Genomic DNA, 115,343 nt, shown 5'->3' on the forward strand with positions numbered 1-115,343 from the left:
TCTATATGCGCCCCTATATGTTCGCCTCCGAGCCCTTCCTGGGCGTGCGCGCCCCACATGCGGTCGACTATTGCGTCATCGCCTCGCCCTCGGGACCCTACTTCGCCGGCGGTGTCAAGCCGGTCAGCATCTGGGTGGAGGACAAGTGGTTCCGCACCGGCCCCGGTGGCACCGGCTTCGCCAAGTGCGGCGGCAACTATGCGGCCTCCCTGCTTGGTGAGAACCGAGGTGCCGAGCATGGCTGCGAGCAGGTCTGTTTCGTCGACGCGGCCACCAAGACCTACCTGGAGGAGCTGGGCGGCATGAACATGTTCACCGTCCATAAGGACGGCCACCTGGAGACCCCCAGCCTGACCGGGACCATTCTTCCCGGCGTCACCCGCAACTCCCTGATTGCCCTGGCCCAGGACCACGGTCGTGACGTGGTGGAGACCATGATCCGTCTGGACACCCTGCTGGACGACATCCGTTCGGGCGAGGTCACCGAGGTGTTCGCCTGCGGGACCGCCGCCATCATCACCCCGATCGGGCGCTTCAAGTCCGAGAACTTCGACGTCCAGGTGGCCGACGGTGGTTCAGGCAAGGTCACCATGGACCTGCGCAACGAGCTCCTGGGCATCCAGCTGGGCGAGATTGAGGATCCGCACGATTGGATGTGGAAGGTCTGCTGAGCACTGACCCCATTCCTGCCTGACAGGTCTTGAAAGGAAGGCGGCTTCAGGGCAACTTTTTGCCCTAAGTCGCCTTTTGTCATCTTTGTGGCCTTGGACACATCCCCGGCCTGTTCAGGCTTGGGGTTGGCTAATCTATAGACAGATTTGAGTGCGGGACGATTCCGGGAGGAGAAGCGCGGGATGAAGACGGCCTTGGAGGGGAACCTGATCTTCATGGTCATCGAGTACCTGGGCATCTTGAGCTGCGGGCTTTCGGGCGGTCTGGCTGCCGTGCGCAAGGGCTACGACATCATCGCCATCCTCTTGGTTTCCTGGATCAGCGCCCTGGGAGGCGGGGTGGTTCGTGACGTCTTGCTGGGACAGGTGCCGCCCAGTGGCATCACCGACAAGGGCTCGGTCATCGTCACCCTGGCATCCGGCCTGGTGGTGGCTGTCGCCCATCCTGAAATCAGCCGAATGACCTGGTCCATGCTGGTCACCGATGCCATGGCCCTGGGATCCTTCGCCGTCAACGGGACCGCCAAGGCCCTGATGTGCGGAACCGGTGGCATGACGGCCATCTTCATGGGCATGGCCACGGCCCTGGTCGGCGGCCTGTTGCGAGACATCCTCCTCAACCAGGTGCCTGCGGTCATCCAGGATCAGCACTGGTACGCGCTGCCCTCCCTGATCGGATGCCTGCTGACCCTGGTCTCCACGCGCGCCCAGCAGCACGGACTCTATCCGGCCCGTGTCGACATGATCCTGGACCTGGCCATCGTGGCCCTGGTGGTCGTCCTGCGCATCATCTCGGTGAAATTCGACATCCTCGTGCCAGGGGCGATGGACCGGCGCTCGGCCCGGCTGCCGCTCAACGACGCCCAGCTGGCCAGGGCCATCCGTCACTTGATGCGTGGCAGGTCGAACATCAGCGTCACCATCAAGCACACCGGCGAGGACCCGGATACCAAAAAGGGCCGGTGATCCAAGCGCTTGGATCACCGGCCCCTGTGGGGCACCCCGGTTCAGAGGGCGTTGACGGCGTTGGCCAGACCGGACTTGCGGTTGGCGGCCTGGTTGCGGTGGATCACACCCTTGCCGGCGGCCTTGTCCAGACGGCGGGCGGCCACCTGATAGGCAGCCTGAGCGGCCTCCTTGTCACCGGCATCCACGGCCTTGCGCACGGAACGCACGGAGGTCTTGATTGCGCTCTTGACCTCCTTGTTGCGCAGGTGCGCCTTTTCGTTGGTGATGACCCGCTTCTTCTGCGACTTGATGTTTGCCAATGTTGCTCCAAACGATGAATGTATCTGTACAGACAACCCACCATAGTAGCACCCGACCGGGAGAAGAATTCGCCAGGGGCGGGCGCTTCGGCCCAGGGCATCGTCTAGAATCGTTAGACCAGACGTACGTGAGGAGAGCAGACCGGTGCAGGAAGCCAAGAACCAACCAGGATTCACCGACCAATCGCTGATCCGCAACTTCTGCATCATCGCCCATATCGATCACGGCAAATCCACAGTGGCCGACCGGATCCTGCAACTGAGCGGGATCGTGCCCAAGCGCGAGATGCACGACCGGTTCCTGGACAGGATGGACATCGAGCAGGAGCGCGGCATCACCATCAAGTCCCAGGCCGTTCGCCTGCCCTGGGTCAAGGACGGCGTCGAATACACCCTGGGTATGATTGACACCCCAGGCCATGTGGACTTCACCTACGAGGTCTCCCGGGCCCTGGAGGCCTGCGAGGGCGCTGTCCTGCTGGTGGATGCCACCCAGGGCATCGAGGCTCAGACCCTCTCCAACCTGTATATGGCCCTGGAGGATGACCTGACCATCATCCCCGTCCTCAACAAGATCGACCTGCCCTCGGCCGAGCCCGACAAGCATGCCGAGGAGATAGCCAACCTGATCGGCTGCTCCACGGACGAGGTGCTGCGGGTATCGGGCAAGACCGGCGAAGGTATCCGCGAGCTGGTGGACCGCATCGTGGACCAGGTGCCGGCCCCCAAGGGGGACCCCAAGGCTCCGGCCCGCGCCCTGATCTTCGACTCGGTCTACGACTCCTACCGGGGAATCGTCACCTACATCAGAATGGTGGACGGCGAGCTCAAGGAGCGCCAGAAGATCCGCATGATGGGCCGGGCGACCGTGCACGACCCAATCGAGCTGGGGGTGATCAGCCCCGATATGACACCCACCAAGGCCCTGGGTGCCGGCGAGGTCGGCTACGTGATCACCGGCGTCAAGGACGTCAGCCAGTCCAAGGTGGGCGACACGGTCACTACCGAGGCCAACCCCGCCAAGGAACCCCTGCCCGGCTATCAGGATCCCCAGCCCATGGTCTATTCCGGGCTCTTCCCCATCGACAACGCCCAGTTCCCCGAGCTGCGCGACGCCCTGGACAAGCTCAAACTCAACGATGCCGCCCTGGTTTACGAGCCGGAGACCTCCGTGGCCCTGGGCTTCGGATTCCGCTGTGGATTCCTGGGACTACTGCACATGGAGATCGTCACCGAACGCCTGAGCAGGGAGTTCGGCATGGATCTGATCGCCACAGCCCCCAATGTCACCTACCAGGTGACCATGGAGGACGGCAGCGAGCACACGGTGACCAACCCCAGCGAGTTCCCCGACGGCAAGGTTCGCCGGATTCTGGAGCCTGTGGTCAGCGCCGACATCATCACCCCCAAGGAGTTCATCGGGCCGGTCATGGAGCTCTGCCAGGACCATCGTGGGCAGATGGGAACCATGGAGTACCTGAGTCCCGAGCGCGTAGAGATGCACTACCGGATGCCCCTGGCCGAGATTGTCTTCGACTTCTTCGACCAGCTGAAGAGCCGGACCAAGGGCTACGCCAGCCTGGACTACCAGCCCGACGGCACCCAGTCCGCAGACCTGGTCAAGGTGGACATCCTCATCCAGGGGGAGAAGATCGACGCCTTCTCTGCCATCGTCCACAAGGACAAGGCCTACGCCTACGGGGTGATGATGACCAAGAAGCTGCGCAAGCTGATTCCGCGCCAGCAGTTCGAGATCCCCATCCAGGCCGCCATAGGGTCGCGGATCATCGCCCGGGAGACCATCAGCGCCCTGCGCAAGGACGTGCTGGCCAAGTGCTACGGCGGAGACATCACCCGCAAGCGCAAGCTGCTGGAGAAGCAGAAGGCCGGCAAGAAGCGCATGAAGATGCTGGGCCATGTCGAGGTGCCCCAGGAGGCCTTCATCGCCGCCCTGAGCACTGGCCAGACCCAGGATCGGGACACCAAGGACAAGATCCGGGCCGCCGCCAAGAAGGAGGGCTGAACGGGTGGGATCCTACCAGGTCTACATCCATGTGCCTTTCTGCATGCGCCGTTGCGGTTACTGCGACTTCAACACCTACACGGCCCGCGACCTGGGCGGGGGCGCCAGCCGGGAGCATTACGCCGACCTGGCCATCCAGGAGATGCGCATGGTCCGCGACTGGCAAACTTCCCGAGGTCTGATAGAGCCGCCCGTGTCCACCATCTTCTTCGGTGGTGGCACGCCGACCATTCTGCCTGCCCAGGATCTGGTACGCATGGTCGAGGCCGTGGCCGACCTCTGGGGTCTGTCCCCTGGGGCCGAGGTCACCACCGAGGCCAACCCCGACACCGTGGATCGGGCCTACCTGGAGCAGCTGCTCAAGGGCGGCATCAATCGGGTGTCCTTCGGCATGCAGTCGGCGGTGCCCAGCGTCCTGGCCACCCTGGACCGCACCCACACTCCGGCCAATGTGACCACTGATGTGGCCGCCGCCCAGGATTTGGGGCTCAGGGCCAGTGTGGACCTGATCTACGGAACGCCGGGGGAGCGGCTCGAGGATTGGCGGACCAGCCTGCAGGCGGCCCTGGACCTGGGCGTGGACCATGTCTCCGCCTATGCCCTGACCCTGGAACCGACCACCAAGATGGGCCGAGCCGTGCGCCGGGGCCAGCTGCCCGGCCCCGATGACGATGACGAGGCGGCCAAGTACGAGATGGCCGACGACATGCTCTCCCAGGCAGGCCTCAACTGGTACGAGATCTCCAACTGGGCCCGCCCCGGCCAGGAGAGCCGTCACAACCTGGGCTACTGGCACAACGTGGACTGGGCCGGCATCGGGCCCGGCGCCCACTCCCACTATCGTGCTGTGGAAGGCCAGGATACGGGCATGGCACCAGTGGAAGAAGCCCGGGAGCAGGAGCCCGTTCGCTCCGTCTCGCCCGGGTTCAGGGCCACAGGAACAGCGGCAGCGCAGGAGGCCGATTCCGGGGCACACTGGTGGCTTTCGCCGGAGCCCGGTCCGGGGGAGCGGCGCGCCCGGGCCATTCGCTCCTGGGACATCGCCCACCCCAGGGACTGGGCCGCCGCCATGGATGCCGGACACGTGCCCTGGCAGGATGCCGAGCTTCTGGGCTTCAGGCAGGACCTGGAGGAGACGGTCATGCTGGCCCTGCGACTGCCCGAAGGCTTGGGGCTGGACCGGCTGACCAGACAGGCGGGCCGTCCGGCCGACCCGAAGATCCTTGAGGATCTGGTCGACCAGGGCCTCCTACTGCCCGTGCGTGACAGAATCCAGGTGACCCGTCGGGGCCGCCTGCTCAACGATCTGGTCATCGATCAGGTCCTGGAGGCGGTAGGAATTCGTTAGACACCGCGGAACGTTACACGGATGTCACCTGTGGATGCATTATCCTGTTGAGTCACCAATGACCAGGCTCTTCAAGGGTGGAGCATGCCGGCCCCGCCCGCGTCCACGAATGAGGTGATTGCGGTGTCATTCACGGCCCCTCTCGATCTGCACGTTCACGGCCCGCAAGGGCTCTATGACCCTGATACGGAACACGATGCCTGCGGTTTCGGCATGGTGGCCACCCTCAACCGACGGGATGAAAGACTGATCGTCGAGCAGGGCATCCGCGTCCTGGTCAACCTGGACCACAGAGGAGCCGTGGGTGCCGAGCCCAACACCGGCGATGGTGCCGGCATCATGCTCTCCATGCCTGACGAGTTCATGCGCACCCGTGTCTACCGGGATCTGCCTGAAGCCGGCCATTATCTGGCGGGTATGGCCTTCCTTGACAGGGATCCGGCACAGGCTGCCAGCCAAGAGGAGGCCATCGCCTCGATTGCGGGCCAGGAGGGGTTGCGCGTTCTGGCCTGGCGGGCGGTGCCCACCAATCCTGACGGACTGGGTCTGCAGGCCTTGGCCTCCATGCCCCGCTTCCTCATGCCCATCATGTGCGACGCCGGGCCTCAAGGCCGAGGGGGACTGGACCTCGAGCGGCTGGGCTACCGGGTCCGCAAGCGGGCCGAGCACGAGCTGGGCGTCTACTTCGCCTCCCTGTCCTGCAGGACCGTCACCTACAAGGGCATGCTGACCACCAAGCAGCTGCAGGGCTTCTTCCCCGACCTGAGCGATCCGGCCATGAAGGCCCGCCTGGCCATCGTCCACTCCCGCTTCTCCACCAACACCTTCCCCTCCTGGCCTCTGGCCCAGCCCTTCCGGATGATCGCCCACAACGGGGAGATCAACACCATCCAGGGCAACCGCAACTGGATGTCGGCCCGCGAGGGAAAGCTGAGTTCGGAGCTGCTGGGCGACATGGCCCCGCTGCTGCCGGTCAACACCCCCGGAGCCTCGGACTCGGGCACCTTCGACGAGACCCTTGAGCTGCTCCACCTGGCCGGGCGGTCCCTGCCCCACGCCGTCTCCATGATGATGCCTCCGGCCTGGCAGCAGGATCCGGACATGGACCCGGACCTGAAGGCCTTCTACCAGTACAACGACGCCCTGATCGAGCCCTGGGACGGCCCGGCGGCCATCGTCTTCACCGACGGGACCCTGGTGGGCGCCCAGCTGGACCGCAACGGCCTGCGCCCGGGTCGCTGGCAGCTGACCGAGGACGGCCACCTGGTCCTGGCCTCGGAGGCCGGCGTCCTGGAGGATACGCCCCAGGAATCCATTGTCGCCAAGGGCAGGCTGGAGCCGGGACGCATGTTCCTGGCCGATACCGAAGAGGGCCGGATCGTGCCCGACAGCGAAATCAAACGCCAGCTGGCCGGGCTGCACCCCTACAGGAAGTGGATTGCCGAACGGACCATCCGCCTGGACGACCTGCCCGAGCGTGAACACGTCAATTACTCGCGTATCTCGGTCCACCGCAGACAGCAGGCCTTCGGCTACACCCGGGAGGATCTGACCATGCTGCTGGGGCCCATGGCCGAAACCGGCGGCGAGCCCATCGGATCCATGGGCAATGACGCACCCATCGCCGTACTCTCACGCCGGTCGCGCATGCTCTTCGACTACTTCACCCAGAAGTTCGCCCAGGTCACCAACCCGCCCCTGGACTGGGAGCGTGAGGAGCTGGTGACCAGCATCGCCTCGGCCATCGGCCCCGAGCCCAACCTTCTGGAGGACACCCCCGAGCACGCCTGGAAGATCCACATCGACCTGCCTGTGGTGGATTCCGTGCAGATGGCCCAGATCAAGCGCCTGGACCGGGCACCGGTCCTGGAAGGCCGCTTCCGCCCCCGTCTGATCCGCGGCCTCTACCAGGTGGCCGGGGGCGGCAAGGCCCTTGAGGAGCGTCTGGAGGCCATCGAAGGGGAGGTGGATCAGGCCATTGAAGAGGGTTGCAATGTACTCGTCCTGTCCGACCGGGACTCCAACCACATCTGGGGACCCATACCCTCCCTGCTGCTGACCGGGGCCGTCCAGCACCACCTGCTCCGCCAACACACCCGCACCCAGGTCTCCCTGGCTGTGGAGGCCGGCGACGTGCGCGAGGTCCACCATGTGGCGCTGCTGATTGCCTACGGAGCCGCCTGCGTCAACCCCTACCTGGCCCTGGAGTCCGTGGAGAACCTGGCAAACAGCGGCGACCTTCATGTGGACGCCAAAAAGGCCTCCGCCAACCTGGTCCGGGCCCTGAGCACCGGGGTGCTGAAAATCATGAGCAAGATGGGTGTGAGCACCATCATGTCCTACCGGGGATCCCAGCTCTTCGAGGCGGTCGGGCTGAGCCAGGAGGTCATCGACCGCTGGTTCACCGGCACCACCTCCCTGGTGGGCGGCATAGGCCTGGATGAGATCGCCGCCGAGGTGGCCCAGCGCCATCGGGTGGCCTACCCCATCGAGTGGACCGCTGGATCCGGACATGACCTGGAGACAGGCGGCAACTACCACTGGCGTCGCACCGGAGAGGACCACCTGAACGACCCGGAGTCCATCTTCCTGCTCCAGCAGTCCACCAAGCGCGGGGATTATGGACTCTTCAGGGCCTACACCGACCATGTGAACGCGGCGGCCAAGCGCGGTATGACCCTGCGCGGCCTCATGGAGCTGCACTCCGACAGGGCACCCATACCGCTGGATCAGGTTGAGCCCGCCGAGTCCATCGTCACCCGCTTCTCCACCGGCGCCATGAGCTACGGGTCCATCTCCCAGGAGGCCCATGAGACCATGGCCCTGGCCATGAATCGGCTGGGGGCCAGGTCCAACTCGGGTGAGGGCGGTGAATCCCCGGACCGGATTGCAGACCCGGCCCGGACCAGCCGCATCAAGCAGGTGGCCTCGGCACGGTTCGGGGTGACCAGCGACTACCTGGTCTCGGCCACCGACCTGCAGATCAAGCTGGCCCAGGGGGCCAAACCAGGGGAGGGCGGCCACCTCCCCGGCGCCAAGGTTCCGCCCTGGATCGCCCAGGTCAGGCGTTCCACACCCGGGGTCGAGCTCATCTCGCCTCCGCCCCACCACGACATCTACTCCATCGAGGACTTGAAGCAGCTCATCCACGACCTTAAGATGGCCAACCCCCGGGCCCGCATCCACGTCAAGCTGGTCTCCGAGCACGGGGTGGGAACGGTGGCCGCAGGAGTGGCCAAGTGTCATGCCGACGTGGTCCTCATCTCCGGCCAGGACGGCGGTACGGGGGCGGCCCCGCTCAACGCCATCAAGCACGCGGGCACCCCCTGGGAGCTGGGCCTGGCCGAGACCCAGCAGACCCTGGTCATGAACGACCTGCGCTCGCGGATCGTGGTCCAGTGCGACGGGGAGCTCAAGACCGGCCGCGACGTGGTCGTAGCGGCCTTATTGGGGGCCGAGGAGTTCGGCTTCGCCACCACGGCGCTGCAGGTGGAGGGCTGTGTCATGATGCGTGCCTGCCACAAGAACACCTGTCCCCAGGGCATAGCCACCCAGGATCCGGAGCTGCGATCGCGCTTCACCGGCCGGCCCGAGGATCTGATCAACTTCTTCATGTTCATGGCACGCCAGGTGCGGGAGATCCTGGCCTCCCTGGGCTTCGCCAGCCTGGAGGAGGCGGTCGGCCACGTGGAGTGTCTGCGCCGGGACCCATCCGTGCGCACCTGGAAGAGCCAGGGCATCGACCTGGATGCCATCCTGCGCAAGCCGGGCCCGACCCCGGGCACTGTGCTGCACCACACCCAGGCCCAGGATCACGAACTGGACAAGTCCCTGGATGTGGACCTGATCCACCAGGCTGTCGACGCCCTGGACGAGGGTCGGCCGGTGGCCATCAAAACAACCGTGCGCAATGTCAACCGGAGCGTGGGCACCATGCTGGGCTACAGGATCACCCGCGAATACGGTGCGGCCGGCCTGCCTGCGAACACCGTGGACATCACGCTGACAGGTTCTGCCGGTCAATCCCTGGGCGCCTTCATCCCCAGGGGCGAGACCATCCGGGTGATCGGCGAGGCCAACGACTATGCAGGCAAGGGTCTGTCCGGTGGTCGTCTGGTCCTCCACGCCGCCCAGGGTGTCCGCTTCGATCCGCATCAGACCGTCATCTGCGGCAATGTGGCAGGATTCGGTGCCACCTCGGGCGATATGTTCGTGGCAGGCCGGGCCGGGGAACGCTTCGCCGTGCGCAATGGTGGCGGCCGCTTCGTGGTCGAGGGCCTGGGCGATCACGGCTGCGAGTATATGACCGGCGGCCTGGTCGTGGTGCTTGGACCCACAGGACGCAACTTCGGCGCCGGCTTCTCGGGAGGCGACGTCTACCTGCTGGACATGGATGCCTCCCGGCTCAATCCTGAAGCCTGGAATAACGGCTCCCTGCTGGCCCTGGAGCCCGACCAGGACCAGGCTGCCATGCTCAAGGGACTGATAGAGGAGCATGTCCGTCTGACCGGCTCAAAGGCTGCCGCCGCCCTGCTGGAGGACTGGCCGAGCGCGCTGGCCCGGTTCACCCATCTGGTTCCCCGTCGTTATCTGGCCATGAAGAAGGCTATGGAAGAGGCCGAGCGTGAGCATGTGGACTTCAACGCGCCCGGTGTCTGGGACGCCACCTACGCCCAGGTCATGGAAGGAGCGCACTGATATGGTCGACCCCAAGGGATTCCTCAAGGTACGCACCCGGCACGAGCTCGCCGAGCGCCCGGTCGCTGAACGCCTGAAGGACTGGCGGGACGTGCACCAGACCACTGGCCCCGGGCCCTGGACCGCCGAGCAGGCCGCCCGCTGCATGGATTGCGGCACCCCCTTCTGCATGACCGGCTGCCCCCTGGGCAACCTGATCCCCGAGTTCAACGACCTGCTGTCCCGGGGCCGTTGGGAGGAGGCCTACGAGCGGCTGAGCCTGACCAACAACTTCCCGGAGTTCACCGGACGGATCTGCCCGGCTCCCTGCGAGTCCTCCTGCGTGCTCTCCATCCATCAGCCGGCCACCACCATCAAGCTGGACGAGCAGACCATCATCGACCAGGCCTGGTCCCTGGGCTTGGTCAAGCCCAGGCCACCGCAGCGGCTGACCGACATGACCGTGGCTGTGGTCGGGTCCGGTCCCGCAGGGCTGGCCTGCGCCCAGCAGCTGACCCGGGCCGGGCACACGGTGGTGGTCTACGAGCGCGCCGATGCCATAGGCGGGCTCCTGCGCTACGGTATCCCCGCATTCAAGCTGGAGAAGTCGCTGCTGGACCGCCGGCTGGAGCAGATGGAGGCCGAGGGGACCCGATTCCGCACTGGCGTCGAAATTGGCCGAGACCTGGGCTGGGATCAGCTGCGGGCCCGCTATGACGCCCTGGTGGTGGCCATCGGTTCCACCGAGCCACGACGGGTGGACCTGCCCGGGCGGGAGCTCAAGGGCATCCACTACGCCATGGACTTCCTGCCCGACCCCACCCGCAAACTCATGGGCCGCGAGCCCATCAACAACATCGATGCAGCCTGCAAGGACGTCATCATCATCGGCGGCGGCGACACCGGGTCGGACTGCCTGGGCACGGCCCTGCGAGAGGGCGCCAAGTCGGTCACCGTCCTGCAGATCCGGCCCCGGGAGCCCTCTTCCAGGCCCGATAACCGACCCTGGCCGACATACGCCCGGCTCTACAATCCCACCTCCTCCATGGAGGAAGGCGGCCGCTATGAGTACGCGGTGGACAGCCTGGAGTACCTGGGCGACGGTTCCGATGACCGGATCAACCTGGATCAGACCAGCGCCCCCACCGGCTTCGACCAGGACCATGAGGGCAGGGTGCGCGGCGTTCGCGTGGTGGACGTCAGTCGTGACGATCAGGACCGGATCGTCCCCCATCCCGAAACCGAGCGGGTCCTGCCTGCCGACCTGGTGCTGATCAGCATTGGCTTCGCCCATCCGGAGACGGCCACCCTGACCGGGCAGACCGGCGTAGGCCTGGACCCTCGCGGCAATGTGGCCCGTGATGCCGACTACGCCACTGACCGCGACGGCATCTTCGTGTGCGGTGATGCCGGACGTGGCCAGTCCCTGGTGGTCTGGGCCCTGGCCGAGGGTCGTTCCTGCGCTGCGGCCGTGGATCGGTATCTGACAGGCGCCACCGAACTGCCCGCCCCCATTCGAGCCGATGAGCGCGCGATGACCCTGCCAGCGGCCGACCGGCACCCACGCTAATATGAAAAGGAATGGTGCCGATCGAAGGGATGGAGGCAGTGGGATATGACCAACCGCGCTGAACGTAGGGCGCAGGCCAAGCGGAGCCGCCGTGGCGGCAGTGACGACCGGAGGATGACGGCCAAGGGCAGGGCCGGAGTGATGGACGAACGGGCCTTGCAGGAGCGCTCCCGTCGGCTGGAGGCTGGCCAGGGAGCCGAGTGGAAGCCCACCGGGCACACCGATGACCTGGTGCAGAAGGACTCCGTGGATCCCAACGACCGCAACCCCCGTCTGTTGAAGGCTCCCAGCGGCCTGCGTCAGTGGCTGCGAATCCTGGTCTGGGCCCTGATCATCTGCTCAGGCCTGGCCTTCCTGGTCTGCATGTGGCTGCCTCATGTTCCCATCTGGGCCACCATCGCCATCGCGGCGGTCTTCTGCCTGGGTGTGCTGGGACTCTTCCTGGTGGGAGGCAACCGGGACAATCCCCGTCTGGACTCCTACGGAACGGCCCTGTGACCATGAGCGAAAGCGTGGCAGAAAAGCAGGCCGTGCTCATGCAGCACGTGGGATTCCGCCGTCAGGGCCGGGTCATACTGGACGATGTCAACCTTGAGGTGGGCCAGGGGCAGAAGTGGGTGCTCTTCGGGCCCAATGGCGTGGGCAAATCAACCCTGGTGGCCATGATGAGCACCCGGGGTTTCCCCAGCACCGGCAGCGTGGAGATTCTGGGCAACCGGCTGGGTAAGGTGAATGTCTTCTCCTACCGGCATCGGATAGGTCTGGCCTCGGCCGGCCTGGCCAAGACCATCAGTCCCCAGGAGGATCCCTACGACGTGGTGCTGACCGCCTTCAGTGACACCACCGGCCGCTGGAGGGAGACCTTCACGGCCGAACAGGAGGAGGCCACCCTGGCCCTGATGGACCGGTTCGGCATCGCCTACCTCAAGGGCAAGCGTATGTACCGGCTCTCCGAGGGGGAGCGTGGCCGGGTGCTGATTTGCCGGGCGCTGATGGCCGATCCCGATTTGCTCATCCTGGACGAGCCGACCACCGGGCTGGACCTGGGCGGTCGGGAGCTGGTGCTCAGGGCCCTGAGCGACATCGGCCGTGAAGACAAGGACCGCACGGTCATCCTGGTCACCCACCGGCTTGAAGAGATTCCCCTTGGCTTCAATCGGATAGCCATGATGGGCCGGCGTCCTGCCGACACTGCAGACACCGGCGACCCGGATCCGGGCACCATCGTCTATCAGGGACCCTTGGAGGGTGGACTGACCGGTCCGCGACTGAGCGAGCTCTTCGGCCTGGACCTGACCGTGGTCCACCGCGACGGCCGCTGGGGTGCCTTCGCCGTCTGAACGCCAATGCCTGCGGACCTGTTCTGACACGCCCGTATCAGCTCAAGGAATAGCAAATTCATCAGCCCAGACGCAGGTATAGACTGTGGTGGTTTGTCTGCCCGGGGACCGCGGCAGACCTGTATGCGTGAAGGATGTTGACGTGATCAAGATATGGACTCGCTACCTGCGGCCTTACTGGCTCCAGGTGGCCGTTCTGGTGCTCTTTCAGGTGGCGCAGACGGCCTTGAACCTCTACCTGCCCAACCTGCAGGCGGACATCATCGACAAGGGTGTGGCCGTAGGCGACCAGGATGCCATCTATCGGATCGGCTGGCAGATGATGGGCATCACCGCCATCCAGATTGTGGCCAACGTGGTCGCCGTCTACTGCGCCACCCGGCTGGCCATGAGGATGGGCTACGAGCTGCGCAGGGACCTTTTCGCCTCGGTGGAGGGCTTCAGCCTCAACGAGATCGAGCGCTTCTCGGCCGGATCCCTGATCACCCGCACCACCAACGACGTCCAGCAGATGCAGATGACCACCATGCAGACCCTGATGATCATCCTGCAGGCCCCGGTCATGCTGATCGGCGGACTGATTCTGGCCCTGCGCCAGGACGGCCCCCTGACCTGGTCCCTGGCGGTCATCGTCCCCTTGATTCTTCTGGTGGCCCTGGTGCTCATGGGCAGGATGGGACCCTTGTTCACCCGCCTGCAGAACATGCTGGACTCGGTCAACCGCCTGGTCCGCGAACAGATTTCCGGCGTGAGGGTCATCCGCGCTTTCGTTCGCGAGAAAACCGAGGCCGCCCGCTTCGACAAGGCCAACCGCGATGTCTACGGTGTCCTGATCTCCACCGGTAGGCTGATGAGCATGATGGTCCCGCTCATGTGGTTCCTGCTGAACATGTCCAATGTGGCCATCATGTGGTTCGGCGGTCGCCGCATCGACTCCGGAGCCATGCAGATCGGCGCCCTGCAGGCCTTCATCCAGTACCTGATGATCATCCTGTCGGGCCTGATGATGGCCGCCATGATGTCGGTCATGCTGCCCAGGGCCGCTGTGGCCGCCCGAAGGATCAACGAGGTCCTGGAGGCCACCAGCGAGATCGCCGCTCCCGAGCACCCCTACCGCAACGAGCACCCCCAGGGACTGCTGGAGTTCAAGCACGTGGACTTCAGCTACCCGGGTGCCCAGGATCCCGTCCTTTCTGACATTTCCTTCACCGCCCGGCCGGGCACCACGACGGCCATCATCGGGGCCACGGGATCCGGCAAGTCAACCATCATCCGGCTGGCCAACCGCATGTTCGACGTCACCGACGGTCAGGTCCTGGTGGACGGCCACGACGTGCGCGAGTACGACCCCGACCAGCTGGCTCTGATTTTCGGGCCGGTCCCGCAGAAGGCCACCCTCTTCACCGGCACCATCCGCGACAACATGCACTACGGGGACCCCAAGGCTGACGACGACCGCATCTGGCAGGCCCTGCGCATCGCCCAGGCCGAGGACTTTGTCCGTGAGATTCCCGAGGGCCTGGATGCCCGCGTGGCCGAGGGTGGCACCAACTTCTCCGGCGGGCAGAAGCAGCGGCTCTGCATGGCCAGGGCCATCCTGCGCAACCCCTGCATCTACACCTTCGACGACTCCTTCTCCGCACTGGACATGACCACCGACCGCGCCCTGCATGCGGCCCTGGTGCCGGTCACCCGCCAGGCCACCCAGATCGTCGTGGCCCAGAGGGCGGCGTCCATCCGCCAGGCCGATCAGATTCTGGTCCTGGACCGGGGCCGCATCGTCGGCCGGGGCACCCACGACCAGCTCATGGAGGACTGCCCCACCTATCAGGAGATCGTCCAATCCCAGGGCGGGCAGGGTCCCGACGTGGAAGAGCTCAGCATTGACGAGGGGAGGGCCGAGTAGATGGCCAAGGACTTGAGCACGAATACAGGCTCGCAGGCCGTGGGCGGCCGCCGTCACACCGTGGGCCGGCTGGTCCATTACCTGCTGGCCAGTCCCTGGAGGGTCATCGTCATGGTCCTCGCCGGGATGACCGCCGTGGCCATGATCGTCATCGGCCCCAAGGTCATGGGCGAGGCCACCAATGTCCTCTTCGAGGGGCTGCTGGGTTCCATGCTGGTCAAGATGGGCGCCAAGCCCGGCACCCCCAAGCAGGCCGTGGTCACCTATTTGCAGTCCCGCGGCCAGGACAAGTTCGCCCGGATGATCGACTCCATGAACGTCCAGGTGGGCGTGGGCATCGACTGGGGGCGCTTCGGCACCATCCTCATGTTCGTCATCGGCATCTACCTGATCTCCATCCTGGTCAGGCTGGTGCAGAACTTCCTGATGACCCGGCTGGTCTCCGATGCGGTCTACACCATGCGCAGGCAGATCGAGGACAAGCTGGACCGGCTGCCCCTGCAATACTTCGACCGGACCCCGCGCGGCGAGGTCATGAGCCGGACCACCAACGACATCGACAACATCTCGGGCACCCTGCAGCAGATCCTGGGCGAGCTGCTCTTCTCCGTCTTCTCCATCATCGGCGCCTTCATCATGATGCTGACCATCTCGCCCCTGCTGACCCTGATCGCCTTCATCATCATCCCGGTCATGGCCCTGTGCGCGGGCGTCATCCTCAAGAAGACCCAGCCGCAGTTCACCAGGCAGTGGATCCGCACCGGCCAGGTGAACAGCCACGTGGAGGAGATGTTCTCCGGCCACATGGTGGTCCGGGCCTTCGGTCACCAGCGCGAGGCGGAGGAGGAGTTCGAGGAGCGCAATCAGGAGCTCTACCAGGCCAGCTTCAAGGCCTCCTTCTTCTCGGCGCTGGTCACGCCCATGTCAACCTTCTTCGGCAACCTGAGCTTCGTGATCGTGGTCATCGTCGGCGGCGTCCATGTGCTCAACGGCAGCATGAGCCTGGGCGGCCTGCAGGCCTTCACCCAGTACACCCGTCAGGCCTCCCAGCCCATCGGCCAGCTGGCCTCCATGGGCACCATGCTCCAGTCCTCCCTGGCTTCCTGCCGCAGGGTCTTCGACTTCCTGGACGAGGCCGAGGAGGTGCCGGATATCGAGCATCCCGACCATCTGGGCCAGGAGACCGGAGGCAAGGTCGAGGGCCACGTCCGCTTCGACCACGTCCGCTTCTCCTACAATCCGGCCGAGCCGCTGATCAAGGACCTGTCCATCGAGGCCAAGCCCGGGCAGACCATCGCCATCGTGGGACCCACCGGGGCGGGCAAGACCACCCTGGTCAACCTGCTCATGCGCTTCTACGAGATCCAGGGCGGACACATCACCATCGACGGCGTGGATACCTCCAGGGTGACCCGTCACGACCTGCGCAGCCACTTCGGCATGGTTCTGCAGGACACCTGGCTCTTCGACGGGACCGTCCGCGACAACCTGCTCTACGGGCTGGACGAGGGGCAGACCATCCCCGAGCAGACCATGATCAATGGCGCCAAGGCCACCCACGTGGACGAGTTCATCCGCAAGCTGCCCCAGGGCTACGACACCGTCCTCAACGAGGACAGCAGCGAACTCAGCCAGGGTGAACGCCAGCTGATGACCATCTGCCGGGCCTTCCTGTCCGACCCGGACATCCTGATCCTGGACGAGGCCACATCCTCGGTGGACACCAGGACCGAGCTGCTGGTCCAGCAGGCCATGAACACCCTGCGCAAAGGCAGGACCTCCTTCGTCATCGCACATAGGCTGTCCACCATCCGCGACGCCGACCTGATCCTGGTGGTCAACCACGGCTCGGTGGTCGAGCAGGGAACCCACGACCAGCTGTTGGAGCGCGGCGGCGCCTATGCCTCCCTCTACAACTCCCAGTTCACCAAGGGAGAGGAGGACTGAGGAGGCATGAGCCTAAGGCGTGGACCGCTGAGCGTAGGGGAACGGGTCCAGCTGACCGACCGTCGTGGCCGCAGGCTGACGGTCATGCTGGAACCTGGCGGCCTGACCCAGACCGACCATGGCCTCCTGCCGCACGAGGCCATGATTGGCCTGCCCGAGGGATCCGTGGTGGTGACCATCTCGGCCGACAAGTGGCGGCAGATGCGCCACAAGCAGGATGCCGATACCGACACAGAGGCACCTGACAGGGCCAAACCCTGGAAGTCCTCGCGGGGCATCGGCGGATGGGCCTTCACCGTCATGCGCCCCCGGCTGGAGGACTACATTCTCTCCATGCCGCGCGGCGCCCAGATCATGTACCCCAAGGATGTGGCCAGGGTCATCCTTCTGGGCGACATCCGTCCCGGCATGAGGGTCTTGGAGTCGGGAGCCGGCTCAGGGGCCATGAGCCTGGGCCTGCTGGATGCCATCGGTCCGGAAGGGAAGCTGACCAGCATTGAGCGACGGGAGGAATTCGCCCGGGTGGCCATGGGCAACGCCACCGTATTCTTTGGGCACCGCCCTGCCCAGTGGGACCTGCGTACCGGCGACTTCGACACTCTTGCGGCCGACCTGCCCGAGGACGAATTCGACCGTATCGTTCTGGACATGCTGGACCCCTGGAACCGCCTGCAGCAGGCCTACCGGGTCATGGCCCCCGGCGGCGTGCTGACCGCCTACGTGACCACCACCACCCAGCTCAGCCGACTGGCCGAGACCCTGCGCGCAGACGGTCGATGGACCGAGCCCGAAATCATGGAGAGCCTGGAGCGCTCCTGGAAAGCAGACGGCCTGGCGGTGCGACCCGAGCACGAGATGATCGGGCACACCGGCTTCCTCTTGACCAGCAGGGCCATGGCTCCCGGCCAGGAGGCTCTGCGCAAGCATGTCCGGGCCACCAAGGACTACCGGACTGACGTGGATCAGGGCCGGCCGCCTGCCAAGAGCAACGGCTTGGGTCATGAGCGCGAGATGGTGGATCTGGAGGATCTGGAGCTGCGCCGGGTCTCCGATCGCAAACTGCGCAAGGTGCTGCGTGACCTGGATCATCAGGTGCGCACCCTGCAGGGTGGAAAGGATCAGGAAGACTGACCGCCCATGACCGGCGTATCCTCTGGGCTCTGCCATAATGGAAGGGCGACTGATGATATCGTCGGGAAAGGAAGCATGCATGGGTTTGCGAAAGGGTCTGAAGGCCGAGGATCTGCGGCGGTGCAGCCGAACCCTCATGCTCATGCGTCACGCCAAGACCGAGCGCCAGGGTTCACAGGGCGATCGCAGCCGCCAGCTGACCGACCGTGGCCAGCGGCAGGCCCGGATCATGGGTCGTGGATTGGCCGCTTTGGGCCTGGTGCCCGACCGCATCATCTGCTCGGGTGCGCCCAGGGCCCGTCAGACCCTGGACGGCATGCTCAAGCCCCTGGGGGACGGGCCCCGGGTCGACTACCGGGAATCCCTCTATGAATCCGGCATGCAGGCGGTCTTCGACCAGCTGGCACAGACCGAGGACCGTGACCGCCGGGTCCTGATCCTGGGTCATGAGCCCACCATGTCTATCTGCTCACAGTGGCTGGCCGAGGACAACTCCGACCCCGACCTTCTGGACCTGCTCAATCTTGGACTGCCGCCGGCCACCATGGTCCTGCTGGGCTCCGAGCGGCCATTGACCGACTGGGGAACCCACCAGGCCCGTTTGCTGGGCATTCTGGGCCCCCAGGACCTGGAGGACTGACCGGCGGAACAAGCTCAAGGCCACCGTTGCAGGCAGTCTTGACGGGCTTCAGCCCCCCGCTTGCCGTCCTGCCGTTATCGATTCAGGTTATGGCGACACCTTATTTGCACCAATTACCCGCCTCCCCCCGCCGCTGATAGGCTGACCAAAGACATCAGGACGAAACTGGGAGGTTTCATGGCAGCGATTACATCCGTGTCCGGATTCCCGCGCATCGGCGCGCACCGCGAACTCAAAAGGGCCATCGAGGGCTACTGGAAGGGCGAACGGAATCTGGACGAGGTCCGGCGCACGGCCGCCGACCTGCGGGCCAGGCACTGGCAGCTTCAGCAGGAGGCCGGCGTCGACCTGATTCCCGTCAACGATTTCAGCTACTACGACCAGGTCCTGGATACCTCCATCCTCCTGGGCGTCGTGCCCGAGCGCTATCGGAAGCTGGGCCTGGGCCCCGAGGACACCCTCTTCGCCATGGGCCGTGGTTACCAGGGGGAGCAGGGTGACGTGACCGCCCTGCCCATGAAGAAGTGGTTCACCACCAATTACCACTACCTGGTTCCCGAGATCGACCAGGACACCAAAATCACCCTGGAAGGCGACAAACCATTCAAGGAGTACCAGGAGGCGCGCGAGCAGGGCATCGCCGCCAAGCCGGTGCTGATCGGCCCATACACCTTCCTCAAGCTGGCGCGCGGTCCCCAGGGTGAGCTGCTGGATCCTGACCCGGCACTGGTCCAGGATCTGGCCAAGGCCTACGCGACCGTCCTGGAGCGGTTCATCGGCCTGGGCGCCGACTGGGTACAGCTGGACGAGCCCTACCTGGTCCTGGACAAGGAACCGGGCGACCAGGACCTCTTCGAAACCCTTTACCAGCCCATCCTCAAGGCCCGCCAGAGCGACAAAGGCAAGGTCTGTGTCCTGCTCAACACCTACTTCGGCCATCTGGGCGACTGCTATGCCCGGCTGGCTGACCTGGGCTTCGACGGCATCGGCCTGGATCTGGTCGAGGGCAGGGATGAGAATCTGGCCGCCCTCAAGGAGCACGGCGTGCCCGAGGGAACCACCATCTTCGCCGGCCTGGTCAACGGCCGCAACATCTGGCGCAATGACTATGCAGTCAGCCTGGGCCTCCTGGATGCCCTGCATCAGGTGACCCCGAACGTGGTGGTGTCCACCGCATGTTCCCTCCTGCACGTGCCCTACACCGTGGCCGACGAGGACGGGCTGGATGCCGACACCGTGCGGCCCCACTTCGCCTTCGCCCTGGAGAAGCTGGGCGAGCTGCACGACCTGGCCCAGCTGGCCGATGCCGACGAAGACCAACGACGCTCCAGCAAGGCCCTTGCTGACAACCAGAAGCTCTTCGACGGCAGCCGCGTCCAGCCCGACCCCCAGGTGCAACAGCGCCTGGCCGGTCTTAAGGACGAGGACTTTGTACGTACCCCGGCCCGGCCCGAACGTCAGAGGATCCAGGCCCAGGAGCTGGGTCTGCCCCTGCTGCCCACCACCACCATCGGCTCCTTCCCCCAGACCGCCGAGGTCCGCGCCGAGCGGGCCCGCCTGCGTAAGAAGGAGATCAGCCAGGAGGACTACGACGACTTCATCGCCCGCAAGATCGACCAGGTCATCGATCACCAGGAGCAGATCGGCCTGGACGTCCTGGTCCACGGCGAGTTCGAGCGCAACGACATGGTCGAGTACTTCGGCCAGAACCTCAAGGGCTACCTCTTCACCCGGAATGCCTGGGTCCAGTCCTATGGCACCCGTTGCGTCAAGCCTCCCATCGTCTGGGGGGACATCTCCCGCGCCCGGCCCATCACGGTGCGCTGGTCCTCTTATGCCCAGTCCCGCACCAACCATGTGGTCAAGGGGATGCTGACCGGTCCGGTGACCATTCTCAACTGGTCCTGGCCCCGCGAGGACATCGATCACAAGCAGCAGACCCGTCAGCTGGCCCTGGCCATCCGAGACGAGGTCCTGGACCTGGAGGCCGCTGGCATCCGTATCATCCAGATCGACGAGGCCGCCCTGCGCGAGAAGCTGCCGCTGCGGCGCTCCGACTGGCACAGCCGATACCTGGACTGGGCCATCCCCGCCTTCCGGCTGGTGCATTCCGGCGTCAAACCCACTACCCAAATTCACACCCACATGTGCTACTCGGAGTTCAACGACATCATCAAGGACATTGATGCCATGGACGCCGATGTGATCTCCTTCGAAGCCTCCCGCTCCGACCTGACCGTTCTGGATGCCATCCAGGAGGCCAAGTTCGAGACCGAGGCAGGCCCCGGAGTCTACGACATCCACTCGCCGCGCATCCCCTCCACCGAGGAGATCGTGGACCGGATCCATGCCATCCTGAAGAAGCTGGACGCGGCCAAGGTCTGGATCAATCCCGACTGCGGATTGAAGACCCGAGGCGACAAGGAGACCTGGCCCAGCCTGGAGCACATGGTGGCCGCCGCGCATCAGGTGCGCGCGGAACTATCGTCCAGTCAGGAGTCGGATCATGCATGAACCTATCTTTTCCCTGGAGGTCTTTCCCCCCAAGCGCGATGCCCCGGTGGGCACCATCTATGACACTTTAGACGGTCTGGAAGGGCTGATGCCCGACTTCATCTCGGTGACCTACGGGACCGGCCGGCGCTCAGACCGAACAGCCACGGCCCGCATAGCCAAGACCATCCATACCGAGTACGGCATCCCTGCCGTGGCGCACTTGACTGCCCAGTACGCGGACCGCGAGGTGATCGATCAGGCTTTGGACATGTTCGACGACGCAGGGGTGGCAGCGGTGCTGGCCCTGCGCGGTGACAGCGTGGAGGGCCGTGAGCCCGCCGGGGTCTTCGACCATGCCAGCGACCTTGCCGCCTACATTCGGTCGCGTCGGCCCAACCTGTCGATATACGGAGCCTGTTATCCCGAGACCCATCCGGAGGCCGCCTCGCCCGAGGAGGACATTGAGAATCTGAAAATCAAGGTGGATTCCGGTGTGGACCACCTTGTTTCGCAGCTCTTCTACGACAACGCCGATTTTCTGGACTTCCTGGACCGGGCCCGGGCAGCCGGCATCCAGGTGCCCATCGAGGCCGGCATTATGCCCATTACCAACGAGGGCCAGGTGCGGCACATGAGCGAGGTCTGCAAGGCGCGGATCCCGGCGGCTGTCGAGTCCATCCTGGAGCGCTGGGGCGACGACCGGGCCAGCCTGCGCGAGGCGGGCATCATCTACGCCTCACAGCAGATCGCCGACCTGGTGGCCCACGGGGTGGACGGCATCCACCTCTACTCCATGAACCACTCAGGTGTCACCCGGCGCATCTGGCACAACGTCCGTCACCTCTTCCGGCAGGTGGGAGCCAACTCAGAGTCCTCCAGTGATAAGAGTTGACGGCATAAAAGCGGTGTATTGTGCCCCGCATTGATGATCGAGCGAGCGTGGTTCTCAACTTTCAGTTGCGCTTCGTCCTCAATCGTCATTGCGGGGTCTCAGCCATGGCAGAGCTTTGAGCGCGGCTTTGTGCAGCGGCGGTATCATGCCAATCAACAGCCCAAGGATCATCCCTCCGATGGTTATCCAGGAGGCCAGGTCATGCCCCAGCAGAATGAGCATCACCACCAGGCCGACACCGACCAGGGGTAGGACCGGTGTCCAGCGTTGCTGCGAATCGGTCAGTCGGTCGTTTTTCTTCGGTAGAAGTCCGCATATCAGCCCCCATACCAATCCTATCAAGACACAGGCGATGGTCAGTAGGGTATCGGTCAGCTGCATTCCAGGGTTCCTTCGTACATGATTGCTCGAGTAAGGCCTTTCTGGCGCCTCGTATGACTGCTATGCGTGCGAAAACCGCGAAAACGTCGAACAAATCGTGGCAGACCGGAGAATTACGCGGCCCTGGTACGCAAGCGTTTGATGTAGTTGAGCGCCTTGGCGGACTGCATGACGGACAAGGTGGCCATCGGCTCGTCCACCTGCATCAAAGCAGCCGTTTCATGCATTCCGGGTCAGCTCCTCTACGATGATCGACCTGCGGACTTGTTCGCACATCGATGTGTTCGTGGACGCTATATACAGCTATCATAGCCGCCACAGAGCGGAATCGATAATGGATGGCGGGCAGGGAGCACCTCCATGGAAATGCCGGTGTCAGGGAAAAGCATAGGTTGAAGAGTCTCCCGGAGGGGATTTAGAGACATGTTCCAGGTCGTGCTCAGGATACCTCCCAGCACCACTACCTGGGGATTCGTTGCGTTGTCGATGCGAATGGCGAAGTCGCCTATGCTCCGCCGGCATTGGCTATCGTATCCTCTCTCTGGCTGAGGCTGTGCGGGACGGCAGCCTGCTGACATGGCCTACAATGATTTTCTCCGTCTGCTTAGCTGTGGTCACCGTATACTGTGCCGTCTGCGCCTTCCGGGAGGGCCGCAAGGGCTGACGACCGTCACCCCTATAATGCCTGTACCGGTTCCGCAGACATCAGATTCGTTGCGGGCCTGAGGAAAGGCAGGGGATAAGTCATGGAAGATCCGGTGCGACCGACCACTTCGACCCTGATCCACCTTGGGCTGCACGACCTGGACAAGGCCCGGGTTCGGCTGGATCGGCTTGCCCGCCTCGTGGACGACCAGGCTCTGGCGCAAACCCTGGTCCAAGCCCTGGGACAGGCCTGCGATCCTGATGAAGCCCTTGCTGGACTGATACGGATTCTGGAACAGCATCAGAAGGCAGACCGACCGAACTTTCAGGCCGGATCCCCGCAGAAAAACCAAGAGGCCGCCCAGTCGCTGATCAGGGTGCTGGGGGCCTCGGAGGCCATGGGCCGACTGATGCGCTCGCGGCCGGAGCTGGTGGAGGCGGCTGCCCTGGATCCGGATCACTTGGCTGACTGTCCGGCGGAAACCAGACAGAAGCGGGTCCTTGACGCCTTAGATAAGGTGGAAGCAAAATCGGACTCCGTGCTCTCGCTGGCGGCCTACGCCGATGCACTGCGGTTCGAATACCGGCTGCAGCTGGCTGCAGTCATGGCCCGGGACCTGGCAGCCAAGGATCCCCTGGAGCTGGAGCCAGCAATCAGCCGGGCCCTGTCCGACATGGCCGATGCCGCGCTCCAAGGGGCTCTGAGCATTGCCTGCCGTCAGCTTCCCGATGCGGATTCATGTCGTCTGGCGGTCATCGGCATGGGCAAGCTGGGCGCCCAGGAACTCAACTACGTGTCCGATGTGGATCTCATGTACTTGGTGGAGCCGGCCTCGGGGAGGGATACCAGTCAGTTCGATCCCATCGCCGTGGGCACTGCCATGGCCGTCCTCCTGCAGCGGGTCTGCCAGTCGGTCATCCCCGGTTCGACCGAGCCGCCGCTCTGGAAGGTCGATACAGCCCTGAGGCCCGAGGGTCGTGATGGCCCCCTGGTGCGCCGTCTGGCCTCCTATGCCGACTATTATGCCCAATGGGCCGAGAATTGGGAGTTCCAGGCCCTGCTCAAGGCCCGTCCGGTTGCCGGCGACAAGGCCCTGGGACAGGACTATTCGGCCATGATCGAGCCGCTGGTCTGGGGAGCCTGTCAGAGGCCCAACTTCGTATACGACTGCCAGCGGATGCGCCAGCGTGTGGAGAGGTTGATACCCGAGAACCGCAAGGAGCGGGAGATCAAGCTTGGCCAGGGCGGACTGCGGGATGTTGAATTCACCGTCCAGATGCTCCAGCTGGTCCACGGCTCCAGCGACGAGGACCTGCGTTGCCCGGCCACCCTGGATGCCCTGCAGGCCCTGTCACTCGGCGGCTACATTTCACGCAAGCACGGCGACCAACTGGACCATGACTATCGGTTTGAGCGGGTCATGGAGCATCGTCTGCAGATGTGGCAGCTGCGCCGCACCCACCTCTTTCCGAAAATCTACCGTTCAGGCACCCTCGGCCAGCGGCCGCCCAGTCTGGAGGAGCTGGAGAGCAACCGCGATCTGCGGCGGCTGGCCCGGGCCTTCGGCCTGCATGCCGACCAGATGCTGGCCCAATACCAGGCCACCAGAATCGAAGTCCGCAACCTTCACCAGGCCATCTACTTCCGTCCCATGCTGCCCATCAACGCCCAGGTGGACGAGGACGAGGTCAGCCTGCGCCCCCAGGCGGCCCGGGCCAGGTTCGCTTCCATCGGCTTTGCGGATCCCGATGCAGCCATCCGCCACGTCACGGCCCTGACCACAGGGGTCACCCGGTCGGCGCGAATCAACCGTATTCTCATGCCCGCCGTCCTCCAGTGGCTGGGGGAGGGACAGGACCCTGACATGGGACTCCTGGGCTGGCGAACCCTTGAGGAGCACTTCGGGGGCAAGAGCACCTACCTGGGCTTCCTGCGTGACTCCACCTCGGCCGCCCGCCGCCTTTGCCACGTCCTGTCCAACTCACGTTATTTGTCCGGCGCCCTGGCCCGCTCCGTCCAATCGGTGACCTGGCTGGGCCATGACCAGGACATGATCCCCCGTGATCGGGCCACCCTGGACAAGCGCGCCGCAGCTTATCGGACCCGCCATGCGGATTCGCTGGAGGAGTTCTCCACTGCGGTCCGTGCCATGCGCCGCCAGGAGATCGAGCGGATCGGGCTGGGCTGGATGAGCGGGGTGGACGATCAGCAGGCCTGCCTGGCGGGCATGTCCGACGTCTACGATGCGGCCATCAATGCCGCCCTGGACTGGGCCGTGGACCACCGTTCGGAACAGGCTAGCGCGCCAGCCGATCTGGCCGTGATCGGCATGGGTCGCTATGGGGGCAGGGAGGTCAACTTCAACTCGGACGCCGACATCATGCTGATCTACCGTCCGGCCTCGGGTGCCGGCCAGGGCCAGGCGGCGGAATTCGCGCGTGGAGTGACCGCTGACCTGCGGGCCGTTCTGGCGGGGCCGGCCAGTCTGGAACCAGGCATCGACCTGGACTTCGACCTGCGCCCCGAAGGACGCCAGGGGCCTCTGGTGCGTTCCCTGGACTCCTACCAGCGCTACTACCGCGAATGGTCGGAGACCTGGGAACATCAGGCCCTGATCCGGGCCAGATTCGCAGCCGGGAATATCGGCCTGGCCAAGGACTTTCTGGAGGGTACAGCCAATCCGCTGCGCTACCCTCAGCAGCCGCCCAACGAGGAGGAGCTGGGGCAGATCCGTCGTCTCAAGGCCCGGATGGAGGCTGAGCGGCTGCCGCGCGGCGTGCGTCGGGACCGGCATCTGAAGCTGGGCCGGGGAGGGCTGTCTGACGTGGAATGGACGGTCCAGCTCCTTCAGCTGCGTCACGCCCACGATCTGCCTGAGCTGCAGGTCACCGGCACGCTGACCGCCTTGGATGCCTTGGAGGCGTCGGGACTCATCGAGGCCAAGGATGCCAAGGCCTTGCGCCGCAGCTGGGTGCTCTGCACGGCAGCCCGCAACGCCAACTTCCTCTGGTCCGGAAGGGTGTCCCAGGCGGACATCCTGCCTGACGATGGACAGGTGCTGGGAGGCATCGCGGTCTGCCTGGGCTACCCGGCCCACCGAGGCCAGCACTTCGTCAACGAGCTGCTGGCGGCCATGCGCCGCTGCAGGCAGGTCATGGAACGGCTCTTCTACGGCGGCTGACCCTGGGTCCATCCGGGGTCGTATGCTTGTTCAGGTCACATAAGGTGGCCACCTTGAGGAAGGTGAGCCGTTGTCCCAACAAGTTGATCACGCATCCAACACCTCTTCCGCCGTCGTTCCGCTTCGTGGGCGAAGTGTGGTAACCCTCGACGACATTCCCATGACCCAGATCCTGGATCTGCTGGATCGGGCGGCCTACATCGACACCCATCGCCGTCAGGTGGCCCATACCTGCGACGGCCGGGTCCTGGCCACGCTCTTCTATGAACCCAGCACGCGAACCAGGCTCAGCTTCGAGACGGCCATGCTCCGTCTGGGCGGCCAGGTCATCGGATTCGCCGGCGCCCAGCTGTCCAGCGTCTCCAAGGGGGAGTCCATCAGCGACACCCTGAAGACGGTCTCCAACTACGCCGACATCGTGGCCATCCGCCATCCTAAGGAGGGTGCCGCCCTGGTGGCCTCCCAGGCTGCCACGGTCCCGGTCATCAACGCCGGCGACGGCGGGCACATGCACCCCACCCAGACCCTGACCGACCTGGCCACCATCCGCGCCCGCAAGGGTCGGCTGAACCACCTGACCATCGGTCTGTGCGGGGACCTGACCTTCGGCCGCACCGTCCACTCCCTGATCACCACCCTCTGCCGCCTGGGCCACGTGGACTTCGTCCTGATCAGCCCCGACGAGCTGCGTACCCCCGAATACGTTCTGGAGAGGATCCGCTCCTCGGCTGACTGCACCTACCGGGAGACCGGGGACCTGAACGGGGTCATGGGCGACCTGGACGTGCTCTACATGACCCGTGTCCAGCAGGAGCGCTTCTTCAACGAGGACGACTACCTGCGTCTTCGCGACACCTACATTCTGGATGCCGACAAGCTTCGGGCTGCGCGGCCCGACATGGCCATCCTCCACCCTCTGCCCAGGGTCAACGAAATCGCCGTGGAGGTGGACGATGATCCGCGTGCGGCCTACTTCCAGCAGGTCCGCAACGGCATGCTGGTCAGGATGGCCCTGGAGAGCGCCCTGTTGGGCGACGAGCTGCCCGGTTACCGCGAGCAGAAGGAGGTGGTGGCATGAAGGTCACCAGCATTGTCGACGGCATCATCATCGACCACGTTCGTGCGGGCACGGCCCTGAAGGTCCTGCACTACCTGCGTGTGGACCCGGCGAAGACCCGGTTGGCCCTGATCATGAATACGGACAGCCGCAAGTACGGATCCAAGGACATCATCAAGATCGAGCAGACCGGTGATCTGGACCTGACAGCCTTGGGGTTCATCGCCCCCGAGGCCACCGTCGACGTGGTCCGGCAGGGCAGGATCGTCAGCAAGCATCAGCCGGACCGCCCCAACCATCTGGTCAACGTCATCACCTGCGTCAACCCCCGTTGTGTGACCACGGTGGAGACCGGCGTGGACCAGCGCTTCCACCTGGACGCTGCCGGGGTCTACCGCTGCGACTACTGCGACGAGAAGGCAGAAGACTGACATGCGGCTGCTGGGGTTGACTGATTGGCGCAGCGGAAGGGCGGTCGATCTGGTGCTTCCCCAGGCCGCCGACAGCGCGCTGATTGACGAGACCGGCGCCATGTCGGCAGAGGTCGATCAGATAGACGCCTCGGGGCTGGTGTTGGCTCCGGCCCTGGTCGACCCCCATGTCCACCTGCGCGACCCTGGACAGACCGACAAGGAAGACATGGTGACCGGCACAGCTGCCGCAGCGGCCGGAGGCTACGGGCTGATACTGCTCATGCCCAACACCCAGCCCGCCATGGACGGCCGAGCGCGGATGGCCGACGGGCGCACGGTCATCGACTATCTTGAATCCTATGAGCGGCACCACGGACTGCATCTGCCGGTGGATTACGCCCTCTGCGTGGCGGCCACTCTGGACCGGGCCGGCCGTCAGGCCTCAAACCCAGACGACTGGTCGGGGCACCTGCCTGGTCACGGATGGGTACACCCTGTAGTGGCCATCAGCGATGACGGCTCGGCCGTGACCGACCAAACCCTGGAGGACGTGGCCGCCAACGCCCGGGAATTCGACCTTCCCATCCTGGACCACTGCGAACACCACGAGCACGGTCAGGTCAATCTTGGCGCTGTCAGCCGTCAACTGGGGTTGGAGGGGATTCCCGCCTCGACTGAGACCGCCATCATCCATCGCGACATCGAGTTGGCGGAACGCACCGGCACCAGGGTGCATCTGCAGCATGTCAGCACCGCCGGCGGGTTCGAGGCCGTCCGCCGGGCCAAGGCCCGTGGGCTGCCGGTCACCTGTGAGACCGCGCCCCATTATCTGGCTCTCTACGACGAGGACCTGCTGCGTTGCGGCAGCATGGCCAAGATGAACCCTCCGCTGCGCTCCCGCGCCGACCAACAGGCGGCTCTGGAGGCCGTGGCCGACGGCACTGTGGATATGATCGCCACCGACCATGCCCCGCACACCGCCGCTGAGAAGGCGCTGGGGCTCAAGGACGCCCCCAACGGCATCATCGGCCTGGAGACTGCCTACGCGGTCTGCAACCAGGTCCTGGTCAAAAGCGGGCTCATCGGCCACGACCGCCTGATCGAGCTCATGTCCCTGGCTCCGGCCGAGCTCATGGGCATGCGGCGCCTCCTGCCCGGCGACCTGCCCTCGCACATGGCCAACACTGGTCACCTCCAGCTGGAGTCCGACCAGCACAGCGAGGCCGGCCAGCCGCCCGTCGACCTGGTCATCCTGGACCCTGAGGCCAAGTGGAAGGTTGATCCCAGCCGCTTCCACTCCAAGGCACGGAACACCCCCTTCGCCGGCGTGGAACTGGCCGGACGGGTCATGGCCACCATCAAGGCGGGGCGTCTGGTCTTCTCCCGCCTGCCCGCAAGCCGCGTCATCACCAGGGAAAGGATCCGAGCATGGACCGACTGACTGCGCTCATTCAGGACAAGCAGAATCCGACCGTAGTCGGCCTGGATCCGCGACCGGAACTGCTGCCCAGCCAGCTGATCGAACAGGCCAGACAACGTGCCGCTGGGAGCATGGCCCAGATGGGTCTGGACCCCAAGGATCCGCAGCAGAACCAGGAGGAGCAGGCCCAGGCCGTCTGGGCGGACCACCTGGCCAGCGCCTATCTGCGCTTCAACCTGGCCATTCTGGAGGGGGTGGCCGACCTGGTACCCGCAGTCAAGCCCCAGATCGCGATGTACGAGGCCCTGGGACCCTGGGGCGTCAGGGCCTACACCGGCACCTGCCGGGCCGCTGCCGACCGTGGCCTCTACGTCATCGGGGACGTCAAACGCGGTGACATCGGCTCCACGGCTCAGGCCTATGCCGCCCACCTGGACGGGCTTCCCCTGCCCTTCGCCCCTGAGCAGGATGCGGACGGGTCGGCCCGGACAGGTGGGAGATTCCCCTGGTACGAGGATGCCCTGACCATCAACGTCTACCTGGGCTCCGACGGGGTGGAACCCTTCCTGCAGGCGGCCGAGCACATCCAAGGCGACCTCTTCGCCCTGGTACGCACCTCCAACCCTTCGGGCAGCCAGATCCAGGAGCTGGGCCTGGATACCGACTCAGGCGGCGTCACCATCTATCAGCGCCTGGGCGAGTTGGTCGAATCCTGGGGGCAGCACTCCATAGGCCAATCGGGCTACTCCCGGCTTGGAGCCGTGGTCGGCGCCACCCACCCCGAGGACGGCGCCCTTTTGCGCCGGTCCATGCCCCACACCTTCTTCCTGGTCCCCGGCTACGGAGCCCAGGGCGGTTCGGCGGCCGACGTGGCGCCCATGTTCGACCGGTCAGGTGGCGGCGCTGTGGTCAATTCCTCCCGGGGAATCATCGCAGCCTGGCGGAAGGATCCGGACTACAGCCCACAGCTCAGCGTGCAGGCGGCCCTGGGCATGGTCACCCGCGATGCCCGCCGAGCAGCGCAGGCCATGAAGGACGATCTCAATCAGGCGATCAAGGAGGCCCGATGAAACCCAACCTCTTCATATCCACCAGCCAGGTGGAGGAGCAGGCCCAACAGGCTGGCCGGCTGCCCGGACGGCGTACCGCCCAGGTCACCGGCATGGAGCCCCTGGACCGGCAGGTATGGCGAATGACCATCCGCGACCCATACCTGGCAGCCCACGCCCCGGCAGGAGCCTTCATCAACCTCTACCCGGCAGACCGCATGACCATGATGCCCAGGCCCTTCGGCATCAGCCGGGTCCTGGAGGGCGGGCAGATCGAGATCATCTTCGCCGTCGTGGGCCAGGGGACCGATGAATTCTCCCGCCTGCAGCCAGGCATGGCTGTGGACCTGCTGGGACCCCTGGGCCATGGCTTCGACCTGGGGAAGCCGGCCGACTATCTGCTGGTGGGCGGCGGCCTGGGCGTCCCCCCGCTGATCCGAGCAGCCCAGTGCCTGAAAGGCCGGTCCGGTGTGCGCACAACCGCCCTGCTGGGCTACCGGGACCACCGGTTCGCCGATGCCATCATGGGCTCGCTGACCGACCGGTTGGAGTCCATCGACAATGCGTCCGGGGATGTCATAACCCTCTTGGACCGGGTTCGCGGCGACATCGATCCCCAGCGGACCATCATCCTGACCTGCGGACCTTTGCCTATGATGCGTGCCGTGGCCGCCTGGGCACGTAAGGCCGGCCTGCCTGCCCAGTGTTGCATGGAGTCCCGGATGGGTTGCGGCTATGGGACCTGCGTGGCCTGCGTGGTCGACACCGTGGACGGCAGGCTCAAGGTCTGCAAGGACGGCCCGGTCTTCGCCGCAGACCGCCTGATCTGGGATGCAGGCGAGGACAGGAAGGAGACACGATGAGCGGGCTGACAATCATGGACCCTCTGGAGCCGCACGCCTGGCGGCATGGCACCGTTGTGGCCGGCACGCCCTGGAAGAACCCGGTGGGCACGGCCTCGGGCACCTTCAACCTGGATGCCTGCGGGGACTACTACGACGTCTCCCAGATGGGCGCCATCTCCACCAAGGGGGTTTCGCCGGTGCCCTGGGAAGGCAACCCCACGCCCAGGACAGCCGAGAGCCCTGCCGGCATGGTCAACTCCGTGGGCCTGCAGAACCCGGGCGTGGACCATTACCTGGTGGACGAACTACCCAGGCTCAAGGCCCTGGGGGCCAACGTGGTCACCAATGTGGCCGGCCACAGCGACGAGGACTACGCCATTGTTGTGGAACGGCTGGCCGACTCCCCGGCCGACATGCTGGAGATCAACGTCTCCTGCCCCAACGTCTCACATGGGGGGATGTCCGTGGGCACCGACGCCAAGGCCCTGAACCGGCTGATCACCAGGCTGCGGGGACTGACCGACAAGCCCATGGTGGTCAAGCTGACCCCCAACGTCACCGATATCGTGGAAGTGGCCAAGGCGGCCGTCGATGGGGGAGCGGATGCCCTCAGCCTGATCAACACCCTGGTAGGCATGCGCATCGACATCAACACAGGCAGGCCCATCCTGGCCCAGGGCACCGGCGGTGTCTCAGGCCCCTGCATCCTGCCCATTGCCTTGTCCTTCGTCTGGCGGGTGCGCCAGGCACTGCCTGACATTCCCATCATCGGCATCGGGGGCATCGATTCGGGACGCACGGCCTTGGAATTCCTCTATGCGGGGGCCAATGCCGTGGAGGTGGGGGCCGCGGCCCTGGTGGATCCTGTGGCTCCCATGCGGGTGGCCCGGGAGCTGGACGATCTGTTGGACGAGCGGCCTGATCTGGCCGATTTGCTCAGGAAAGGGGAGTGCTGGCGATGAGCGCATCCGCAGCAGAAAACAAAGCCGAACATGACGGGGATGACCAGGAGCAGACCCGCCGCATCCAGGAGGGCTTCACCAGCTTCCTGCTGCAAAGCGGAGCCCTCAAGTTCGGTGACTTCACCCTGAAGTCGGGACGGCGCTCGCCCTACTTCATCAACGCGGGAGCCTTCAATGACGGACGGTTGATCGCCCTGCTGGGGGAGTTCTATGCCCGGACCATCGTGCAGGCCGTGAGCCAGGGGACTCTGCCCGCCGACATCGACACGGTATTCGGTCCGGCCTACAAGGGGATTCCCTTGGCCGTCTCCACCGCCATCGCCCTGAGCGGGGCGCACGGCATGCCGGTCGGCTACACCTTTGACCGCAAGGAGGTTAAGGACCATGGCGACGGGGGGCTCATGGTCGGCACCCAGTTAAGGGACGGCATGAGGGTGCTGCTGGTGGATGATGTCATGACCGCCGGAACCGCGGTCCGCCAGGTGGTGCCCAAGATCATGTCCCAGGCCAAGGTGACCATCGTCGGCCTGGTGCTCTCCGTGGACCGGATGGAGCGCACCGGGCAGGGCCAGGGCTCGGCTGTGGAGTCCATCATGGACGAATTCCACTTCCCGGTCATCAGCATCGTCAATGTCCGCCAGATCTTCGATGCCGCTGCCTCCATGAAGGGCCCGGACGGGTCGCCCATTCTGGACCAGCGCACGGCCGATGCCGCCAGGGACTACTTGGAGCGTTACGGGGCCTAGACAAGGGACCGGCTCATATTCAGCGTGCCGATTGTGCAAGCAGGCCACATTGGCGCACATTCTGCGGACGGCCATTCTGTCGGCCGACCCTCGTGTAGATTGGTAAAGGTCCGACGGGCAGGCCGACGGATCATCATCGCAAGGAAGGCCATGGATCATGACGAAACCGCTGGAGCAGAACGGTCATGAGGAACTGGACCAGACCGGGGTCGACGCGGTGGATGCGGCCAAGCCTGCCGTCTCGGCCACAAGAACCGACACGGTGAAATCTTCGGATGCCGCGGAGCCTGTCGGCGGGCGAATTTCGACTGAGGAGAAGCCGGCAGAGACAGGCCAGCCTCAGGTGAGCGAGCCTGAAGAAACTGCGCTTGCGCAGCGCTCACGGAGGGTTCCGTTGATACTGGTGGCGGTGGCCCTTGTGCTGGTGCTGGCTGCAGGCATATACATGCTGTGGGCTGATCATTCAGCAGGCGACCAGTCAGCCCAAAAGCTTTCATCCGGAGCCTCTAGTGCGCAGGTCAGCCAGGGTCCCAGCGGGGATGCCAAGGCATACAAGGCCCTGCAAGAGGTCACCGTCAAGCCATCGGTGGCCGACGACCAGGGAGGGCTGACCGTTTCAGCCAAGGGTGTCGGCAGCAGGAAGAAGGTCGCTGATGCGCCGACCCTTGAGATCTTCATGGACCCCATGTGCCCCTGGTGCGGCAAGGTGGGCCGAGTCATCGATCCCCAGCTGCAGCGCATGATCGGCGCCGGTCAGATCAACGTCACCTACAACTTTTTGAACTTCCTGGATTCGGCATCCAGCGACCAGTACTCCAGCCGCGTGGACAACGCCCTGGCCATGGTGGCCCAGGAGGATCCGGATCATCTGTCGGCCTTCGCCGCCGCCATCTTTGCCGCCGACTTCCAGCCCGATGAAAGCTCCTATCAGGCCGTCTCCGACGCACGCCTGGCCGACCAGGCTGTGGGAGTAGGCGTGCCCAGGTCCCTGGCAGACCGCTTCGGACAGGGTACTTACAGGCCATGGGTGGACAGGGTCAACGCCTACGCCATCACCCGCAAGGACGCCAAGGATGCCAAGGGGGAGTTTTCGACACCCACCATCATGATCAATGGCAAGGTCTGGGATCTGACCGCAGCGGCAAAGAGCCAGGGAGGCCTGGAACATCTGGATCGGGCCCTGCTCAAAGCCTTGGGACTCAAATCACAGGATGTGGGCTACCAGGGTAAGATGCCCTCCATCGGAGCCCAAGGGAAGGCGTTGAAAGTACAGTAAACCGCGACTACCAATCGATTGCCGGCCAACAGCGAAGTCCAACAATCGCCGCTGGAGCGTCAGCGGTCCGGTTCAGATGACACCCATTCAGCTGCTGCTTGCCTGGCTGCTACTTACCCGACCCCTGTTCAATCAGTGAATATCCGTGGTTGGACACCACCTGGCGCAGTTTGTCCAAGTAGAGTTCGGCGGCATGGGACAGCTTGGTCCGGCTGTTGACAATCCAGCCCACCAGCATGGATTCGTCCGACTCCAGGGGAACGCTGACGATCTTCTCGTTGTTCAGGTCCTCGTTGTCGATGCCGGTGCAGACCGTGTAGGCGTTCAGCCCCACGATGAAGTTGAGCATGGTGGCCCGGTCGCTCACGGTGATCTGCTTGGGGGAGTAGTCGGGCCAGACCGCCTCCTCGGCAAAGTAGAAGGAACCCTCTTCACCCTGCTCGTACTGCAGGAATGGGTAGGGCTCCAAATCTTTCATGGTCACCATGGCCCGATCGGCCAGGGGGTTGGTCCGTGCGATGAAGACATGCAGGTCCGCCCGGAAGAGGGGATGGAAGTCCAGGTGTTTCTCACGGAGCATCTTGGACAGGACCCGTTTGTTGAAGTCGGACTCGTAGATGATGCCGATCTCGGACTGAAGGGTAGCCACCTGGTCGATGATGTCCCTGGTGCGCGTCTCCCGTATAGTGAATTCGTACTCATCCGAATCGATGGAGTTGATCATCTCCACGAAAGCTTCGACTGCGAACATATAGTGCTGGGTGGAGACCCGGCAGAGCTGCTTACGGGGCCTGACCTGTCGGTAGCGGGCCTCAAGCAGGTCGGTCTGGTCCAGAATCTGACGGGCGTAGGTCAGAAATTCCGCTCCGTCCACGGTCAGGGCAATCCCCTGCGAATGGCGGGTGAAGATTTCGATGCCCAGCTCGTTCTCCAGCTCCTTGACCGATGAACTCAGGGCCGGCTGAGAGATGTAGAGCTCATGCGAGGCCTCGTTCATGGAGCCGCATTCGACAATCTTGACGATGTAGCGCAGTTGGAGCAGTGTCATACAAGCCAATCTATACCCAAGGCCCTATCGGCCCAGAGCCGCGGTTTCAGCCATACCCTGGTTCGCAGCCTCCTGATCCAGATAGCGACCCGGACCCTGGACCTGGGGGTTGCCGTCCCCATCGGTCTCGAAGCTATAGACCATGGGCACACCGGTGGGCACATTGATGGATCTTATGTCCTTGTCGTCAACGTGCTCAAGAACCTTGATCAGACTGCGGACCACGGAACCGTGGGTGACGATGAGCACAGTCCGGCCCTGGGCCAGGTTGGGGGCTATCCGGCTGCGCCAGTAGGGATGCAGACGAGTCAACAGGTCCTGGAGGCACTCGGCACGGATCTCGGCCGGATTTCGGCTGTCCAGCCCGTCGCCCATGGTCGGGGCATAGCGAGGATCCCGTCCCTGAAAATAGGGTGAATCGGTTTCGATGGCCGGCGGCCGAACATCGTAGGAACGCCGGTAGATATTGAATTGCTGCTGCCCGTAGCGTTCCAGCATGGCCGGTCGCGTCTGTCCCTGGAAGGCACCGTAGTGGCGCTCATTCAGTCTCCAGGTGCGCTCCACCGGAATCCAGGCGCGATCAACCAGATCCAGCACTGTGTTTGCAGTGACGATGCTGCGGGTCAGCAGGGAGGTGAAGACCAGGTCGGGCAGCAGGCCTGACTCCTTGAGCAGCTGTCCGGCATGACGGGCCTGCTGCAGTCCGCGTTCCGTCAGTGGCACGTCCACCCAACCGGCGAAGCGGTTGACCGACTTCTGGGTCCAGACGCTTTCTCCGTGGCGCATGACGATGAGCTGCGAGGTCATCGAATCGATTCCTTTCCCGATGACGTGCTTAGAACCAAAGCGAGCTGTTCTCGAAGAAGAGAGAGGCATCGTCCCCATCCTGGATGGATCGGTCGATCTGTTCGGCAGCCCCCTCGGCTCTGGACATGACCAGTCCTATGGCCCTGGGCAGGGCGTCGGCCACCTGCCCGGCACGGATCGGCTGTCCTATGCGTCCTGTAAGGGTCCCCTGGCCCTCCGGTTGGTTGTCCTCGGCCACCAGATCCGCGAAGTCCTGTGGCTTGCGGGGGTCGAAGATCAGCGGCTGCTCCCAGCCGGTCTGCCTTCCGCCGCTGGCCAGGGAACCGGCCAGCCCGTGCAGGAAGGCCGCAGCAGCAGTCAGATCAACCATCAGCGTGGCATCATCCTGGATTGGTCCGGCGTTCTGGGCCAGCATGGCTCCGATGGTGCCGGAGAGTACATCCCCTGATCCGGCCGTGGACAGCCAGGTCGGGCCGAAGCCGGTGGTCATGACCCGGGGGCGGTCGGTGCCGTCCTCGCCGACGACCAGTGTGATGGCCCCCTTGAGCAAAATGGTGGCTCCAGTCAGCTGGCAGGCGCGGACAGCCCAGCGCAGGGGTTCAGCCATGACCTGGTCGCCGTCCACGTTCTCACCGTGCGAGTTGAGCAGGGCGGCCATCTCGCCGGCGTGCGGGGTCAGTACGGTGCGCGGTCCCAGCCGGTCCGGCAGCAGATCCAGGGCTCCGGCATCGGCCACCACCGGCGGATCGGCTGCTGCCTCGTCCTCGTCCAGGTCCGCGGCCTGTCGATTGAGTATGTCGGCAATCAGATCCCGCTGACCGTCCTGGCCTTCAGGACCGGCGGCCTCCTGGGCCTGCCGGGTGGGCACGCCCGAGCCCAGCACCCAGGACTCGACCCGTCCACGGCCCAGGACCGTTTCGGGCAGCTCCTGCAGGATCAGGTCGCCCACCTGCTCGGGGCCGCAGTAACGGATCATGCCCACGTTGCCACTGGCCGCAGCCCTGCTGGAGAGCAGCCCGGCGCCATGGTAGAGGGCGGATCCGGTGACCAGGCCGACCACGCCTCGGCTGTACTTGGTGTCATCCACCCGGGGCGCCCGCAAAAGTCCGGCGCAGTCCTCGGCGTTCATGCAGGAGACGCTGGGGACCAGGGCCGAGGTGTCGAAGCCGAAGTCCACCAGGACGATTCTGCCGCAGACGTAGGCGGCCGGGGGAAGCATCAGGCAGGGCTTCATGGCCCCCATGGTCACGGTCACATCCGCCGGTATGTAGGCCCCGGTCAGGGTGCCTTCATCAATGTCCACGCCGGAGGGCGTATCCACAGCCAGCACCAGGGGCCCATCCTGTCCGGCGGGATCGTGCCAGGCGGGTCTGTCGGGCAGACCGCCCTCCATGCCCAGGTCTGCAGCCAGAGCGGCGGGAATGCCGCGCAGCGCCCCCTTGAGACCGATACCGGTCATGGCATCGATGATCAGATCCGCCTGTCGGCACAGCTCCAGGGCCTGGTCCAGCTCCTCGGAAGCCTGGTCCGGTCCCGCAGGTGCCTCGCAGCCGGGGATGGCTGCCTGGGGATCCAGGGCCGTGACCACCCCGCCGGCACGCAGAAGGGCATCCAGCCCACCCTGGTGCAGGCTGCGCCCGGTGGCCACCACAGTCACATCGGCCCCGTGCCCGGCCAGGTCGGCCGAGGCATAGAGCCCGTCACCGCCATTGTTGCCGGCCCCTGCCAGCAGGACGACCCTGGCTCCTGCCGGTTCCAGCCCGGCCTGGGTCAGCATGACATCGGCCACGGAGGCCAGGGATCCGGCGGCAATGCGCATCAGGGGCACCCCGTCATCCAAAAACGGCTGCTCCAGGGATCGGATCATGTCGGCGGAATAGGCGCTGGCGGCCAGGGTCCGCCGGGCTTCGCGGCGTTCATCTGGTGACGGCTTCATGGCATCACACCCCTCATTCAAAAGGTCCACGTGCGGCGGCGGCGCGGCCGGCCACGTGCTGGCTCCACTCTATCCGATGGCCTTGTCCTGCAAGCGTTATAAGGTCTGCCTATTTACGAGGGCAGGGAAGGAAATCATGCAGGGATTCGCAATGCCGAATCAAGGCCAGATTATGGCGGTGGTCCTTACTGTGATCCTCTGTGGCCTGATCGGCTTCGAGCGCGAGTTCCTCAAACACGACGCTGGCATCCGCACCCACATTCTGGTTGGCTTGGGCAGCTGCCTGTTCACCATGGTCTCCCTCTACGGCATCCAGGCCGCTGTGGGCAACTACTCCTGGGATGCCTCGCGAATCGCGGCCGGAGTGGCCTCGGGCATCGGTTTCATCGGCGCCGGAGTGATTTTCTTCAACCACGATTCGGTCAAGGGTCTGACCACGGCCAGCGCCATCTGGGTGGCCGCGGCCGTGGGCATGGCATGCGGTGTCCAGCTCTTCGCCATCGCCATCCTGGCGGTCGTCTTCTATTTTCTGGCTGTTCTGGTCATTGCGCCCATCCTCAAATGGTTCCTGCGCAACAGGCAGAACACGGTCCTGCGTATCGTATACCAGGACGGCCACGGCTGCCTGCGCGAATCCCTGCTGCTGGCCACCCGCATGGGCTTCGAATCCCGGGTGCTGACCATCCATGAGCTGCACCGGGACGCCTGGAAGGGGGCCGATGTCACCGTCAACCTGCTGGGCAAGGGGGATGTGACCGAGCTGGTGGAATCCATCGGCCAGACTCCAGGGGTCAAGGGCGTGGAGGTCCTGGGGGAGGACGACTGACCCGCTCGCTATTGTGGCTACCTACTCTTCGGCCACCAGATCCAGGTAGTCGTCACTCCAGAGGTCCTCATCCCCGTCGGGCATGAGCAGCACCCGCTCTGGGTTGAGCGCCTTGACCGCCCCCTCGTCGTGGGTGACCAGCACGATGGCCCCTTCGTACTTGGCTATGGCCTTGAGTATCTCGTCGCGAGAGGCGGGGTCCAGGTTGTTGGTGGGCTCGTCCAGCAGAAGGACGTTGGCCCGGCTGGTCACCAGGGTGGCCAGGGCCAGACGGGTCTTCTCGCCGCCCGAAAGCACCTTGGTGGGCTTCATGGCGTCGTCCCCTGAGAAGAGGAAGGAGCCCAGGATGGTCCGCGCCTGGGTGTTGTCCAGGTCAGGGGCCACATGTTGCAGGTTCTCCAGAACGGTGACATCGTTATCCAGGGTGTCGTGCTCCTGGGCGAAGTAGCCGATCTTGGCCCCGTGCCCCAGGGTCACCTTGCCCGTGTCGGGCTGTTCGATGCCGGCCAGCAGCCGCAGGGTGGTGGTCTTGCCGGCGCCGTTGTATCCCAGGATGACCACCCTGGAGCCCTTGTCGATGGCCAGGTTGATTCCGGCGAAAACGATGTTGGACCCGTATGCCTTGGACAGGTCCTCGGCCATGATGGGCGTGCGGCCGCAGGGGGCAGGATCCGGGAAGCGCAGGTCGGCCACCTTTTCGGCCTTTTCCGCCTCCTGGGTGTCAGCCAGCAGGCGCTGGGCGCGGCGCATCATGTTTTGGGCGGCCACGGCCTTGGTGGCCTTGGCATGCAGGCGGATGCCCTGCCGCATCAGGCGGTCGGCCTTCTTCTCGGCCACCTCGCGTTCACGGCGCCGGCGCTCCTCGTCGACCACCCGCTGGCGCAGATAGGCCTTCCATCCCATGGTGTACATGTCGATGCAGGAACGCTGGGCATCCAGGTGCCAGATGCGGTTGACGGTCTCGTCCAACAGCTCGGTGGAGTGGGAGATGATCAGGAAGCCGCCCTCGAACCTGCGCAGGTAGCCCTTGAGCCACTCGATGGAGTCGGCATCCAAATGGTTGGTGGGCTCGTCCAGAATCAGGGTGTCGGCATCGGAGAAGAGGATTCTGGCCAGCTCGACCCGTCGGCGCTGACCGCCGGAGAGGGTGCCCAGTGCCTGCTGCAGGGTCTCCTGGCTCAGCCCCAGGCTCTCGCCCATGACGATGGCCTGGGATTGGGCCGCATAACCACCGGCGTTCTCGAAGTCCTGCTGGGCCTTGTCGTAACGCTTCATGGCCTTTTCCATGATCTTGGGATCAGGACTGGTCATCTCGGTCTCGGCCTTGCGCATCCGCTGGATGATGGAGGCGATGTCCCTGGCGCTCATGACCCGGTCCAGGGCGCTCTGCTCGGAGTCTCCCGCATGGGTTGACTGGGGCAGGTATCCCAGCTGTCCGGTCACCCGCACCTTGCCGGCCGAGGGGAGCATATCGCCGGTAATGACCCGGGTCAGTGTGGTCTTGCCTGCGCCGTTGCGGCCCACCAGGCCGATCCGATCACCCTTGGTCACGTGGAAGTCGGTGGCTTGCAGGATTAGTCGGGCACCTATCCGGATCTCAAGTCCCTGCGCCTCAATAGCCATGCCGCCTCCGACCCCGCTTTCCTCTTGGATTCAAAACTTGCAAGGGACCATGGTAGCAAGAAGCAAGCCCCGCCAGTGCGTCTCGGCTGACGGGGCAAAGAATGAATCATGGACGGATCAGCGGCGGACCAGCCTGAACCTGCTCCAGGGGAAGTAGACCAGGAAGGCGCCCACGGCGGTCAGAGCGATGACCAGCACGCCCATGGCGGCCGCGAAGGAGAAAATCCTGATGCCGATGCCCAGGCAGGCCCAGATGACCACCAGGCCGAAGACCCAGTCCTTGCCATGCCTGTTCATCAGGTAGGCGACAGCCAGGAGGGCGCCGACCACGATGATGGTGGCGAATCCCTGCACGGCATTGCCGACCCTATGCCCGGCGACCACCATGTATCCGGCGTTGACCAGTGTTGCCACGCTCAGCCAACTGGCGTAGATGGACAGCGGAATCCAGTCCAGGGCCTTGGCGGCGGTGGGGGTCCCGGCCTCGGTGGCATCCCTGCGCACCAGGGCGTAGAGCATCCAGGCCAGCACGGTCAGAATGAGGATGATGACCAGGGCCCAGAAGTTGCGCTCCATGTGCCACAGGGCCAGCCAGGCGATGTTCAGGCAGCAGGTGGCCACGAAGAGCAGTCCACTCAGCGTGAAGGGCAGGAAGCCCAGGCGTTTGCGGCTGGGGCCGGCCAGGCAGAAGCGGAAGAGCCAGATGGCCAGGGCGATGTAGATGACCCCCCAGATGGCGAAGACGTATCCGGCAGGCATGATCCACAGGTCGACCTTGCGGGCCAGGCCGCCCACGGTCGTGCCATTGAAGTGGTAGACCTCCGCATAGCCGTTGAAGCCCACCATAGCCACCCAGGCCACCCAGAGCAGGATGTCCTCGAAGAGCTTCCAGCCGCGTCCCTTGGAGGATTCCTGCGCTGCTTCATTTTCATTGCCGCTGCGATCAGAACGAGTCCCGCCTCCGTTGGCGGTCTCCTCGGCACCGGTATCCCCAGCCGACGACTTCTTCGACGAATCACCGGACTGCTTGGTTGCGGCACCCGAAGGCGATGAACCTGAGCTGGATGAATTTGAGTTGGATGAATTTGGAGTTGTTGCAGCCGAAGATGCCGAACTGCTATTCCCCGAATTCCCAGCTGCCGTTGCCGACCCTGCCGCTGTGGAAGACTTGGACGACGAATCTGAATTCGACTGGCTGCCCTGCATGGCAGGGGAGGTGCGCTTGGCCCTCTCGACCGGGTCCTCGTCGTCGGTCCAGAGTCTGCGCGGATTGTCCTTGTCAGTCATGGCACATGCTTCCTCTCCTTGCCGGCCGCAACCGTACTGCCGCCGTGGGGATTGCCCCGGGCATGGGCGACCGGCCTCTGCTCCAACTCTAAATCGGCCCACCCGACTCAGTGGTATTGACCACCCGGTCCAGGCGTCCGTCGGTGCTAGCCTGAACCCAAACACTGGATAGGGGAGTGCGAATGACCGAACCTGTATATCGCTGCGACTGGGCACAGGTGGACGACCCGCTCATGCGCAGCTACCACGACCATGAGTGGGGCCGCCCCCTGCATGGGTCCCAGAGGCTCTTCGCCATGCTCTCCCTGGAGATCTTCCAATGCGGGCTCAGTTGGCAGCTGGTCCTGCACCGCCGCCAGGCCCTCTTCAAGGATTTTGACAACTTTGATATTCAAGCGGTCGCCGCCTTCGACGCAGGCCGGATCGACCGTCTCGTGGCCGACCCGGCCATCATTCGCAATCGACGCAAGATTGAAGCCACCGTGGGCAATGCCGCCCTGATCGCCCGCCAATTTCCCGGGGAGGAATTCGACCGTTACTGCTGGTCCTTCACCGGCGGCCAGACCATCAACAATGACTATCCGGACGATCCCTCCATACCGCGCTATGATCACCTGTCGGCCATCGTCTGCAAGGACATGCGCGACCTGGGCCTGCGCTTCCTGGGACCGGTGACGGTCCATTCATTTCTCCAGGCGGCCGGCGTGATCAACGACCACCAGCACGACTGCTTCCTCAACGGCTGCGGCCGTCCGCCCCTGGATTCGCCTTGCCCGTCCATCTAAGCCGTCATCGAACACCTGTTCGAATTATTCGGCCCCGGCGATAGTATGGTCAGGCTTTGGCCTCAGCCTTGGCCATGGGTCTTCAGGGAAGCGGATGGGAAGCACGTGAAGCAGCAGAACAAGCCTAAGTCGACAGTGGACGCGGCCATTGAAAACCCGCGCATGATCGAATCCAAAGGGTCCCTGGTGGCGGACCTGTCCATGGTGCCTAACGACCGCAAGATCGTCATCCAAGGCGCACGGGCCCACAACCTCAAGAACGTCAATCTGTCCATACCCCGCAACCGGATGGTGGTCTTCACCGGCCTGTCAGGCTCCGGCAAGTCCTCCCTGGCCTTCGACACCCTCTTCGCCGAGGGTCAGCGCCGCTACGTGGAGTCCCTCTCCGCCTATGCCCGCCAGTTCCTGGGCCAGATGGACAAGCCCGACGTGGACTTCATCGAGGGTCTGAGCCCTGCCGTCTCCATCGACCAGAAGACCACCAACCGCAACCCCCGGTCTACCGTGGGCACCATCACCGAGGTCTACGACTACCTGCGTCTGCTCTTCGCCAGGACAGGCATTCCCCACTGCCCGGTCTGCGGGGCCGAGGTGCGCGCCCAGTCGCCGCAGCAGATCGTCGACACCCTCATGTCCAGACCGGAGGGGACCCGCTTCCAGCTGCTGGCACCCATCGTCAAGGGCCGCAAGGGCGAGTTTGTGGAGACCCTGGAGCTTCTGCGCTCCGACGGCTACTCCCGGGCCATCATCGACGGGGACATGCATCAGCTGTCCGACTCCATCAAGCTGACCAAGCAGAAGAAGCACACCATCGAGGTGGTGGTGGACCGGCTGGTCATCCGCGAGGGCATGCGCCAGCGGCTGACCGACTCCGTGGAGACAGCACTGAGGCTGGCCAAGGGGACCGTGGTGGCCGACTTCGTGGATCTGGATGCCAAGGACCGCGAGCGCCGCCAGCCCTTCTCCGAAAAGCGGTCCTGCCCCAACGGCCACGAGCTGGAGCTGGACGAGATCGAGCCCAGGACCTTCTCCTTCAACGCCCCCTATGGAGCCTGCCCGGCCTGCACCGGCCTGGGATTCAACCTGGAGATCGACCCCGAGCTGGTGGTGCCCGACCCGGAGAAGAGCCTCAAGGACGGGGCCGTGGAGCCCTGGAGCGGCACCAAGAGCCAGCAACGCTTCTACGGCCATCTGCTGGACGGCCTGGCCAAGGAGATGGGCTTCTCCACCTCGACCCCCTGGAAGGACCTGCCCAAGGAAGTCCGTCATGCCGTCATGTACGGGCACGACTTCAAGGTGGACGTCTCCTACCGGAACCGCTGGGGCCGCCTGCGCGAGTACACCACCGGGTTCGAGGGCGTGGTCCGTACCCTGATGCGCCGCCACGACGAGACCGACTCGCAGCCCATGAAGCAGTACTACGAATCCTATATGCGCGAGGTGCCCTGCCAGGTCTGCCAGGGCAAGCGCTTGAAGCCCGAGGTCCTGGCCGTGACCGTGGACGGCCTGTCCATCGCCCAGGTCTGCGACATGGCCGTGTCCGCCAGCCTGAAGTGGGTGGAGGGCCTGCACATGGAGGGTGCCCTGGCCAAGATCGCCGGCGAGGTCCTCAAGGAGATCCGCGCCCGCCTGCGCTTCCTCAACGACGTGGGTCTGAACTATCTGACCCTGTCCCGGGCGGCGGCCACCCTCTCCGGCGGCGAGGCCCAGCGCATCCGCCTGGCCACCCAGATCGGCTCGGGCCTGGTGGGCGTCATGTACGTGCTGGACGAGCCCTCCATCGGCCTGCACCAGCGGGACAACGACCGGCTGATCAAGACCCTGCAGCGGCTGCGCGACCTGGGCAACACCCTGATTGTGGTCGAGCACGACGAGGACACCATCCGCCAGGCCGACTGGCTGGTCGACATCGGCCCGGGGGCCGGCGAGCATGGCGGGGAGGTCATCTTCTCCGGGCGCTCGCAGGACCTGGTCAAGGCCTCCCGCTCAATTACCGCCGACTACATCGCCGGTCGCCGTTCCATCGAGGTGCCCAAGCGCCGCCGCAAGACCAGCAAGACCCGGCAGCTGACCGTGGTGGGGGCTCGCGAGAACAACCTGAAGAACCTGAAGGTCTCGTTCCCGCTGGGGGTCATGACCCTGGTCACCGGCGTCTCCGGCTCCGGCAAGTCCACCCTGGTCAACTCCATCCTCTATCCGGTCCTGGCCGACCAGCTCAACAACGCCCGCATCGTGCCCGGCAAGCACACCCGGGTGGAGGGCGTGGACCAGGTGCGCAAGGTCATCCATGTGGACCAGAACCCCATCGGCCGCACCCCGCGCTCCAACCCGGCCACCTACACCGGCGTCTGGGACAAGATCCGCCAGCTCTTCGCCAAGACCCCCGAGGCCCAGGTGCGCGGCTATGGTCCGGGCCGCTTCTCCTTCAACGTCAAGGGCGGCCGCTGCGAGACCTGCCACGGTGACGGAACCATCAAGATCGAGATGAACTTCCTGCCCGACGTCTACGTGCAGTGCGAGACCTGCCACGGTAAGCGGTACAACAGGGAGACCCTGGAGGTCACCTACAACGGCAAGACCGTCTCGGACGTGCTGGATATGCCCATCGAGGAGGCCGCCCACTTCTTCAAAGCCTATCCCTCCATCGCCCGCTATCTGGACACCCTGGTGGACGTGGGCCTGGGCTACATCCGTCTGGGCCAACCGGCCCCCACCCTGTCCGGAGGCGAGTCCCAGCGGGTCAAGCTGGCCACCGAACTACAGCGGCGCTCCGACGGCAAGACCGTCTACATCCTGGACGAGCCCACCACGGGCCTGCACTTCGAAGATGTCCGCAAGCTGCTCAAGGTCCTGCACGGCCTGGTCGACAAGGGCAACACGGTCATCGTCATCGAGCACAACCTGGATGTGATCAAGACCGCCGACTGGATCATCGACCTGGGCCCCGAGGGCGGCGACGGCGGCGGCACCGTGGTGGCCCAGGGCACTCCCGAGCAGGTGGCCGCCAATCCGGACAGCTGGACCGGCAAGTATCTGAAGCCCATGTTGGATCCCGCCAAGGTAGCCAGGGCCACTCGATCATGACACGCAGCTGCTTCGAGCGGCACACGCCGCAGGTATGGCGACGCACCGCCCAAGCCCTGGAGGAGGAGTCCGCCACCGGCACCACGACGGGCGTCAACAAGAACGGCGCGCCCCTGCTGGGAGACAGCCGTGACCTCTTCCGCCCCAAGACTTCGGACATCCCCGCCCAGCCTGGGGTTTACAAGTGGCGGGACGGCGACGGCCGGGTCATCTACGTGGGCAAGGCCAAGAACCTGCGCAACCGTCTGACCAACTACTTCCAGCCATTGGAGAACCTGCATCCGCGCACCCAGACCATGGTGCTGACGGCCCGGAGCCTGGAGTGGACCGTGGTGGGCACCGACCTGGAGTCCCTGACCCTGGAATACACCTGGATCAAGGAGTTCGATCCCCGCTTCAACGTCAAGCTGCGCGACGACAAGACCTACCCCTACCTGGCCGTCTCCGTGGGGGAGGAGTTCCCCAGGGTATGGATGACCCGCGTGCGCAAGCGGCACGACACCCGCTACTTCGGCCCCTACGCCAAGGTCTGGGACATGAAGCACACCCTGGACGCCCTGCTCAAGACCTACCCGGTGCGCACCTGCACCCCCGGCGTCTTCCGCAAGGCAAAACTCAGCGGCCGCCCCTGCCTGCTGGCCTCCATCGGCAAGTGCTCGGCACCCTGTGTGGGCCGGATCAGCGCCAGCGATCACCGGCGTCTGTGCACGGAGCTGACCGGGGTCATCACCGGCAGGCTGGGCAAGAGCTACCGGGCCGGGCTGACCAGGAGCATGCAGAAGGCCAGCAAGGATCTGGACTTCGAGAAGGCCGCCCGCCTGCGCGACCAGATTGCCATGCTGGACACGGTCATCGAGCAGAATGCCGTGGCCTTCGCCTCCAACGTGGATGTGGACGTCTTCGGTGTGGCCTCGGACGAACTGGAGGCCTCGGTCCACGCCTTCTTCGTGCGCTCGGGAGCCATCCGTGGCGAACGCAACTGGAGCGTGGAGCGGGTCGAGGACGTCTCCGACAGCGAGCTGATCAGCGACCTGTTGGTGCAGGTCTACTCGGATCTTATGAATGAGAATGACAGCGAGCTGCACAAGCTGCCAGAGAATTCCGACATCCCTGTCTCCATCAGCCAGGACAGGGACGCCATGGGTTCCACCCAGAAGGTCACGGCCCTGGATGCCGAAGCGCGGGCCAAGGCCACCAGGAGCAGGCATCGCCATCAGGACCAGACCGGACGTGCCGACCTGCTGGCCCCCATCTCGCCGGTGCCCCCGGAGGTCATTGTCCCCATCCAGCCCGACCGGACCGGCGACCTGCAGGAGTGGCTGCGGGAGCTGCGCGGATCCTCAGTGACCATCCGAGTGGCCAGCCGGGGGGAGAAGAAGTCCCTGATGGACCGGGCCAACGCCAACGCCCGCCAGGCCCTGCAGCGCAGCAAGCTCAGCCGCATGAGCGACATGGGCACCCGCACCCAGGCCATGAACGACGTGGCCAAGGCACTGGGCCTGGACCGAGCCCCGCTGCGCATCGAGTGCTACGACATCTCCAACACCGTGGGCGGCCAGTTCCAGGTGGCCTCCATGGTGGTCTTCGAGGACGCGGTCCCCAAGAAGTCCGAATACCGCCGTTTCGCCATCCGCGGCGAGGACGGCAAGGGCGCTGTGGACGACATGAGCGCCATCTACGAGACCCTGACCAGGCGCTTCCGCCACGGCAACATTGCGGGTGACAGCGGCGACAGCCTGGAGGCCGAGCGCAAGGCCAGCGACAAGGCGCCCGAACTGGTGGAGCAGGAGGAGGGGGCCATCGTCCAGCAGAACACCGCGGCCCGCCACTTCGCCTACAAGCCCAACCTGGTCGTGGTCGACGGCGGCAAGCCGCAGGTGACCGCCGCAGCCCGGGCCCTGCACGACTGCGGAGTGGATGATGTGGCCCTGTGCGGGCTGGCCAAGCGCCTGGAGGAGGTCTGGGTGCCTGACGACGACTATCCCATCATCCTCAAGCGCCAGTCCGAGGGCATGTACCTACTGCAGCGGGTGCGCGACGAGTCCCACCGCTTCGCCATCACCTACCACCGGCAGACCCGGCGCAAGGGTGCCCTCCGGTCGGCCCTGGACGAGATTCCGGGCATCGGCCCCGCCTACCAGAAGAAGCTGCTCAATCACTTCGGGTCGGTCAAGCGCATGCGCCAGGCATCCCAGGAGGAGCTGGAGGCCGTCAAGGGCATCGGCTCCGCCAAGGCCGAGGCCATCTACCAGGCCCTGCACAGCGACCAGGATCAGGCCGGGGACAGCCAGCGATAAAATGGCTCGGGAGGCTGGCAAAGGGCCATGCCCTGATCTTGATTGGTGAGTGATTGCAGATATGAATGGGCCTGATCGTCGTTGTGCCGTCCTGGGCGACCCCATCAGCCATTCCCTTTCGCCCCTCCTGCATCGCTCAGCCTATGCAGCACTGGGCCTGGACGGCTGGCGCTACGACCGTGTGCGCATGGACGCTGACGGCCTGGCGGACTTTATCCATGGCCTGGACCCCTCCTGGTCCGGTCTCAGCCTGACCATGCCCTTGAAGAGCGCTGTCGGCCCCTTGGGTGGTTTTAGCGACCACTGGTCCGGGACCCTGGGCGTAGCCAACACCGCAGTCTTCGGGCAGGGCGGCCCCGCCAATGGGCTGTCCCTGTACAACACCGATGTGGAGGGGATTGTTGCCGCCCTGCTGGAGGCAGCCGACCGCTGCCGGGCCGATGAAAACCCTGATGATCTGGCCGCCCTGCTGGAGGCAGCCGGTCAGGGGCGACAGGACCAGCTTCCCGACCAACCGTATGGGGGAGCGCGGGCCCTGGTCATCGGCAACGGGAACACAGCCGAGTCCGCCTTCTGTGCCTTGAAGGTGCTGGGGATCGAACGTGTGGACCTGCTGGCCCGCAACCCAAAGCACTGCGACCACATGCTGGATCTCGCCTCCCGGCTGGACCTGCCTGAGCCCACCGTCACCGCCATGGATCAGGTCGAGGCAGCCGAAAAGGCCTTGATCGGTGCCCGGATTGTCGTCTCCACCCTGCCTTCGGGTGCAGCCGACCCCCTGGCCGATCTGCTCAATACGGCTGATGACGACGGTCGCATGGGCCCGGTCCTGCTGGATGTGGTCTATGACCCCCGGCCCACCCCGCTCATGAAAGCCTTCTGCCGCCGGCCGGGCGCCCGGGCCATCAGTGGTGAACGGATGCTGCTCTATCAAGCCGTGCGTCAGGTGGCGCTGATGACCGACCGACCCCTGGCCGCTGTTCCGGTGGCCGCGATGGACCAAGCCTTGAGGGAGGCATGACGATGACGACGGAAAAACCGCCCTTCGCAGGCTTCGAGGTACTGCTGATCACGGGCATGTCCGGCGCAGGCCGCTCCCGCGCCGCCGACTCCATGGAGGACATGGGCTGGTATGTGGTCGACAACATGCCCCCGCGCCTGCTGGTGCCCCTGGTCGACATGATGACCTCGGCCGGAAGCTCCCTGCACCGCCTGGCCGCCGTCATCGACGTCCGGTCCCGCTCCTACTTCGACGACCTGTCGGCCGTGCTCAGCCACCTGGACGACCTGGGCGTGCGCTGCCGCATCCTCTTTCTGGATGCCTCCGACCAGGTGCTGGTCAAGCGCTATGAGTCCGTCCGCCGTCCCCACCCCCTGCAGGGCTCGGGCCGCCTGATCGACGGCATCCGGGAGGAGCGCCGCCTGCTGGCCGGGCTCAAGGAACGTGCCGACATGGTCATCGACACCTCCAACCTGAGCATCCATCAGCTCTCCACCCGCCTGTACGAAATGGTCCTGGGCTCCGGCCCGACCACCGTGGGCGTGCACATCATGAGCTTCGGGTTCAAGTACGGCCTGCCCATCGATGCCGACTTCGTGGCCGATGTACGCTTCCTGCCCAACCCCTACTGGGTCCCCGAGCTGCGCGACCTGAACGGCCACGACGGCCCGGTCCGTGACTACGTGATGGCCAGCAAGGGTGCCAAGGAGTTCCTGGATGCCTATACCACGGCCATTCTGACCGCGCTCAGCGGCTATGCACGCGAAGACAAGCACTATGTGACCATCGCCTTTGGCTGCACTGGCGGACAGCACCGCTCGGTGGCCATGGCCGACGCTCTGGCCGCCCGTCTGCGGTCCCGGGGAATGGAGGTGACCGCCTCGGCCCGCGAGCTGCCGCACCGTTCCCGCGGATAGCCAAAGGCGCAATTTGTCCAAGATATTCGGTATCACAGTAATCCGGTGGTTTGCACGGCAGGTGTGTCGCGCGGCCTGGAAGTATTCATTTTTCAGTATTTTTTCGTAGGAGGACGGCTCTTGGCCCTACTTGATGATGTCAAAAGCGAGCTGGCCGCGATTGACAACGAACCCCCCTCTGCCAAGAAAGCACAATCGGCGGCGATGATCCGCTTCGGCGGCGGTCTGCACATCATTCAGCGTCACATCGTGGTGGAAGCGCAATTCGATTCCCTGCCGGCAGCGCAGTGGTTGCAGAACACCATCAGGGACGTCTACGGACATGATTCCGATCTGATCCAGGTCAATCGTCAGGCCCCCACCGGCAACCTGACCCGCTACTCGGTCCGCGTGCTGAGGGCGGGCGGTGCCCTGGCCCTGCAGACCGGTCTGCTGGACCGCCGCAAGCATCCGGTTCGTGGTCTTCCCGCCGACATCGTCTCCGGCAACATCGCCCAGGTCAAGGCCGCCTGGAGAGGGGCCTTCCTGGCCCACGGCGAGCTGTCCGACCCAGGCAAGGCCTCCTACCTGGAGATCGTCTGCCCCGGATCCGAGGCCGCCCTGGCCCTGGTGGGCGCCGCCCGCCGTCTGGGCATCAATGCCAAGGCCCGCCAGGTGCGCAGCTCCGAGCGGGTCACCTTGCGTGACCCGGATGTGATCGAACGCATGCTCAATCTGATGGGCGCCCCCAAATCCTCCAGGGAGTGGACAGGTAAGCGCAGCGATGGCGAGTCCCGCGGCAAGGCCAACCGCCTGGCCAACTTCGACGATGCCAACATGCGCCGGTCGGCCAAGGCAGCCGTCGAGGCCAGCGCCAAGGTCACCAAGGCCTTCGAAATTTTGGGCGACGACATCCCCGAGAACCTGCGTGCGGCCGGCCAGCTTCGTCTGGACCACCGTGAAGCCTCCCTTGAAGAGCTGGGCCGCCTGGCAGATCCGCCGGTCACCAAGGACGCCATCGCCGGACGCATCCGCCGTCTGCTGCAGCTGGCCACCAAGGTCGAGAAGAAGAAGGCCGAGGAAGAGGCCAAACAAGAGTGAGATAGCTCACACAGGTCGGTCTGCCTGAGTACCATGGCAGGGGAGCGGGCGCATGGACCCGCAGTCAGAAAGGATACGCATGAAAACACTGAAGAGCCTCGGTGATCTCAAGGGCAAGCGCGTGCTCGTCCGCGCGGACTTCAATGTGCCGCTGGACGGCACCACCATCACGGACGACGGCCGCATCCGCGCCGCCCTGCCAACCATCGAGCAGCTTCGTGGCCAGGGCGCCAAGGTCATCCTCATGGCCCACCTGGGTCGCCCCAAGGGCAAGGTCGTTCCCGAGCTGAGCCTGGCCCCCGTGGCCGCCCGCCTGGGCGAGCTGCTGGGCGTGCAGGTTCCTCTGGCCGAGGACACCTATGGTCCCGATGCCCATGCCAAGGTGGCCGCCATGAACGACGGCGACGTGGTCCTGCTGCAGAACGTGCGCTACAACCCCGAGGAGACCAGCAAGGACGAGGCCGAACGTGACGCCTATGCCCGGAAGATCGCCGACCTGGGCGATGTCTTCGTCTCCGACGGTTTCGGCGTGGTCCACCGCGCCCAGGGCTCCAACTACTCCGTGGCCAAGTTCCTGCCCTCCGCAGCAGGCCTGCTGGTCGAGAAGGAGGTCAAGGCCCTGTCCAAGGCGACCGAGAACCCCGAGCGGCCCTTCACCGTGGTCCTGGGCGGCTCCAAGGTCTCCGACAAGCTGGGCGTCATCGAGAACCTGCTCAGCAAGGCCGACCGGCTGGTCATCGGCGGCGGCATGGTCTTCACCTTCCTCAAGGCCGAGGGCTATGAGGTCGGTTCCTCCCTGCTGGAGGAGGATCAGGTCGACACCGTCAAGGGCTACATGGCGACCGCCCGCGAGAAGGGCGTGGAGCTGGTCCTGCCCACCGACATCGTGGTGGCTGACGAGTTCAAGGCGGATTCGCCCCACCAGGTGGTCCCTGCCGACGGCATCCCCGCAGACAAGATGGGTCTGGACATCGGTCCCGACTCCCAGAAGCTCTTCCACGACAAGATCGTGGACTCCAAGACCGTGGTCTGGAACGGACCCATGGGCGTCTTCGAGTTCCCGGCATTCGCCGATGGCACCCGGGCCGTGGCCCAGGGCCTGGTCGACGCCACCAAGGCCGGAGCTTTCACCATCGTCGGCGGCGGCGACTCCGCCTCGGCAGTGCGCAACCTGGGCTTCCCCGAGGACGGCTTCTCGCACATCTCCACCGGCGGCGGCGCCTCTCTGGAATTCCTTGAGGGCAAGGAGCTTCCGGGCCTGAAGGTGCTGGAGTAAAATCGGCATACAGACGTGCAATGCCGGGTCACCGGGTTTCGCATCCGGCGGCCCGGCATTGTTGTTGTTGCGCGGATGGAAAGGTCTGGTATGGCACGCATTCCCCTGGTGGCCGGCAATTGGAAGATGAACTTCGACCACCTGGAAGCCACCTATTTCGTACAGAAGCTGGCCTGGCTCCTGCGCGACGCCCACTTCGACCGCAGACGCTGCCAGGTGGCTCTGATGCCCGCCTTCACCGCCCTGCGTTCCGTCCAGGTGCTGGTGGAGGCCGACAACCTGCCCATCGAGTATGGGGCCCAGGCCGTCTCCGTCACCGCCCAGGGTGCCTTCACCGGGGATGTGTCCGCGGATATGCTGGCTCAGCTGGGCTGCAGCTACGTCATCGTGGGCCACTCCGAACGGCGCAAGTACCATCCTGAGGACGATGCCAACATCGTCGACCAGGTCCGGGCCGTCCTGGCTGCGGACATGAAGCCCATCCTCTGTGTGGGGGAGAGTTATGAGGAGCGTCGCCAGGGCATCCAGCTGGACTTCGCCGTGGGTCAGGTCAACGACGTCACCCGAGACCTGGCCAAGGAGGACATGGAAAACCTGATCGTGGCCTACGAACCGGTCTGGGCCATCGGCACCGGCATGGTGGCCACCCCGGATACCGCCCAGCAGGCCGCCCGGGCCATCCGCGACCATATTTCAAGCAAGTTCGGAGAGTCTGCCGGCCAAGCGGTACGCATTCTCTACGGCGGCTCGGTCACCTCCAAGAATGCCTCCCAGATGATCACCCAGCCGGACGTGGACGGCTTCCTGGTGGGCGGCGCCTCCCTGGATGTGGAGGAGTTCGCACGTATTGTGCGACTGGCCGCCAAGGGCTGATGCGCTTTTCGACGGGTGTATGTATACTTGTTCCCAGTTCCTTACATGGAGGTATGTGCCGTGACCATTGTCAAGATTGTGCTTCAAGTCGTCGTCATCCTCGCCAGCATATTGCTGACCATGCTGATTCTGTTGCACAAGGGCAAGGGCGGCGGCCTGTCCGATATGTTCGGTGGCGGAATCGGCTCCAATGCCGGTACCTCGGGCGCAGCCGAGAAGAACCTGAACAGGCTGACCATTATCGTGGCCCTGATCTGGGTGGCCATCATCATCGCCTTGGACCTCATTGCCAAGTACAAGCTGGCCTGATTCCGGCAACCAATATCTAAAATACCTGACCCCGGCATCGACCGGGGTTTTTCATATCCGGGACACTTTGGTGCAATGCTCATAGTCCTTGACTATTACCACAATATGTCATTCACAATGCATGGATAATCCAGCGATTCAGCCGGCTGACGGATAGAGTGGGTAATTGTGTGCCAAATTAGCGGCATATCACACGTTGTCGTGCAAGCTAAGCAAGCGAAAGGATGTGCTCATGGCTGAGCAAGCTGCACCGAGCCTGGAGGGCTGGTTCTGCCTCCACCTCTTCTGGAAGATCGATTGGGGCAAGTGGCGCCGGGTGCCCCAGGACGAGCGCCGGGAATGCCTGGATGGGTTCAAGACCCTGGCCGCACAACTGGACGATGTCCAGTCCCAGGGCAAGGGAAGCCATTATTGGTGCCAGGTCAACGGGCAGAAGGCCGACCTGGGCCTGATGGTCCTCAGGGAGACCCTGGATCAACTGCAGGAGGTCGAGACCTCCCTGGAGAAGCTGCGCATCTCCGATTATCTGGAGCCGACCATCTCCTATGTTTCGGTCACCGAGGTGGGCCTTTACTCGGGCGAACCGACCACGGACCGTGGCTGGTCCTACGTCAACGCCAGCCTGCATCCCAAGACGCCCGACAAGCCCTACATCTGCTTCTATCCCATGTCGAAGACCCGCGTCCCCGGCGCCAACTGGTACACGCTGCCCTACGACCAGCGCAAGGCCTACATGCACGACCATGGCAAGATCGGCCGTTCCTACGCCGGCAAGGTCTCCATCATCCTGACGGGCTCCATCGGCCTGGACGACTATGAGTGGGGCGTCACTCTCTTCGCCGACGACCCTGTCCAATTCAAGAAGATCGTCACCGAGATGCGCTACATCGAAGCCAGCTCCATCTACGGTGAATTCCCCTACTTCCTGGTAGGCACCCATACCGATCCCGAGCGCATCGACAGGCTGCTCACGGACCAGTTGGGACAGTAACACCATGTCGATAAGAGAGAGAAGATCGATCCTTTCCACGCCCATATGGTTCTTCATGGTCATCGTCTTCATCACCCAGCTGGATGGGGGAGCGGTGCCGACCATGCTGCCGTCCATCACACGGACCTTCGGCCTGACCACCATGGGCTCCTCCTGGGTGGTCGGACTCTACACCCTGGGCCTGGTGGTGGGCACCCCCATCACCTCCAACCTCTCCGACGCTCACGGGACCAAAAAGGTCTTCCTCTGGGAGCTGGCTTTCTGGTTCCTTGGATGTCTGATGACGGCGGTCTCGCCCAACTACGCGGTCATGCTGCTGGGCCGGTTCATCCAGTCCTTGGGAGACAGCGGCATCATGGTCCTGTCCATGAACGTCCTGCTGCAGCGCGCCCGCAGGAACAACCAGGGCAGGAAGGTCTCCACGGTGGGCATCATCGCCGGCCTTTCCGCCATGGTCAGCCCGGTCCTTTCGGGCATGCTCCTGGGCATCACCCACGGATGGCGGGCCTACTACTTCATGATGCTGCCTTTCCTGGCCATTTTGTTTGTTCTGGCCTGGTTCATGATGGGCGACTCGAAGACCGACCGCGCCTGGAAGACCGACTACCTGGGCCTGGGCTCCTTCAGCATCGCCCTGGCCCTGCTGATGGTGGCGATCACCTTCCTCCAGTACGGAACCGCCTATCTGGCCCTGATCATCGGGTGCCTCCTGGTCACAGTGGTGGCCGGCGCGGTCTTCCTGGTGCATGAGCGCAATCTGGGCGGTTCAAAGGAAACCATGCCCTTCCTGCCCATCCGCCTGCTGAAGCTGCCCTCCTACGGGCTCACCCTGCTGCTGGGAACGCTGGGAGGCATGTTCTTCTCCCTCTTCGTCTACATTCCGACCTATGTCCACTCCGTCTTCGGGCTCCCAGTCCGCTCGGCCGGCATGGTCATGGTCGGCGTCGGGCTCGGCTCCGTGGTCGGGTCCTGGCTGGGCGGTCTCCTGGTCGACAAGTTCGGCTACCGGACCACGCTGGTCTTTTCGTCGTCGCTGATAGGCCTGATGGCCCTGGTGATCACCCTGACCCTGCACAACCTGCAGCTCTTCATGGTCCTGTCCTTCCTTATGGGGGTGGGCATGGGCTCCATGATGTCCTCGCCGCTCCAGGTCATCGCCGGAAGGCTGGCCGGGCCCGAGAACCGTATGCAGGCCATCGGCGGGCTGTCGGCCTGCAAGAAGATCGGCACCACCATCGCCCCCCTGCTCTTCGCCTCAGCCATTGAGGTGGGCAAGGCGGGCGGACAGGCCGGGCTGGCCTCCTACAGGAACATGTTCCTGGTGGTCATCGTCATAGCCCTGGTCAATATCGGCCTGACATACTGCATTCCATTTTCACAGAAAGAAGTTGCTGATGACTGAACCTACAGCAGTCCTCCTCATGGCGTACGGCACCCCCTACCAGGAGTCCGACATCAGGGGGTACTACACCAACATCCGCCATGGGCAGGAGCCGCCCAAGCCGCTCATGGACCAGCTGGTCGGCCGTTACAAGGCCATCGGCCTGCCTTCGCCCCTGGCCAGGATCACCACGGCCCAGCGCGACGGCCTCCAGGCTGTGCTGGACAAGGCCCACCCCGGCGCCTACAAGGTGTACGAGGGGCTGAAGTACATCGCCCCCTTCATCAAGGATGCGGTCGACCAGATTGCCGCCGATGGCATCACCAGGGTGATCGGTCTGCCGCTGGCCCCGCAGTACTCCTCCTATTCCAGCGAGGACTACCACAACCGTGCCCGCAAGGCCATCGAGGCCCATCCGGGCATGGAATACCTGCCGGTCCGGTCCTGGTGGAACCACCAGGAGCTGATCCACTTCTGGAGCGACCAGCTGGTGGCCAAGAAGGATCTGACCGACCGGCCGGACACCAAGGTGATTTTCAGCGCCCACTCCCTGCCACTGCGCATCATCCAGGGAGGGGACCCCTACAAGGATGAGGTCATCGGTCTGTCCAATGCCGTGGCTCAGGCCGCCGGCCTCAATGAGGACCAGTACGTGCTGGCCTGGCAGTCGGCAGGCCGTACCCAGGAGCCCTGGATCGGCCCTGACTTCGTCAAGGTTGCCGAGGATCTGATCACCGAGAGCGGCATGAAGACCATTGTCTCCGCCTCCATCGGCTTCATCGCCGACAACCTGGAGATCTGCTACGACGTGGACATGGAGCTGGCCAAGGCCATCGAATCCGCCGGCGGCACCCTGACCAGGCTGAACATGCCCAACGACAGCCCAGCCCTGATCGCCACCCTGCAGCAGGTGGTCGAGGAGACCAAGGCCGAGTAACTGATACGAATTGTGCCCCCGTCCGGTTTGAGCCGGACGGGGGCACAATCTTTATTGGCAGCGAGTGTCAGTCAGCAGCTGTCAGTCAGGCGTTCATCCGTTGACGCGGTCGATGCCCTTCTGCACGTCGGCGAGGACCGAATCCCAGGAGTCGATGAAGGCGGCGACGCCATCGGCCTCCAGCTTGTCGGTCACGTCCTTGATGCTGATGCCCAGGTCAGCCAGCTTCTGCATCACCTGGTGGCTCTCCTCGTAGGTGCCCTTGACCGAAGGAGCGCCGTTGCCGTGGTCGGCCAGAGCGTTCAGGGTCTTCTCAGGCATGGTGTTGACCACGTCAGGGGCCACCAGCTCGTCCACGTACTTGCAGTCGGAGTAGGCGGCGTTCTTGGTGCCGGTGGAGGCCCAGAGCGGACGCTGACGCTTGGCGCCCTTGGCTTCCAGATCGGCCCAGCGGGGATCGCTGTCGAAAGCCTTCTCGAAGAGCTCGTAGGCCAGGCGGGCGTTGGCCACAGCGGCCTTGCCCTCCAGGGACTTGGCCTCGTCCGAGCCATTGGCCTCCAGCAGCTTGTCAACCGCGGTGTCCACGCGGGAGACGAAGAAGGAGGCGACCGAGCCCATGTGCTTCAGGTCATGGCCGTTCTTGTCGGCCTGGACCATGCCCTCGATGAAGGCGTCGATGACCTGCTTGTAGCGCTCCAGGGAGAAGATCAGGGTCACGTTGACCGAGATGCCCTTGGCCAGGGTGGCGGTGATGGCAGGCAGGCCCTCCAAAGTGGCGGGAATCTTGATCATGGCGTTGGGACGGTCGACCTTGGCCCAGAGTTCCTCGGCCTGCTTCTCGGTCTCTTCGGTGTTATGGGCCAGACGAGGATCGACCTCGATGGAGACACGTCCATCCACATAGTCGGTCTTCTCGGCAACTTCCCGGAAGATGTCGGTGGCGTTGCGCACGTCGGTGGTGGTCAGCTCGCGGACGGCTTCCTCGACGGGGATGCGGCCCAGCTGCTTGAGCTGTTCGTCATAGGGACCCACCTGGCTCAGGGCCTTCTGGAAAATCGAGGGGTTGGTGGTCACGCCCACCACATTGCGCTCGGCGATCAGCTGCTGCAGATTGCCCGATTCGATGCGGGTGCGGCTCAGATCGTCCAGCCAGATCGAGACACCTGAATCGCTGGTGCGCTGGGTGTTTGCATTTTCTGCCATCTTGTCACTCCTTATTTGGGTTCCCGATGGAATCACATTCACTATGCACTACCGGGAAGTCTGTTGCTGTATTCCCACAGGCCCGCGTTTCGGGCGTGCCTGCAAGGGGAGGGGGCCGGCGTCGCGGACGGCCCCCCTATTGATCACGATGCCGGGTTCAGTTGGCCCGACGGACTTCCTCCAGGGAGGCCTGTGCTGCTTCGACCACATGATCGGCGGTGATGCCCAGGTCACGCATGTTCTCGTCGCCGCTGCCCTGCAGGCCGAACTGCTCGATGGAGACGGGCTTGCCATAGCTGCCCAGGTACTTGTACCAGGGCGTGGCCAGTCCGGCCTCGACGGAGACGCGGGCCTTGACGGAGGCGGGCAGAACAGCTTCCTTGTACTCGTCGTCCTGCTCCTCGAACCACTCCAGCGAGGGCACGGAGATGACGCGGGCCTTGACGCCCTGCTCGGCCAGGGTCTTGGAGGCGGCCACAGCGTGCTGCACCTCGGAGCCGGTGGCCATGATCAGTACGTCGGGCTGGCCCTCGGTGTCGACCAGCACGTAGGCGCCCTTGCGGACGCCCTCGCGGGCCTTGGCCTTGGTCTCCTCCAGGGTGGGCACGCCCTGCCTGGTCAGGATCATGGCCGTGGGGTGGGTGTTGTCCTTCTCGAAGAAGGCGCGGTAGGCCTCAGCGGTCTCGTACTGATCGGCCGGGCGCACAACCTCCATCCGGGGGATGGCGCGCACGGCGGTCAGGTGCTCGATGGGCTGGTGGGTGGGGCCATCCTCGCCCAGGGCAACGGAGTCGTGGGTCCACACATACAGGTTGGGGATGTCCATCAGGGCGGCCAGACGCACCGAGGGGCGCTCATAGTCGCTGAACTGGAAGAAGGTCCCGTTGTAGGGCCTGGTGTCCGAACCCAGCAGGATGCCGTTGGTGATGGCGCCCATGCCGAACTCGCGCACGCCGAAGTGCAGCTGACGGCCGTACTTGCTGGCCTTGGGCCACTGGACGGTCTTGTCGGCCTCGGGAGCGAAGGAGACGGCACCGTTGATGTTGGTGTTGTTGGAGCCACCCAGATCGGCGGATCCGCCCCAGAGCTCGGGCATGATGGGGGCCAGGGCGTTGATGACTGCACCTGAAGCCTTGCGGGTGGCCACCTTGGAGCCGGGCTCGAAGCCAGCCTCCAGGTCGTCCAGGGCCTTATCGAAGCCCTCGGGCAGCTTGCCGGCATGGATGCGGTCGTAGAGGGCAGCCTTGTCGGGGTTGGCCTTGCGCCAGGCCTGGTACTTCTCGTCCCAGTCTTTGTGGGCGGCCAGGCCGCGCTGGGCGACCTCGCGGGCGTGGGCCAGGGCCTCCTCGTCGATCTGGAAGCTCTGCTCAGGGTCGTAGCCCAGGGTCTTCTTCAGGCCGGCGACGGCCTCGGCGCCCAGGGCTGAGCCGTGGGCTGAAGGATCGTTGGTCTTGCCGGGGGTGGGCCAGGCCATCAGGGTGTCCACCTTAATGAACTTGGGCCGGTCGGTGACCTGCTCGGCCTTCTCCAGGACGGCAGCCAGGCCCTCGACGTCCTCCTTGTAGGAGCCGTCGGGCTGGATGAAGCTGAACTCGTCGGTGTACCAGCCGTAGGCCTGGTAGCGCTTGAGGATGTCCTCGCCCAGGGCGATGCGGGTGTCGCCCTCGATCTGGATGTGGTTGGCATCGAAGATGACGGTCAGGTTGCCCAGGCGCTGGTCGCCGGCCAGGGAGCTGGCCTCGGAGGAGACGCCCTCCTCGACGTCGCCCTCGCCGCAGATGACCCAGACCTTATGGTCGAAGGGGGACTGCCCCTCGGGTGCGTCCGGATCCAGCAGACCGCGCTCATAACGCTGACCATAGGCGAAGCCCACGGCCGAGGCCAGACCCTGGCCCAGTGGGCCGGTGGTCATCTCGATGCCGGGGGTCAGGCCGTACTCGGGGTGGCCGGGGGTCCTGGTGCCGGCGGTGCGGAAGCGCTTCAGATCGTCCAGGGTCAGTCCGTACCCGGAGAAGTAGAGCTGCACGTACTGGGTCAGCGAGGCGTGGCCGCCGGAGAGAATGAACCGATCACGCCCAACCCAGTCGGGGTCGTTGGGGTCGTGACGGATGAAGTGCTGGTAGAGCGCGTAAGCGATGGGCGCCAGCGAAATAGGGGAGCCGGGGTGGCCGCTTCCGGCCTTCTCGACCGCGTCGGCCGAGAGGACCTTGGCCATCTTGACAGCCCGCTCATCGAGTTCGGACCATGTGAAATCTGCCATATGGTGCTGCTTTCCTTCCAATCTAGAGGTCTTCATGTTCGACTTGTGTCGAAAATGTTCGATTACCTTCACAATGCGTTTCCATCGTATCGGTTTGAGACGACACAATTCGGCTCTTCGCACGACGTTTTGGCACTCTCATGGCCCGAGTGCTAATAATGAAACCATGACGGAAGGAGCGACATTGCCTAATACCAGACGCATGCTGGTGCTGCGCGCGGTCGTCGAGGACTATATTCGTTCTCGCGAGCCGGTAGGGTCAGGTTCGCTCACCAGAAATCATCAGCTTGGAGTCAGCTCCGCCACCGTGCGCAACGACATGGCGGCCCTTGAGAGCGAGGGCTACCTGGTCCAGCCCCACACCTCGGCCGGCCGCATCCCCACCCAGAAGGGCTACCGTTACTTCGTCGACAGGCTGGCCACCATCGTGCCCCTGTCCGCCGCCCAGCGCCGTGGGATCAACGCCTTCCTGTCCGGGTCGGTCAATCTGGAGGACACCCTGCAGCACGCCGCCCGGCTTCTGGCTCAGATCACCGGGCAGATCGCCGTAGTGGCCTCGCCCTCCCTGGCCAGCTCGAACCTGCGCCGGGCCGAGCTTATAGGACTGAGCCGGGGGACCGTACTTATGGTGGTCATCACCGACACCGGCCGGGTGGTCCAGCGCACCCTGCACGGGCCCCTGCAGGAGGACCCGAACGCCCTGGCGGACCTGTCCGACAAGATCAACCGACAGTGCCAGGACCTGCCCCTGGACCGCGCCGCCGACCGCTGCCGCATGCTGGCCGATTCCCTCACCGAGGGCCGAGACAAGTCCATGCTGCGCCTGGTGGCCACGGTCTTCGACGAGATGGCCACCAGGGAACAGACCAGCGGCCTCTACATGGCCGGCACCTCCCAGCTGACCCACAGCCAGGCCGTCTCCCTGGGGGATCTGGGCTCGCTGCTGGACGCCCTGGAGGAACAGGTGGTGCTCATGCGGCTCATGCGGGCCCAGAGCGAGCTCTCGCGCGAGAGCAACGGAGTCAGCGTGGCCATCGGCACCGAGACCCGGACCCCGGAGCTGGCCCACGCCTCGGTGGTGACCAGCGGATACGGGCATGCCCGGTCCAGGCAGACCGACGGCTCCGAAGCGGACGAACCCGTGGCCTTTGTGGGCTCCATCGGCCCGACCCATATGGACTATCCGGCGACCATGAGCGCGGTTCGTGCCGTGGCCTCCTATCTGACCGGTTTCCTGGCCGGCGACGGGGAGCCGTGACCGTCAGGGCAAGGGCATAAGTCATAGGTATCGTGGGCCCATGCAACCATGGGTCGAGAGGGCATCAAACGAAAAGGATGATCGGTGGCAGATTACTACGAGGTTTTGGGAGTCGAGCGCGGCGCGAGCGATCAGGACATCAAGCGCGCCTATCGCAAGATGAGCCGCAAGTACCACCCGGACATCGCCGGGCCTGAATACGAGGACAAGTTCAAGGAGGTCAACAGCGCCTACGAGGTGCTCTCCGACCCCGAGAAGCGGCGCATGTACGACGCGGGCGTGGACCCCAACGATCCCCAGGCCTCCCAGGGGGGCAGCCCCTTCGACATGGGCGACGTCTTCAATCAGTTCTTCGGCGGCGGCTTCGGAGGCACCACCCAGGGGCCCATTCCGCGCACCCAGCCGGGCCGGGACGCCCTGGCCCAGGTCTCCGTGGACATGAAGACCGCCATCTTTGGGGGCGTGGTACGTGCCCCCATCAGCACCTACGGCCTCTGCCAGGAATGCGGCGGCTCGGGGGCCCAGAAGGGGACCTCCCCGGTGACCTGCCCGGTCTGCAACGGCAAGGGCTATGCCCAGAAGGTGGTGCGGACCCTGCTGGGGCAGATGATGAGCCAGGCACCCTGCGAGCGGTGCGAGGGCCACGGCACCATCATCGAGCACCCCTGCCCGGTCTGCAACGGCCACGGCCGTGTGCCTACCCGGCGCGAGGTGGGCGTCAACGTGCCCGCAGGCGTGGCTGACGGCTCCCGGCTGCGGCTGGCCTCCCAGGGCGAGGTGGGCGAGGGCGGCGGTGCTGCCGGCGACCTGTATGTGGACATCACCATCAAGCCCGACAAGCACTACACCCGCAGCGGCCAGGACCTGCACTGCTGGATCGCCGTGCCCATGACCTGGGCCGTGCTGGGCCACCAGGTCGACCTGGAGACCTTCGACGGCCAGCGCCAGGTGGACATCCCCGCCGGCTGCCAGCCTGACCAGGAGATCACCATCAAGGGCCTGGGCGTCACCAGGCTGGGCAACCGTGAGGAGCGCGGCGACATCATCGTCCACGTGCTGGTCCAGATCCCCACCAAGCTTGACGACGATCAGCGCCGCCTGATTGAAGACTTCGCCAACAGCCACGACTCCGAAGCCAAGCAGGTCCCGCAGAGCGCCAAGCCTGCCGGAGTCGGGGGCCGCAAGGGGATCTTCGGCAAGCTCAAGGACATCTTCAGCTGAGTCGGCTGAGTCAGCCCAGTAGCGACCTGCACATGGACCGGTACTCGCTCACATAGCCGCCGCCGAAGAAGGCGCAGTGCCCGGCGATGGCGTAGAGCTGCCAGAGCGTGGTCCGGTTCCGGTAGCCGGCCGCCAGGGGATGCACGCTCTGGTAGCCGTCCAGAATCTGCTCCAGGTAGGGAATGCCGAACAGCTGCAGCATGGCCAGGTCCTCCTCGCGGTGGCCGCCGTGGGCCGCAGGGTCAATCAGGACGGCCTGGGTGTTCCCGTCGTTCCTGGTCCACATGACGTTCCCGCTCCAGAGGTCCCCGTGGACCCGGGCGGGCTTGTCATTGGCGGCAGCGCCCAGCAGCTCCGGCAGGGCCTGGATCACCTCTTCGGTCATCTTCATGTCATCGCGGTTCAGGGCGCGCCGATCCATGGCCATGCCCACCATGGGCTCTAGCCGCCCCTTGGCCCAGTAGGTGGCCGGGTCTTCCCAGGCGCCCACGTCCATGGGCAGCGGATCCTGCAGGGGTCCGAAGTAGCAGGTGCCCGTGTAGCCCTCGGGCGCGGAACCGAAGTGGTCGGCCCCGACATCATGCATGTGGGCCAGCTGGGCGCCAAAGCGGTAGGCCGCGCCGGGCGTGGGGGAGGCGGAGGTCACCTCCTCGATGTCCAGGTAATCCGGGCCCCAGTCGTAGACGTCCACCACCCGGGGACCGCCCTGCGCCTGGGCCTGGCCCAGCCATTGAAGCCCGCGCCCCTCGCACTCGAAGAATCCCGCCGGGGCCCCGCCCCTGGATTTTCTGTAGGTCTTGGCCATGATGATCCACACCCCTATTCGTCGAGTCGTCGATTCCGACAAGACCCATTGTGGGCATTCTGCGAGACATGCCCGGCCCTTGGCTCTGCCTGCCCTGCGCGTTGGCTAAGCTTGCCATTGTTGTCCGACATAGCAAGAGGGGTCCATGAATTTCTTCGAAGCCATTCTGTTCGGCCTGGTGCAGGCCCTGACGGAGTATTTCCCCGTCTCATCCAGCGCCCATATCCGCATTGTGGGCGGTCTGCTGGGTCAGGACCCGGGCGCGGCCTTCACGGCCATCATCCAATTCGGCACCGAGCTGGCGGTCCTGCTCTACTTCCGGCATGACATTGCCCGCATACTGACCCACTGGTTCCGCTGCCTGGCCGGCAAGGACGGCTCCTCCTGGCGTGAGCGGATGGGCTCCAAGGACCATGACGCGGCCCTGGGCTGGTACATCATTCTGGGCACCCTGCCCATCGTGGTGGCGGGCCTGCTCTTCCAGAAGATCATCGAGACCAAGCTGCGCAACCTCTGGATCACCGTGGTGGTGCTGATCGTCTTCGGCCTGCTGCTGGACTACTTCGACCGCCATGGCCGCCAGAACAAGGAGATCCGCCAGATGAGCGCCCGGGACGCCCTGCTCTTCGGCATCGGGCAGATGCTGGCCCTGATCCCCGGCGTCTCCCGCTCGGGCGGCACCATGACCTTCGGCCGCGCCCTGGGCTACACCCGCGAGTCCGCCACCCGGGTCAGCTTCCTCATGGCCATCCCCGCCGTCTTCGGCGCCGGCATCCTCGAGACGGTCAAGTCCTTGAAGAACATCAACGCGGACGCCGCCTTCCCTGGCTGGGGAGCCACCATCTGCGCCACCGTGGTCAGCTTCCTGCTGGGATACATCGTCATCATCGCCTTTTTGAAGATCGTCTCCTGCTTCTCCTACCGGGGATTCGTCATCTACCGGATCGGCCTGGCCATCTTCGTGGCCATCATGCTCATGGTCGGCGCCCTGCCCGCAGTAGGCGGCGTGGCGGCCAGCTGAGCCTTAGTGAACTGCCGGGGGATTCGACGCTCACATGGCTGCGTGATACGATTTGCTCATGTGCTGCCCATGGTTGCGGGGGACTGGGTCAGCCAAGCGTTTGAATCCTTTGGGGAGGTTTGTTGTGGTTTCGTCGTTGACGTCTGCCGGTTCTCGTACGCATGGGTTTGGCCTGCGGTCGCTCATGTCAGCAATGGTGCTGATACCCCTGCTGCTCACCGGCATGGCCACCGGCACCGTCTTCGCCTCCGGCTCAGATGTCAACGGGGGGGGGGGGTCGTTATACCGCTCAGGTAGATAACGGTTCCCTGAGCCATCTACAACCGACCAGTCTGCCTTCCCCGTCGCCGCTGACGACATCATCTGTTTCTTCTTCCCCGGTTCAAACCCCGACAGGTTCTTCCCAATCCCTTGGAATCTCGCCATCCAGCTTTTATTCACCTGCTGGGATCCAGTCTGCTGCTGATGCTCATACTGTGGTGTTCGACCCTGCTGATGGAAGCAAAACGGAACGTGTAACTGTGCCGGATGGCTCCTTGGCGTCGCCTCCTGCCGATAATCCGAAGCGCGACGGCTACCGTTTCGACGGCTGGTCCGAGCATGACGCAATGATGGATTTCCGCACTCCGATCACCAGGGACATCACCTTGAAGGCCAAGTGGACCCCGGTGACTGATTGGGCGCTCAGCCCCGACCATGGTCCGGCTTCCGGCGGCACCAGCATCACCATCACACCCCCGCGTGCGGACTCACCATCGTTCAGCGCATTGGAAGCCCATGACAACAAGCTGATCGGCGTGACCGGCGATGGCCGCCTGTTCACGTGGACATCAAAGGCTGAAATGCCTGTTCAGGTGCCATCGCCTCAGGGCAAACCCGGTGACGTGCGATTCGTGACTGGAATAGTTGGCCATAACGGCTTTGCAGCCTTGAGCAGGGACCACCGCATCTACACCTGGAGCAAAGGTGAGGATACGCCTGCCTTGCTTGACGCAGATTCCACGACGTACACCAGCATTGACATGGCTGCCGACCACCTCGTAGCAGTGAATCAGGATGGCCGTATACGCACATGGACCAGCATGGGGAAGCTGACAGGAAAGGCCATAAGCCTGCCCAACCAGGCCTCAGCAATCAAGGTGGCTGGCAATGCTGATCGCCTGCTCGCCATGGACAGCAAGGGCAAAATCTGGGCTTGGAAGCCGGATGCCGTTGATACCGCTCAGATCCAACACGTCAAGATTGCTCACCGAATTGTTCAGATATCAGCCACGAATCATGGCTTTGTGCTTCTGGACTCAACCGGCCAGACCAGTTATCTGGACAACAGACAAACCCAGCCAGAATTGCTGATTATGCCCGACCATTCTGCCGTCGCAGCAATAAGCAGTGACGCTACACAAGCAGCGTTGGTTGATTCCAATGGTCTTGTCTGGGTCTGGAAGCCCGACGAAGCCCCCAAGCGCGCGGACGACGGGAGCCAGCAGTACGTGCGGGCTGCAAGCATCGGCGGCGAGATCGCCGCCATCAGCAGGCAGGGCGGCATGCTCACATGGAGCATGGACACCCAAGGCAACCACGGCAAACCTGTCAGGCTCGACACCACTGCTGCGCCCATCCTGGAATCAGCCAGCCTGGACGGCCAGGCGTTGCCGCTCAGCAGGAGCAACGGCTCCTGGCGGGCTGAAGCTCCCGCCCGCAAGCCGGGGCCGGCCGCCATCCTTATCACTGGCAGGCAGGACGGGCAGCCTTTCGCCAGGAGCCTTGCGTACACGGTCGACCAGCCGCCAGCACGAGCTGGGGAACCAGGATCCGCGTTCACGGTCCGCTTCGACACGGGCGGCGGAAGCCCGAAACCGGCAGACCAGCATGTCTCCTCCCCGTACGGGAGGGTGAAGCGCCCCTCCCCCGACCCTGTGCGGGAAGGCTTCCTGTTCGACGGCTGGTTCACCGGGGATGTCGCCTACGATTTCAGCAGGCCCGTCGGCAAGGACCTGACCCTGGCCGCCCACTGGACGCCGGCAAGCCGGAACAGCAGGTGGAGCATCAGCCCTAATAAGGGCAGCCAGCTGGGCAGGGAACCCGCCACCATCACCCCGCCTGACAACGCCAGCCGGGGCATCAGATTCAGCCAAGTCAGCGGATCACCAAACACCAGCTATGGTTTTTCCTTGGCGGTGGGCAGCGACGGCAACGTTTACGCCTGGGGAGACAACTACTATGGCCAGCTCGGCATCGGGACAACAAGCAGCTACCGGACTACGCCGGTCATGGTGAGGAGGCCCGACCGCAGCACGTATCCGGACCTGCCGGAGGATTTCACCTACCTGCAGGTCAGCGCCGGAGGCTCTCATTCGCTGGCCCTGGGCAGCGACGGGAACGCCTACGCCTGGGGATGGAACGGCGATGGCCAGCTCGGCGACGGGACAATCACCGAGCGGCATGCGCCGGTCAGGGTGAAGACGCCCGACCGGAAGACGTACCCGGACCTGCCAGCGGACTTCACCTACCTGCAGGTCAGCGCCGGAGACCGGCATTCCCTGGCCCTGGGCAGCGACGGCAATGTTTACGCCTGGGGATACAATTATTATGGCCGGCTCGGCGACGGGACGAGCACCACACGGTATGCGCCGGTCAGGGTGAAGACGCCCGACCGGAAGACGTATCCGGACCTGCCGGAGGACTTCACCTACCTGCAGGTCAGCGCCGGAACCTGGCATTCCCTGGCCCTGGGCAGCGACGGGAACGCCTACGCCTGGGGAGACAACAGCAGTGGCCAGCTCGGCGACGGGACAGGCAGCGACCGGTATGCGCCGGTCAGGGTGAAGACGCCCGACCGGAAGACCTACCCGGACCTGCCAGCGGACTTCACCTACCTGCAGGTCAGCGCCGGATACGCTCATTCCCTGGCCCTGGGCAGCGACGGCAACGCCTACGCCTGGGGATACAACAACAATGGCCCGCTCGGCGACGGGACAGGCAGCAGCCGGAATGCGCCGGTCAGGGTGAAGACGCCCGACCGGAAGACCTACCCGGACCTGCCAGCGGACTTCACCTACCAGCAGATCAGCGCCGGATACGATCATTCCCTGGCCGTGGGCAGCGACGGCAACGCCTGGGCATGGGGATGCAATTTGTATGGCCTGCTCGGCAACAACAGCAGCTACAGATCTTCGTCTGTTCCTATGCGCGTGCGCGACCCCGCCAACCCCGCCGACACGAGCAAAGGACTGCAAGCCGCACAGGTCAGCGCCGGCTACCATTATTCCCTGGCCGTGGGCAGCGACGGCAACGCCTGGGCATGGGGATCCAACAGCTATGGCCGGCTCGGCGACAACAGCACAAACAACAAGTCGGCTCCTGTGCCAGTGTCGTTCAACCTGGCTCTGGTGATCACCGGCGTCAGGTTCGACCAGACCCCCGCATCAGGGCTGACGCGCGGCGACGCCGGCAGCGTCACCGTGACCACGCCCGCACACCAGCCGGGCACGGTCACCGTCAGCGTGGACTACACGCTGGGCGGCGCACCCCAAACGCCCGACACTTCTCTCCGATACACGTACCTGCCCGCAGGCGTGCTCCCACAGGCCGGCGGGCAGGGCATCCTGCTGGCCCTGGCCACGGGCATGACCGGCATGGGCGGGGTCCTCGCCTCGCGCCGCCACCGGAGGGAACAACGCCGACTATTGCACGCTTCGCACGAGTAAGAGCGGCCGGGCGGCGTATCAATCCCCCCGCCCCCGGCCCATACAGGGGGAGCAGGGAGGAAAAGTGCCAATCAAGGCTCAACCCCAAGAGAGCCGACACTTCCCTCCCGCGCCCCCACCACACTTCTGCAGGCGGAAGCCGAGGACAGGCATGCACGCCCCCGCCTCTGCCTGGGAGAGGAGGAAACACAGCCAGGCCAGCCAAGAGGCCTAACAGCCACCAGCCGGCCCGGCCGCTGTTTCTCCATTCAGACATGTGTCGTATCAACTTGTTTAATTTCTTTGGCAAAGTGGCCTTTAGATCCAACCGATCCCAAAATACGTGACCAGACTCACATTGTTCATGCACTTTGTCCTAGGCGCGCTACAGGTACTTATCCTCAGCTTCTGAACCACTCGGTTCCCCTTGATTACCAGGTGTCCTCTCTCATCCCGTCCTGCAGGATAGGTGGGAAGCGGCTCCGCCACAACGCTGCGTCCGTTACGACTGGCCGGGTTTGCGAAAAGCAAGATTCAGCCGCTTTCGTGCGCTACCATGAAAACTCCTTCGGTACTTCGGCTCTCCTGCGGCCTCGATAGGCCGTATGCAACGGACAGAAGTGCGCAAAAGAAGGTCTAATATACGGGAGTAGAGGAGGCCGATTGGCTGGTATGGAGGTGATGGACCATATCACGCCATCCAATGCCTTTCGCTTCCCGCAGCACCAACCGGTGGCTACAAGCCGCCCTGTTAGGATGTTGAGGATCAGCCATGCATTTCACAGTAGACAACCTTGAAGAGGTATTTCCCCTGGCAGAATTCATAGCCGATTCCTTCGGTCCCATGGCCGAGATTGTGGTGCATGACATCACCCGCCCGGAGAATTCCATCGTCTTCATCCGCAACGGCCAGCTCTCCGGACGCTCCCTGGGCGACGGGATTACCGACCAGACGCTCCAACTGGCCATACGGGCCGACCAGGACGGGGCCGACTTCGTCTCCGACTACCGTGGGCGCCGCCTGAACAAGCACGAGTTCCGCGTCTCCTCCTACCTGATCCGCAACCAGGAGCAGACCGTCATTGGCCTGCTCTGCATCAGTATCAACATCACCGAGCTGCAGCAGGCCGCCCATGTGCTGCAGACCCTGTCCTCGATCGATTCCAACGATGTGCAGATCTCAACGGAGACCTCCCGCCACCACGTGAGCGAGGAACCTGCCGAGAACATCCGCAGGATCACCAGGGATGAGGTTCGCCAGTTCAACATCCCCATGGACAAGCTGACCAAGCAGGACAGGCTGGACATCATCCGCAACATCAAGGACCGGGGCATCTTCCTCATCAAGGGCGCGGTGGGCATCGTCGCCCCCGAGCTCAAGATTTCGATCCCCACCCTCTACCGGTACCTGCAGGCCCTCAAATAGGGTCTAAAAAGTAAAACCTCCGGCGGCAGGAGAGGGGGGTATATTTCTGTGCCGCCGGAGGAGCTTTACAGCACGGTCGCCGCCACTGGCGACAACCGGAACGTGGTCACACAGACAGACCACGCAAGTATTTCATAGGTAAAAACAAGGAGACCACAGTTTCCTCAAGCTGTGATGCATTGCAGAATCAGCCAGGCTAGTTACGTGCCCTCATTGGCCTAGGCCTTTCTTCATACTATCACCTCTTCAAGGATGCATCAGGTACTCCCGTTTCTGGCAGGTCCCCCGACCTGTTGCTAAGAGCAAATTATCACAAGGTCCCGGACATGCTCAACACTCCGTTCGCTATCCGCCATGACAACCGGCATTGCAGGCGCCAGACAGTGCGCAATTGAGCGGATACGACCACTATAAATGAGTATGAACAGCAAACCTCAGTTGGATTGGTAACAATAATTTATTACCTGAATTTCCGCTAGGGGAATCATGGGTAATTCAGCAGGTTGGTTGGCTGCCAATCGCAGACTGAGAACTGTCTCTGAATGGAAGATAGGGGAGAAGGGAAAAATCCAGGTGGGCGATGCAGGAATCGAACCTGCGACCCCTTCGGTGTGAACGAAGTGCGCTAGCCGCTGCGCCAATCGCCCGGATTGGGAAAGACCACCGAAGTGATCCTCGTGGGCGATACTGGATTCGAACCAGTGACCCCTTCCGTGTCAGGGAAGTGCGCTACCTCTGCGCCAACCGCCCGGGTCATTCTCGTTTCGAGAGAGAGGTGGGTACGAGAGTCGAACTCGTCTATACGGCTTTGCAGGCCGCTGCCTAACCGCTTGGCTAACCCACCGTATTGGTTAAACTGCTCGAAACCTCGAGCGGGCAACGGGACTCGGACCCGCGGTCTCGACCTTGGCAAGGTCGCGCTTTACCAACTAAGCTATGCCCGCACATTCAACTTTCACCGTGGTGGTGACTGCCGAAGCACGTTGCACTACTGTAGCGTAGACCTCCGCACTTGGCAAAAAGCGCGTGTCGCCGCGTCATTGAGCCACCCTCCGCTGATGGCAAAGCCGCGCAATACAAGGCTTCCTACCGGTAGGGTGAGAGGTATGAGTGAAGAAGCCAGGCAGCACTGCACCATGGTGGCCGCCTTCGATGGCTGGAACGATGCGTGCTCAGCCTCGACCAACGTCATCCGCCACCTGTTGAACGTCTACGAGTCCCACGAGATCGGCAGCATTCCGGGCGACGGGTTCTACGACTACCAGATGTCACGGCCCATGCTCTGCCATGTGCAGGGCAGGCGGCGGATCATCTGGCCCTCCGCCAAGATCTACCGGGTGCGGATTGATGACACCCACACCCTCCTGCTGGAGATGGGCCCGGAGCCCAACTACCACTGGAGCGACTTCTGCCGGCGCAGCATCCACTGGGCCGAAGACGACGAGGCGGAGGCTATCATCACCCTGGGCGCCATGTTCGCCGACTGCCCCCACACCAGGCCCCTGCCCATCGACGACCTGGCCGGCGACCAGCCCAAGACCGACACCGACGGCCACTCCGGCCCCATAGGCATCCCCACCGTCCTGGATGCCCTGGCCACCCAGGACGGCTACAGCACAGAGTCCATCTGGGTCTCCGTGCCCCAGTATCTGGGCAGCGACGAGTGCGCCCAGGGCACCTTACAGCTGCTGCAAAGGCTCTCGGCCATGCTTGGCGTCCACCTGGACGAGGGGGAGCTGCCCCGCAAGGCCGCCGAGTGGAAGGCCCAGGCCGGCATGCTGCTGCGCTGCAACGACGACCTGGCCAACTACGTCCACCGTCTGGAGATGGATGTCGACCAGGCCCAGGTGGACGAGCCGGCCGCCGAAGAGCTGGTCCGGGAAGCCGAGGATTACCTGCGCTCCATGGGCAACAAAGGCCCCTCCTTGTCTGAGTGACGACCTAGGCTGTGGCTCGATAACCATGTCCAGCCTGCACCCTGTAACGCGGGCTCCGATAGCAAGGACGGCATTCATGACACAGTCGAGCATCTCCATCATCGTCAAGGGCGAACGGAAGGAGGTGGCGGCGGATCAGACTGGCGTCCAGCTTTTTGCTGACGACAAGGACATCATCGCCGTCGACCTCAACGGGCAGCCACGCGACCTCTACACACCCCTGCACGAGGGCGACAAGGTCGAGCCCATCACCCTGGAGAGCGATCAGGGGCTGGCCATCATGCGACACTCGGCCACCCACGTCATGGCCCAGGCCGTCCAGGAGATCCGTCCGGACGCCAAGCTTGGCATCGGCCCGGTCATCAAGGACGGCTTCTACTACGACTTCGACGTGGACAAGCCTTTCACCCCCGACGACCTCAAGCAGATCGAACAGCGGATGAAGCGGATCATCAAGTCCTCCCAGAGCTTCCGCCGGCGCGTGGTCACCGAGGAGGAGGCCCGCAAGGAGGAGGCCGACCAGCCCTACAAGCTGGAGCTGATCGGGGCCAAGGAGGCCGAGATCAACAGCGAGGAGGCCACCGAGGTGGCCACCGGCGGCGAGCTGACCATGTACGACAATCTGGACCGCGAGGGCAACACGGTCTGGAAGGACCTCTGCCGGGGCCCCCACCTGCCCAACACCCGCTACATCCGCAGCTTCAAGCTCATGCGCACGGCCGCCGCCTACTGGCGCGGGGACGAGAAGAACCCCATGCTCCAGCGCATCTACGGTACCGCCTGGGCCAACAAGGACGACATGAAGGCCTACACCGCCCGTCTGGAGGAGGCCGCCCGCCGCGACCACCGCAAGCTGGGCGCCGAGATGGACCTCTTCTCCTTCCCGGACGAGATCGGGCCCGGCCTGCCCGTCTTCCACCCCAAGGGCGCGGCCGTCATCAACGCCATGGAGGACTACTCCCGTGAAATGCACCGGCGCAACGGCTACTCCTTCGTGCAGACCCCGCATATCACCAAGGGCCACCTCTACGAGATCTCGGGCCACCTGCAGTGGTACAAGGACGGCATGTACCCGCCCATGCACCTGGACGAGGAGAAGGACGCCAACGGCAAGGTCACCCGCCAGGGCTTCGACTACTACCTGAAGCCCATGAACTGCCCCATGCACAACCTGATCTTCAAGTCCCGCCAGCGCTCCTACAAGGAGCTGCCCCTGCGGCTGTTCGAGTTCGGCACCGTCTACCGCTACGAGAAGTCCGGCGAGGTCCACGGCCTGACCCGCGTGCGCGGCCTGACCCAGGACGACTCCCACATCTACTGCACCCGGGACCAGATGAAGGGGGAGCTGACCAACCTGCTCCAGTTTGTGCTCAAGGTCTTGAAGGACTTCGGCCTCAACGACTTCTACCTGGAGCTGTCCACCAAGGATCCCAACAAGTTCGTCGGCTCCGACGAGGTCTGGGAGGAGGCCACCAACACCCTGGCCGAGGTGGCCAAGGACTCCGGGCTGGAACTGGTCGACGACCCCGAGGGCGCCGCCTTCTACGGGCCCAAGATCTCCGTGCAGGCCCGCGACGCCATCGGGCGCACCTGGCAGGTCTCCACCATTCAGCTGGACTTCAACCTGCCCGAGCGCTTCCAGCTGGAGTACATCGCCGCCGACGGCTCCCACCAGCGGCCGGTCATGATCCACCGAGCCCTCTTCGGCTCCATCGAGCGCTTCTTCGCCATCCTGCTGGAGCACTACGCCGGCGCCTTCCCGGCCTGGCTGGCCCCGGTCCAGGTGCAGGCCGTGCCCGTGGCCGACGAGTTCGCCCCCCACCTGGAGCACCTGCTGGACCAGCTGCGCGACGACATGGTCCGCTGCGAGATCGACCGCTCCGACGATCGCTTCGGCAAGAAGATCCGCAACGCAGCCAAGTCCAAGGCCCCCTTCATCCTGATCGCCGGCGAGGAGGACGTCTCCAAGAACGCGGTCTCCTTCCGCTTCCGCGACGGCAGCCAGCTCAACGGCGTGCCTGTGGAGCAGGCCCGCGCCTGGATCAACGAGGCCATCAAGGTCCGCGCCCAGATCAACTCGGCGGACGACTTCCGAGCGAACACCTCCTGCAGTCAGGACTGACCAATGTTCGAGCATCTACGACGCCCCTGGAAGCGCATCATCGCCCCCATCGCCCGCGGTCTGGTTCGTCTGGGCGTGAGCGCCAACGGTGTCACCATCAGCGGAGCCGTAGGCACCACCCTGGTCGCCATCGCGACCGGGTTCACCGGCTGGCTCCTGCCCGGGGCCATCGTCCTGGCCATCCTGGTTGCCTTCGACTCCCTGGATGGTTCCGTGGCCGCGCTGACCGGCGGTGGCACCCAGTTCGGGGGCTTCCTGGACTCCACCCTTGACCGGATAGCCGACTGGGCCGTCCTGACCGGGGTCATCATCTACCTGCGCCGCCACGAGCTGGCCTGGGTGGCCGACGGCAGCCACCAGGGTCCCGACATCTGGGCCCAGGTGGGCATGGCTGCAGCCCTCTTCGCCATCATGACCTCATTCGTCACCTCCTACGCCCGGGCCCGGGCCGAGGCCGAGGGCTTCGAGGCCAAGAACGGCATCGCCACCAGGTCCGACCGGCTGGTCATCATCCTGGTGGGCATGGCCCTGACGGGAGCCGGGCTGCCCCTGGCCGTGCTCAGCTGCTTCCTGATCCTGCTGGCTCTGCTGGGCATCGTCACCGTCTGGCAGCGGATCAGCCACGTCGCCAAGGACATGGGCCGCAACCCGCAGCCCGCCAATCCCAACCACGAGTGAGCCTATGCCGGACCGACTGCTCATCTTTCTGGCGCAGCACGCGCGTCTGGTGCCCGAGGGGCTGCTGCGCGGCCTCTTCCTGGCAGCGGCCGACCTATGTTGGCTGTTCCGGATAGGCGGCGTCAGACAGCTGGAGCGCAACCTGGCCCATGTCATGCCGGAAGCCGACCGTCGCAGCCTGCGGCGCACCTCACGCCAGGGCATGCGCTCCTACTTCGTCTACTTCGTCGAGGCTCTGACCGTGGGGGCCCGCACCAAGGAGCAGCTGCTGGCACGCATACACGGCGGTGGCAGCGCCTACCCGGATCCGGCCAAGAGCGACATCGGTCTGCGATCCCTGCCCATCGGCATGGGCCACCAGGGCAACTGGGACTACGCGGGCTTCTGGGCCTGCTCCACGGTCGGCCAGGTCACCACGGTGGCCGAGCGGCTGCGGGACCAGGGCATGCTGAACACCTTTGCGGACATCCGTCGCCGCCTGGGCATGAACATCCTGCTGACCGGCGAGCCGGACATCACCGGCCGTCTGACGACCCTGCTGCGGAAGCCTGACCAGGTGGTGCCCCTGCTGGCCGACCGCGACCTGAGCCGCCGAGGCGTCTTCGTCAAGGCCTTCGGTTCCTGGATTCGCGTGGCCGCCGGACCTGCCGTCATCGCCTTGGATGCCCGTCTGCCCCTGTATACCGTGAACATGCACAGGGAAAGGCTGACGGGGGAGCGCCGCCGACAGGCCAAGGCCCCCTACGGCTATGTCTGCCAGGTGGACGGGCCCATCGCCATCGAGCCCTACCTGGACATGCCCCGGGAGCAGGCCATCAAGGACCTGACCCAGGCCTGGGTGGACCAGTGGGCCCAGGGCATTCGCGAGCATCCCGAGGACTGGCACATGCTCCAGCCGATTTTCCTCGAGGATCTGGATCTTTCCCGGATGCACGACCTGCCGGACTTCATCCTGGCCAAGGCATCCGAGAACATAGGAGGTGACGGGCATGAAGGCACCCGAACAAAGGCCTGAGCGGGAGCCGGAGCGGGCCGCCATCAAGGCGCCTCTGCGGGTGGGGATCATTTCGCCCTACTCCTTCGAGACCCCGGGAGGCGTCCAACTGCACATTCGCGACTTCGCCAGGCATCTTATGGAGCGCGGCCACCAGGTGCAGGTTCTGGCCCCGGGCCGACGCACCCAGGACATGCCCCTCTGGGTGCAGACCACCGGCTCCTCCTTCTCCATTCCCTACAACGGATCCGTAGCCAACCTGAGCTACTTCGGCGTGGCCGGCCACAAGACCCGGCAGTGGGTCAGACAGGGCCACTTCGACATCCTGCACCTGCACGAGCCCGAGGTGCCCTCGCTGAGCCACAAGCCCCTGCGGCCCGGATTCATCCCCTGCCCCTATGTGGCCACCTTCCATGCGGCCTTCGATTCGACCCCGCTGGCCCTGAGGCTGACCAGACGCTACCTGCGCCGATACCTGGCCAACATCAGCCAGGCCATCTTCGTCAGCCCATCGGCCATGCAGAACGCCCAGAATCTGCTGGAGCCGGGCATACCCAGCCAGATCATCCCCAACGGCATCGAGACCAGAGCCCTGCGCAATGCCCGGCCGCGCCCGGAATGGCAGGGGAGCGAGCGGGAACCCACGATCGGATTCCTGGGACGGATGAAGGAGGAGCGCAAGGGGTTCAGGATTCTGGCCCAGGCCGCGCCCGCCATTCTTCGGCGCGTGCCCGGAGCCCGCTTCCTCTGTGCCGGTGACGGCCAGGGGGAGGCCCGGAAAATACTTGAGGCCGTCGATCCCGGACTGGCCCGGCACTTCACCTTCCTGGGTCGGATCAGCGATGAGGACAAGGCCTCCTTCTACCACAGCCTGGGCCTGTATGTGGCACCGCAGACCGGGGGGGAGAGCTTTGGCATCGTGCTGGTCGAAGCCATGGCGGCAGGCTGCCCGGTGGTGGCCTCGGACCTGCCAGCTTTCGAGGATGTTTCCCAGAACGGGCACAGCGCGCGACTGTTCGCCAACGAAGACCCGCAGGACTGCGCCCGGGTGGTCCTTGAACTGCTGGACGACCGACCCAAGCGACTGGATCTGGCCTCGTACGGAATGCGGCGGGCCAACGACTACGACTGGGAGCGGGTCACCGACCAGGTTCTGGATGTCTACGCCCGTGCCTTGGCCGCGCGACCCGACCATCGCCGTGGACTGCTGGGCAGGCTGGTGGGCCGCAGGGCTGGTTCTCCTTACGATGAAGCCCCCACGGAAGGGCCTGAAAACCCGTAAAATTGTCGAAGAGCGGAACTAGAATTCCATTCGTTTACGCATTCGTACCGTCAGGAGACATATGTCAGGGCATTCGAAGTGGGCGACCACCAAGCACAAGAAAGCAGCCATCGACGCCAAGCGTGGCAAGCTCTTCGCCAAGCTGATCAAGAACATCGAGATCGCTGCCCGCACCGGCGGCGGTGACCCCGACGGCAACCCCACCCTCTACGACGCCATCGTCAAGGCCAAGAAGTCCTCCGTGCCCGCAGATAACATCACCAGGGCCGTCAAGCGCGGCTCGGGCGAGGAGGCCGGAGCGGCCAACTACGAGAGCATCGTCTACGAGGGCTACGCTCCCGCCGGCGTGGGCATCATCATCGAGTGCCTGACCGACAACCGCAACCGCGCGGCAGCCGAGGTTCGTTCCACCCTGACCAAGGGCGGCGGTTCCCTGGCCCAGAACGGGTCGGTCAGCTTCAACTTCGAGCGCAAGGGCCAGATCATCGTCCCCTCGGAGGGTCTGGACTACGATACGGTCTTCGAAAAGGCCGCCGAGGCCGGTGCCGAGGATGTGCAGGACAACGGCGAGAGCTACACCGTGCTGACTGCCCCCGGCGACATGGTCAACGTCCGCAAGGCCCTGCAGGATGCGGGCATGGACTACGATTCCGCCGATCTGGTCCTCAACCCCAAGAGCGAGGTCACCCTGGACCTGGACTCCGCTCGCAAGGTCTCCAAGCTGATCGACAACCTGGACGACCTGGACGACGTGCAGGAGATCTACAGCAACTGGACCGCCCCCGACGAGGTCATGGCCCAGTTGGACGACGAGTGACCCTATGATCGTTCTCGGCGTCGACCCGGGGCTCACCCGATGCGGCGTTGGCGTCATTGAAGCCGGTGCATCGCGCCGGCTTTCCTTTGTTCATGTGGACGTCGTGCGCTCGGACCCCGAACAGAGCCAGGACCTGCGGCTGCTGACCATCTACCAGGGACTGACGGCCGCCCTGGACCGTTTCAGCCCCGACGTGGTTTCCATCGAGCGGGTCTTTGCCCAGTCCAACCACAACACCGTGTTGGGAACCGCCCAGGCGGCCGGGTTGGCCATGCTGGGGGCGGCACAACGAGGCATTCCGGTGGCTCTGCACACGCCCACCGAGGCCAAGATGGCCGTGACCGGCAACGGCCAGGCCGACAAAATCCAGGTGCAGCGGATGGTGGCCCGCATTCTCGGGCTCAACCAGCTGCCCAAGCCCGCCGATGCCGCCGATGCTCTAGCCCAGGCCATCTGCCATGCCCTACGGCCTGCCGGGGCTATCCAGGGCGGGGAACGCGAGGAGCATCTGACCCAGGCCCAACGCCAGTGGGCACAGGCCTCTGCAAAGTACGGCAAGCATCGGGGAGTCCAGCGAGACATGTAAGCTGATTCGAACAGACGTTCGATTCCATCGAGGGGTGATCAAGTGCTGGCAATGCTGACCGGGCGGGTGGCCGCCATCGAAACGGGCTCCGCCGTCATCGATGTTTCGGGGGTGGGTTTCGAGGTGCGCATGCCCCAGTCGGACCTGGCCTCCATGCGTGCCGAGTCCACGGTCACCGTCTACACCGCCCTGTCCCTGACACAGGACGCGCTGACCCTCTACGGATTCCTCAGCCGCACATCCAAATCGCTCTTTGCCCAATTACAGAAGGTCAGCGGCATCGGGCCCCGCGTGGCCTTGTCCATCCTCGCCACCCTGAACTCGGACCAGCTGGCCCAGGCCGTGGCCGACGGCGATGCTGCGGCCCTGTCCCGGGCGCCCGGCCTGGGCAAGAAGGGCGCTCAGAAGATCATCCTCGAACTCTCCGGCAAGCTGGATCTGGATGCTGGCACGGACAGGCAGGGACCCGCCCAGACCGACGATGGCGCCCATCAGGTGGTGGAGGGGCTGATTTCCCTGGGTTGGCTGCAGCGTGATGCCGAGCAGGCCGTGGAGCAGACCTGCAGCGAAGGCGGCTACTCCCTGCCCCTTCAGTCGGCCGACATTCCCAAGGTGCTCAAGCAGGCCCTGACCCGGCTGGACAGGGGGCGCTGACCCATGGCTGACAAGCAGATGTCCACGGGGTACATCGACTCCCAGAATGGCGACGCCCAGGAGGAATCCCTGCGGATGGTCTCGGCCCGACCCATCGAAGGCGAGCCGGTTAGCGACGAGGAGCTGCGTCCGGAAACCCTGGACGGGTTCATCGGCCAGCCCCGGCTCAAGGCCCAGCTGGGACTCTTCCTGAAGGCCGCCAAAAAGCGGGATGTGGCCCCCGATCACATCCTTCTGGCAGGCCCTCCAGGCCTGGGCAAGACCACCCTGGCCATGATCGTCGCCCACGAGCTGGAGGTGCCCATCCGGGTCACTTCGGGCCCGGCCGTCCAGCATGCCGGCGACCTGGCCTCCATCCTGAGCTCACTGGAGGCCGGCGAGGTGCTCTTCATCGACGAGATCCACCGCCTGCCCAGGGCCGCCGAGGAGCTGCTCTATATCGCCATGGAGGACTTCCGGGTGGATGTCATGGTAGGCAAGGGCCCCGGAGCCTCCTCAATTCCGTTGACGCTGCCCAGGTTCACGGTCATCGGCGCCACCACCCGTGAAGGCATGCTGCCCTCGCCTCTGCGGGCCCGTTTCGGCTTCACCGCCCACCTGGACTTCTACTCGGAGGAGGAGCTGGAAAAGCTGGTCGAGCGGTCGGCCAGGGTCCTGGGCATCGTCCTGCAGGATGATGCCGCCCATCAGCTGGCCCTGCGCTCCCGAGGCACGCCCAGGATCGCCAACCGCCTGCTGCGCCGTGTGCGCGACTGGGCCATAGTCCACGATCTTCCCGAGGTTGGACCTGATGACGTCAAGCAGGCCCTGGCCCTCTACCAGATTGACTCCGAAGGGCTGGACCGTCTGGATCTGGCCGTCCTCCAGGCCATCGTGAACAGTTTCGACGGCGGACCCGTGGGCCTGAACAACCTGGCCGCCATGGTGGGCGAGGAGGCCGAGACGGTCGAAACGGTCTGTGAGCCCTACCTGGTGCGTGAGGGCTTCCTGGTACGCACCCCAAAGGGGCGTGTGGCCACCTCCAAGGCTTGGGAGCACCTGGGCCGCAAACCGCCCGAGGATGTCATGAAGCTGTTCTAGACTGGGGTCTTCGCAGCAATGCATATCGCCGTTTGATACCCGTCGAAACAAGGAGTGGAAACAACCATGGGATCCATGATTTTCATGATCGTCATCATCGCCCTGATGATCGCCATGATGTGGGGAAGCTCCCGCAAGAGCAAGCAGCAGCAAGCCGCCGTCCAGGACTTTCGCCAGTCCTTGCAGCCCGGTGACGAGGTAGCCACCACCACGGGCCTTCTGGGCAAGGTCGTCTCCGTTGACCTGGAGAAGGAACAGGTGGTCATCGACTCCGAGGGTTCGCAGTCACGCTGGCGCATCCAGGCCATTACCCAGCCGCCCATCGTCCCGGCCTACGTCCACGATGACGAGGTCGACGAAAACGGCAACCCCCTGCCCGAGCAGGTCGAGGGCCAGTCCGAGGACGCGGATGCCCCCGCCGAGGTCACCGCCGCCGAAGACGGTGACAATGCTGACGATACCGCCACACAGAACTTTGCCGCCTCCGAAGGCAAGGATGATGCACAATCCAAGTCGTCGGATTCCGAACCGGAGCAGGAAGACGAATCAGACAAGGCCAGGACTGCTGAGAAGTCCGATGACGCTGCCGACTCGGATGCGTCCAAGGATTCCGCCGAATCCAAAGAATCCGAGGCTTCGGATTCGACTTCTGCCAAGTCCTGAAACTTATACGCGCGCCACACCTTCCGTCGGGCTGACTCTGAACGGAAACGCGGCGCGCGTATGATGGCCCCGGCAACCACTTCCAAGGAGCAAAACAGAAAGAAGATCATGGCTCAATCGGACGATATCAAGGTTGGAGAACTTAAGCAGGTGGGCGATGATGACGCCGCTTATCTGATCTCATTGATCCGTACCATTCCGGACTTTCCCAAGAAGGGGATCCTTTTCAGGGACTTCATCCCGGCCATGTCAGATCCCAGGGGATTGGCCATCATCCTCGACGCCATGAAGCGCACCCTGCCCGTCAAGCCAGAGGACTTCGACCTGGTAGCCGGGCTTGAGGCACGCGGCTTTCTGATCGGCCCCCAGCTGGCATGCGACCTCGGCAAGGGCTTCCTGCCCATGCGCAAGGCCGGCAAGCTCCCTGAGCCCACCTACAGCCAGGAATACGCCCTCGAATACGGCAACGCCCGAATCGAAATCGAGCAGGGCTCCCTGAGCCGCGGCCAGCGAGTCCTGATTGTCGACGACCTGATCGCCACCGGCGGTTCCGCACAGGCTGCTGCACATCTGGTGGAGCAGGCTGGAGGCAGGGTGGCTGGTTTCAGCTTCGTCATGGAACTCAACGGTCTGGACGGCCGCAAGGCCCTGGGCGACTACCCGGTCACCTGCCTGATGAACATGCCCGCCTGAGCTCGATTGGGGGACCTTCACCATGGATTTGTACGAATACCAGGCCAGGCAGCTGCTCGCCGAACATGGCATCTCCCAGCCAAGGGCCGTCTATGCCTCAACCGCAGAAGAGGCCGGTCAGGCAGCCGACGTCATCGGTTACCCCTGCATGATCAAGGGCCAGGCCACCATCGGCCACAGGGGACAGGCAGGAGCGGTCAAGCGAGCCGAGAATCACGATCAGGCCGTGGCTTTGGCCCAGGCCATCCTGCCCATGAACATCGATGGCCATCCGGTCAGCGGGATTCTGGTCACGGAAGCCCGCAACATCCTGCACGAGTATTACCTGTCCATTTCGGTGGACCGCACCTCCCGGGACTACGATGTCCTGGCCACGGCCAGCGGCGGCACCGAGGTGGAGACCATCGCCCGTGAGCACCCCGAATCAGTCCGGCGCCTGCACATCGGCCCCCTGGAGGATTTCGACAGGCAGGCCGCCCTCACCATGGCCGAGCGCATCGGTTTCTACCACGCGGATCTGGAGCAGGCCGCACAGATTCTCCTGGGCATGTGGCACACCTTCCAGGACAGCGATGCAACCCTGGTCGAGATCAACCCCCTGGCCAAGGTGGGGGACCCGGACGACGAGGCCACCAAGCACCTGGATGCCCTTGATGCCAAGATCTCCCTGGACGGGAACGCAGCCTTCCGGCACGACGGCTGGAAGAGGTTCGCAGACCCGGCGCAGGTCGACCCACTGGAAGCCAAGGCCAAGGCCGCAGGCCTGCACTACGTCCATCTGGACGGCCAGGTGGGCGTCATCGGTAACGGCGCAGGACTGGTCATGAGCTCCTTGGATGCGGTCGCCGGGTCGGGACGCAGACAGGGCGTTCCTGTTGGCCCCGCCAACTTCCTTGACATCGGCGGCGGAGCCTCGCCCGAGGTCATGCGCACCAGCCTGGACGTGGTCCTCTCCGACCCCAAGGTCCGTTCGGTCATGGTAAACGTCTACGGGGGCATCACCTCCTGCCAGCAGGTGGCCCAAGGCATCCTGGCCGCCGTGAACGCTGCGGGCGAGCAGGATCAGAACGACGACCGGCCCATCGTGGTCCGCTTCGACGGCAATGAGGCTGCAGAGGGACTGGACCTGCTGGCCAGGGCCCGACAGCCTCGGCTCAAGGTGGCCCGCACCATGGAGGAGGCGGCAGACCAGGCTGTGGCTCTGGCCGCTCAGGCAGAAAAGGAGACGGGACGATGACCCTCTTCGTTGAAGACGGCGCCCCCGTCATGGTCCAGGGCATGACCGGCCACCAGGGCATGGTCCACACGGCCCGCATGATGGCGGCAGGCACCAACATCCTGGCCGGGGTCAACGCCCGCAAGGCCGGAATGACGGTAGACTTCGAGGGTCCGGACGGCCAGGCCCGTCATGTGCCCGTATACGCCGATTGCGCAGCAGCCCGTCAGGCGACCGGAGCCCGCACCTCCGTGGTCTTCGTGCCGCCCAGATTCGCCAAGGATGCCATGGTCGAGGCCATCGAGGCCGGCATCGCCCTGATCGTGGTCATCACCGAAGGCATTCCCGTGTCCGATACCGCATACTGCGTAGCCTTGGCCAGGGAACGCGGCTGCCGCATCGTAGGCCCCAACTGCCCGGGACTGATGACCATGTCCGACCGGCCCAACGGCGTCGGCGTGGATCTGGGCATCATCCCGCAGGGCATCGCCGGTCGCGGTCCGCTTGGCCTGGTCTCCAAGTCCGGCACCCTGACCTATCAGCTCATGGGGGAGTTGTCCTCCATCGGCTTCACCGCCTGCCTGGGCATCGGCGGCGACCCCATTGTGGGCACCACCATGCTGGAGGCTCTGCAGGCCTTCAACCGCGATCCTGAAACCAAGGCCTGCGTCATGATCGGCGAGATCGGGGGCTCGGCTGAACAGGAGGCCGCACACTGGGCCTCCACCCACATGACCAAGCCCATCGTGGCCTATATCGCCGGCTTCACCGCCCCCGAAGGCAAGCAGATGGGCCACGCCGGAGCCATCATCTCGGGGGGCAAGGGCACGGCGGCAGACAAGAAGCAAGTGCTTGAGTCCGTCGGCATCAAGGTGGGCACCACACCCGGTGAGACGGCCAGGTTGACCCGCGACCTGCTGCGGGAGCATGCCATCATATGACCGACAGGGTGAAAGTATGGTTCCGGGGGGCCCTAGAGGCCTTCCTAGCCATGCTTATCTACACTGTCGCCCTAGGTGCCTGCATGGCCCTGCTCCTGCTCATCATTTCCATTGAGGAGGGCGGTCCATCGCTGTCAATGGCCACTGTGGCCCTGACGGAAACCATCACCCTGCTCACCCAAGGCTGCGGATTCACGGCCGGAGCCCTCACCCTGACCATCATCCCCCTGCTGCTGACCGGTCTGCTGATCTGGGTGGTCCGCACATTGGTCGGCCGCATGGGCATGTCCGTCGGCGGATGCATCGCCGGTCTGGTCGTCTGGATGCTGTGTAGTCTCATCCTCATGCAGGGCAGCCAGACCATCCAGGTGGACACTACCCCGGTCATTCTTCTGCGCACCGGACTGGTCTTTCTGCTGGGCTACGGCTGGGCATGGGTCCGCTCCGAACCATTCCGACAAGCTGTAGCCAAGCGCATCAAAGAAGCTCTGCCTGTCCAGGTCCGCAAGACCGTTCGGCTCGGCCTCACGGCCGGCCTGATCCTCCTGGCTGCCATGCTGGCCGCCGGCCTGATCGCCCTGATCGTCTGGATTGTTCTCTATCACGGAGATGTGGGCCGCCTGTTCAAACTGACACGTATGGGCACCGCCTCGGCTGTGACGACCAGCCTGGCGTCCCTGGCCTGGCTGCCCAACCTGATCATCTGGGCTGCCTCCTGGCTCTTCGGAAACGGTTTCAAGATCGGTCAGCTGGCCACCTTCACCCTCTGGTCCGGCCACGCCTCCAGTCTGCCCTCGCTGCCTCTCTTTGGGCTTTTCCCAGAGCCGGTCTCCCGGCAGGAGGTTCGTATGCTCCTGCTCAACCTGCCTCTGCTGGCCGGCGTGGTTGCCGGCATTCTCTTGCTGACCGGGCCATGGGGGGTCAGAATTCACGCTGCCGTGCGCCAAGCAGGGCTGAAGTCCCGGGATACGGCAGTCTGCTTCCTGATGGCAACCCTGGCCATGGCCCTGGCCTGGCTGATCACCCTGCTCGGCCTTGCCCTGCTTTTCCAACTCTCCAACGGGGCCCTGGGCCGCCAGCGACTGGCCGGAGTGGGCGTGCCCATAGCCTCCTCCCTGCGCATGATCGGGACCTCCCTGGGGGTCGGCCTGCTGGGCGTATGGTTACTGGCCCTCATCATCGCCGCACTGGTCATCATCAAGGATGCCCTGGTCGTCTATCTGCGCCAGGCAGGAGACAAAAAGACTTCCGCCAAAGCGGAAAACAAGGAAAAACACAACCAATCACGCGGTCAGGAGGGAAAGGAGCCCAAGGCAACCGACCGAGCAGACACACCACGACAAGTCTCGTCCACCCGCAGACCAGGCAAGTAGGTCCGAAGGTGGCTGGGCGCCTCGGCAATCAAGCATAGGAGTAGGAGTTTCCATGGTCACCACGAATCGCACCATCAACCGAGCGCTGGTCTCGGTCTATCACAAGCAGGGCCTCGAATCCCTGGCATTGGCCTTCCGCCAGGCAGGCACCGAGGTCGTCTCCACCGGCAGCACCGCAAAGAAGCTGCAGGATCTGGGCGTCCAGGTCACCCCGGTGGAAAAGGTCACCGGTTTTCCCGAGAGCCTTGACGGCCGGGTCAAAACCCTGGATCCGCACATCCACGCCGGGCTGTTGGCCGACATGACCAACCCCGACCATGTCCAGCAACTCAAAGACTTGGGCATTGCCCCCTTCGACCTGGTGGTGGTCAACCTCTACCCCTTCGAGCAGACCGTCCTTGAGGGCGCCGACGCAGACCAGTGCCTGGAACGCATCGACATTGGCGGCCCTGCCATGATTCGCGCCGCTGCCAAGAACCATGCCAGCGTGGCTGTCATCACCGACCCGGAAGACTATGCCCTGGCCGCCGAGCGCATCGCCTCCGGCACCGGTTTCAGCCTGGCCGAGCGCGGACGTCTGGCTGCAAAAGCCTTCGCACTGACCGCCTCCTATGACGCGGCCATCGCCGAGTGGACCGCACGCACATGGGTTGACGACAAGCATGACAAGACCGAAGATCAGAAACCAGCCCCGGCACTGACTCGCACCTGGCGTCTGGCCAACCAGCTGCGCTACGGCGAGAACCCCCACCAGAAGGCCGCCCTCTACCTGGACCCGCTGGACCGGGACGGCTTCGCTGCTGCAGAGCACCTGGGCGGGGCCAAGGAAATGAGCTACAACAACTATGTGGACGCTGACTCCGCCTGGCGCTCGGTCTGGGATTTCCCCGACCTGCCCGCAGTGGCCGTGGTCAAGCACTCCAACCCCTGCGGTCTGGCCGTGGGGGAGGACATCGCCCAGGCCCACCGCCGAGCCCACGCCTGCGACCCCATGAGCGCCTATGGCGGGGTCATCGCCGCCAACCGCACCGTCACCCTGGCCATGGCCCAGCAGATCAAGCCGGTCTTCACCGAGGTGATAGTGGCGCCGAGCTATGAGCCCAAGGCCCTGGACCTGCTGCGTACCAAGAAGAACCTGCGCATCCTGTCTGTGGAGCGCCACCCGCGTCAGCGCCCGGTCATCCGTCAAATCGACGGGGGAGCCTTGGTGCAGACGCCCGACCTGATCGATGCCCCGGGAGACGACCCCTCCACCTGGCGTCTGGTCTCCGGCAGCCCCGCCGACCAGGCGACCATGGATGATCTGACCTTCGCCTGGCGGGCCATCCGCTCGGTCAAGTCCAACGCCGTGCTCCTGGCCAACCAGGGAGCCACCGTGGGCATCGGCATGGGCCAGGTCAACAGGGTGGACTCCAGCCACCTGGCGGTCGAGCGTGCCAACACCCTGGACGAGGGCCGTAACCGTGCCAAGGGCTCTGTGGCTGCATCCGACGCCTTCTTCCCCTTCGCAGACGGTCTGGAGTATCTGATCCAGGCCGGTATCCGGGCCGTGGTGCAGCCGGGAGGGTCCATCCGTGATCCCGAGGTGATCAAGGCCGCCCAGGACGCCGATTTGACCATGTATCTGACCGGAACCCGCCACTTCTTCCACTGATGAAACCGGACCCCGCGGTCGAATGTCGCCCTGCGGCAAATTCGTTGACCGCGGGGTCCAATGCAGTGATATGCTGAATGAACTGACCAGCGATGATGCTGACTGGGACCCATAATCGAAGGAGATATTGTGACCTATCAGACAGTCAATCCTTTTAACAACCAACTGATCAAGACCTACCCGGATGCCACAGACGAAGATCTGGAGAACGCCCTGGCCCGCGGCCATGACCTCTACAAGACCTGGCGCAAGCAGGAGGGCCCCGGCGACCGCCCCGCGCAGCTGCGGCAGGTGGCCAAGCTCTTCCGTCAGGATGAGGACACTCTGGCAGCCAACCTGACCAGGGACATGGGCAAGCTGGTGGGCGAGGCCCGCGCCGAGGTGGAGCTGTGCGCGGACATCGCCGACTACTTCGCCGACCACGCCGAGGAGCTGCTGGCTCCCGTCCCCCTGGACAACCCCGCTGGCAAGGCCTACTACGTCAAGCAGGCAACGGGCGTCCTGGTCATGGTGGAGCCCTGGAACTTCCCCTACTACCAGATCATGCGTGTGTTCGCCCCCAACTTCATTCTGGGCAACCCCATGATCCTCAAGCACGCCTCCAACGTGCCCGGCTCGGCGGTGGCCTTCGAGGAGACCGTGACCAAGGCTGGAGCCCCCGAGGGCAGCCTGACCAACCTCTTCATCAACTATGACCAGGTGGACCGTGCCATCGCCGATCCACGGGTCTCTGGCGTGGCCCTTACCGGGTCGGAGCGCGGCGGCGCTTCCGTGGCCAAGTCGGCCGGAGCCCACCTGAAGAAGTCCTCCATGGAGCTGGGCGGCAACGACGTCTTTATCGTCCTGGATGACGCTGACTGGGATCTGCTCAAGAAGGTAGCCCCAAGTGCCAGACTGATGAACGCCGGTCAGGTCTGCACCTCCTCCAAGCGCTTCATCGTTACGGAGAAGCACTACGACGACTTCGTCTCGCTCATCGTCGATGCCTTCTCACACGCGGTTCTGGGTGATCCCAGCAACCCCGAAACCACGCTGGCCCCCATGTGCATGGTCTCCGCCCGCGACAACCTGGCCAAGCAGGTCGAAAAGGCTGTGGCCGGTGGAGCCAAGGTAGTCTACGGCAACAAGCCCTACGATTCGCCGGGGGCCTTCTTCACCCCGACGGTTCTGACGGACATCGACCGTGACAACCCCGTCTACAACCAGGAGATGTTCGGCCCCGTAGCCTCCATTTACAAGGTGGCCAACGAGGATGAAGCCATCGAACTGGCCAACGACTCCAGCTACGGCCTGGGTGGTGTGGTCTTCTCATCGGATACCGAACATGCGGATGCCCTGGCACGTCGCATCGAGACCGGCATGACCTTCATCAACGGCGGTTGGGTGACCATGCCAGAGCTGCCCTTCGGAGGCATCAAGAACTCCGGCTATGGCCGCGAGCTCTACAGCCTGGGCTTCGACACCTTCGCCAACGAGCATCTGATCTTCCAGCACAAGAACTGATCGGACTGCTCTGGCTCCTTGTTGAAACAGCGACCGTGCCGTCATCGTCCAAGAGCGATGGCGGCACGGTCGCTTTGCGTCAGCAGCGCTGGTAGGCTCGAACCGACAGAGCAAGTGCAGAGGCAGGAGAGTATGACAGACGCAGACAAGGTCGAGAATCCGGACCTCGAGCCCCCACAGCCACCCAAGACATCAGGCCGAGGCCATCCCTACGTCTCTGAGGCTCAGGAGGGTCGTCCTGTCTGCGAGGGCATCATCTTTCTGGTGGTGCTGGTCGCCGCGCTTGTGGCCTTCCTCGGATACACCTGGGCCGCGACTGGACTGGTGTCCATCGCGGCCCTGGTTTGCGGCGCCCTGCGTCTGATCCTCAAGGATCGCAGCCCCTGGAAGGTGCGGTCGGTGCCCTTCGACGCCTTTATCTGCATCGCCCTGGGCATCGGCCTTCTGGTCACCTACTTCAGCATTCAGCTGCTGCTGTGACCCCTTCCAGGCTTTTCGATTCTCGATGGTTCAGCCTTCAGCGGGCTTGTCTTCGGATTGAGTGTCACCGTCTTCGTCTTCGGAAGCGGTGTGAAGGGGCTCGACCTGCAGATCGGGAATGGTTCCTGCCTCAGCAGGGGCAACAGTGTCCTCTCCGGCATCAGTATTCTGACCTGCATCGGAATCGGATAGAGACGATACATCGACGGTCTGAGCATTGGTGTCTGCAGGGACGACCGTGTCAGTTGTATCAGCAACAGGGGTTTGAACCGGAGCAGGAGATACCTGGGCCGATTGATCCTGAGCCTGGGCACCGGCAGGAGCAAAGGCTTCAGCCTGAGCATCCGAGCCCGCCTGAGCCTGGGCACCGGGGGCGAAAGCATCAGCTTGTGCTTGTGCCTGAGCATCTGCATCCATTTGTACAACTAGCTGCGCATCAGTAGCAGCGCCCATGGCGCGCATGGCCATGTTGTCGGTGATGATGCTGGTCACGATGATGACCAGGGCCACCAGGGATGCAGCCAGCAGGGGGCAGATCCAGAAGAGCCAGAGCTGGGAGATCGGGCTGACGGCCATATGCTTGGACTGGGCGAAGATGGAGATGCCCGTTGAGCGAGCCGGGTTCAGTCCCGAGCAGGTGATGGGGTAGGTGACCAACACGCCTACGCCATAGGCCAGCCCGGTGTAGAGAGCATGGTTGCGGCGGGCACGGCCGTCGGAGCGCAGGGTGGTGATGGCCGCAGCCACCACGATCATGCAGCCGATCAGCTCAACAACGATGGCCATGGGCGCCCCGAAGGCGATGTGCTGCTGACCCAGGGTGGCCGCAGCGGGCGAGCCGCCGGAAAAACCGTTCACCGAGAACATGAGCCAGGTCCTGTCCGGCACGGACTTGCTGACCGGCACAAGGGCGACGGCGATCGCACCGGCGCCAATAGCGCCGATCACCTGGGCGACGATGTAGATCAGACCATCCACCATGCTGATCTGTGAGGTGAACATGGCGGCCACGGTCACGGCGGGGTTGAAGTGTCCACCGGAGACGCCACCCAGCATGGCCGTCACGACCAGGTAGGTCAGGGCGGTTCCCAGAACCGGCAGCACCACGCTTGGCTGGCCCATGACCAGCTGGCCGAAGCTGTAGGACAGGTAGATGACCGCGCAGATCAGGAAGGTGCCCGCCAGCTCTGCGGCCGCACGAATCCAGCGAACATCACGGGCCCTGATCCGCCTGCGGACGGGCTTTGCGGCAACCTGCCCGTCGGCCTTTTCGAGGACCGGCTCAGCACTTGCTTCCATAGTCATGTTCCCCACCTTGCAATCCCTTCGACGACAATGAACAACAACAGTTTCTAGCTTAGAGCAAGCCAACAACACTTCCCTAGGCTCCGATATAGTATGATATGACCTTTCGGCGGCTGCGGTCGTCCAGAACGTCATCCGTTACATATCTATCAGGCCACGTTGGGAGAACGATGCCACATCCATACACACAGGCGATCAGAGCGCGCGAACAGGGGGAGGAAGGCATCCGCCTCCAGAAGGTGCTGGCCCAGGCCGGATTCGGCTCTCGTCGCAAATGCGAACAGATCATCACCCAGGGCAGGGTCGAGGTCGACGGCGAGCTGGTCACCACCTTGGGCAGCCGGGTTGACCCCTCCCACCAGCAAATTCGCGTGGATGGATCCCGCATCCATCTGAACGACAAGCACGTCACGCTGGCCCTGAACAAGCCCCGCAAGGTCCTTTCGACCATGGACGACCCCAAGGGCCGGTTCACCCTGCGCGACATCATCGGGGACCGCTACGAGCGGGTCTTCCACATGGGCAGGCTGGACTACGACTCCGAGGGCCTGATTCTCATGACCGACGACGGGGAGCTGGCCCAGCACGTCATGCACCCGCGCTACGAGGTGGAGAAGACCTATATCGCCACGCTCAGTGGTCACATCGGCGGCAACGTCTGCCGGCGGCTGGTCAGCCAAGGGGTGGAGCTGGACGACGGCCTCATCCGCCTGGACCATTGCGCCATCATCGACCACAACCGCGAGCACACCATTGTCAAGGTGGTCCTGCATTCGGGCAAGAACCGGATAGTGCGGCGCATCTTCGGGGCCATCGGCTACCCAGTGACCCGGCTGGTGCGCACCCAGATCGGCCCCATCCGATTGGGTGAGATCCGTCCGGGCTCCTACCGGGTGCTCTCCGCCGCCGAGATCAAGGCCCTGGATAAGGAGGTCGGACTGTGATCACCGTCGCCATCGATGGCCCTGCGGGAGTGGGCAAGTCCTCCACCTCGCGGGCCCTGGCCAAGCATTTCGGACTGGCCTACCTGGACACGGGCGCCATGTACCGGGCGGTCACCCTCTGGTGCATGGACCGCGGACTGGACCTGGACGCAGATCAGCCCGACCAGGAGGCGATCACCGAGGCCGTGGCCGATTCCATCACCGGTGGACACCTGGTCATGGGACTGGACCCCGAACATCCCAGAGTCAGCCTGGATGACCGTGATGTGGATGAAGAGATACGTTCCACCAAGGTCTCCGAGCATGTTTCCGTGGTCTCTTCGATTCCGGCCGTGCGACATGTCCTCATCGCCGCCCAACAGGCAATCATGGCCGACCAGGAGCGAGGCGTGGTGGCCGAGGGGCGGGACATCACCACGGTAGTGGCCCCGGATGCCCAGGTACGTGTGCTGTTGACAGCCCGTGAGGAGGTCCGTCAGGCTCGCCGAAGCGGCCAGGCACACTCAGGGTCGGCTGGCGCCGAGGATCTGGCTGCCCGGGATGCCCGGGATGCCAAGGTCACCTCCTTCATGAGCGCCGCTGACGGGGTGACCACCGTGGACAACTCCGATCTGACCTTCGAGCAGACCCTGCAGGTCCTGATCGATCTGGTTTCCTCGGCCATGGAGGAGGACTCCTACGACGAGTATGCCCGCAACCTGGACGACTATGAGCTGGATGAAGAGGACCGAGCCCTGCTGGAGGGAGGCTCCGAAAACCAGGATGACCAGGACCATGGCCCCAAGGCCGTAGGCGTGCTGGCCGTGGTGGGTAGGCCCAACGTGGGCAAGTCCACCCTGGTCAACCGGATTCTCGGCCGTCGTGCCGCCGTGGTCGAGGACACCCCCGGCGTGACCCGGGACCGGGTCAGCTATGAGGCCGAGTGGGCCGGCACCCAATTCAAGCTGGTGGACACCGGCGGTTGGGAGAGCGATGTGGAGGGCATCGAATCCGCCATTGCCTCCCAGGCGCAGGTCGCCGTATCCCTGGCGGATGCCGTCATTCTGGTCGTGGATGGCCAGGTGGGGCTGACCGCCAGCGACGAGCGGATCGTCACCATGCTGCGGGCCGCCGGCAAGCCGGTCGTCCTGGCTGTCAACAAGCTGGATGACCGGATGGCCGACTACACCGCCTCCGAATTCTGGAAGCTGGGCCTAGGCGAACCCTACGCCATCTCCGCAATGCATGGGCGTGGCATAGGCGACCTGCTGGATGCCGCTCTGGAACAGCTCAGCAAGGCCGACAAGACCTCGGGATTCCTCACCCCGGAGGGCCTGCGCCGGGTGGCCCTGGTCGGCCGGCCCAACGTGGGCAAGTCCTCCCTACTCAACCAGCTGGCCCACGAGGAGCGCGCCGTGGTCCACGATGTGGCCGGCACCACCCGCGACCCGGTCGACCAGGTGGTCCAGGTGGACGGCGAGGACTGGCTCTTCATCGACACCGCCGGTATCAAGCGCCGCCTGCACAAAATTTCGGGTGCCGAATATTACTCCAGCCTGCGCACCCAGGCGGCCATCGAACGCTCGGAGCTGGCGCTGATCCTCTTCGATGCCTCCCAACCCATCGCCGACCAGGACTTGAAGGTCATGAGCCAGGCCGTTGATGCGGGCAGGGCCATCGTCCTGGTCTTCAACAAGTGGGATCTGCTGGACGACTTCGGCCGTCAGCGTCTTGAGCGGCTCTGGCAGACCGAGTTCGACCGGGTCACCTGGGCCGAGCGGGTCAATCTGTCCGCCAAGACCGGCTGGCACACCAACCGGCTGGCCAGGGCCATGCGCACCGCCCTGGAATCATGGGACAAGCGCATACCGACCGGCAAGCTCAACTCCTTCCTGGGCAAGGTTCAGGCTGCCCACCCGCATCCCTTGCGAGGAGGCAAGCAGCCGAGAATCCTCTTCGCCACCCAGGCTTCCACCAGGCCGCCGCGTTTCGTGATTTTCGCGACCGGCTTCCTGGAGCACGGCTACCGCCGCTATCTGGAACGCTGCCTGCGCGAGGAGTTCGGCTTCGAGGGCACCCCCATCCAGATCTCCGTGCACATCCGCGAGAAGAAGAAGCGCAAGTAAAGAAGGTCCCTGGCCCGGCTTCTGAGTCGGCCCAGGGACCTTTCCATACCCCTGCGGACCGGGCGCAGCACCTCGACCATCTCACTCCGGTAGCCTCGCAATGCAAACTTGGCTTACAAGATTCGTGTCTTTTCCAAAGTTTGGGTTTTATTGATTGACTGTTGGGTCGCTTAAACGAGGTCTTTGTACCATTATTACCAATATAAATTCCGAGTCTGTATATTGAGTAAGGGAAAAATATGAAGTTTGAAAAAATAGCGTTATTAACTCAGGCAAATGCAGACCAGATAGCCAAAGAATGGCATTACAGCGATATGTATAGTTTTTACGATATGGAGAATGATCAAGAGGATTTTGAAGAGATAATCACTCCAAGGTTGCGGGCAAATAAGTACTATCAGATTTTGGACGATACAGATGAACTGGTTGGTTATTTTTGCTTGGAAAGGTTATCAGAGGAAAGGGTAGAAGTCGGTTTAGGATTGAGACCGGACTTGACTGGACGAGGGCTGGGATTAAATTTCATTACAGAGATCGAAGCATTTATACAGAATAATTTCAATTACAGAATAATAGTTCTATCTGTAGCTAGCTTCAATAAACGTGCAATTAAAGTTTACCAGAGAGCAGGATTTAAAACAGATGGTTCTAAACTGCAGAAATCAAACGATGGCGTATATGAATTCATTAATCTAAGCAAAACCGTGAATCATTGATGAGAAAGCAAGAACTTCCCTGGAATCTGAACTGACTGGACAGCTATGCAAGTTCAAGCGGGTGAGTGTGCGGGTGATTGTTGGGCGTGTAGCCAGTCATTCTTGGATTAGTCAGACGAGCAAGATACCGGGGATGCTCTTACTTCCTCAATAATCCCCGACAGAAGTGCGCTGGCTTTAATCCTTGTTTTCGACAGGCTGGTTTCCATGAAATACAGGCTGTGCACCATGGCCACTAGTAGAGCTTTCTGCGTGAAAGCCGATGACTGGTCGAACTGTCGAATTTGACTCGTGTACTGACGCTACCATCAAGCACCATGTTGCCGGATACTTGATTTGATCTAAATCAGCTTCGACATCCTTCCAGCGAATTCTGGAAGTTCTTACTTGTATTCTGATCTGACATTTACCGTCTCATTCAGTCCACGCATTGCATACAGGAACTAACGGTGGTATATAGGTTCTCCCTGCCGGGCATACTTCCTGCCAGCGTATGAACCATAGGCACATATGAGTACAAGGACGATTGCCAGAGCGGTTCCACAGATCCAGTAGAGCCTGACTCCGCTATAAGCCAGGGCGGCCAGGATCATGACCACGCCCAGAATCATGAAGAGCACCCCGCCAAACTGCTGACAACGGCGCCAAGCCTCGCGGCTGGAGTAGGCACCTGGCACCCGAAAACCGCTGATGCCATTGGGTCTGGTTTTAGGAGCAAGATTGCCGATGACTATGAGAGTCAGACCGGTCAAAAGCATGGCGACCTTATCAATGCCGAAATCCGTCGGCCACCAGCCCCAATGCGGATCAGCAACAGCTAATTCGAACAGATCTAAAACCGCGAAAATAATCTGCATGCATAGACCACCAAGCAGAAAAACGGTCAAAGTATGTCCCGCTTCATCACCACGTTTAATCAAATATGCGCGCAGGACGAGCATGAGGATGGTCCAAATCAGCGCAATGACAAGGCAGAAGCAGGGCATCCAAACCAGCTCCTGGGGAGAGCCCCAGCGGTCCACCTGGTTCTGTGCATTCCAATGAAGCGGGACCTTTTCATTCGTCAGACGATTGACCACTATGCGGCTTACGCCCAGCATGATTATCCCCGGCAACCACTGAGCCGCGACAAGGGTCGGGACGAACCGACCCGCTTTGCTGCCATCCGCCATGAGAGTCTCCTTAGGACTCGGAAACTGCCGTCGAACCAGTTTCCTTGCTCACAGTCTGCGGCTCAGACACACTTCTCTTGTCGCTGGCGCTGGTCCGCAGGCGGTAGAGCCACTGAATAGTGCTGTCCAACACGCTCAGATTGAGTTCGTAGATGACCCTGGTGCCCTGCTTGTGGCCGACAATCAGGTCTGCTTCTTTCAATTTCCGCAGATGATAGGACAGCTTGGATGGCGTCATTCCCAGCTTTTCGGCCAGGCGTCCAGCCTCCATGCCGCCCTGCTCCAAAAGATCCATCACACGACGACGCAGTGGATCAGCCAGAGCCGCTGTCGTTTCTTGAATAGCCATAAGTCTCCTTTTTCGATGATTTTCTCTAGTATTTGCATGCTAACATTGTTTCAATCAATATTGTATATTTTCTTCAACTTTTATGCGCTTTTCACTCACTGAGCGCAAAATATTTGACAAGCGCCGGGATTGATGCATTGTGCAGCAACATTAAACTGTTGAACATACCTACTTTTTTGAAGCCAAGGCCGATTGGACAGTGCTTTGGCTCCAGGCCGCCGGTCCGGACGTGAACTGAGGTCATGCTACTATGAATAACTTCGACGAATAGGAGAACTTGCGGCGTGAGCGAAACTGGAATAAAAGTCAACATTGGTAAGGCCGCCATTTTCGATCTCGACGGCACACTTCTGGATTCTATGGGAGTCTGGAAGGAAATCGACCAACGATTCTTCGCTCGTCGCAACATCCCCATGCCGGACGATTACGCCTCTGCAGTGGCCTCCATGCAGACAGGCGCCATCGCCAGATACACCATTGACCGCTTCCATCTTGACGAGCGCCCAGAGGACTTGGTGGAGGAGTGGAACCAGGACGCGCTCCTGCTCTACGCCACGGCCGTGCAGCCCAAGCCGCATGCACTCGATTACCTGCGAGCTCTGAGGGCCAGCGGTGCCGCCCTGGCTGTGGCGACCAGCCTCCCTCCGCGCCTGCGACAGGCTGCTCTGAAACACGCAGGCATGACCGAGAGTTTCGACCAGGTCTGCAGCGTGGATGATGCCAAAAGCATTGGCAAGGAGGAACCGGAAATCTACCTGCTGGCTTCGCGGATGCTGGGCGTCGCGCCTGACCACTGCACAGTGTTCGAGGATCTTCTGGTCGCCGTCGATTCGGCCAAACGCGCTGGGATGAAGGTCTGGGCCATGTACGACCAGTCTTCGGCCAAGGATTGGGATTCCATCCGTTCCGAGGCCGATGGCGCTATCACTGACTTCGCCCAAGCACCTGCCGTGCTCTGACTCGCTCCTGACCGACTGGAGCCAGCTGTTACCATGAAAACGGCAAGAAGTTTATGGAGGCGTTATGGGCAATGCAGGCAGAATAAATGCCGATTGCTCAAGGTGGCTGTACTCACGGTTGCTCGCTCGTTTGGGATTGCAGAATTGGTGGCCGGCAGAGACTGACTTCGAAATGATGATCGGAGCGGTTCTGGTCCAGCATACAGCCTGGGGGAACGCGGCCATGTCCATCGAGCAGCTGCGCAAGGCCGATTTGCTCAACCCCTGCAATATGGCCGAGGTCGACCTGACGACTTTGACGGCATTGATCAGGTCCAGCGGCTTCATGAAGGCCAAGGCGCGCACCTGCAAGGCCCTGGCTCAGTGGCTGCTGGCCCATGGCATTCGCACGGCCGATGTGGAGGACTGCGCGGATAAAGGCCTACGTGACGACCTGCTCACCATTGCCGGGGTCGGGCGCGAGACTGCGGATGTCATACGACTCTATGCCTTCGGCCAGCCTTGTTTCGTCTGGGATGCCTATGCACGCCGTTTGCTGGACGGTCTGGGGTGGGCCTCCTTGCGGTCATACCAGGAGGGCGAAGAGTACGAGGCGGATTTTATCAAGGTCGATCAATGGGCGCTCAACAATCTACGCGAATACCACGGGTTGATCGTCCAAGCGGGTAAAAACCATCGCAATCCACAGGCCTATGCCGCCTTTCTTAAGGAACTTGGCGGCCCACAAAGCTGCTCCAGGTGATCTGAAGCGTTACAGCTCGAACTCAAACGTGCATGCAGGGTTGCAAACAATCCGTCACCAGGCATTTGACGAGACAATATTTCAAGACGCCCCCTTACTCCTCACCCCTACCCGTCACAACTCCTATATGGCACCCCCTATAAAGTACCGATATATGGCTGCAGCTAATGACCGCATTCCCGTGTGACAAACTTGTCCGCACCTCTGTGAATCGCGCACAATAAGGATTTGACTTGACTTCAAGCGGATTGAACTCCGTAGACTATGTTTCATCCGCGTACTTGGCAGGCGAATACGCCAGGTGGTGAAGAATGGGGAGCAGGAGCATGAAAGCAGCAAAGTTTGTAAAGCCGGGCCGCATCGAGCTGGAGGAAGCGCCGATGCCGACCATCGAAAAGCCCAAAGATGCCGTGATTCGGGTCGTCCGGGCCTGCGTGTGCGGATCCGACCTGTGGTGGTACCGGGGAATTTCCTCAATGCCCTCAGGCAATTATGTGGGGCACGAAGCCATCGGAGTGGTCGAGAAGGTGGGCTCCGAAGTCACCCACGTCAAGCCAGGCGACTTCGTCATCGCGCCCTTCACCCATGGCTGCGGGCACTGCGCGGCCTGCAGGGCAGGCTTCGACGGTGACTGCCTTGATCCGGACAGGCGGGGGAGCGGCGGCTACCAGAGCGAGTATCTGCGATTCACCAATGCGGATTGGGCCTTGGTGCAGATTCCTGGCCAGCCTGAGGATTACAGCGACGACATGCTCGACTCTCTGCTGACCCTCTCCGACGTGATGGCCACGGGTTATCATGCAGCCGCAACAGCCCAGGTCAAGGAGGGCGACACGGTCGTGGTCATGGGCGATGGGGCGGTGGGTCTGTGCGGAGTCATAGCGGCCAAGCTGCGTGGGGCCGAACGCATCATCGCCATGAGTCGACATGAGGACCGCCAGAAGTTGGCGCGTGAATTCGGAGCCACTGACATCGTGGCTGAACGCGGCGACGCTGCTGTGGAGCAGGTCATGGCCCTCACCGACGGAGCCGGAGCCGATGCCGTCCTGGAATGCGTGGGCACCGAACTGTCCACCGACACCGCCATCAGGGTGGCCCGGCCCGGCGCAGTGGTCGGCAGGGTGGGTGTGCCGCAGCAGGCCACCATGGACACCTCTAAGCTGTTCTGGCGCAATGTTGGGCTGCGAGGGGGCACGGCCGCGGTCACCACATATGACAGGCGTCTGCTGCTTGACCAGGTGCTCAAGGGCAGCATCCAGCCAGGCAAGGTCTTCACCCAGCGCTTTGCCTTGGATCACATCCAGGAAGCCTATGAGGCCATGGACCAGCGCACCGCCATCAAATCCCTAGTGCTTATTAGCGAATGAGGCTGCGATAATAATCAGCTGATCCCCGCCGCTACTGACTTTGCCAGTGGCGGCGCGTAAGCATAGCTGCTCGAACATGTCCGTTATTTCGAAAAAATCAGGGCCCAGTCAGGGATAATTCAGGGTAAATCAGGGTATTTCATCCCTTCTTTCGCTGATATTAATGGAAGTGACTGATGACGACAAGGATGACCGTCATACAGGGTCAAGCGACGAACGAGGGCACATGACATCTGCGAGGCGAATCAGCATTACTGAGCGTAGATACTTTGGTCTGTAAGGTCGTCGATGATCATCCAAGGGAAAGATGCAACTATGAATAACCCCAACGTAAGCGAAAGCAGAGGCCCGACACCAACGATTGAAGCTACGGGGCTGTCCATGGTGGTCTCCCCGCGCCGCGGCGATTCACTGACCATTCTCAATGACATCGCATTCACTGCCTATCCGGGGGAGATGACCGGCATCATCGGGCCGTCAGGCAGCGGAAAATCGACGCTGCTGTACTGCCTGGCTGGGCTGGAGAAGGCCACTAGCGGCACTGTGCTTCTGCTGGGCAGGGACATAACCCGTCTGGGGATATCGGCCATGACCAAGTTCAGACGCCAGCATCTAGGCTTCGTATTCCAGTCCTACAACCTGATCACCAGCATGACAGTCGAACAGAATCTGGCTCTGCCATTCACCCTTCGCGGATCCCGCTTTCCCAGAAAGACGGCGGATTCCCTCTTGAAGTACTTTGGCCTGATCGATCAGAAAAAGAAAAGCGTCACCCTGCTGTCGGGCGGCGAGCAGCAACGTGTTGCCCTGGCCCGGGTCCTGTTATCCGACGCAGACGTGGTATTCGCGGACGAGCCAACTGGCGCCCTGGATCAGGAATCCGGAGAAAAGGTCATATCGGTGCTGAAGGAACTTGCCAACCACGAAAAGAAAACCATCGTTTTGGTGACGCATAACAATGAGGTGGCAGGCCAGTGCGATCGGCTTTTTGCCGTGCGCGATGGCCGTATCAGCCAGTCATTCTCTGCGAAAGCGCCCATGGCATGAGAGGCGCTCTGTCCGAACTCAAAGCAGCGCCCATGGTCTGGAGCGCCGTCTTGCTGGCCATGGTCGTATCCCAGACTGTCATCTGCTCCCTCATCGCGATCGCCACGATCATTGATCAGGACTATCAGGGCCCGGAGCAGGTACTTGGATCCACATACACTGGTCCCGCCTTGGCATTCAGCGTGATCATCACCATAGCTGTGCTGCTATGGGTCATGAATTCAGCACTGAATCAACGCCGGCATCAACTGGCGCTCATGGTTTTGCAAGGCGCTCTGCCTTGGCAACTGCTGGCCTGGAATCTGCTGATAGTCATGGGATTATTCATCCTGTCCATTGCAGCCACCTGCCTTTTGCTGCCGGTGATTACGCCCTTGACCTTCGCCATGGTGACAAATCCATTTGATTTGCATTTGACCTATGCCGGCAGCCACCTGTTCGATTCGCTAGGCAAAGGCCTCGCTTTCAGCGCTGCGCCCATCTTCATAAGCACCTTGTTGACTATCCGTTCGCTCTCGAAAATACGACCAATGGAAGCCCTCAGGCAATCCCAGGACCCTCCAAAGCGGATAGGCGTCTTCCGCTTCCTCCTGGGAATCGTATGCTTGATTGGTGCTGGCTGCATGTTGCTGATTCCAGCTTTTGCACTTGCAACTAACCCTCGTGCCAGTCAGATGAGCAGCGCTGCCGCTCCAGATCGGATGACGGTATTTCTCGCCTTCGCCATGGGCGGCATGTTCCTCCTGATATTTTCGCTGGCAGCTTTCGCGCCATATCTCCTGCCCGGCTTCACGGCGATATGGACGCGTATTGTAGCGTTGCCATCCAGAACCTGGAGGCTGGCAGGCCAACAGGCTGTCGGCAGCATACAGCGCCAGGGAGCGACGATAATCCCGATGACTGCGGGTCTATCATTGCTGATGACCGTCAGCGGAGGGTTGAGCACAATGATCACCACCTTGCTAGTCGCTTTTCCCCACACACCAGGCAGCGTTCCGGCGACCACAGACATGTTTGCGAGTCTCTTGGCGCTCACTGGACCGCCAATAATCATCGCGATAACAGGTGCAATTGCAGGCACCTTGATCACTTCCAAAGGCAGAGGACTTGATCTGGCGCTGACCTACGTATCAGGTGCTGGAATCGGCCAGCTCAGAGTATTGGGCGCGCTTGACGGCATCATCACTATGATTACCAGCACACTGTTCTCCCTGGTCATCACATTGCTCTGCACCTCATCCCTGACTTTCATGCTCTCACGCTTCATGGGCAAAGCACAGATGAGCGTGCAATGGGGCGCATGGATCGTAGTGGTGCTCATCGTATCCCTGCTTGGTGCCGCAGCCACAGGAATCCAAGCTCTGACCACCAGGTTCGAGAACTCAGTCAGTGTCATATCTCATGCCATCGGCGAATAATAAAGCCTCGCTGCATGCACGCGAATACATATTTGAGCCACAGCGGGCCTGCCGACCTCTGTCATTCCTCCATGTCTATTGTTAAATAAATTAAGTCGGTATATGCAGCGCTCGGCTTGATGAATTTAATTGGTAGATACAACTGTGAGCACTTGATGGCTTTCCACCAATACAGGTAAACACAGGAGTATGCGACGATTTCCTACACACGAGCATTTGCAAGGCCCATATAGGGTACAGTCGATGGCAAACCGAGACCGGTGACAATCAACCAGTCAAATCTTGTCGACCAGAGACAAACGGAGGACCGTCATGGCGCGACCTACTACCAAGGAAGAACTCATCAAGACGGCTGATGATGGCTTCGACAAACTCCTGGCGCTGCTTGAGCCACTGACACCTGAAGAACGCAATGGCCGCTTTTCCTTCGATCTGAGCAAGGAGAAGGGGGCCCATTGGGCACGCGACAGGAACATCAAGGATGTGCTCGTCCATCTCTACGAGTGGCATCAGCTGTTGTTGAACTGGGTGGAGGACAACCAGCAGGGCAGGACCCACGACTTTCTTCCTGACGGCTACAACTGGCGCAATTACGGCGAGATGAATGTGAAGCTGCGGGACAAGCATGATGACACCACCTATGATCAGGCCTTGAACCTGTTTATCGAATCCCATAAGAAGGTCATGGCCCTGGCGCAATCGTTCACCAACGAGCAGCTATTCACCAAGGGCGCCCTCCCATGGACAGGAAACTCTACCTTGGGCTCTGCCTTCATCTCTTCAACCTCCAGCCATTACGACTGGGCCCTGAAGAAGATACGGAAGTACTTGAAGGGGCGCAAATGAGCGCTAGGACACCTACACCTGATGAGAAGTTACTTGATGCGCAGACGTTAATGTGTTGTCTTGCGACGGGATTCACAGGATGGACGATCCAAAAAGCAGCATCTCAGCACATTCGTAATAGCCATGGAGCATAACCGCGATAACCGCTTGCATAACAATATGCACGACGAAATCTAGGATGTAGACAATACAGAGAAGGACATCATCAGTGAAACGATCTCGCATTGATCCAGATACTGATGATATAAGGCTGATCAAGATGGTGGCTGACGAAAACGAATCGGCCTTTGAAACACTTTACAATAAGTATGCCCATACCGTCCAAGCCTTTATTTCCTTGCGAATATCCGACGATGAGGATGCCAGTGAAGTTTTTGCTGACACATGGCTGGGCTGCTGGCGTTCCTCAAAAACCTTCCGCACAGACAGCAAGGTGCTCACCTGGATACTCAGCATTGCCCGGCGGCAAATTTATATGAAACGTCGCAAACCGAAACCACCTGACCAAATGGATCAGATGGAACTCGACTCGATAACCGATGATCAGCTGGAGCCTGTAGAACTGGTCAATAAGGATCTGACGATGGAAATAATACGGCAAAGGATTGATGCACTCCCAGCAGAAATGGCATACACGGTGACGCTGGCATGGCTTCACGAGTTACCCTACCCGGAAATAGCCTCCCTGCTCGACGTTCCGGTCGGGACTGTGAAATCTCGCATTGCCCGGGCAAGACAGATCCTGGGCCCGCAGTTGACCGACCTCGCTCCAGTCAAAACCCAAAAACTGCAGAGCCAGAGATAATTGAAGGGGTGATTATGGCAGACCGATATAAGAGCACAAGCCTAGACAGCACAAGCCCAGACAGCACAGGCCCAGTCACCGAAGAATACCGGGGTGAAGTTCAAGAGGCGCTTAGGGAAAAAGAGCAGAATGCACAGCCGGCAGTTCCAGCTTTTACTAGCGTACTGAAGGCCATCCACCAGAAGCCGTCGCTGGCAACGGATCAACCAATACCATTCATGCATCGAGTGCGTTCCTGTGGCCCACTTGTCCGAGCCCAATTCCGTCTCATACCGCAATATATCTTACTGGTGGAAATTGCGATAGCAACATGCGCGGTTTTAATTAGCAACGTTATGCAAGGTGCACGGTATGGCAGTCTCGGTACGCATATCTTTTCAAATATGCTCATGCTCAACATGGCGTTGACAATAATCCTGGTTTTTTCCATTAAAGACGATCGTGAGTTAATGCTCAGCATGCCCCTGGGACCTCAAGTTGTAGTAGCTACTAGACTGCTCCTGGCCTTTATCTCCAATATTGTCGTCGGGGGAGCAGCCTTGTTGATTGTCACTGCAATCAACCCTGGAATAAGGCCCCTGCCGGTTATTGCCCAAACGATAGCCCCCATAACACTCCTGGCGAATATCGTGGCCCTCTTATGCATATGGCAATGCTCTTGGATTGCACTGCTCCTAGGGGTACTTGCACCACTATTGAGAACTTTGCAGAACTTGAGGTCATCATTTTTCCTACCGGCATGGGTCAATTCGGCACCCATTACCGCCGCAGCCTGGGCAGGGTTCATCCTCGTTACAGTGGGACTCCTATCTGCTGCTATCCTTACAGCCCCTCTTGCCTGGCATGCTCGACTCGCCGTCGGAGATAAAAATTAATGAACCTTTTCATCCTCTCCCGCTACTAACTAAGCAGACGGAACGAGTAGTGAGCAATGTCTGGCGGCAGCCGAAGGCCAAAACCAGATATGAGGAAGGTGGATGAGGTGGCTTTCGTAGACATACAGTCCAAGAGGCTTTATAGGCTGGTATTGCTGCCTTTCATACTGACTGCAGGTGTTCTTCTTACGGGCCTCTTAATGGAGGGCATTCGGTCATTGAGCCGCATACGGCCAGTTATGATGGTTCTTACTCAGGTGCCAGTAATTGCTGCTGGCCTATCTACAGCTTTTGTGCTCAATGGTGACCCAATCGTTGAACTTACTGAGTCAACTCCAACTGGATGGCGGAAAGTTCAAGTGACCAGGCTGCTTATCATTACCGGGGCAAATCTTACTGCCGCAGGCCTTCTCTTTATCGGCTTGCATGTGATGCGACTTTGGCCACGTGACATGGGATGGGTGAGCATCATTACCCCGGTTGGCAGTATATTCATTGTCAACTGTCTGGTTTTCCTTATAGCCGTACTTACCATGTCTATGCCAACGTCATCGCTGGCTTCCATAGCTATTTGGCTGTTTCTATGTTTTATATGGGATCCATACATAACCGATCCAGTCCGGCAACGACTGATCCCAATGATTATTGCAGCGGCAGGCGCAATCTTCGGCTGGAACATGTGCAATGATGCGGAGCGCAATGTCGTAAAGGTGGCAGCCCTATGAGGATACTGAGCCTTGTACGCATCACGCTACTGATGTTTTATCGGCGCAAAGCCTTGTGGATAGCCAGCATACCGCTGGCGCTCTTCGCCCTCTTTTTGGCCTATGCCTCTCCTATGTCACCTGGATTCAGCAATATACATGGTCTTGTCTTTACCGGACAGGTTCTTGCTATGTTCACCCCGTTGGCATACGCAGCATCTTTTAGCGACCTTATGACTGCCGGCAGGCGAACAGGTATGGACGAACTTGAATCCACCTCCCCCTTGCCGATGGCCGTCATCCGCTCAGCTCATGTCTTGGGAGCCTGGGTCATCTGCATATCATCTTCCCTGCTTTTCCTTGTATTGATCGCTGTCCACCAATCCATCCACGGCAACGGTAAGGCAATACTGGTAGCCCCGGCAGTAGCACTTGTCATACTCTCGCCATCAATGCTGATCGCTATGGGGATATCCGCCCTGCTGGGAGCCCTATTCCCCACGATCGTAGCCCGAATTCTTGCCGTCCTGGTATGGGCTTGGCTGGCTTTCTATACCCCCCTCTTACCACTTCCAACGCTCAATGGCGGCCCGCTGGCCGTCATTGGTGATCCCATTGCGCAGGGATGGTTCCATACAGATACTATGTACGTACCGGCGAACGGCCCTTTCACCGTCCAATCTGGGGTCATATCCCTGCTCTGGCAGGTGTGTATCATCTTCCTCCTTTTCACTGGTGCAAATATGGCCTCCAACCACATAAAAGTTCGGGTCTGACTATCTACCACTTTGAAAGGAATTACCCACATGTTTATCTCGATTGACCATCTGACCAAGGATTTTCGGGGGAGACCGGCCGCTTTGAACGATCTGACCGTCGATCTTCCACAGGGCATGATAGGGCTCATAGGACCAAATGGTGCCGGCAAAACAACCCTCATGCGTATTCTCACCGGAATAATCAAACCGACTAAAGGTAAAATTTTTATTGATGGACAAGACCTGTCTTCGCCGGCCAACAGGCGAAATCTAAAACGGCACCTGGGTTATCTGCCACAGCACATCACCCCCTACGACAACCTGACGCCACTTGAATTCCTTGACTATATCGGCATCTTGAAAATGATTGACAACAAACACGTGCGGCAGGAGCAGGCGCATACCCTCCTGGAACAGGTGGGATTGGAAGACATAATGAACCAACCCATCGGAGGGCTATCCGGGGGTATGAGGCGCAGGGTAGGCATCGCACAGGCACTTATGGGCGACCCCCGGCTACTGGTAGTCGACGAACCCACAGCGGGGTTGGATCCCGAAGAGCGCATGCGGTTCCGCACGCTCCTTGCCCAGCTGGGGCAGGATCGAACCGTTATCCTCTCCACCCACATACTCGATGATGTTGCACAAACCTGCCCTTGGGTGTGTGTATTACGTTGCGGACGCAACCAGTATGACGGGCCGACAGAGGGGCTGATCCATGAAGCTGCCGGTCACACCTGGATCACGCCCCCTATCGCGGCCCTACCGGAAAATGCCACAATCATCAACGCGGAACCCACCCCACAGGGGACGAGGTACCGCATAGTTACCGATACACCGCCTGCGGGCTCTGTCGAAACTGCGCCCAATCTCGAGGACGGATATATGGCTTTGGCCAGCGAGCGCTAGAAACCGTCCCTAAGTATGAAAGAACGTCGATAATTATGAAACGAATCAAGCAGAGCCTCAGAACCCTTTTCCTGATATGCGCCACAATTATGCTGACAGTGGGGGTTGTCGGCTGCACTGATGGCATGAAGCACCCTGAAGAGTATTCCACTGATGGAAGCAATAAAGTCGCAGCTACCAGCAACCCGCAAACAATTTCAAAAGAAGATCTGGGTCACACCTGGCCTCTTAAAGTTGATGAGGGCACCGTGTCATGCAAGCTCAGCAAGCAGGGAGACCCCATCCTCCGCTTTACCACCTCAGATGGTGAACAGTACGCACTGAACCAGGTACAAGACAATGAGCATCTCAAAAGCATTGAAACATTAAAATCAGATAAGAGTAAATCACTAGGAACTCTTATGAGTTTCGCCTTCTCGGTCTGTGACGTCCCAAAATAAACCAACTAAACCAATTTTACAGGGCTTTGCGGCTTGTCCTCTCCAGGTAGCCTACCTGATCTTACCGGGTCCAGAGCAGCCTGCCGGATTATGCATCTACATTCTGGTACAACCGTGCCATTCAACTGACTGGCAGCATGTTGAGAGTAAGGGGTTGCTTGTCGGCTCCTCACTCTCAACTATTAAATATCCTTAACTACGCATACTAACCAGATAATCATATTAATATCAAATTATCATTAGTGGTTGCACAAATCTGATGAAAAGAGGTGTTTATGAAGGTCGTCGCGATATTTATAAATGTAATGAGTCTTGTGGGATTAGTTGTCACATTATACATGCAGATTCAGATTGGGTATTACAGTGACGAACACCCCAGCCTTTATAACCAATTTGATGAGTCGCAAGGAAATCTTGCATGGATTTGTGTTTTTCTTTTTTTTGCTCTCTGTATACTGTCACTTACATTGATTATTCAGATTACAGAACAAACAGAACGAAAGTCATCTCTTCAACAGAAGAAAATATAGCTTTTGCCAAGCTTGCCTCTATAAAAACTCTCGTAGCGATATTAAAGTGTGGCGTAATAGAATTCCATCTACATACCTTAATTTATATACCTTATATATGTGCATGCCTGTAAGAAAGTGAGAAGCCCCGCGTCATTAACGAATACATAGCACATAATTTGTCATACCGAAGAGGCGGATAATCAGAAATACAGTTTTTATCATATATGTCACCAGAGCGACACAAATAGGACATTAAATTTCGAGAACCTTGGCAACTTGTATAACTTTGTCGGGCCGGCGGGATTTGAACCCGCGACCCCTTGACCCCCAGTCAAGTGCGCTACCAAACTGCGCTACGGCCCGACGGTGCATCAGCACCGAGTAGAGATAGTAGCACAGCGTAGCGGGACCGACAACGGTCCGGCGAGTCCCGGCTGACAAGTTCAGACAGACCGAGTCCCATGCTCAACTTGCTATCATGTTTCTGTACGGTCGGCGCAACCCGCGTCGGCCGCAAGTCGTCCCAGCCCGGAAGGGGTTCCATGAGCACAGACGTTTTCGACCTTTCGGCCGCGAAGATGCGAGACAAGGGCATGAGCGAAGTCTCCATCAACCAGTTCAGGCACCTTTACGAAACCTGGGAACGGGGAGATGCCAAAGCCTGCGTGCGCGAAAAGGACGTCACGCCGCTCAAGGACGTGCCCCGCACCAAGGACATCCACGACACCATGGATATGGACATGGCCCTGGACGCATTCTCCCGCACCGCTTTTATCAAACTCAACGGTGGCCTGGGCACCTCAATGGGCCTGGAAAAGGCCAAGTCCCTGCTGCCTATCCGTCGCCACAAGGCCCGTCGGATGCGCTTCCTGGACATCATCATGGGTCAGGTGCTGACAGCCCGCAAGCGCCTGGGAGTGCCACTGCCGCTCATCTTCATGAACTCCTTCCGCACCTCGCGCGACACCATGCGCGTGGTCAAGCAGGACCGCCGCTTCGTCCAGGACGACGTGCCCATGGAAATCATTCAGCACATCGAGCCCAAAATCGACGCCGACACCGGCCGTCCGGTCGACTTCCCAGCCAAGCCGGACCTTGAATGGTGCCCTCCCGGCCACGGCGACATCTTCTCGACCATCTGGGAGACCGGCCTGCTGGACACACTCAAGAAGCAGGGAATCGACTACCTATTCATCTCCAACTCCGACAACCTGGGCGCCCGGCCTTCAAGGACCCTGGCCGGCTATTTCGCACAGTCCGGAGCGCCCTTCATGATCGAGGTGGCCGAGCGGACCGAGGCTGACCGCAAGGGCGGCCATATCGTCATCGACAAGGCCAGCGGACGCCTCATCCTGCGGGAGATGTCCCAGGTGGACCCGCACGACCGCAGCTCGGCCATGTCCATCCGCAAGCATCCCTACTTCAACACCAACAGCATCTGGGTCAGGGTCGATGCCCTGCGCGACAAACTGGCCCAATATGACGGTGTGCTGCCCCTGCCCATCATCGAGAACCGGAAGACCGTCGACCCCACCGATCCTTCCACCCGCCCCGTGGTGCAGCTGGAGACCGCCATGGGCTCTGCCGCCACGCTCTTCGAGGGGGCCATCTGCGTGCAGGTGGACCGTATGCGCTTCCTGCCGGTCAAGACCACCGACGACCTGTTCATCATGCGCTCCGACCGCTTCCATCTGACCGACTCCTATGAGATGGAGGACGGCAACTACGATTTCCCCAACGTCCAGCTGGATGAACGCTACTACAAGTACATCGCCGACTTCGACGAGCGCTTCCCCTACGGGGTTCCCAGTCTGGCGGCTGCCAACTCGGTCACCATCGAGGGGGATTGGACCTTCGGCAGGGATGTGACCCTGTATGCGGATGCCCATCTGAGCGACCAGGGGCGTTCCTCATACGTGCCCAATGGTCAGTATGTGGGACCTCAGGGCATAGAACCGGACGAGTGGGTCTAAGGCCAGGCGCAACAGGGTTCAGCCTGTCAAGAAAAGGGACCGTATTTGGGTGTTTGGCTCCCACGGTCCTGAAAATCAATCTATGATAGGTAGACGTGCGTTAGGCGCACTGATACATAAATTTTAACGATACGCGAGGACTGATGGCAGAAGGCACGAACGGAAGACGGCGTTTCTCGGATAAGTGGGGCAAGCACGAACTTGATGTCCTGGCCGTCTTATCGTCCGCTTTCCCGCAATGGCTTACATCACGGCAAATAGCGCAACGGGTCAAGGCCTATGCCGACTCCTACGGCGAGCTGGCCGACCAGGCCGCCAAGGCCGCCTTCGCCAAGCAGTTCCAACGTGACCGGGCCAAGCTGGCGGCCATGGGCATAGCCATCGAATCCCGTCAGCCCGAGTATTCCTCCAAGTCCGAGGGGCAGGATTTCGCCTCCTACCGTCTGCAGCTGGGGGATGAGCCGCGCATCCGCATGCACTTCAATCAGGAGGACATGCCGGTGCTGGCTGCGGCAAACTACCTTGCACGATCAATCGCCATGTCCCAGGAGGCCTGCGAGGAGCCGACCCGACCGGTCTCGCGCACCACGCCCCGAGTGCCGCAGGTGCCCATCCCTGGTTTGGGACTGGACTCCATAGCCCCTGGGCTGGGTACTCAGCGCATTCCCGACAACCTGGTCAAGGTCATCGATTCCCGTCGCTTCGCTGCCACGGTGGACGTGGACGGGGAGAACCTGAACGTGGCATATGCCGACTCGGACGATTTGGCCATGTTCGTCCTGGAGCACCCCGATGCCTCCATCGTCAGCCCGCAGGAGGCCGCGGATGCCTTCCGTCGACGCTTGGATGCAGCCACCCACTTCAAGCTTGCCGACGAGTCGCAGAGCCCCGGCGCGGCAACGGTCATCTCCCCAGAGATCGCCCGGACCAGCGTCGAGCATTTCGCCAGTGACCTAAGCGACGACGATACCGACCTCCGCCACGCCCGCCGAGCCAGCGCATCCTCCTTCCAGACCGGGTCCGAGGTGGACCGCCGACTGCGGCTCATGCTCTTCCTGTCCGCACACCTGGGCGAGGAATTCTCCCTGGCCGAGCTGGCCGACCGTTTCATCGGTCACCCTAACAGCAAGGAAGAGCTGCGCAAGTACGTCAACACCATCCACAAGGACATCAACACCCTGACCACGGTCTCGGACGACGGGGAGATGGCCGGCAGCCAGTTCTTCGACATCGACTGGTCCCTGTTGGACGACAGCGGCATCGTCTCGGCCACCAACTCGCTGGGCTTGGAACGGCTGGCTGGCATTTCACCCCAGTACCTGAGCATGCTGACCGCCTCGCTCAACTATCTGGCCCATTCGCCCCTGCTGCCCGAGGAATCCCGCAGCCAGGCCGAGTCGCTCTACCAGCGTCTGCGCACCCATGTTGGGCCGGGCGAGACACCCTGGCTCTCCCTTACCGGGTATGAGACAGAACCTAAGAGTTTCTCGGTGGTGCGCCGGGCCATCAAGACTGAGTCCTTGCTGGATATGGAGTACACGGACGCCGCCGGCCGGACCCGCCGCAAGGTTGTGGCCCCAGCCAAGATCTTCGTGGATGAGGGCGTCTACTATGTCGCCGCCTGGACCGACATCGGTGATGCCGCAGAGGGCACCGAGGCAGCGGACGCTCCCTCGGATTCCAGCCGCCACCTCAAGCAGGGCACCGGACGTAACCGGCAGTGGCAGGTTCTACGAATCGCCAGAATCGAGCATGCGACCATCGTCAAGCCCAGCCACAAGGTGGAGTTCCCGGACGTACCGGTCAGCGAACTGCGTAAGTGGTCCTTCGACAACGGCACGGCTGCGGTCTTCATCACTGACCGGCCGGACCTGCCCTACATCAAGTCCCTGCCGGGTGCCTCTGTGGAGCCTTGCGGTTCCGGGCAGAAGGTCCATTTAACCGTCTCCTCTGACTCCTGGTTCGTGGCCTTCTGCATCGCCCACGCCAAGCACATCACCGCAGTGGCGCCCAAGACCCTGCGCACCATGATCCTGGCCCGTGCCCAGCGCGAGATCACCATCAGCGACGCTCACGACAAGGAGCAGGACCGGCACTAGTCCCGGTCGGAGAGGAGTCCCATGCCTGGATGGATCTGGATCCTTCTGGTGATCTTCATGCTGGCCATGCTGATCGGGGGAGCCGTCTACGCCATCCGCCATGCCATGGCAGCCAGCCGCTCCATAGGGAGGGTCTCGGACGATCTGAACCGTCGCATGCCGCAACCCCCGGCAGCTGAGCGGTCCCAGGCAACGGATAGGACCAAAGGTCCGGCCTTCGCCCTGCCCCTTTCGCAGTCAACTGAGCGCTACAGCCAGGCCCATGCCCTGGTGCTGAAGCGCAAGGAGCAGCGCAGAAGGAACCACGGCCGCATCTGGCGGCGGTGGAAGCAGTTCAATAGGTAGTTCTTGGAGGAACATGTCAGGTCATCGTCACCACGGACAGGATTCATCAGCATCCGAACCGGGGCCGGCGGAACGCTACGCCCGCTTCAGTCGTCACCGCAAACGCATGACCGGGGCGCCAGCACGCTTTCAGTCCAAGCTGCCCTTCCCCCTGGATGACTTCCAGCTGGAGGCCATCACCGCCCTGGAGGATGGCGACAACGTCCTGGTGGCTGCCCCCACCGGCGCTGGGAAGACCATCGTGGCCGACTTCGCAGTATTCCTGGCCCAGGAGCAGAACGTCAAGACCTTCTACACCACTCCCATCAAGGCGCTGAGCAACCAGAAATACCATGACCTGGTCGACCGCTACGGCGAAGACCGGGTGGGGCTGCTGACCGGCGACACCTCCATCAACTCGGAGGCGGACATCGTGGTCATGACCACCGAGGTCCTGCGCAACATGCTCTATGAACGGTCCTCCACCCTGACGGCACTGAAGTACGTGATCCTGGACGAGGTCCACTATCTGGCCGACCGCTTCCGGGGGCCGGTCTGGGAGGAGGTTATCATCCATCTTCCGGCCTCCACCCGCATTGTGGGGTTGTCTGCCACCGTGTCCAACGTGGAGGAATTCTCCGACTGGATATCCTCGGTGCGTGGACGCACCCATCTGGTGGTCTCCGAGCGCAGGCCCGTGCCACTGGAGCAACATGTCCTGGTCCAGGCCGACAGACACACCGAGCCCGAGATCCTGGACCTGTATCGGCATGATGGATCTGGAAAACAGACACCAAAAATCAACCCGCGTCTGGTCTCCCGGCTGGCCCAGTTGGACAAGGCTGGACAGGAGCGCGTCCAGGCCCGCGACAAGGGGCATCATCATCGCCATGGCCGAGGCGGCAGACCGGATCGGCGGATGGGGGAGCGGTATCGTCCAAGCCGGGCCGACGTGGTCGATGAGCTGGACTTCATGGATATGCTGCCCGGCATCTACTTCATCTTCTCCCGCACCGGCTGCGACCAGGCCGTCCAACAGTGCATCCGGGCAGGGCTGCAGCTGACCACCGACGAGGAGGCCCGCCGCATACGGCACATCGTGGACTCCATGGCAGCCGGACAGCTCAGCAAGGAGGATCTCAAGGCGCTGGGATTCTCCCAGTTCCGTTTCGCACTGGAGCAGGGCTTCGCCGCCCATCACGCGGGTGTGGTCACCCTCTTCCGGCAGATAGTCGAACATCTGTTCGAGTTAGGGTTGCTCAAGGTGGTCTTCGCCACTGAGACCCTGGCCCTGGGCATCAACATGCCCGCCCGGTGCGTCGTGGTCGAGAAGCTGGAGAAGTTCGACGGCACAGGTCATGTAGCCCTGACACCCGGCGAGTTCACCCAGCTGACCGGTCGGGCGGGCCGGCGCGGCATCGACGACATCGGCCATGTGGTGGTGGTCGACCACCGGGATTTCAGCCCCAAGACCATGGCGGCCCTGTCCAGCAGGAGGGTCTACCCGCTGCACTCCAGCTTCCGGCCCACCTTCAACATGGCCGTCAACCTGCTCAATTCCTCCAGCTACACGCGTGCCCGGGACACCCTGGACCACTCCTTTGCGCAGTGGGAGGCCAACCGATCAGCCTCGGAGCTGGAGGAGCGCATCGAGACCCTGACCAGCGGCCTGGAGGACTACCGGAAAGCCGCCCAATGCAGCCGTGGCGATCTGATCGAATTCATGCGCATCCGTGCGGCCCTCTCCTCGGCCCAGAAGAACGATCGCCGCCGCCTGAAGCGTCAGCGATTCACCAGCGAGAAGGCCCGCGACCGGGCATTCCGCGACCTCGACCGGCACATCGACCAGCTGCGCGAGCAGGAGCGCAACCATCCCTGCCGCCAGTGCCCGGACCTGCCCAAGCATCTGCGCTGGGGGAACCGGTGGATCCGCATGGACAAGGAGCTGCAGCGCACCCGGGAGCAGTACGAGTCCAAAACGGGGTCGGTCTCACGCCAGTTCGACAGGATCTGCCAGATTCTGGCCGACCTGCGCTACACCCGGGCTGTGGATCCCGACGACTGCCGACTGACCCGGAAGGGCCAACTGCTTCGGCGCATATACAGCGAACAAGATCTGAGCCTTGCCGAGATTCTCGATCGGGGCATCCTCGACGATCTGGAGCCCCCCGAGCTGGCGGCCGCGGTCTCCGGACTGGTCTACGAATCCCGCCGTGGGGTAGGGGAACAGCCGGGGGAGAGGGCCGGATACCGGGCTCCCAGACTGGTTGAAGCCATGGAGGATATGAAGCGTCAGTGGTCCCAGGTGCAGGAACGCTGCGATCAGGCCGGATTGGAGCTGCCCCCGGAACTTGACTTCGGCTTGGGGCCGACCATCTACGACTGGGCCTGCGGCGACTCGCTGACCACCATCCTGCGTGACAGCGATCTGACGGCGGGGGACTTCGTGCGCAACGCCAAGCGCCTGTCCGACGTGCTCACCCAGATCGTCCAGGTTGAACCCTACCTGGGCAGGGGAGGGCATCACCTGGCCAGGACTGCCAGCATCGCCGCCGACCAGGTCAATCGCGGCATTGTGGCTTACACCGGCGTGGAGTGAACACGGGCCCAATCGGGGAATAAGTTTCAGGTCAACACTGTTCTGTAGCTTGGAGGCAGTGACGGACACGAGTATGGAGGAATCATGGCAGAGCGCAGTCTTCGCGGCATGAGCATTGGGGCGAAGTCCCTGGAATCCGATCAGAATGTGGACTTCGCGGCACGCAGCGAGGTCGCCTATATCTGCCCCAAGGGCCATCGGACCATCCTGCCGCTGGCTGAGGGTGCTGAGGTGCCGCAGGAGTGGGAGTGCCGCTGCGGGCAGATCGCTCACCTTGAGGGACACGACGAGCAGGAGTCAGGCAAGACCGGCAAGCCGACCCGGACCCACTGGGACATGCTGCTGGAGCGTCGGTCCGAGGACGAGCTCAAGGCTGTGCTGGACAAGCGCCTGAAAATGCACCGCGAAGGATGGTTCCCCGACTATGAGTAAATCACCGCGCCGCCTGGTTCTGTTGGATCTGGACGGCACCCTGACAGCTTCTCATCCGGGCATTATCGCCTCTGTGATACGAACTTTCAAAGAGCTTGGTCATCCTGTGCCCGATGAGAGCGCGCTTCGACGATTCATCGGACCAGCTATCGAAGTATCCTTGCGCCACAACGGCATCAGAGAGGAAGACGTCGACAGGGGCGTTCAAATCTACCGGCGTTATTACAGCGGGATTGCAGTCTTCGAGGATCCGGAGCATCCAGGACACCAGGTCCCTGGACGCCTGCTCGCCACGGTCTTCGACGGCATCCCCGAACAGCTGAATCGTATGCGTGAGCATGGTCTGACATTGGCTGTGGCCACCTGCAAGCCTGAGTATCAGGCCTTACCGGTCTGTGACCACTTCGGACTGACGCCACTGGTAGATGGCATCTTTGGCGCCAGCAAGGATTCCACGCGGATCACCAAAGCCCAGGTCATCACCTACGCACTAGAGCAGATTGGCTTCAATGCAAAACTCGGCGACAGGGCCCTCATGGTCGGTGACCGCTGGACAGATGCCGATGGCGCGCTGGAAACCGGCCTGGACTGCCTGGGATGCGGCTGGGGTTATGCCGAGCCCGGAGAACTTGAGTCTCACGGCTGCTATCGAGTCATCGGCCAAGTCAAGGAATTGTGCCAGGCTGCCGAGGAATACTTCGGCAAAGACCAGACTCAGCACTGAGTCGACCAGAACTGTATCCTGCCTTTTAGGACCACCTAGGGCCACCCGAGATTACCTGGGTGGCCCTTTGCTATCTGTGAGTGAAGCTAGTGAAACGTCACCAAGTTTGGCCACAATAGATCGACCATGAATCGCTGGAAAATGGCAAAATTATAATCATGACCTAGTAAGCCGATAATGTACGTTATGTCAAATTACTTATTGTTTTTCTCCCCTATTTAGCTCGTCATATGCTGTTCGCCAATGTTTCCTCGTCGATTCATGCAGCCCGCTGACGCTGCTCATGCTGGTGCTCCAGACGCTGGCGCAGGCGCATGGCCGTCAGTTCATCGATGGGCCGCTCAGGCAGTCCCGGTGTCAGCTGTCCGGTAGCCAAATCCACATGATCGCAGGTCTGCAATTCCAGATCCATCCGATGCCAGATTGCGCCCACAGAGATAGCAAACACGGCACGCCCGGACTGCATCAGCGCGAAGACCTGATCCGGGCTTGAACATTCGGTGACCTCGTCACCGTCGCAGACCACGGTCACATGCTCAAGCTGACTGACGGTCCGCCGCTCAAGATAAGCCACAGTGCTCGTAGCGTTGACCAGGTTGACACCGGCATCCAGGAGGCGCTTGAGGACAGCCAGGATGACCACATCCTTGAAGGAATAAAGCCTACGTGAGCCTGAACCGTGCGAGGCCTTGATGGATGGCTCTACAATCCGTTTGCGAGCCCAATAATCCAGCTGCCGATAGGTGATGCCGGCAACCTTGGCCGCGACCGTGCCTCGGTAGCCCCGGGTCGTGCCCTCGGCCTGCTCAGGCGAAAAGAGCTCACCCTGGACCAGCGTCGGCGCCTCTTCGGCCATGTCAAGCCCCCTGTCAGTTCTTGGAGATGACTGCCCGATTATCGAAGTAGACCAGCCTGAACTTGCCGATCATGATCTCATCGCCGTTGTGCAGGTCGGCCTGGTCCACGCGTTCACGGTTGACGTAGGTGCCGTTGAGACTGCCCGTGTCCTCGACACGGAAGCCATGATCGGTCCGAACGAAAATGGCGTGCGCGCGGGAGACCGTCGAGTCGTCCAACAGAATGTCCGCCTTCGGATCGCGCCCCACACTGACCTGATCCTCGTCCAGCAGATAGCGCGATCCCGACACCGCTCCCCTGGTAGAGATCAGTAGGGCTGTACCCTCAGGCAATCGGGCCATGGTCTCCAGGTCGTCCTTGGTCAGTGGACGGTCACCGTTGGAGGTGACTGGAATATTCAGGGCCGGCATGCCGATGATGGTCGTCTCGCCCGCAGTGGGAATAGGTTCTGTCATAACTGCCTATT

94 protein-coding genes, 5 tRNA genes and 3 pseudogenes (2 of these 102 running past the window's edge) are annotated in these 115,343 nt (G+C 62.7%); 81 read left to right on the forward strand and 21 right to left on the reverse strand.

Annotated elements, in window-relative coordinates; genetic code table 11:
- Together H3U90_RS07495 and H3U90_RS07500 are read left to right on the forward strand one after the other, a co-directional pair.
- A protein-coding gene (locus tag H3U90_RS07495) for a branched-chain amino acid aminotransferase (protein ID WP_045935416.1) crosses the window boundary here: on the forward strand, positions 1-671 show its 3' portion. 457 nt of this gene lie to the left of the window's left edge; only the last 671 of its 1,128 coding nucleotides appear in the window; its start codon lies off the left edge, out of view; it ends in the stop codon at positions 669-671.
- Between the two features lie 183 nt (positions 672-854).
- Positions 855-1,637 carry a trimeric intracellular cation channel family protein gene (locus H3U90_RS07500; protein WP_198177748.1) on the forward strand — a complete coding sequence of 261 codons (783 nt, stop codon included), beginning with the start codon at positions 855-857 and terminating at the stop codon, positions 1,635-1,637.
- Positions 1,638-1,678: 41 nt separating this feature from the next.
- Here the strand turns inward: H3U90_RS07500 and rpsT are convergent, their stop codons facing one another.
- Positions 1,679-1,939: a 30S ribosomal protein S20 gene (gene rpsT, locus H3U90_RS07505; RefSeq protein WP_015021872.1), complete on the reverse strand. Its 261-nt coding sequence runs from the start codon at positions 1,937-1,939 to the stop codon at positions 1,679-1,681.
- A 145-nt stretch (positions 1,940-2,084) separates the two neighbouring features.
- Here rpsT and lepA point away from each other — a divergent pair, with 145 nt between their 5' ends.
- The 12 genes from lepA (at position 2,085) to metF (ending at position 21,909) form a co-directional block, all read left to right on the forward strand.
- Positions 2,085-3,962 (forward strand): translation elongation factor 4, encoded by a 1,878-nt coding sequence (gene lepA / locus H3U90_RS07510; RefSeq protein ID WP_198177749.1) that lies wholly within the window; start codon positions 2,085-2,087, stop codon positions 3,960-3,962.
- 4 nt (positions 3,963-3,966) lie between these two features.
- Complete coding sequence (gene hemW, locus H3U90_RS07515; RefSeq protein WP_198177750.1) at positions 3,967-5,310, forward strand: radical SAM family heme chaperone HemW; 1,344 nt, start codon at positions 3,967-3,969, stop codon at positions 5,308-5,310.
- Between the two features lie 123 nt (positions 5,311-5,433).
- Positions 5,434-10,008, forward strand: coding sequence for a glutamate synthase large subunit (gene gltB, locus H3U90_RS07520; protein WP_198177751.1), 4,575 nt, complete (start codon positions 5,434-5,436; stop codon positions 10,006-10,008).
- A 1-nt stretch (position 10,009) separates the two neighbouring features.
- The gene (locus tag H3U90_RS07525) at positions 10,010-11,557 is read left to right on the forward strand and encodes a glutamate synthase subunit beta (RefSeq protein WP_198177752.1); all 1,548 of its coding nucleotides are present in this window, start codon (positions 10,010-10,012) and stop codon (positions 11,555-11,557) included.
- Between the two features lie 45 nt (positions 11,558-11,602).
- Positions 11,603-12,055, forward strand: a complete 453-nt coding sequence (locus H3U90_RS07530) for a tripartite tricarboxylate transporter TctB family protein (RefSeq protein WP_198177753.1) — start codon at positions 11,603-11,605, stop codon at positions 12,053-12,055.
- 2 nt (positions 12,056-12,057) lie between these two features.
- On the forward strand, positions 12,058-12,897 hold the full coding sequence (locus tag H3U90_RS07535; protein WP_198177754.1) for an ABC transporter ATP-binding protein: 840 nt from the start codon (positions 12,058-12,060) through the stop codon (positions 12,895-12,897).
- Between the two features lie 127 nt (positions 12,898-13,024).
- The gene (locus H3U90_RS07540) at positions 13,025-14,803 is read left to right on the forward strand and encodes an ABC transporter ATP-binding protein (protein ID WP_332461082.1); all 1,779 of its coding nucleotides are present in this window, start codon (positions 13,025-13,027) and stop codon (positions 14,801-14,803) included.
- A complete protein-coding gene (locus H3U90_RS07545; RefSeq protein ID WP_198177755.1) occupies positions 14,804-16,750 on the forward strand; it encodes an ABC transporter ATP-binding protein in 1,947 nt (648 codons plus the stop codon). It begins immediately after the preceding gene.
- A gap of 6 nt (positions 16,751-16,756) precedes the next feature.
- Positions 16,757-17,881: a tRNA (adenine-N1)-methyltransferase gene (locus H3U90_RS07550; protein WP_198177756.1), complete on the forward strand. Its 1,125-nt coding sequence runs from the start codon at positions 16,757-16,759 to the stop codon at positions 17,879-17,881.
- A 79-nt stretch (positions 17,882-17,960) separates the two neighbouring features.
- Positions 17,961-18,521, forward strand: coding sequence for a SixA phosphatase family protein (locus tag H3U90_RS07555; RefSeq protein ID WP_144085607.1), 561 nt, complete (start codon positions 17,961-17,963; stop codon positions 18,519-18,521).
- Between the two features lie 177 nt (positions 18,522-18,698).
- Positions 18,699-21,035: a 5-methyltetrahydropteroyltriglutamate--homocysteine S-methyltransferase gene (metE, locus tag H3U90_RS07560; protein WP_198177757.1), complete on the forward strand. Its 2,337-nt coding sequence runs from the start codon at positions 18,699-18,701 to the stop codon at positions 21,033-21,035.
- The gene (gene metF / locus H3U90_RS07565; RefSeq protein ID WP_198177758.1) at positions 21,028-21,909 is read left to right on the forward strand and encodes a methylenetetrahydrofolate reductase [NAD(P)H]; all 882 of its coding nucleotides are present in this window, start codon (positions 21,028-21,030) and stop codon (positions 21,907-21,909) included. Before metE ends, metF begins: the two co-directional genes overlap by 8 nt.
- Positions 21,910-21,987: 78 nt before the next feature.
- Here the strand turns inward: metF and H3U90_RS07570 are convergent, their stop codons facing one another.
- Entirely contained in the window at positions 21,988-22,290 is a 303-nt protein-coding gene (locus tag H3U90_RS07570) for a hypothetical protein (protein WP_198177759.1), read from the reverse strand.
- A gap of 746 nt (positions 22,291-23,036) precedes the next feature.
- Between H3U90_RS07570 and H3U90_RS07575 the strand changes: the two genes are divergently transcribed.
- The 9 genes from H3U90_RS07575 to H3U90_RS07615 all read left to right on the forward strand — a co-directional run bounded on the left by H3U90_RS07575 (position 23,037) and on the right by H3U90_RS07615 (position 33,885).
- Positions 23,037-26,117 (forward strand): bifunctional [glutamine synthetase] adenylyltransferase/[glutamine synthetase]-adenylyl-L-tyrosine phosphorylase, encoded by a 3,081-nt coding sequence (locus tag H3U90_RS07575; RefSeq protein ID WP_198177760.1) that lies wholly within the window; start codon positions 23,037-23,039, stop codon positions 26,115-26,117.
- Between the two features lie 70 nt (positions 26,118-26,187).
- Positions 26,188-27,195, forward strand: coding sequence for an aspartate carbamoyltransferase (pyrB, locus tag H3U90_RS07580; protein WP_198177761.1), 1,008 nt, complete (start codon positions 26,188-26,190; stop codon positions 27,193-27,195).
- Positions 27,192-27,605 (forward strand): aspartate carbamoyltransferase regulatory subunit, encoded by a 414-nt coding sequence (locus H3U90_RS07585; protein ID WP_015021856.1) that lies wholly within the window; start codon positions 27,192-27,194, stop codon positions 27,603-27,605. Before pyrB ends, H3U90_RS07585 begins: the two co-directional genes overlap by 4 nt.
- A 1-nt stretch (position 27,606) precedes the next feature.
- Entirely contained in the window at positions 27,607-29,028 is a 1,422-nt protein-coding gene (locus H3U90_RS07590; protein ID WP_198177762.1) for a dihydroorotase, read from the forward strand.
- Positions 29,016-30,077, forward strand: coding sequence for an orotidine-5'-phosphate decarboxylase (gene pyrF / locus H3U90_RS07595; protein WP_198177763.1), 1,062 nt, complete (start codon positions 29,016-29,018; stop codon positions 30,075-30,077). The genes H3U90_RS07590 and pyrF overlap by 13 nt, the downstream gene beginning before the upstream one ends.
- The gene (locus H3U90_RS07600; RefSeq protein WP_198177764.1) at positions 30,074-30,919 is read left to right on the forward strand and encodes a dihydroorotate dehydrogenase electron transfer subunit; all 846 of its coding nucleotides are present in this window, start codon (positions 30,074-30,076) and stop codon (positions 30,917-30,919) included. The genes pyrF and H3U90_RS07600 overlap by 4 nt, the downstream gene beginning before the upstream one ends.
- Positions 30,916-31,863, forward strand: coding sequence for a dihydroorotate dehydrogenase (locus tag H3U90_RS07605; protein WP_198177765.1), 948 nt, complete (start codon positions 30,916-30,918; stop codon positions 31,861-31,863). Before H3U90_RS07600 ends, H3U90_RS07605 begins: the two co-directional genes overlap by 4 nt.
- The gene (pyrE, locus tag H3U90_RS07610; RefSeq protein WP_232340675.1) at positions 31,860-32,609 is read left to right on the forward strand and encodes an orotate phosphoribosyltransferase; all 750 of its coding nucleotides are present in this window, start codon (positions 31,860-31,862) and stop codon (positions 32,607-32,609) included. Before H3U90_RS07605 ends, pyrE begins: the two co-directional genes overlap by 4 nt.
- Positions 32,610-32,766: 157 nt before the next feature.
- Positions 32,767-33,885, forward strand: a complete 1,119-nt coding sequence (locus tag H3U90_RS07615; protein ID WP_198177766.1) for a DsbA family protein — start codon at positions 32,767-32,769, stop codon at positions 33,883-33,885.
- A 109-nt stretch (positions 33,886-33,994) separates the two neighbouring features.
- On the opposite strand, the gene H3U90_RS07620 is transcribed toward H3U90_RS07615, so the two are convergent.
- The 3 genes from H3U90_RS07620 to H3U90_RS07630 are packed head-to-tail and all read right to left on the reverse strand — an operon-like array spanning position 33,995 to position 37,676.
- The gene (locus H3U90_RS07620; protein WP_045935392.1) at positions 33,995-34,933 is read right to left on the reverse strand and encodes a LysR family transcriptional regulator; all 939 of its coding nucleotides are present in this window, start codon (positions 34,931-34,933) and stop codon (positions 33,995-33,997) included.
- Between the two features lie 24 nt (positions 34,934-34,957).
- Positions 34,958-35,740 carry a 2,3-bisphosphoglycerate-dependent phosphoglycerate mutase gene (locus tag H3U90_RS07625; RefSeq protein WP_198177767.1) on the reverse strand — a complete coding sequence of 261 codons (783 nt, stop codon included), beginning with the start codon at positions 35,738-35,740 and terminating at the stop codon, positions 34,958-34,960.
- 28 nt (positions 35,741-35,768) lie between these two features.
- Positions 35,769-37,676, reverse strand: coding sequence for a bifunctional ADP-dependent NAD(P)H-hydrate dehydratase/NAD(P)H-hydrate epimerase (locus H3U90_RS07630; protein WP_198177768.1), 1,908 nt, complete (start codon positions 37,674-37,676; stop codon positions 35,769-35,771).
- Positions 37,677-37,812: 136 nt separating this feature from the next.
- Here H3U90_RS07630 and H3U90_RS07635 point away from each other — a divergent pair, with 136 nt between their 5' ends.
- Positions 37,813-38,502 (forward strand): MgtC/SapB family protein, encoded by a 690-nt coding sequence (locus tag H3U90_RS07635; protein WP_198177769.1) that lies wholly within the window; start codon positions 37,813-37,815, stop codon positions 38,500-38,502.
- A gap of 21 nt (positions 38,503-38,523) precedes the next feature.
- Here the strand turns inward: H3U90_RS07635 and H3U90_RS07640 are convergent, their stop codons facing one another.
- Positions 38,524-40,125, reverse strand: a complete 1,602-nt coding sequence (locus tag H3U90_RS07640) for an ABC-F family ATP-binding cassette domain-containing protein (RefSeq protein ID WP_198177770.1) — start codon at positions 40,123-40,125, stop codon at positions 38,524-38,526.
- Positions 40,126-40,242: 117 nt separating this feature from the next.
- A complete protein-coding gene (locus H3U90_RS07645; RefSeq protein ID WP_198177771.1) occupies positions 40,243-41,412 on the reverse strand; it encodes a TspO/MBR family protein in 1,170 nt (389 codons plus the stop codon).
- 182 nt (positions 41,413-41,594) lie between these two features.
- On the opposite strand from H3U90_RS07645, the gene H3U90_RS07650 reads away from it, so the two are divergent.
- The 12 genes from H3U90_RS07650 to hemH all read left to right on the forward strand — a co-directional run bounded on the left by H3U90_RS07650 (position 41,595) and on the right by hemH (position 56,342).
- Positions 41,595-42,197 (forward strand): DNA-3-methyladenine glycosylase I, encoded by a 603-nt coding sequence (locus tag H3U90_RS07650; protein ID WP_198177772.1) that lies wholly within the window; start codon positions 41,595-41,597, stop codon positions 42,195-42,197.
- 162 nt (positions 42,198-42,359) lie between these two features.
- The gene (gene uvrA, locus H3U90_RS07655; protein ID WP_198177867.1) at positions 42,360-45,281 is read left to right on the forward strand and encodes an excinuclease ABC subunit UvrA; all 2,922 of its coding nucleotides are present in this window, start codon (positions 42,360-42,362) and stop codon (positions 45,279-45,281) included.
- Positions 45,278-47,578 carry an excinuclease ABC subunit UvrC gene (gene uvrC, locus H3U90_RS07660; RefSeq protein WP_198177773.1) on the forward strand — a complete coding sequence of 767 codons (2,301 nt, stop codon included), beginning with the start codon at positions 45,278-45,280 and terminating at the stop codon, positions 47,576-47,578. The genes uvrA and uvrC overlap by 4 nt, the downstream gene beginning before the upstream one ends.
- Before the next feature lie 61 nt (positions 47,579-47,639).
- On the forward strand, positions 47,640-48,599 hold the full coding sequence (locus H3U90_RS07665) for a shikimate dehydrogenase family protein (protein ID WP_198177774.1): 960 nt from the start codon (positions 47,640-47,642) through the stop codon (positions 48,597-48,599).
- A 2-nt stretch (positions 48,600-48,601) separates the two neighbouring features.
- Positions 48,602-49,495 (forward strand): RNase adapter RapZ, encoded by an 894-nt coding sequence (rapZ, locus tag H3U90_RS07670; RefSeq protein ID WP_198177775.1) that lies wholly within the window; start codon positions 48,602-48,604, stop codon positions 49,493-49,495.
- Positions 49,496-49,615: 120 nt separating this feature from the next.
- Positions 49,616-50,575: a DNA-binding protein WhiA gene (whiA, locus tag H3U90_RS07675; RefSeq protein WP_198177776.1), complete on the forward strand. Its 960-nt coding sequence runs from the start codon at positions 49,616-49,618 to the stop codon at positions 50,573-50,575.
- A gap of 79 nt (positions 50,576-50,654) precedes the next feature.
- Positions 50,655-51,851 carry a phosphoglycerate kinase gene (locus H3U90_RS07680; RefSeq protein ID WP_024628061.1) on the forward strand — a complete coding sequence of 399 codons (1,197 nt, stop codon included), beginning with the start codon at positions 50,655-50,657 and terminating at the stop codon, positions 51,849-51,851.
- Positions 51,852-51,941: 90 nt separating this feature from the next.
- A complete protein-coding gene (gene tpiA / locus H3U90_RS07685) occupies positions 51,942-52,724 on the forward strand; it encodes a triose-phosphate isomerase (protein ID WP_198177777.1) in 783 nt (260 codons plus the stop codon).
- 60 nt (positions 52,725-52,784) lie between these two features.
- The gene (gene secG, locus H3U90_RS07690; protein ID WP_198177778.1) at positions 52,785-53,033 is read left to right on the forward strand and encodes a preprotein translocase subunit SecG; all 249 of its coding nucleotides are present in this window, start codon (positions 52,785-52,787) and stop codon (positions 53,031-53,033) included.
- 232 nt (positions 53,034-53,265) lie between these two features.
- Positions 53,266-54,024 carry a hydrogen peroxide-dependent heme synthase gene (gene hemQ / locus H3U90_RS07695; protein WP_198177779.1) on the forward strand — a complete coding sequence of 253 codons (759 nt, stop codon included), beginning with the start codon at positions 53,266-53,268 and terminating at the stop codon, positions 54,022-54,024.
- A 4-nt stretch (positions 54,025-54,028) separates the two neighbouring features.
- Entirely contained in the window at positions 54,029-55,426 is a 1,398-nt protein-coding gene (locus H3U90_RS07700; RefSeq protein WP_198177780.1) for an MFS transporter, read from the forward strand.
- Positions 55,419-56,342, forward strand: a complete 924-nt coding sequence (hemH, locus tag H3U90_RS07705; protein ID WP_198177781.1) for a ferrochelatase — start codon at positions 55,419-55,421, stop codon at positions 56,340-56,342. The genes H3U90_RS07700 and hemH overlap by 8 nt, the downstream gene beginning before the upstream one ends.
- A 93-nt stretch (positions 56,343-56,435) precedes the next feature.
- Here the strand turns inward: hemH and tal are convergent, their stop codons facing one another.
- A complete protein-coding gene (tal, locus tag H3U90_RS07710) occupies positions 56,436-57,545 on the reverse strand; it encodes a transaldolase (protein ID WP_198177782.1) in 1,110 nt (369 codons plus the stop codon).
- 157 nt (positions 57,546-57,702) lie between these two features.
- Complete coding sequence (gene tkt, locus H3U90_RS07715; RefSeq protein ID WP_198177783.1) at positions 57,703-59,805, reverse strand: transketolase; 2,103 nt, start codon at positions 59,803-59,805, stop codon at positions 57,703-57,705.
- A gap of 184 nt (positions 59,806-59,989) precedes the next feature.
- On the opposite strand from tkt, the gene hrcA reads away from it, so the two are divergent.
- Positions 59,990-61,063, forward strand: coding sequence for a heat-inducible transcriptional repressor HrcA (gene hrcA, locus H3U90_RS07720; RefSeq protein WP_144085722.1), 1,074 nt, complete (start codon positions 59,990-59,992; stop codon positions 61,061-61,063).
- Positions 61,064-61,147: 84 nt separating this feature from the next.
- Positions 61,148-62,284, forward strand: coding sequence for a molecular chaperone DnaJ (gene dnaJ, locus H3U90_RS07725; protein ID WP_198177784.1), 1,137 nt, complete (start codon positions 61,148-61,150; stop codon positions 62,282-62,284).
- Between the two features lie 10 nt (positions 62,285-62,294).
- Here dnaJ and H3U90_RS07730 read toward each other — a convergent pair whose 3' ends face one another.
- Positions 62,295-63,089 (reverse strand): fructosamine kinase family protein, encoded by a 795-nt coding sequence (locus H3U90_RS07730; RefSeq protein ID WP_198177785.1) that lies wholly within the window; start codon positions 63,087-63,089, stop codon positions 62,295-62,297.
- Between the two features lie 145 nt (positions 63,090-63,234).
- Here H3U90_RS07730 and H3U90_RS07735 point away from each other — a divergent pair, with 145 nt between their 5' ends.
- The 4 genes and pseudogenes from H3U90_RS07735 to H3U90_RS07745 all read left to right on the forward strand — a co-directional run bounded on the left by H3U90_RS07735 (position 63,235) and on the right by H3U90_RS07745 (position 69,222).
- Positions 63,235-64,110: an undecaprenyl-diphosphate phosphatase gene (locus H3U90_RS07735; RefSeq protein WP_198177786.1), complete on the forward strand. Its 876-nt coding sequence runs from the start codon at positions 63,235-63,237 to the stop codon at positions 64,108-64,110.
- Positions 64,111-64,367: 257 nt separating this feature from the next.
- Positions 64,368-64,709 (forward strand): annotated as a pseudogene (locus H3U90_RS08500) (InlB B-repeat-containing protein); the annotation flags it as partial.
- Between the two features lie 9 nt (positions 64,710-64,718).
- Complete coding sequence (locus H3U90_RS07740; RefSeq protein WP_442859392.1) at positions 64,719-67,817, forward strand: RCC1 domain-containing protein; 3,099 nt, start codon at positions 64,719-64,721, stop codon at positions 67,815-67,817.
- A 751-nt stretch (positions 67,818-68,568) separates the two neighbouring features.
- A complete protein-coding gene (locus H3U90_RS07745; protein ID WP_198177788.1) occupies positions 68,569-69,222 on the forward strand; it encodes a helix-turn-helix transcriptional regulator in 654 nt (217 codons plus the stop codon).
- A 574-nt stretch (positions 69,223-69,796) separates the two neighbouring features.
- On the opposite strand, the gene H3U90_RS07750 is transcribed toward H3U90_RS07745, so the two are convergent.
- The 4 genes from H3U90_RS07750 to H3U90_RS07765 form a co-directional block, all read right to left on the reverse strand.
- A tRNA-Val gene (locus tag H3U90_RS07750) sits at positions 69,797-69,869 on the reverse strand.
- Between the two features lie 31 nt (positions 69,870-69,900).
- A tRNA-Val gene (locus H3U90_RS07755) sits at positions 69,901-69,972 on the reverse strand.
- A 23-nt stretch (positions 69,973-69,995) separates the two neighbouring features.
- Positions 69,996-70,066: transfer RNA gene (locus H3U90_RS07760), tRNA-Cys, on the reverse strand.
- Positions 70,067-70,093: 27 nt separating this feature from the next.
- Positions 70,094-70,166: transfer RNA gene (locus H3U90_RS07765), tRNA-Gly, on the reverse strand.
- A 162-nt stretch (positions 70,167-70,328) separates the two neighbouring features.
- Between H3U90_RS07765 and H3U90_RS07770 the strand changes: the two genes are divergently transcribed.
- The 17 genes from H3U90_RS07770 to H3U90_RS07850 all read left to right on the forward strand — a co-directional run bounded on the left by H3U90_RS07770 (position 70,329) and on the right by H3U90_RS07850 (position 87,895).
- Positions 70,329-71,159 (forward strand): PAC2 family protein, encoded by an 831-nt coding sequence (locus H3U90_RS07770; protein ID WP_045924425.1) that lies wholly within the window; start codon positions 70,329-70,331, stop codon positions 71,157-71,159.
- A 76-nt stretch (positions 71,160-71,235) separates the two neighbouring features.
- Entirely contained in the window at positions 71,236-73,281 is a 2,046-nt protein-coding gene (gene thrS, locus H3U90_RS07775; RefSeq protein ID WP_198177789.1) for a threonine--tRNA ligase, read from the forward strand.
- 3 nt (positions 73,282-73,284) lie between these two features.
- Positions 73,285-73,959 carry a phosphatidylinositol phosphate synthase gene (pgsA, locus tag H3U90_RS07780; RefSeq protein WP_198177790.1) on the forward strand — a complete coding sequence of 225 codons (675 nt, stop codon included), beginning with the start codon at positions 73,285-73,287 and terminating at the stop codon, positions 73,957-73,959.
- A 4-nt stretch (positions 73,960-73,963) separates the two neighbouring features.
- Positions 73,964-74,974, forward strand: coding sequence for a phosphatidylinositol mannoside acyltransferase (locus H3U90_RS07785; protein WP_198177791.1), 1,011 nt, complete (start codon positions 73,964-73,966; stop codon positions 74,972-74,974).
- Positions 74,949-76,235 (forward strand): glycosyltransferase family 4 protein, encoded by a 1,287-nt coding sequence (locus H3U90_RS07790; protein WP_198177792.1) that lies wholly within the window; start codon positions 74,949-74,951, stop codon positions 76,233-76,235. Before H3U90_RS07785 ends, H3U90_RS07790 begins: the two co-directional genes overlap by 26 nt.
- A 61-nt stretch (positions 76,236-76,296) precedes the next feature.
- Positions 76,297-77,052: a YebC/PmpR family DNA-binding transcriptional regulator gene (locus H3U90_RS07795; RefSeq protein ID WP_045935369.1), complete on the forward strand. Its 756-nt coding sequence runs from the start codon at positions 76,297-76,299 to the stop codon at positions 77,050-77,052.
- A gap of 4 nt (positions 77,053-77,056) precedes the next feature.
- Positions 77,057-77,638, forward strand: coding sequence for a crossover junction endodeoxyribonuclease RuvC (ruvC, locus tag H3U90_RS07800; protein ID WP_110412913.1), 582 nt, complete (start codon positions 77,057-77,059; stop codon positions 77,636-77,638).
- Positions 77,639-77,680: 42 nt separating this feature from the next.
- A complete protein-coding gene (gene ruvA, locus H3U90_RS07805; RefSeq protein ID WP_198177793.1) occupies positions 77,681-78,292 on the forward strand; it encodes a Holliday junction branch migration protein RuvA in 612 nt (203 codons plus the stop codon).
- Between the two features lie 3 nt (positions 78,293-78,295).
- Positions 78,296-79,372, forward strand: a complete 1,077-nt coding sequence (gene ruvB / locus H3U90_RS07810) for a Holliday junction branch migration DNA helicase RuvB (RefSeq protein WP_232340671.1) — start codon at positions 78,296-78,298, stop codon at positions 79,370-79,372.
- A 66-nt stretch (positions 79,373-79,438) separates the two neighbouring features.
- Positions 79,439-80,035, forward strand: coding sequence for a preprotein translocase subunit YajC (locus H3U90_RS07815; protein ID WP_198177794.1), 597 nt, complete (start codon positions 79,439-79,441; stop codon positions 80,033-80,035).
- Between the two features lie 108 nt (positions 80,036-80,143).
- On the forward strand, positions 80,144-80,728 hold the full coding sequence (locus tag H3U90_RS07820) for an adenine phosphoribosyltransferase (protein WP_198177795.1): 585 nt from the start codon (positions 80,144-80,146) through the stop codon (positions 80,726-80,728).
- 22 nt (positions 80,729-80,750) lie between these two features.
- Entirely contained in the window at positions 80,751-81,965 is a 1,215-nt protein-coding gene (sucC, locus tag H3U90_RS07825; protein WP_198177796.1) for an ADP-forming succinate--CoA ligase subunit beta, read from the forward strand.
- A complete protein-coding gene (gene sucD, locus H3U90_RS07830) occupies positions 81,962-82,885 on the forward strand; it encodes a succinate--CoA ligase subunit alpha (protein ID WP_198177797.1) in 924 nt (307 codons plus the stop codon). The genes sucC and sucD overlap by 4 nt, the downstream gene beginning before the upstream one ends.
- Before the next feature lie 50 nt (positions 82,886-82,935).
- Positions 82,936-84,258 (forward strand): cell division protein PerM, encoded by a 1,323-nt coding sequence (locus tag H3U90_RS07835; RefSeq protein WP_198177798.1) that lies wholly within the window; start codon positions 82,936-82,938, stop codon positions 84,256-84,258.
- Between the two features lie 52 nt (positions 84,259-84,310).
- Entirely contained in the window at positions 84,311-85,912 is a 1,602-nt protein-coding gene (purH, locus tag H3U90_RS07840) for a bifunctional phosphoribosylaminoimidazolecarboxamide formyltransferase/IMP cyclohydrolase (RefSeq protein WP_198177799.1), read from the forward strand.
- Positions 85,913-86,041: 129 nt separating this feature from the next.
- Entirely contained in the window at positions 86,042-87,415 is a 1,374-nt protein-coding gene (locus tag H3U90_RS07845) for an NAD-dependent succinate-semialdehyde dehydrogenase (protein WP_198177800.1), read from the forward strand.
- A 132-nt stretch (positions 87,416-87,547) separates the two neighbouring features.
- On the forward strand, positions 87,548-87,895 hold the full coding sequence (locus H3U90_RS07850) for a DUF3017 domain-containing protein (protein WP_232340669.1): 348 nt from the start codon (positions 87,548-87,550) through the stop codon (positions 87,893-87,895).
- A gap of 30 nt (positions 87,896-87,925) precedes the next feature.
- Here the strand turns inward: H3U90_RS07850 and H3U90_RS07855 are convergent, their stop codons facing one another.
- A complete protein-coding gene (locus H3U90_RS07855) occupies positions 87,926-89,200 on the reverse strand; it encodes an aquaporin (protein WP_198177801.1) in 1,275 nt (424 codons plus the stop codon).
- A 170-nt stretch (positions 89,201-89,370) separates the two neighbouring features.
- Here H3U90_RS07855 and H3U90_RS07860 point away from each other — a divergent pair, with 170 nt between their 5' ends.
- From H3U90_RS07860 to H3U90_RS07870, 3 genes are all read left to right on the forward strand, one after another.
- Positions 89,371-90,144: a pseudouridine synthase gene (locus H3U90_RS07860; RefSeq protein ID WP_198177802.1), complete on the forward strand. Its 774-nt coding sequence runs from the start codon at positions 89,371-89,373 to the stop codon at positions 90,142-90,144.
- Positions 90,141-92,249, forward strand: coding sequence for a bifunctional cytidylate kinase/GTPase Der (gene der, locus H3U90_RS07865; RefSeq protein WP_198177803.1), 2,109 nt, complete (start codon positions 90,141-90,143; stop codon positions 92,247-92,249). The genes H3U90_RS07860 and der overlap by 4 nt, the downstream gene beginning before the upstream one ends.
- Before the next feature lie 239 nt (positions 92,250-92,488).
- Positions 92,489-92,965, forward strand: a complete 477-nt coding sequence (locus tag H3U90_RS07870) for a GNAT family N-acetyltransferase (protein ID WP_198177804.1) — start codon at positions 92,489-92,491, stop codon at positions 92,963-92,965.
- 443 nt (positions 92,966-93,408) lie between these two features.
- On the opposite strand, the gene H3U90_RS07875 is transcribed toward H3U90_RS07870, so the two are convergent.
- Complete coding sequence (locus tag H3U90_RS07875) at positions 93,409-94,137, reverse strand: SdpI family protein (protein WP_198177805.1); 729 nt, start codon at positions 94,135-94,137, stop codon at positions 93,409-93,411.
- Between the two features lie 10 nt (positions 94,138-94,147).
- The gene (locus H3U90_RS07880; protein ID WP_198177806.1) at positions 94,148-94,486 is read right to left on the reverse strand and encodes a metalloregulator ArsR/SmtB family transcription factor; all 339 of its coding nucleotides are present in this window, start codon (positions 94,484-94,486) and stop codon (positions 94,148-94,150) included.
- Between the two features lie 311 nt (positions 94,487-94,797).
- Between H3U90_RS07880 and H3U90_RS07885 the strand changes: the two genes are divergently transcribed.
- The 12 genes from H3U90_RS07885 (at position 94,798) to H3U90_RS07940 (ending at position 105,356) form a co-directional block, all read left to right on the forward strand.
- Positions 94,798-95,445 carry an HAD family hydrolase gene (locus H3U90_RS07885; protein WP_198177870.1) on the forward strand — a complete coding sequence of 216 codons (648 nt, stop codon included), beginning with the start codon at positions 94,798-94,800 and terminating at the stop codon, positions 95,443-95,445.
- Between the two features lie 172 nt (positions 95,446-95,617).
- Positions 95,618-96,187 (forward strand): endonuclease III domain-containing protein, encoded by a 570-nt coding sequence (locus H3U90_RS07890; RefSeq protein ID WP_198177807.1) that lies wholly within the window; start codon positions 95,618-95,620, stop codon positions 96,185-96,187.
- Between the two features lie 326 nt (positions 96,188-96,513).
- On the forward strand, positions 96,514-97,554 hold the full coding sequence (locus tag H3U90_RS07895; RefSeq protein ID WP_198177808.1) for a zinc-dependent alcohol dehydrogenase family protein: 1,041 nt from the start codon (positions 96,514-96,516) through the stop codon (positions 97,552-97,554).
- 315 nt (positions 97,555-97,869) lie between these two features.
- Positions 97,870-98,601, forward strand: a complete 732-nt coding sequence (locus H3U90_RS07900; RefSeq protein WP_232340668.1) for an ABC transporter ATP-binding protein — start codon at positions 97,870-97,872, stop codon at positions 98,599-98,601.
- A gap of 32 nt (positions 98,602-98,633) precedes the next feature.
- Positions 98,634-100,019: a hypothetical protein gene (locus tag H3U90_RS07905; RefSeq protein WP_198177810.1), complete on the forward strand. Its 1,386-nt coding sequence runs from the start codon at positions 98,634-98,636 to the stop codon at positions 100,017-100,019.
- Positions 100,020-100,331: 312 nt separating this feature from the next.
- On the forward strand, positions 100,332-100,865 hold the full coding sequence (locus H3U90_RS07910; RefSeq protein ID WP_144177066.1) for a ClbS/DfsB family four-helix bundle protein: 534 nt from the start codon (positions 100,332-100,334) through the stop codon (positions 100,863-100,865).
- 208 nt (positions 100,866-101,073) lie between these two features.
- Positions 101,074-101,670, forward strand: a complete 597-nt coding sequence (locus H3U90_RS07915; RefSeq protein ID WP_332460603.1) for an RNA polymerase sigma factor — start codon at positions 101,074-101,076, stop codon at positions 101,668-101,670.
- A gap of 14 nt (positions 101,671-101,684) precedes the next feature.
- The gene (locus H3U90_RS07920; RefSeq protein WP_198177811.1) at positions 101,685-102,545 is read left to right on the forward strand and encodes a hypothetical protein; all 861 of its coding nucleotides are present in this window, start codon (positions 101,685-101,687) and stop codon (positions 102,543-102,545) included.
- Positions 102,546-102,784: 239 nt separating this feature from the next.
- Positions 102,785-103,270, forward strand: a complete 486-nt coding sequence (locus tag H3U90_RS07925; protein WP_198177812.1) for a hypothetical protein — start codon at positions 102,785-102,787, stop codon at positions 103,268-103,270.
- Entirely contained in the window at positions 103,267-104,025 is a 759-nt protein-coding gene (locus tag H3U90_RS07930) for a murein hydrolase transporter LrgB (RefSeq protein WP_198177813.1), read from the forward strand. The genes H3U90_RS07925 and H3U90_RS07930 overlap by 4 nt, the downstream gene beginning before the upstream one ends.
- A 30-nt stretch (positions 104,026-104,055) precedes the next feature.
- A complete protein-coding gene (locus H3U90_RS07935; protein WP_198177814.1) occupies positions 104,056-104,916 on the forward strand; it encodes an ABC transporter ATP-binding protein in 861 nt (286 codons plus the stop codon).
- A gap of 35 nt (positions 104,917-104,951) precedes the next feature.
- Positions 104,952-105,356 (forward strand): DUF2511 domain-containing protein, encoded by a 405-nt coding sequence (locus H3U90_RS07940; protein ID WP_198177815.1) that lies wholly within the window; start codon positions 104,952-104,954, stop codon positions 105,354-105,356.
- 801 nt (positions 105,357-106,157) lie between these two features.
- Here H3U90_RS07940 and H3U90_RS07945 read toward each other — a convergent pair.
- Positions 106,158-106,231, reverse strand: a tRNA-Pro gene (locus H3U90_RS07945).
- Positions 106,232-106,410: 179 nt separating this feature from the next.
- On the opposite strand from H3U90_RS07945, the gene H3U90_RS07950 reads away from it, so the two are divergent.
- The 7 genes and pseudogenes from H3U90_RS07950 (at position 106,411) to H3U90_RS07975 (ending at position 114,019) form a co-directional block, all read left to right on the forward strand.
- Entirely contained in the window at positions 106,411-107,841 is a 1,431-nt protein-coding gene (locus tag H3U90_RS07950; RefSeq protein WP_198177816.1) for a UTP--glucose-1-phosphate uridylyltransferase, read from the forward strand.
- A 143-nt stretch (positions 107,842-107,984) separates the two neighbouring features.
- A pseudogene (locus H3U90_RS08505) lies at positions 107,985-108,768 on the forward strand (helix-turn-helix transcriptional regulator); the annotation flags it as partial.
- A gap of 74 nt (positions 108,769-108,842) precedes the next feature.
- Positions 108,843-109,940: pseudogene (locus tag H3U90_RS08510) on the forward strand (helix-turn-helix transcriptional regulator); the annotation flags it as partial.
- 21 nt (positions 109,941-109,961) lie between these two features.
- Positions 109,962-110,285 (forward strand): hypothetical protein, encoded by a 324-nt coding sequence (locus H3U90_RS07960; RefSeq protein ID WP_198177818.1) that lies wholly within the window; start codon positions 109,962-109,964, stop codon positions 110,283-110,285.
- A gap of 13 nt (positions 110,286-110,298) precedes the next feature.
- Positions 110,299-112,863 (forward strand): DEAD/DEAH box helicase, encoded by a 2,565-nt coding sequence (locus H3U90_RS07965; RefSeq protein ID WP_198177819.1) that lies wholly within the window; start codon positions 110,299-110,301, stop codon positions 112,861-112,863.
- An 84-nt stretch (positions 112,864-112,947) separates the two neighbouring features.
- Entirely contained in the window at positions 112,948-113,295 is a 348-nt protein-coding gene (locus H3U90_RS07970; RefSeq protein WP_045935333.1) for an RNA polymerase-binding protein RbpA, read from the forward strand.
- On the forward strand, positions 113,288-114,019 hold the full coding sequence (locus H3U90_RS07975; protein ID WP_198177820.1) for an HAD hydrolase-like protein: 732 nt from the start codon (positions 113,288-113,290) through the stop codon (positions 114,017-114,019). The genes H3U90_RS07970 and H3U90_RS07975 overlap by 8 nt, the downstream gene beginning before the upstream one ends.
- Before the next feature lie 259 nt (positions 114,020-114,278).
- Here the strand turns inward: H3U90_RS07975 and H3U90_RS07980 are convergent, their stop codons facing one another.
- The 3 genes in view from H3U90_RS07980 to H3U90_RS07990 are tightly spaced (at most 13 nt apart) and all read right to left on the reverse strand, a layout consistent with a single transcriptional unit that may run on beyond the window.
- Positions 114,279-114,875, reverse strand: coding sequence for a MerR family transcriptional regulator (locus H3U90_RS07980; protein WP_198177821.1), 597 nt, complete (start codon positions 114,873-114,875; stop codon positions 114,279-114,281).
- 13 nt (positions 114,876-114,888) lie between these two features.
- The gene (locus H3U90_RS07985; RefSeq protein ID WP_015021766.1) at positions 114,889-115,332 is read right to left on the reverse strand and encodes an FHA domain-containing protein; all 444 of its coding nucleotides are present in this window, start codon (positions 115,330-115,332) and stop codon (positions 114,889-114,891) included.
- 6 nt (positions 115,333-115,338) lie between these two features.
- Positions 115,339-115,343, reverse strand: partial view of a DUF881 domain-containing protein gene (locus tag H3U90_RS07990; RefSeq protein ID WP_198177822.1) — the end only. 829 nt of this gene lie beyond the right edge of the window; 5 of the gene's 834 nt are visible here — the last part of the coding sequence; the start codon falls outside the window, past its right edge; its stop codon occupies positions 115,339-115,341.

Origin of the sequence: Bifidobacterium sp. W8103 (assembly GCF_016100775.1) — a bacterium.
Classification (GTDB): domain Bacteria; phylum Actinomycetota; class Actinomycetes; order Actinomycetales; family Bifidobacteriaceae; genus Bombiscardovia; species Bombiscardovia choladohabitans.

What these genes read in the sequence shown, in the direction of transcription:
- H3U90_RS07500 (WP_198177748.1), top strand. Translation starts at nt 855, where the DNA reads ATGAAGACGGCCTTGGAGGGGAACCTGATCTTCATGGTCATCGAGTAC.
- H3U90_RS07525 (WP_198177752.1), top strand. Translation starts at nt 10,010, where the DNA reads ATGGTCGACCCCAAGGGATTCCTCAAGGTACGCACCCGGCACGAGCTC.
- H3U90_RS07530 (WP_198177753.1), top strand. Translation starts at nt 11,603, where the DNA reads ATGACCAACCGCGCTGAACGTAGGGCGCAGGCCAAGCGGAGCCGCCGT.
- H3U90_RS07535 (WP_198177754.1), top strand. Translation starts at nt 12,058, where the DNA reads ATGAGCGAAAGCGTGGCAGAAAAGCAGGCCGTGCTCATGCAGCACGTG.
- H3U90_RS07545 (WP_198177755.1), top strand. Translation starts at nt 14,804, where the DNA reads ATGGCCAAGGACTTGAGCACGAATACAGGCTCGCAGGCCGTGGGCGGC.
- H3U90_RS07550 (WP_198177756.1), top strand. Translation starts at nt 16,757, where the DNA reads ATGAGCCTAAGGCGTGGACCGCTGAGCGTAGGGGAACGGGTCCAGCTG.
- H3U90_RS07555 (WP_144085607.1), top strand. Translation starts at nt 17,961, where the DNA reads ATGGGTTTGCGAAAGGGTCTGAAGGCCGAGGATCTGCGGCGGTGCAGC.
- metE (WP_198177757.1), top strand. Translation starts at nt 18,699, where the DNA reads ATGGCAGCGATTACATCCGTGTCCGGATTCCCGCGCATCGGCGCGCAC.
- metF (WP_198177758.1), top strand. Translation starts at nt 21,028, where the DNA reads ATGCATGAACCTATCTTTTCCCTGGAGGTCTTTCCCCCCAAGCGCGAT.
- H3U90_RS07570 (WP_198177759.1), bottom strand. Translation starts at nt 22,290, where the DNA reads ATGCAGCTGACCGATACCCTACTGACCATCGCCTGTGTCTTGATAGGA.
- H3U90_RS07575 (WP_198177760.1), top strand. Translation starts at nt 23,037, where the DNA reads ATGGAAGATCCGGTGCGACCGACCACTTCGACCCTGATCCACCTTGGG.
- H3U90_RS07585 (WP_015021856.1), top strand. Translation starts at nt 27,192, where the DNA reads ATGAAGGTCACCAGCATTGTCGACGGCATCATCATCGACCACGTTCGT.
- H3U90_RS07590 (WP_198177762.1), top strand. Translation starts at nt 27,607, where the DNA reads ATGCGGCTGCTGGGGTTGACTGATTGGCGCAGCGGAAGGGCGGTCGAT.
- pyrF (WP_198177763.1), top strand. Translation starts at nt 29,016, where the DNA reads ATGGACCGACTGACTGCGCTCATTCAGGACAAGCAGAATCCGACCGTA.
- H3U90_RS07600 (WP_198177764.1), top strand. Translation starts at nt 30,074, where the DNA reads ATGAAACCCAACCTCTTCATATCCACCAGCCAGGTGGAGGAGCAGGCC.
- H3U90_RS07605 (WP_198177765.1), top strand. Translation starts at nt 30,916, where the DNA reads ATGAGCGGGCTGACAATCATGGACCCTCTGGAGCCGCACGCCTGGCGG.
- pyrE (WP_232340675.1), top strand. Translation starts at nt 31,860, where the DNA reads ATGAGCGCATCCGCAGCAGAAAACAAAGCCGAACATGACGGGGATGAC.
- H3U90_RS07615 (WP_198177766.1), top strand. Translation starts at nt 32,767, where the DNA reads ATGACGAAACCGCTGGAGCAGAACGGTCATGAGGAACTGGACCAGACC.
- H3U90_RS07620 (WP_045935392.1), bottom strand. Translation starts at nt 34,933, where the DNA reads ATGACACTGCTCCAACTGCGCTACATCGTCAAGATTGTCGAATGCGGC.
- H3U90_RS07625 (WP_198177767.1), bottom strand. Translation starts at nt 35,740, where the DNA reads ATGACCTCGCAGCTCATCGTCATGCGCCACGGAGAAAGCGTCTGGACC.
- H3U90_RS07630 (WP_198177768.1), bottom strand. Translation starts at nt 37,676, where the DNA reads ATGAAGCCGTCACCAGATGAACGCCGCGAAGCCCGGCGGACCCTGGCC.
- H3U90_RS07635 (WP_198177769.1), top strand. Translation starts at nt 37,813, where the DNA reads ATGCAGGGATTCGCAATGCCGAATCAAGGCCAGATTATGGCGGTGGTC.
- H3U90_RS07640 (WP_198177770.1), bottom strand. Translation starts at nt 40,125, where the DNA reads ATGGCTATTGAGGCGCAGGGACTTGAGATCCGGATAGGTGCCCGACTA.
- H3U90_RS07645 (WP_198177771.1), bottom strand. Translation starts at nt 41,412, where the DNA reads ATGACTGACAAGGACAATCCGCGCAGACTCTGGACCGACGACGAGGAC.
- H3U90_RS07650 (WP_198177772.1), top strand. Translation starts at nt 41,595, where the DNA reads ATGACCGAACCTGTATATCGCTGCGACTGGGCACAGGTGGACGACCCG.
- uvrA (WP_198177867.1), top strand. Translation starts at nt 42,360, where the DNA reads ATGATCGAATCCAAAGGGTCCCTGGTGGCGGACCTGTCCATGGTGCCT.
- uvrC (WP_198177773.1), top strand. Translation starts at nt 45,278, where the DNA reads ATGACACGCAGCTGCTTCGAGCGGCACACGCCGCAGGTATGGCGACGC.
- H3U90_RS07665 (WP_198177774.1), top strand. Translation starts at nt 47,640, where the DNA reads ATGAATGGGCCTGATCGTCGTTGTGCCGTCCTGGGCGACCCCATCAGC.
- rapZ (WP_198177775.1), top strand. Translation starts at nt 48,602, where the DNA reads ATGACGACGGAAAAACCGCCCTTCGCAGGCTTCGAGGTACTGCTGATC.
- H3U90_RS07680 (WP_024628061.1), top strand. Translation starts at nt 50,655, where the DNA reads ATGAAAACACTGAAGAGCCTCGGTGATCTCAAGGGCAAGCGCGTGCTC.
- tpiA (WP_198177777.1), top strand. Translation starts at nt 51,942, where the DNA reads ATGGCACGCATTCCCCTGGTGGCCGGCAATTGGAAGATGAACTTCGAC.
- hemQ (WP_198177779.1), top strand. Translation starts at nt 53,266, where the DNA reads ATGGCTGAGCAAGCTGCACCGAGCCTGGAGGGCTGGTTCTGCCTCCAC.
- H3U90_RS07700 (WP_198177780.1), top strand. Translation starts at nt 54,029, where the DNA reads ATGTCGATAAGAGAGAGAAGATCGATCCTTTCCACGCCCATATGGTTC.
- hemH (WP_198177781.1), top strand. Translation starts at nt 55,419, where the DNA reads ATGACTGAACCTACAGCAGTCCTCCTCATGGCGTACGGCACCCCCTAC.
- tal (WP_198177782.1), bottom strand. Translation starts at nt 57,545, where the DNA reads ATGGCAGAAAATGCAAACACCCAGCGCACCAGCGATTCAGGTGTCTCG.
- tkt (WP_198177783.1), bottom strand. Translation starts at nt 59,805, where the DNA reads ATGGCAGATTTCACATGGTCCGAACTCGATGAGCGGGCTGTCAAGATG.
- H3U90_RS07730 (WP_198177785.1), bottom strand. Translation starts at nt 63,089, where the DNA reads ATGGCCAAGACCTACAGAAAATCCAGGGGCGGGGCCCCGGCGGGATTC.
- H3U90_RS07735 (WP_198177786.1), top strand. Translation starts at nt 63,235, where the DNA reads ATGAATTTCTTCGAAGCCATTCTGTTCGGCCTGGTGCAGGCCCTGACG.
- H3U90_RS07740 (WP_442859392.1), top strand. Translation starts at nt 64,719, where the DNA reads ATGATGGATTTCCGCACTCCGATCACCAGGGACATCACCTTGAAGGCC.
- H3U90_RS07745 (WP_198177788.1), top strand. Translation starts at nt 68,569, where the DNA reads ATGCATTTCACAGTAGACAACCTTGAAGAGGTATTTCCCCTGGCAGAA.
- H3U90_RS07770 (WP_045924425.1), top strand. Translation starts at nt 70,329, where the DNA reads ATGAGTGAAGAAGCCAGGCAGCACTGCACCATGGTGGCCGCCTTCGAT.
- thrS (WP_198177789.1), top strand. Translation starts at nt 71,236, where the DNA reads ATGACACAGTCGAGCATCTCCATCATCGTCAAGGGCGAACGGAAGGAG.
- pgsA (WP_198177790.1), top strand. Translation starts at nt 73,285, where the DNA reads ATGTTCGAGCATCTACGACGCCCCTGGAAGCGCATCATCGCCCCCATC.
- H3U90_RS07785 (WP_198177791.1), top strand. Translation starts at nt 73,964, where the DNA reads ATGCCGGACCGACTGCTCATCTTTCTGGCGCAGCACGCGCGTCTGGTG.
- H3U90_RS07790 (WP_198177792.1), top strand. Translation starts at nt 74,949, where the DNA reads ATGAAGGCACCCGAACAAAGGCCTGAGCGGGAGCCGGAGCGGGCCGCC.
- H3U90_RS07795 (WP_045935369.1), top strand. Translation starts at nt 76,297, where the DNA reads ATGTCAGGGCATTCGAAGTGGGCGACCACCAAGCACAAGAAAGCAGCC.
- ruvC (WP_110412913.1), top strand. Translation starts at nt 77,057, where the DNA reads ATGATCGTTCTCGGCGTCGACCCGGGGCTCACCCGATGCGGCGTTGGC.
- ruvB (WP_232340671.1), top strand. Translation starts at nt 78,296, where the DNA reads ATGGCTGACAAGCAGATGTCCACGGGGTACATCGACTCCCAGAATGGC.
- H3U90_RS07815 (WP_198177794.1), top strand. Translation starts at nt 79,439, where the DNA reads ATGGGATCCATGATTTTCATGATCGTCATCATCGCCCTGATGATCGCC.
- H3U90_RS07820 (WP_198177795.1), top strand. Translation starts at nt 80,144, where the DNA reads ATGGCTCAATCGGACGATATCAAGGTTGGAGAACTTAAGCAGGTGGGC.
- sucC (WP_198177796.1), top strand. Translation starts at nt 80,751, where the DNA reads ATGGATTTGTACGAATACCAGGCCAGGCAGCTGCTCGCCGAACATGGC.
- sucD (WP_198177797.1), top strand. Translation starts at nt 81,962, where the DNA reads ATGACCCTCTTCGTTGAAGACGGCGCCCCCGTCATGGTCCAGGGCATG.
- H3U90_RS07835 (WP_198177798.1), top strand. Translation starts at nt 82,936, where the DNA reads ATGCTTATCTACACTGTCGCCCTAGGTGCCTGCATGGCCCTGCTCCTG.
- purH (WP_198177799.1), top strand. Translation starts at nt 84,311, where the DNA reads ATGGTCACCACGAATCGCACCATCAACCGAGCGCTGGTCTCGGTCTAT.
- H3U90_RS07850 (WP_232340669.1), top strand. Translation starts at nt 87,548, where the DNA reads ATGACAGACGCAGACAAGGTCGAGAATCCGGACCTCGAGCCCCCACAG.
- H3U90_RS07855 (WP_198177801.1), bottom strand. Translation starts at nt 89,200, where the DNA reads ATGACTATGGAAGCAAGTGCTGAGCCGGTCCTCGAAAAGGCCGACGGG.
- H3U90_RS07860 (WP_198177802.1), top strand. Translation starts at nt 89,371, where the DNA reads ATGCCACATCCATACACACAGGCGATCAGAGCGCGCGAACAGGGGGAG.
- H3U90_RS07870 (WP_198177804.1), top strand. Translation starts at nt 92,489, where the DNA reads ATGAAGTTTGAAAAAATAGCGTTATTAACTCAGGCAAATGCAGACCAG.
- H3U90_RS07875 (WP_198177805.1), bottom strand. Translation starts at nt 94,137, where the DNA reads ATGGCGGATGGCAGCAAAGCGGGTCGGTTCGTCCCGACCCTTGTCGCG.
- H3U90_RS07880 (WP_198177806.1), bottom strand. Translation starts at nt 94,486, where the DNA reads ATGGCTATTCAAGAAACGACAGCGGCTCTGGCTGATCCACTGCGTCGT.
- H3U90_RS07890 (WP_198177807.1), top strand. Translation starts at nt 95,618, where the DNA reads ATGATGATCGGAGCGGTTCTGGTCCAGCATACAGCCTGGGGGAACGCG.
- H3U90_RS07895 (WP_198177808.1), top strand. Translation starts at nt 96,514, where the DNA reads ATGAAAGCAGCAAAGTTTGTAAAGCCGGGCCGCATCGAGCTGGAGGAA.
- H3U90_RS07900 (WP_232340668.1), top strand. Translation starts at nt 97,870, where the DNA reads ATGAATAACCCCAACGTAAGCGAAAGCAGAGGCCCGACACCAACGATT.
- H3U90_RS07905 (WP_198177810.1), top strand. Translation starts at nt 98,634, where the DNA reads ATGGTCTGGAGCGCCGTCTTGCTGGCCATGGTCGTATCCCAGACTGTC.
- H3U90_RS07910 (WP_144177066.1), top strand. Translation starts at nt 100,332, where the DNA reads ATGGCGCGACCTACTACCAAGGAAGAACTCATCAAGACGGCTGATGAT.
- H3U90_RS07920 (WP_198177811.1), top strand. Translation starts at nt 101,685, where the DNA reads ATGGCAGACCGATATAAGAGCACAAGCCTAGACAGCACAAGCCCAGAC.
- H3U90_RS07925 (WP_198177812.1), top strand. Translation starts at nt 102,785, where the DNA reads ATGATGGTTCTTACTCAGGTGCCAGTAATTGCTGCTGGCCTATCTACA.
- H3U90_RS07930 (WP_198177813.1), top strand. Translation starts at nt 103,267, where the DNA reads ATGAGGATACTGAGCCTTGTACGCATCACGCTACTGATGTTTTATCGG.
- H3U90_RS07935 (WP_198177814.1), top strand. Translation starts at nt 104,056, where the DNA reads ATGTTTATCTCGATTGACCATCTGACCAAGGATTTTCGGGGGAGACCG.
- H3U90_RS07940 (WP_198177815.1), top strand. Translation starts at nt 104,952, where the DNA reads ATGAAACGAATCAAGCAGAGCCTCAGAACCCTTTTCCTGATATGCGCC.
- H3U90_RS07950 (WP_198177816.1), top strand. Translation starts at nt 106,411, where the DNA reads ATGAGCACAGACGTTTTCGACCTTTCGGCCGCGAAGATGCGAGACAAG.
- H3U90_RS07960 (WP_198177818.1), top strand. Translation starts at nt 109,962, where the DNA reads ATGCCTGGATGGATCTGGATCCTTCTGGTGATCTTCATGCTGGCCATG.
- H3U90_RS07965 (WP_198177819.1), top strand. Translation starts at nt 110,299, where the DNA reads ATGTCAGGTCATCGTCACCACGGACAGGATTCATCAGCATCCGAACCG.
- H3U90_RS07970 (WP_045935333.1), top strand. Translation starts at nt 112,948, where the DNA reads ATGGCAGAGCGCAGTCTTCGCGGCATGAGCATTGGGGCGAAGTCCCTG.
- H3U90_RS07975 (WP_198177820.1), top strand. Translation starts at nt 113,288, where the DNA reads ATGAGTAAATCACCGCGCCGCCTGGTTCTGTTGGATCTGGACGGCACC.
- H3U90_RS07980 (WP_198177821.1), bottom strand. Translation starts at nt 114,875, where the DNA reads ATGGCCGAAGAGGCGCCGACGCTGGTCCAGGGTGAGCTCTTTTCGCCT.
- H3U90_RS07985 (WP_015021766.1), bottom strand. Translation starts at nt 115,332, where the DNA reads ATGACAGAACCTATTCCCACTGCGGGCGAGACGACCATCATCGGCATG.